The following is a 115343-nucleotide window of genomic DNA, read 5'->3' on the forward strand; positions in this document are numbered from 1 at the left end:
CTTTAAAATACAAAACGCCCGATGAAGTACATCGAGCGTTTTAGTTAAAAAGTGTCAACCCATATCAGGACGGGTCATTTATCTCGCTAGCGGCACTTAGTCTAAGTTTTCTAAGCCCCATTTATATAGCGCATTCTTCTTCAAGTTATGTATTTCTGCCACCAAAGCAGCTGCTTTTTTCAAAGGCAGCTCTTTGGTCAAAATCCCTAACGTGCGTAAAGCATCTTCAGGTAGTGAGTCGTCTGTTGTTTCACGATGGCCATGTACCAACAATACCATTTCACCACGCTGTTGGTTATCGTCACTTTTCACCCATTCAATCAGCTCACCTAACGGCATGCCTTGAATGGTTTCAAAGGTTTTTGTTAGCTCTCTTGCCAACACAACTTCTCTATCTGGGCCAAGAACGTCTAACATGTCTTGTAGAGAGTCTAAAATACGGTGCGGTGACTCGTAAAAAATACACGTACGCTCTACCGAAGCAATCTCTAGGAATTTATCCTTACGACCTTTGCTTTTCGGTGGTAAAAAACCTTCGAAGCTAAAGCGATCCGATGGCAAGCCAGAGGCACTTAACGCCGTAATGACCGCACAAGCACCTGGAAGAGGCACAACTCTAACGCCCGCTTGACGACATTTTGTCACCAAATGGTATCCTGGGTCGCTGATAAGTGGCGTACCAGCGTCAGAAACTAATGCGATAGACTGACCGGAAAGCAGCTTTTCTACCAAAACTTGTGCTTTTTGCTGCTCATTGTGGTCGTGTAGAGCAAAAGTTTTGGTTTGAATATTGAAGTGAGACAGTAATTTGCCCGTATGTCGAGTATCCTCAGCGGCAATGATGTCCACAGTCGACAGAATTTCGATAGCACGTTGGGTGATATCCGCTAAATTTCCGATTGGAGTCGGTACGATATAGAGAGTTGGCCCCTCATTCGGCAACTTATTTTTATCTGTCATTTGTTTACCATCACTTCAACGATTAATATAGAGACAATTTTGTACAAAATTATAGAGAACTCACGGCAATGATTAACCATAAGAGACTCAGTGTACCACGCATACTTACTCCTGTTGCACTAGCAATTACGCTCGCCGCCTGTTCTTCAGGTCCAAGACAGCCTGATGGCGTTGATGTAACACTTGAGCCTACTCAGTCTGTTCAGAACTATATGATCCAAGCTGATAGCACGGAAGGCAGTTTACAAAATGACTGGTTGATCATGGCAACCAAAGCCGCGATTCAAGCAAACCAGTTTGATCAAGCAGAAATGTTGATCAAGCGCCTGGCTCGTCAACAGTTAACCGAAGTTCAGCAAGCAGAGTGGCAACTAGCGCGTGCGACCATACAGCAAAAACAGGGTAATTACTCTCAGTTGCTGCAATTGTTGAATTTTAAACCTTGGTGGAAGTTGCCAAATGAGCAATGGAAAGACTATTACTTGATGCGTGCCGACGCTTATCAAGGTCTTAACCAAGCGTTTGAGGCAAACCGCCAACTGGTTGCATTTGGCCAATATGCATCGTCCGCGGAGCAGAGAGAGATTTCTAGCCGTATTTGGATGAACTTTGGCAGCTACTCCGAGTACGAACTGACCTCATTAGAAACAGAGCCAAATGAAGATGTTTTGGATGGTTGGCTACAACTCGCTATTTATGCGAAAACGCTGTCGGGCAACTTATCCCAACTAAAAAATACCCTCGAACGCTGGTTAAACGAGAACCCATCGCATCCAGCCGCTATCTACACACCAGAAGAGATTCAAAACATTCTCTCTCTAGACATCGTTAAACCAAACAACACCGCTTTGTTACTGCCGCTTACTGGTAAATTCTCGCCACAAGCGCAATTAATTCGTGATGGTTTTGTGTTTGCGATGATGAATGATCGTAACCGTGATCCAAGCGCTACCCTCACGGTAATAGACACTAATGCGTATAACGCCGACCAAATTAAACAACGTTTGATCAATGAAAACATCGATTTTGTTGTTGGTCCCCTAGAAAAAGAAAACGTTGAGCTATTGCACACAACCATGGATGGCTCAGAAAATGGCCCTACGATTCCAGCCCTTGCGCTAAATATTCCCGAAGATGTGCAACCAGATAGCAATATTTGCTACTTGGCATTATCACCGGAACAAGAAGCCGCACAAGCAGCGAAACACTTGTTCAGCGAAGGCTATAACTTCCCTCTGATCCTGGCACCAAAGGGCAGCTTTGGTGAACGTGTAACTGAAGCGTTCAACAAAGAGTGGCGCAAGTACAGCTCTAATAAAGTCGCAGCAAGTTATTTTGGCGACAAGCGCCAACTTCAAAAAGACATCAATGAAGTATTTGGTCTGCAAGAAAGCAAACAACGTATTGCTCAGATGCAATCACTAATGCGTATCAAGCTTGAAACACAGCCACGTAGCCGTCGTGATGTCGATGCGGTTTATATTGTTGCTAGAAGCACGGAACTGACTTTGATCAAGCCGTTTATTGAGGTAGCGATTAACCCAGACGCCAAAGCGCCACAAATTTTCTCTAGCTCGCGTAGCAACAGTGGCGGCGCGACTTACGAAGATCTAACAGGCATCATCTACAGCGATATTCCATTACTGATTGACCCAGACCCTAGCGTGACCGCTGAAATGAACGAGCTGTGGTCAGAGCAATCTAACATGGAAAAACGTTTGAAAGCACTGGGTATGGATGCGTATAAATTGATTGGGGAGCTGCCACAAATGAAGGTCGTTCCGGGCTACTCAGTCGGTGGCCAAACCGGTATTTTAAGTATCGACAATAATTGTGTTGTACAGCGTGAGCTAAGCTGGGCTGAGCGTGGGGCTCTTTAGTAAGCGCCAAATCGGAAATCAATATGAAGCTCTGGCGAAGCAGTATTTACAACGCCAGGGCTTAAACTTTATTGAACAAAATTTTCTGACTAAGGTCGGTGAGATTGATTTAATCTTCCAACAAGGTGAAACTATTGTGTTTGTTGAAGTCAAATACCGTAAGAACAATCACTTTGGCTCGGCAGCAGAAATGGTGACGCACGCTAAAATGCGCAAGCTAGTCAAAACCGCACAAGTTTGGCTTAGCCAACAAAAGCGCTTAAAACACAATATCGATTATCGATTTGATGTCATCGCCATTCATGATAATGGGCGAGATATCAACTGGATAGAAAACGCAATCTCTGAAGGATAAGCGATGCTAGACAGCATTAAAGACAGCTTTACAGAAAGTATTCAAATTCAAATCGCAGCAGCAGAGGCGCTGCCTGATGCCATTACTCATGCAGCTCAAGCGATGGTGTCGAGCCTGCTTAATGGCAATAAAATTTTATGTTGTGGTAATGGCGGCAGTGCTTCAAACGCTCAACAATTTGTTTCTTGTCTTTTAAACCGTTTTGAAACTGAGCGCCCTAGCCTACCAGCAATGGCCTTAACCGCCGATAATACCACCCTAACCGCAGTGGCCAACGATTACCACTACCAGGAAATCTTCTCAAAACAGGTACGAGCGTTTGGTCAACCAGGCGACATTTTGCTTGCCATGTCGACTAGCGGTAACAGTAAAAATATTATCAAAGCGATGGAAGCAGCCGTAACTCGAGACATGACGATTATCGCGCTAACAGGAAAAGATGGCGGAGAGATGGCAGGACTGCTCGGTGAGAACGACGTCGAAATTCGTATTCCATCACACCGCACTGCACGTATTCACGAAGTACATATGGTAACACTCCATTGCCTTTGTGATCTTATTGACCAAGTGCTTTTCCCTGCTCACGAAGAGTAACCAAGACTGAGAGTCAGAATTATGATACGTAGCCTTGTTATCTTATTAACAGCATTGAGTTTAAGTGGTTGCGCAGGTTTGTTTATCGCAGGTGCAGCAACCACAGCGAATATTGTCACGGACACACGCACGACAAAACAAATCTGGCAGGACAATAACATCGAATTCGAAGTTGCGGCGATCGGCAATAAAGCACCGTTTAAAGGTGAAGTTCGTGTCGTTGCCAGTTCATATAATGGGACTGTAGTCCTTATGGGACAAGCTCCGACACAAGACCTTATCCTTGCTTTAGAGCGAAGGGCTCGAGAAGTTAGTGGTGTAAAAGTCATACACAATCAAATCAAACAAAAAGAGCCACTCACTGTTACCCAGATTAGCAATGACAGCTGGATCACAACCAAAGTAAAGTCAGCTTTGCTTACTGATTCTGAGCTTAATGGTGTTAAGGTTAAAGTGATCACCGAAGATGGCGACGTTTTTCTGTTTGGTTATGTCACGCCAGAGCAAGGCGATCGAGCGACAGAAATCGCGCGTAATATCTCAGGCGTAAAACAAGTCATTAAAGGGTTCCAATACGGCGAAATGGAGCCTGTTGAAGTAGACTTACCGAGTGACGGTGTACAAACAATAGAAAGTGAGGCAAGTACAGAAAGTGAAAAGAACGTCGAAGTCTTTACGATTAGTGAGTAATTTCCAAAGTCTGGCTTGAAATCATCTTCAACAAGTTAAAAAGAAAAAAGCAGCGTAACGCTGCTTTTTTATTATTTAATCACTCTTAAGCTTGGTTTGCCTTTTGGTCGAGGAGCATCGTCCTCTTCGGCATCTGAATCAGAAACTAACTCAGAAGGCTCATCGCTAACCGTTGTGAACGATGGGGATGATTCTTCCTCGGTCATCGCTTCTTCTTCGATGTGAGTGTACGCTTCTTCTGGTTCAAACATAGTACCAGCACCATTCTCACGTGCATAAATAGCTTGAACAGCATACACAGGCACGATCACTGAGTGCGGACGACCGCTAAAGCGAGCATGGAAGGTAATCGCATCATTACCTAACTCAAGATTACCCACTGCACGTGGCGCAATATTCAAAATAATTTGACCATCTTGAATAAATTCAACCGGGACACGCACCCCTGGCATTGTTGCATCCACAACCAAGTGAGGAGTCAAGTCATTGTCTACTAACCAGTCGTAAAATGCGCGAAGCATATACGGGCGGCGAGCAGTCATTTTTGCAATATCCATAACGTGTTTTAAATCGCTTAGCGAACTAGGCGCATTTCACGTTCAGCTTCAGTCAAAGAAGCAAGGAACGAATCACGTTCAAATACGCGGTTCATGTATACCTTGATTTCTTTTGAACCAGGGCCAACAAGATCGATACCAAGTTGAGGCAAACGCCACAATAGTGGAGCTAGGTAACAATCGATCAAGCTGAATTCTTCGCTCATGAAGTACTCATATTCAGCAAAAATTGGCGCTAACGTCAGAAGATCATTACGCAGCTTTGTGCGTGCTTTTTCTGATTCTTCCGCATTACCTTTCATCACTTTTTCAGCGAGTGAATACCAGTTGCGTTCGATACGGTACATCATCAAGCGGCTGTTGCCACGAGCAACAGGGTAAACCGGCATTAGAGGTGGATGAGGGAAACGCTCGTCCAAGTACTCCATGATGATTTTTGAATCGTAAAGAGCTAGCTCACGGTCAACAAGAGTTGGCACTGATTTATATGGGTTTAGCTCAACAAGCTCAGCAGGAAGGTTTGCTTCGTCAACAAGCTCAACTTCAACACTTACGCCTTTTTCAGCTAGTACAATGCGAACCTGATGGCTATACAAATCTGATGCACTTGAGAAAAGAGTCATCACAGAACGTTTATTGGCAGCTACAGCCATGGAGCCCTCCAGTACACTTACAAATAAAAACAATGGAGGCTAAGCCTCCATTGTACATCAATTAAAATTGGGAATTAGCACGGTATTTTAGCACAATTAATGCACATCGCGCCAATACTCTTTCTTGAGCATCACAACAACGATGGTTAGAAGCACTAAGAAGCCCATTACCCACCAGCCTAAAGCATGACGCTCAAGCTGCACTGGGTCACCTGAATAAACTAAGAAGTTAACGAGATCGCCAACCGCTTTGTCATATTCGCCTTCACTCAGCTCACCCGTGCCATCGGTTTCAGTACCAACAACAACTTGTACTTCTTCGCCATCTACGATTTTCGTATCGTAAATCGGCGTCGGGATGCCCTGTAGCTCTTCAAGTACATGCGGCATACCAACACTCGGGAAGACGATGTTGTTCACGCCGAATGGACGAGATGGATCAACATAGAAAGAGCGTAAGTAAGTGTATAACCAATCAGCACCACGAACTCGTGCAACCAACGTAAGATCTGGTGGTGGAGCACCAAACCAGTTTGCCGCTTGCTTCGGTGGCATAGCATTGACCATTAGATCACCGATTTTCGCTTCAGGATTGAAAATCAGGTTTTCTTTCATTAAGTCTGTTGGAATTTCCAAGTCTGTTGCTACACGCTCGTAACGCTGGTATTGCGTAGAGTGACAAGCAAAACAGTAGTTCATGAACAACTTCGCGCCGTTTTGTAGCGAAGCTTTATCCGTAAGGTCAACATTCGCTTTATCCAGCGGAACATTGGCCCCAGCTGCCATCGCTAGTGATGGCAACATAGCAAATAGAATTACAATCCACTTCTTCATTTGAATGTCACCCTCTCTGGTAATGGTTTGGTTGCTTCATTTTTGCTGTAGAAGAACAGCAACACAAAGAACATGAAGTAACACAAGCTAAAGATCTGAGATAGTAGTGTGTACGTTGGTGTCGCAGGTAACGCACCTAAAATACCCAGAGCGATAAAGGCGATAGTGAACTGTACAATATTCAATAGATGAAGTTTGCTACGGTAACGGTATGAACGAACTTTACAACGATCCAACCAAGGTAGAACAAACAGCACTGCAATTGACGCGCCCATTAGGATAACACCTAATAGTTTGTCTGGAACCGCACGTAAGATTGCGTAGAACGGCGTGAAGTACCATACCGGGGCAATATGCTCTGGTGTCTTCAATGGGTTTGCAGCTTCAAAGTTAGGCGGCTCAAGGAAGTACCCACCCATCTCTGGGTTAAAGAACAGCACGTAACAGAAGAAGAACAAGAAACCAGCGACACCGACCAAGTCCTTAACCGTGCCGTACGGATGGAAAGGAATCGAATCAATGATGTCATATTTCTTCGTGTAGTAATCGTGGAACTTGAATTGCGTTTTGTAATCGTCGCCCATTGAGCCTTTTGGCAGCTTAGTTTCGATACCATCCGGGTTGTTTGAGCCTACTTCGTGCAGCGCCAATACATGCAGAACAACAAGAAGAAGCAAAACAATAGGCAGGGCAATAACGTGTAGTGCGAAGAAACGGTTTAGCGTTGCACCAGAGATGATGTAGTCACCACGAATCCAAAGCGTTAGGTCATCACCGATAACAGGAATAGCACCAAACAGGGAAATGATTACCTGTGCACCCCAGTATGACATCTGACCCCATGGAAGTAGGTAACCCATGAACGCTTCAGCCATGAGAACAAGGAAGATCAACATACCGAAGATCCACAATAGTTCACGAGGTTTTTGGTATGAACCGTAGATCAAACCACGGAACATGTGAAGATACACAACAACGAAAAACGCTGACGCGCCAGTGGAATGCATGTAACGCAGAAGCCAACCGTACTCTACATCACGCATAATATATTCGATAGACGCAAATGCACCGTCACCTGAAGGAACATAGTTCATCGTTAGCCAAATACCCGTTAGGATTTGGTTAACAAGAACCAGCATCGCCAGAGAACCGAAAAGGTACCAAAAGTTGAAGTTCTTAGGCATTGGGTATTCAGACAAATGCTTTTTATAAGCATTCATTGCAGGAATACGCTTTTCAACCCAATCTAACATTGCTTGCATTATGCATCTCCCTCATCAACACCCACAATGAGCTTGGTATCGCTCAAATACATGTGCTTAGGAACGACAAGGTTCAACGGAGCAGGTACTCCTTGGAACACTCGACCAGCCATGTCGAACTTAGAACCATGACAAGGACAGAAGAAGCCAGATCTTACGCCCTGCACCTGCTCTGAGAAAGAGTCAGGTAGATAGGTTGGTGAACAACCTAAGTGGGTACAGAAACCAACTGCGACGAAAAACTCTTCCTTAATCGAACGAAACTCATTCTGAGCGTACTCAGGCTGCTGCTCCATTTCAGATTGTGGATCGCGAAGCTTATCACCGATCGATTTTAAGTTATCCAGAACGCTTTGAGTGCGGCGAACAATCCATACAGGTTTTCCCTGCCACTCAACACGAACCAGCTGACCTGGTTCAATTTTACTTATATCCACTTCCACCGGTGCGCCCGCCGCTTTGGCTTTAGCACTCGGATTCCATGATTTGATAAAAGGCACGGCGACGGCGACTGCCCCTAACCCACCAACAACTGCCGTTGTAGCGGTTAGAAAACGCCTGCGACCGTTATTTAAAGGCGCGTTGCTCATCCAAACATTCTCCCATTTGCTCCCTTTGGATCGTTATTATTCCGCTTATAAGAGCATGGCTAACAAATAATGAATTTAGTTCTATTTATTGGAGGGAAATGATAAAGAAAACCCTACTTTTTGACAAGATAAAGCTACCTTTTTGTAACATTTGTGAGGCAAATCGCTCGCGTCGTCACAAAAGCGGCAGAATTATAAAAAATTGATGTGATTTGTAACAAGAAAGCACCACATAGAAGCCCCGCTGAAAGCGGATAAAACCTTTTATCTTGGTAGTTTTCAGTTAATTACACAGAGAAATATTTCGTATTATGCGTTCAGCTTGCTGTGTTTATATTTTCAATTTTGTAGCACGCAGAATGCTCAAAAAGGAGCGTAAGTCATTTTAAAACATGTTACAGGGAGAATAAGATACAAAGACATTCTTGCTGATGAATACATCTATGCTGCATCGCAAGAGAAAGCGTGGTGAGTCGCGATTAAATAAGGCACACATATAAAACGGCACTGGCAACCTTTCGACGAAGAGGACGAATAAGAAGGCCTGCTCGGAGTGTGATGATAAGTGAAGGCTGTTCGTTGCTTGAAGACAAGTATGATGTCTTTAAATACAAAAAAGCCCGGCATAGAGCCGAGCTTTTGGTACACAGTTTCCAGAGTAACTCTGAAAAGCATAATTCCCGATAAGAGGAAATTAACGCTTAGAGAACTGTGGACGACGACGTGCTTTACGTAGACCAACTTTCTTACGTTCAACGCAACGAGCGTCACGAGTAACGTAGCCAGCTGCGCGTAGAGCAGGACGTAGAGACTCATCGTATTCCATAAGCGCGCGAGTGATACCGTGACGGATAGCACCAGCTTGACCAGAAATACCGCCGCCTTTAACTGTTACGTAAAGGTCTAGCTTTTCAGTTAGTTCAACTAGCTCTAGAGGTTGTTGTACAACCATACGTGCTGTTGGACGACCGAAGTATTCGTCAAGGTTACGCTTGTTTACTACAATGTTACCGCTGCCTGGTTTAATGAAAACACGTGCAGCTGAGCTTTTGCGACGGCCAGTGCCGTAGTATTGATTCTCTGCCATTTTCGAAATCCCCAATTAGATGTCTAGTACTTGTGGTTGTTGAGCAACATGGTTGTGCTCAGCGCCCGCGTAAACTTTTAGCTTACGGTACATAGCACGGCCTAGAGGACCACGTGGAAGCATGCCTTTAACTGCAAGCTCAAGAGCCATCTCAGGTTTACGATCGATCAACTTTTCAAAAGTGATAGATTTTAGACCACCTGGGAATTCAGAGTGACGGTAGTACACTTTGTTCTTAGCTTTGTTACCAGTTACAGCAACTTTCTCAGCGTTGATAACGATGATGTAATCACCAGTGTCAACGTGAGGAGTGTATTCAGCTTTATGTTTGCCACGTAGGCGAGATGCAATTTCACTTGCTAGACGGCCAAGAGTTTTACCTTCAGCGTCTACAACGTACCAGTCGCGTTTTACAGTTTCTGGTTTAGCAACGAAAGTTTTCATGCTAACAATAACCCGTTAATTAAATTTTAAACTTTAAAGGAACACCCAATAGTGCTCCCACACTGTCTAAGAGCCCAGTCATCACCCCTTCGAGTCGTTGGTACTCTCGACCTTCAATGTCGAAATAACTTCGATAATCAGGTCTGCAGTAACGGTGGGTCGCAGGATTATAGAGAAGAGCGAAGAAAAAATCACCTTTTTTTGCGCCAAATCACTAATTTTTTCTTCACTTTTTTAAGAACCCATTGGATCTAGGCCAAATGTTCACGCGCGAGATACTCATGACTTTGCATCTCAGTAAGCCGAGACAAACAGCGCTTAAATTCGAACTCTAACTGCCCGTCAGTATATAAGTCGGCCATTGGCACTTCAGCAGAAATAATCAACTTAACATTGCGCTCGTAAAACTCATCGACTAGCGCGATAAAGCGTCTCGCCGCATCATCTATTTTTCGGTTCATTTGTTGAACATCTGCCAGTAATACAGTGTGGTAAATACGAGACAATTCAATGTAGTCATTTTGACTGCGAGCAGTTTGACACAACTGAGCAAACGACGCATGCAGCACCCCGTCGCTTGCTTCAATCACCGCTAGTTGACGGTGGTTAACTTCGATTTGATGAGCAACAAACTGACGCTCTCCAGTCAGCTGCTGATAATATTTGTTAAGGTTTATGCTAGCCTGCTCATCAAGCGGGTAATGGTATATTTCAGCCTGTTCTAACGTTCTTAAGCGATAATCAACGCCACTATCGACATTCAACACTTCACAACGTGCCAAAATCATATCGATCGCGGGCAAAAAGCGCGCTCTTTGCAAACCGTTACGATATAAGTTCTGCGGCTCGATGTTTGAAGTCGCGACTAGGATCATCTGCCGCTTGAACATTTCTTGAAGTAGCGTTGCAAGGATCATCGCATCAGTAATGTCGGAAACAAAAAATTCATCAAAGCAAACCACATCTGCTTCTTCTTTAAATTTATCCGCCACTTTTGATAGAGGATTTTCGACATCACCTAACAGCTTCAACTCATCATGTACTCGATACATAAATCGATGGAAGTGGACGCGCATTTTTCTTTGGGTCGGTAAAGCATCAAAAAATGCGTCCATAAGGTAGGTTTTACCGCGACCTACCCCACCCCAAAAGTAAAGGCCTTTTGGTGGTTCAGGCTTGTCGATTTTTTTCCCCATTAGCTTTTGCCATTTGGAAAGCTGAGGCACAGGCGCTGACTGAAATTCAACGATAGCATGGTAAAGCTTGTCTAATGCAACGACCGCTTGATACTGAGCTTCATCACGCTGAAACCCGTGTTCTGCTATGTCTTTTTGATATTGTTGTAGTGGTGTCATCGTATTAAGTCGTATAGAGGTATAGAGAAAAGGGTTACCTCGGGGTCAACTTTGAGAATAGAGAGAAGTAGTTATCAGTCCCCGAAGACATACTGCTATTTTTCTTTATCGGCTGTTCAAGCCATAGTAACATGGACGAGCACCGCGTGTAACTAAGTAGTAAAAGACTTGTTAAAACAACTATAAGGAGCAGTTATGCCTTGGATTTATGCCATTGTGGGTTTGCTGGTCGGTACAATCGTAGGCGTAGTCATTAGTAGACTAACCACCCCTGAATACAAGAAACAAAAGTCTGTGCAGAAAGAACTTGAAGCGGCCAAGTTTGAATTAGAGCAACAACGTCAAGAGCTCGTCGATCATTTTGCACAAACCGCAGAAATGTTGGACACCCTAGGTAAAGATTACACCAAGCTATACCAACATATGGCCAAGACCTCTTCTGAGCTTTTGCCAAACTTACCAGAACAAGACAACCCGTTTGATAAGAAAACGGCAATGTCGTCTGAAACCATTGCAGAAGATCAACCAGAGTTTAACGAACAACCAAAAGACTACGCTAATGGCGCCACCGGTCTTTTGAAGGATCAAGAGAAAGAAATCATTAATGCTCCCGAAGCGGTAACCGCAAAAGCATCATAATCCTCTCTTACTTCTATCTAGGGCCGATACATTTGTATCGGCCCTTTTTTGAACTTTTTCACCTCACCTTCGCTCTAACTTGGATGTGCACTGCCTCCCCTTTTGATTGTCCGAACTAGACCCTATATTAGTTATTAACAAAGTGAACTAACCGTTCGGATATTTCTTTTTGGCAGACATGTTTCAAGAGGAGTTATTGGATGAAAAAACCACTGCTTGCGCTCACCGTTCTATCTCTGAGTTTGGGTTCGATTATTGCCCCAGTTCAAGCCACTGCCGCATTACCTTTGAATGTGGATGGCCAACAGTTACCTAGCTTGGCACCAATGCTTGAGAAGGTGACCCCAGCTGTTGTGAGTATTGCTGTAGAAGGTAAACAAGTACAAACCAGCCGCATTCCCGAGCAATTTCAATTTTTCTTTGGCCCAGACTTTCCTATGGAACAAAGGCGAGAGCGCCCGTTCAGAGGTTTAGGGTCTGGTGTCATTATTGATGCGAAGAAAGGCCATATTGTCACTAACTACCATGTGATCAAGGGCGCAGATGAGATTCGAGTTCGCCTCTTTGACGGGCGCGAGTATGACGCTACGCTCGTTGGCGGTGATGAAATGGCCGATGTTGCGTTACTTAAATTAGAGAAAGCGAAAAACTTAACGCAGATTAAAGTCGCGGATTCCGACAAACTGCGTGTCGGTGACTTTACGGTTGCGATTGGTAACCCATTTGGGCTCGGTCAAACCGTAACTTCGGGTATTGTTTCAGCCCTTGGTCGTAGTGGCTTAAACGTTGAAAACTTCGAAAACTTCATCCAAACCGATGCCGCAATTAACAGCGGTAACTCTGGTGGTGCATTGGTCAACCTTAATGGTGAGCTGATCGGTATTAATACTGCAATTTTAGGCCCTAACGGCGGTAACGTGGGTATTGGTTTTGCGATTCCATCAAACATGATGAAAAACCTCACTGATCAAATTCTAGAGTTTGGTGAAGTCAAACGCGGCATGTTGGGTGTGCAAGGTGGCGAAGTAACCTCTGAGCTAGCTGATGCACTGGGTTACGAGTCGAGTAAAGGGGCCTTTATTGGTCAAGTCGTACCGGACAGCGCAGCCGATAAAGCAGGGTTAAAAGCCGGTGACGTAATTGTATCGGTAAACGGCAAAGCGATTAATACTTTCTCAGAGCTTCGCGCAAAAGTGGCAACACTGGGCGCAGGTAAAGAAATCACATTAGGTGTGGTTCGAGATGGTAAGAATAAAACCTTTGATGTAACGCTTGGCGAATCTACGAATATGAAAGCTAAAGCGGAGACATTACATGAGGGACTCAAAGGTGCGGAGTTAAGCAATACAACACCAAGTGATGTAATCCAAGGTGTTAAAGTATCGAGCGTTGCAGATAACTCTCCGGCTGCTCAATATCAATTACAACAAGGTGACATTATTATCGGAGTGAACCGTCAACGAGTGAAAAACCTTGCCGAGCTTCGTACAATCGTAGAGAAACACAAAGGTGTACTGGCTCTTAATATTCAACGTGGTGAACGTACTATTTATCTTGTCATTCGTTAACCACTTTCAAAGTGATAGAAAATAAGGTTTTCGATGCATAGTACTGAGTGATAAGGCTCGATCACTTTTCCTTATCGCTCAATAACTAATGAAAAGGGCAGCGCGATGACGTGCTGCCCTTTTGTTATTTTTCAATGTAATGCTATTCTTCATCTTCGATGCCATTTTGGCGCTCACGCATGGAGAGGATATGCTCAGCTTTTTATTACGTTCTGTCTTTTTAGGCTTGGCTACTGCCGCAGTGGTATTACTGGCGGTTCCATCTTTGCGCAACAACGTAATTCCTGCCGCGCTTGATCCTCAACCTGTTAATATCGCATCAGTCGAGTTGACGTTTAATCAAGCGGTCCGAAGAGCAGCACCTGCCGTGGTAAACATCTACAGTCGTAAGTATGTTGAGAATGATCGTAGTAAACTCTCAACTCAAGGCCTGGGGTCAGGGGTCATTGTTAGTGAGAAAGGCTACATCATTACTAACTATCATGTGGTCGCTCAAGCTGATCAAATTGTTGTGGCATTACAAGACGGCAGAGCCGCAGCGGCTCAGCTCGTAGGGACAGATAAGCGTACTGATATAGCCGTGCTGCGTGTCGAAGGTTCGAATTTGCCCGTAATCCCTCTGAACTCTAATTACAAACCACAAGTGGGCGATGTAGTACTAGCCATCGGTAACCCATACAACCTTGGACAAACCACAACGTTCGGCATTATTTCTGCCACAGGTCGTTCATCTATTAGCGATGGTCGTCAAGCATTCATTCAAACCGATGCCGCCATCAATGAAGGTAACTCTGGTGGAGCCCTAGTGAACACACAAGGCGAGCTCGTCGGCATTAACACCGCCTCTTTTCAGCAAGCGACAGACTTAGAAACTTACGGTATTTCTTTTGCTATCCCTGCGCCGCTAGCGAGTAAGATCATGCAGAAAATCATCGCTGATGGCCGCGTGATTCGTGGTTATATTGGAATCGACGGCCAAGACATTAATGCGGTCACTGCTCGCCTACTTGGAAATGAACACATAGGTGGTATTGTCGTACTTGGTATTGATCCAAATGGTCCAGCCAATGCGGCAGGCTTCCAAAAGCAGGACATCATTATCAGTATTGATGGCAATAAAGTGCAAGGGCGTCAGAGCGTTATGGATATCGTTACCGATTTACGTCCTGGCACCACCGTGGACGTCGGTATCATTCGCAAAGGAAAAGAGATGACCTTGAAAGTCACCATTGCCGAAGACAAGCAAGAAGCATAAAAAATCCCAGCCATTGGCTGGGATTTTTATTTGTGCGTTACTCGCTATCGCTCGGTGTTTCCGTCGTATCGGAATCATCTAGCTCAACTTCAATGCGAGTGACTCGCTGCAAACCTCTCGGTAGTAGCCCGCCTCGGCGACCACGTTCGCCACGGAAGTTATCAAGGTCAGACGGTTTAAGACCCAGCTTTCGCTTACCCGCGTACAGCGTTAACGATGCACCTTTTGGTAAAGACATTAAGTGAGATAGTACTTCTTCTCGCTCTTTTGCTTTAGCAGCAGGAATGTTGATGATCTTATTCCCTTTACCTTTCGCCAGTTGTGGCAAGTCTTTGATTGGGAACAGCAGCATGCGACCTTGGTTAGTGATTGCTAAGATTTCATCAGAGTCTAAATCTTCAATCTCTTTTGGCGTCATTATCTCAGAGTTGGCAGGTAAAGTGACGAGCGCTTTACCACTGCGGTTTTTAGACAGCAAGTCCGCGCCTTTACATACAAAGCCGTAACCTGCATCTGAGCCCACCAGCCACAGCTGATCTTCTTCACTCATGATGACTTGGCGAATACTGCTACCAGCCGTAATATTCAAGCGACCGGTAATCGGCTCACCTTGACTACGAGCAGAAGGCAGTGAGTGCGATTCCAGAGAGTAACTTCGACCGTCACTACCTAGGAATACCGCAGGCTGATTACTCTTACCTCGAGCATGCGCTAAATACTTATCACCCGACTTATAGTTTAAGCCTTCGGCATCCACGTCATGGCCTTTCGCGTGACGAATCCAACCTTTCTCAGAAAGCACAACCGTGATTGGCTCACTTGGTACGAGGTCACGTTCAGTCAGCGCTTTTGCTTCTGCACGCTCAACCATTGGAGAGCGACGGTCATCACCGTATTTCTCTGCGTCTGCTTTGATTTCTTTTTTCAGTAGTGTGTTCAGACGACGCTCAGAACCGAGTAGCTGTTCTAGCTTCTCACGCTCTTTCTCTAGCTCGTCTTGCTCACCACGGATCTTCATCTCTTCTAGTTTTGCTAGATGACGAAGTTTGGTATCTAAAATTGCATCCGCTTGGATATCGGTAATACCAAAGCGTTCCATCAGCACCGCTTTTGGATCGTCTTCAGTACGGATGATCTCAATCACTTCATCTAGGTTGAGGTAAGCAACCAACAAACCTTCCAAGATGTGTAGACGAGCCATTACTTTGTCTAGGCGGTGTTGTAGACGACGACGCACAGTCGTACGACGGAACTCGATCCACTCAGACAGAATTTGCACCAGACCTTTAACTTGAGGACGGTTATCCAAACCAATCATGTTCAAGTTAACGCGGTAACTGCGCTCAAGATCCGTTGATGCGAACAAGTGGTTCATCAACAAATCACAATCGACGCGGTTTGACTTAGGCACCACAACGATACGCGTTGGGTTCTCGTGATCCGATTCGTCACGAAGATCGTCAACCATTGGCAGCTTCTTCGCACGCATCTGGTTAGCGATTTGCTCAAGCAGTTTGGCACCCGATACTTGGTGTGGCAAAGAAGTGATAACAATGTCAGAACCTTCTTTGTGCCAAACCGCACGCATTTTGATGCTGCCACGACCGTTGCGGTAAATCTTCTCGATATCCGCTTGCGGCGAGATGATTTCTGCTTCTGTTGGGTAATCCGGACCTTTGACATACTGCATCACGTCCGGCAGTTCTGCTTTCGGGTTGTCGATCAAATGAATAGTCGCATCTGCGATTTCACGAACGTTGTGCGGTGGGATGTCTGTTGCCATACCAACGGCAATGCCGGTTACACCGTTAAGCAGGATGTGAGGCAGACGTGCTGGCAACATTTGTGGCTCTTTCATTGTGCCATCAAAGTTAGGTTGCCATTCAACCGTGCCCTGGCCAAGTTCGCCAAGCAATACTTCAGCAAACTTAGACAGTTTTGCTTCGGTATAACGCATTGCCGCAAATGATTTCGGATCATCTGGCGCACCCCAGTTACCTTGACCATCCACTAATGGATAGCGGTAAGAGAATGGCTGAGCCATCAATACCATCGCTTCGTAACACGCTGAATCACCGTGCGGATGGTATTTACCTAGCACGTCACCAACGGTACGTGCAGATTTTTTGTATTTTGCTGATGCAGAGAGACCAAGCTCTGACATCGCATAAATGATGCGTCGTTGAACCGGCTTTAAGCCATCACCAATGTATGGCAAGGCGCGGTCCATGATTACGTACATCGAGTAGTTCAGATAAGCGTCTTCAGTGAACTTGCGCATTGGCAATTGTTCGACGCCATCGTAGGTAATTTCTGTAGACATCCGTTACACCTCTGCCAAGTCGCCGTTGTTTTGTAGCCAAGAACGACGGTCATCTGCACGCTTTTTACCTAGCAGCATGTCCATCATTTCCATGGTCGCCGTAGAGTCGTCAATGGTTAACTGCACTAAGCGACGCGTGTTCGGATCCATGGTGGTTTCACGCAACTGAAGTGGGTTCATCTCACCCAGACCTTTGAATCGTTGCACGTTGATTTTGGCTTTCTTCTTCGACAAGCGCTCTAAAATGCCATCTTTTTCATCATCATCGAGGGCGTAGAACACTTCTTTCCCGCAGTCGATTCGATACAGAGGCGGCATCGCCACATAGATATGACCCGCTTCCACTAGTGCGCGGAAGTGACGAGTAAATAGAGCACAAAGCAGCGTTGCGATGTGAAGACCATCCGAGTCCGCATCGGCAAGGATACAGATCTTACCGTAACGAAGACTCTCGAGGTTGTCGCTATCTGGGTCAATACCCAAAGCAACAGAGATATCGTGTACTTCTTGAGACGCAAGAACTTGATCGGCAGAGACTTCCCACGTGTTCAAGATCTTACCACGCAGTGGCATCACGGCTTGGAATTCACGGTCACGTGCCTGTTTTGCCGAGCCACCCGCAGAGTCACCCTCCACAAAGAAGATTTCCGTGCGACTTAAGTCCTGTGCAGAACAGTCGGTCAACTTGCCTGGCAATGCCGGGCCGGATGCCACTTTCTTACGTACGACTTTTTTCGCCGCTCGCATACGACGGTGCGCGTTAGCGATACAGACTTCTGCCAATTGCTCTGCGAGCTGAGGCTTTTCGTTCAACCAAAGACTGAACGCATCTTTTACTACGCCAGAGACAAATGCCGCGGTTTGACGAGAAGACAGACGTTCTTTGGTCTGGCCTGCAAATTGCGGATCTTGAATTTTAACCGACAACACGTAAGAACAGCGGTCGAAAACGTCATCACCCGTTAGCTTAACGCCACGAGGTAATAGATTACGGAACTCACAGAATTCGCGCATTGCTTCTAACAAGCCTTGGCGTAAACCATTAACGTGCGTACCACCTTGAGCGGTTGGGATTAGGTTAACGTAGCTTTCGGTGATCATCTCACCGCCTTCTGGCTGCCAAATTACCGCCCAGTTTGCCGCTTCAGTATCCGCCAAGAACTCACCAGTAAATGGTTCTTCAGGAATAACTGGATAGCCTTTTACACCTTCCGCAAGATAGTCTTTAAGACCGTCTTCGTAGTACCACTTATAGTCTTTACCATTAACTTTGTCGGTTAATGTAATCTCTAGGCCCGGGCACAAAACCGCTTTTGCGCGCAGGTTGTTGACTAGGCGCGTCACAGAGAAGTTAGCCGAATCGAAGTACTTCGCATCAGGCCAGAAATGTACGCTGGTACCGCGATTGCGACGACCACATGTGCCAGTTACGGTCAGATCAGACACTTTCTCGCCGTGTTCAAATGCAATTTCATACACTTGACCATCACGACGAACTGTTACTTCAACGCGTTTTGACAACGCGTTTACTACAGATATACCTACCCCGTGCAAACCACCAGAGAATTGGTAGTTTTTGTTAGAGAACTTACCACCCGCATGTAGCTTACATAGAATTAGCTCTACGCCTGATACTTTCTCTTCTGGGTGGATATCAACAGGCATGCCTCGACCATCATCGATCACTTCGAGTGATTGGTCAGCATGTAGGATGACTTGTACTTTTGAGGCATGTCCGGCTAGCGCTTCATCGACACTGTTGTCGATAACTTCTTGGCCCAAATGGTTTGGGCGCGCTGTATCCGTATACATCCCTGGTCGGCGACGTACTGGCTCTAAGCCATTCAGTACTTCAATGGCACCAGCATTATATTGTTCAGTCATAATACGGAATTATTCTCAAAGTTTACTTGTTGCCTGAGTATCACCAATGGGCGTACCCATACTCAGGAACCGAAAAAGCCACCCTGTTCACATCACTAAGAGTTTGTAAACATGATGCATAACAAAGTAGCCAGGGTCCTCGACCCTTAAGATCTTTTGGCAAAACATAGTCGGAAAGCATACCGCCCATGTCAAGAAACGGTTGGATATATCAATAAAAACTATGAGCCTTTTCCAATCGCTTTCGAATTACAGTTCTAGAAATTCAATAATCTGTGCAGGATAACGCTCAAAGCCTACAAAACTGTGATCACCGCCTTGTTCTACTGTTTGCTTAGCGTCTGCAAACTTATCTACCGCTTGTCGATAGTCTAAAACCTCATCTTCTGTTTGTTGCAATAACCAAAAAGAATGTGGCGACGCGATGCTTTGTACATCAAGAGCTTTTAACTCGTCAATATGACAAGCTTCAAGTGTATAGGTTTCATGCGTATATGGGTTAGTTTGCTTACCCAAATAATCTACTAGCAACTCATAAGGCTTGACTGCGGGGTTGACCACTACCGCTTTAAACCCAAACTTGTCATTTAGCCACGTTGACATAAAACCGCCTAATGAGCTGCCCACTAGACCAATTTTATAGTCGTCTTTATATTGCTCGATAATATCCAACAACATTTTCGCCGCTTGCTGAGGATAACAAGGTAACTGGGGAACAATCACCTTAATATCAGGCCTATGTTGCTCGCAGTAGGCTCTCATCACATTCGCTTTCATGGAGAGTGGAGAGCTATTAAAGCCATGGATATAGAGAAGAAGTGAAGGTTTACTCATAGATATCTCGCACAAAAAAGCGAGCCCGAACAGAGAGCTCGGGCGCGTTAGTAGCCGTTAGAAGAGAAGTCTGGTTGGAACTGGCCATCAGGAAGCCGACCTACTTGGGTCGTAATATCGCCACAAGCGTGTAGTTGCAGCTCCCGCCAACCAGGCGAAGTGGTATCAAGGGCAAAATCATCCGAGTTAGGCTTAAACTGAACACAAGTTGAGGGTGTTGCCATCACTCGAATGCCCTTGTGAAGCACATTCATATCTTGATGAACATGGCCACAGAGAATGCCTTTCACGTTATCAAAACGCTCGACAACCTGCCAAAACGCTTCGGCATCTTTTAAAGTATGTTGATCAAGCCACGCGCTTCCCACCAGTAACGGGTGATGATGCAACAAAACAAGTGTGTGTCTTTCTGGGTGTTCGGCTAGCTTTTCTTCGAGTAGCGTTAATTGCTGATCACTCAAGCGCCCATGAGGAACGCCAACCACTTGCGAGTCTAAAAGAATTAACTGCCAATGCTCGCCAAGCAATACATGCTCTGCGGCTTTGATTTGTGGCGAAGGCAAAACACTGCCCATATTAGGCTTGTAATCATGATTACCAGGTAGCCAAAAACAGTCTTTCTCTAGCGGTTCAATGCCGTTGGCAAAGCGCTGATAAGATTCTGCACTATGGTCTTGGGAAATATCGCCCGTCGCCAAAATGTAATCAAACGCCACGTTGCGGCGTAAAACATCAGCAACAACAGCATTAAAGCTATCGACTGTTTTTACGCTTAGCAAACTTCCCTCATCGGCAGCAAACAGATGAGTATCCGTAATTTGTAAAAGTTTGATGCTGTCACTAGATGATTGCAAAATGAAAACCTGATTCGTCCACTATATCGTTATTTGTTATTTTCCTTTAGTGACGTGACGATCAATTGAAGGCAAGTGGTGTTCTACTGATACCACTTCGTAAACAAAACGTCAGCCATTCACCGAGGAATGTGTTTAATTGATGCTTTTCATCTTTCTGCATCAGTTGGTCATTGGGATAATCATACTTAGCTTTTATGCGAGAGAACTCTCCGCTTGAGCATACTTCGGCTACTCTCGCATCATGATAAAGCCTGACAGACATCGTCGGTAAAGGAAACACTGGCGTTTCATCACTCTGACATATCTCAACAACTGTGGTGTATTTTGTGATTTCATTCACGGTCAATTGGTAAACCATGTTCGCCGCTTGGTAGCAACGTACATCCCCAACTTCAGCAGAAGCAGGCAATAAGGCGTTCAATTTAGCGTAGTTGGTCTCATACGTTCTCATAAGACCAGCTAAATCAACATGATATTGTTGTTTTTCAGCCAATTGTGCCATTACTCACTCTCCACCGTTTGGGATTGTCCCCATTCTGACTTTAACTCTTGATGGTGTAATTGCAGCCATTGCAACGCAATAATCGACGCACCATTTTCAAATTTCCCGTCCTTCACCCATTGATACGCCGTTTCACGACTCATGACATGAACTCGGATATCTTCATTCTCATAGTCTAAACCATGAATGCCGTGCGCTTTAGACGCATCCACTTCACCAACAAAGACGTCTAGCTTTTCCGAGCAACCACCAGCCGAAGGATAATAGGACGTAACAGGTACAACGCGCCCCACCTGAATCCCCGCTTCTTCGACAGCCTCTCGACGAATTACGGCTTCAGCAGATTCATCGCGGTCAATCATACCGGCGACAATTTCTAGCTGCCAAGGGTGTTCATGTTCCAACGCGCCAATACGAATCTGTTCAATGATTACGACCTGGTCCGTCTTTGGATCATAAGGAAGCATCGCTGCTGCGTGACCACGCTCGAACATTTCTCGTTCGACAACTCCACTCCAACCACCAGCAAATAGCCTATGCTGAAAGCGGTATTTCACCATTTTGAAAAAACCTTCAAATAAGGTTTCTTTCGAGATGACTTTTACATCTCGCGAAGTAAAATCTTGTTGTTGTTTGTCACACTGTTGCATTCAACACCTCTCTGAGTGAATCCTGTAGTTTACTCATTGTTATTCGCTTGCTCAAAGGACTTGGCTCAACTTTTTGTATAATAGTTACAAATTAATTTAAGTCTTTGCTAAAAATTTATTGCACAAGTGGATAATTACGTGTAAAAAAGTGCAAACTTCAGAGTAAATATCGTGCAAATTGAGTTAAACTACTGAGAATTAACCAATCTATGGACCGCGGGAATAGAAAATGAAAAAATTGCTTCCACTATTTATCAGTGCAGCGCTAGGTAGCATGAGTACGTCTGCGTTCGCAGACTCTTTGGCTGAAATCTACGACTTGGCAAAACAAAATGATCCACAATTGCTCAGTGTAGCAGCACAACGTGACCAAGCTTTCGAAGCAATCACCTCAAGCCGTAGTGCTCTATTACCACAGATCAACCTTACTGCGGGTTACAATTTAACTCGTGGTGATACTGAATACGATTCAAATCTAATTAGTGACGTATCAAACGATGGCAACGCGCTAACCGCTGGTGTTAGCTTTTCACAAGCACTTTACAACCGCGCATCTTGGATCTCTCTAGATACTGCTGAGAAAAGTGCTCGCCAAGCAGACGCAACTTACGCAGCGACGCAACAGGCACTGATTCTTCGCGTGTCACAAGCGTATTTTGAAGTTCTACGCGCACAAGATAATCTTGTTTTCGTACGTGCAGAAAAAGCCGCGGTTGGCCGTCAACTTGAGCAAACTAAACAGCGCTTTGAAGTAGGTTTGTCTGCAATCACTGACGTGCATGACGCACAAGCTCAGTACGACCAAGTGCTAGCGGACGAAGTGTTGGCAGAAAACGCGCTAACTAATAGCTACGAGTCACTGCGTGAAATTACAGGCCAAGAGCACAAAGATCTCAACATTTTGGACACTGGCCGCTTCACTGCTAGCCCATCGACCGTACCAGCTGAATCGCTCATTGATGAAGCAAAAACCAAAAACCTGACCTTGCTATCATCACGTATTCTTCAAGACATTGCGCGTGACAATATTTCACTAGCAAGCTCTGGCCACCTACCAACGCTCTCTCTAGACGGTGGTTACAACTACGGTGATACTTCTCATAGCTCTCGTGACAACACGACAGACAACTTCAATATTGGTGTGAACCTTGCTGTACCGCTATACACAGGTGGTAACGTAACCTCTCAAACCAAACAAGCTGAATACGCGTACGTGGCAGCAAGCGAAGATCTTGAAGCACAGTACCGTAGCGTAGTCAAAGATGTTCGCGCACAAAACAACAACATTAACGCCTCTATCGGCGCATTACGTGCGTATGAGCAAGCGGTTATTTCTGCACGCTCTGCACTAGAAGCAACAGAAGCTGGCTTTGATGTAGGTACTCGTACTATCGTTGATGTACTGGACGCGACTCGTCGTCTATACGATGCGAACAAAAACCTATCGAACGCTCGTTACGACTACATTTTAAGTGTTCTTCAGCTACGCCAAGCAGTTGGTACGCTAAGCGAACAAGACATCTTGGACGTTGATGCAGGTTTGAAAGCGGCAAAATAACCGCTAACTGAATCCTTCAGGTCTTAATAAATAAAAAACGCCAGTTGAGTTATCAGCTGGCGTTTTTTATTACTTGTAGTTCAGAGCCTAAAAGTGTCTCTGAGCATCAAGTATCAAAAAGGCCGCACTTAGCGACCTTTATGAGCAAATAGCATTTCAATGCTAACAAACAGCAGGCTTAGCCCTTACCGCCTTTGATTGCATTAATGATTTCACTGGTCGAGCAGCCATCTTCAAAGTTCAATACACGAACTTCACCACCCGCCGCAATGACTTCTTTACCACCAGCAATCTCTTCTGGTTTGTAGTCACCGCCTTTTACTAGCAAGCTTGGTAGAACTTCTGAGATCAAACGCTGCGGCGTATCTTCACTAAATGGTACAACCCAATCCACAGCGCCCAAACCTGCCAACACCGCCATGCGGCGATCGGTTGGGTTTACCGGACGACCAGGGCCTTTAAGGCGTTTTACTGACTCATCGGTATTTACCGCAACGATTAAGCGATCGCCCAGTTCAGCAGCATGGTTTAAGTAAGACACATGCCCAGCGTGTAGAATATCAAAGCAGCCATTTGTCATAACGACTTTCTCGCCACGAGCTCGTGCTTTTTTCACCGCTTCGATCAGTGCTTTTTCTGAAATCACACCGTAATCCGTGTCTTGGCTGCCATGTACCGCTTCTGCTAATTCAATCTCAGAAAGCGTTGACGTGCCTAGTTTACCAACCACAACACCTGCCGCTGCGTTTGCTAATGCACACGCTTCTTCAAATGATTTGCCTGCGGCAACAGACGCTGCCAATACAGAGATAACCGTGTCGCCCGCACCTGTCACGTCGTACACTTCTTTCGCTTGAGTTGGAAGGTGGAACGGTTCCTGGCCACGACGAATCAAGGTCATTCCGTTTTCGCTGCGTGTCACCAAAAGCGCTTCAAATTCAAACTCTTCAACTAAAGCCAGTGCTTTCTCTACTAGCTCTTGGTCAGATTTCACTTTACCTACAACGTCTTCGAACTCTTTCATGTTTGGCGTAAGAAGTGTTGCGCCACGGTAGCGTTCAAAATCCGCACCTTTCGGGTCAATGAAAACCGGAATATTTGCTGCGCGCGCTTTTTGAATGTATGCCTGAACATGCTCTAACGAGCCTTTTGCGTAGTCAGACATAATCACGGCTTTAACGTTTGGCAGTGCGGCATCCATACGTGATAGCACAGGTGCAGAATCTGTGTTTTCAAACTTGTCTTCGAAGTCGAGACGAATAAGCTGTTGTCCACGGCTCATTACGCGAAGCTTCGTAATCGTTGGGTAATCAGGCAGTGCAACGAAATCGCACTTCACATTGAGTGAGCTCAGCGTCTCCGTCAGCACTTTTGCAGGCTCATCTTTCCCAGTTAGACCAACAATGTGAGCATGGCCACCTAGTGATGCGATGTTCATCGCAACGTTCGCAGCACCACCAGGACGCTCTTCATTGTTTTCTACTTTTACAACAGGAACCGGCGCTTCAGGAGAAATGCGTCCGGTTGGGCCATACCAGTAACGATCTAGCATGACATCACCGATGATGAGCACACCAGCGCTGTTGTAATCAGGTAGAATTGGTTTCATTGTTGGTCTCCAAAAATTAAATCGAAGTGAGTTTATCACAGCCCTTATCGAGGCTAAATATATGGTCTTAACTGAACCACTGATTCCAAGCCTGTTTTACCCACTCCCTTTCGGCAACAAACTTATCTTCCACCACATCAGCGTCTAAATTGAGTAGATTTCGGCGGTGTATTTCGTTGCGCATTGTCGTGTAAGCACGTATTAACTGCATTGCTTGGTCTTCGTCCATGACATTTTGCGCAATGAGCGTTTCAAAGATGCGCACATTATCACACCAACGCGTCAATTTCGGCTTATCGTGACTATAGTTGAGCACTAGGTACTGAGCGAGAAATTCGATATCGGTAATCCCACCGACATCTTGCTTGAGCATAAAGCGGCCTGGCTTTTTCCCCCCAAGATGACCGCGCATTTTTTCTCTCATTTCGACAACGTCTTTTTTCAGTTCAGCTTGATCGCGTGCTTTGCACAACACATCATGCCGCGTATTGTGAAATGCGATCGCCAGTGGTTCATCACCATAAATCATGCGCGCGCGGACAAGTGCTTGATGCTCCCATGTCCACGCGTCTTGATGTTGATAGTCGTCGAACGCGTCCGTTGGGCTAACCAACAAACCCGATGCACCGGACGGACGCAATCGGGTATCGACCTCGTATAAAATACCGGAAGCGGTGCGAGTGGAGAAAATATGAATGATACGCTGTGCTAAACGAAGGTAGAACTGACGACCATCAATCTCTTTTTTGCCGTCAGTGTAGACATTGACTGGACAGTCATGCATGAAGACAATATCCAAGTCGGAGTTATAGCCGAGCTCCCACCCTCCGACTTTACCATAACCAATTACAGCAAAGCCTTTGCCTTCACGATCTTTCACATGCGTTGGCTCGCCATACTTTTCAGATACTTGCAACCAAGCCTGACTGATCACCGCATCCACGATAGCTTCCGCTAAATAAGTTAAATGGTCACTCACTTTCATCACTGGCAATGCGCCAGCAATATCTGCCGCTGCAATACGCAAAATACAAATTTGCTTAAACTGACGCAACGCTTCCATTTGCTGTTCCATATCATCTTCAGGAATACGCGCCAAATAATCACGCAGCTCTGTACGGTAACTGTCTAATGGAATGGGATTGTACAGCTGCGCAGGGTCGATTAACTCATCAAGCAAGATAGGATAACGAGACAGCTGCTCTGAAATCATTGGACTTGCGGTACACAAACGTACGAGCTGCACCAGAGCCGCTGGATGCTCATCCAATAATTCCAAGTAAGTCGTGCGAGTGCAGATGTTGTGTAGCAAGTGAAGTACACGAGATAAACCAAACTGTGCATCAGGATGGGCAAAGACCGCATCAAACACTTTCGGCATCAAACGATTGAGCACTTCGCGTCCACGTGGGCCTAACGTTTTTTTGGCCAGATCGGTTTTAAAGTTGATGATGGTTTTCGCGCATGAAGCAAAGTCTTCAATCTGAATATCCTGCTGCAAGATATGCTCAAGAACGTCTTGTTTGTCGGCCATATCCCATAGCTCATGAAAATGACGAGCAACAGTAGTCCCCTCGTCTTCTTCATCATCACCAATTAGTGATTCAAAAACTTGGTGAACATTTGCCATATGCTGCTGGGTTTGCTCAATTAATTGCTCCCAACAGCTCATTTTCATCGCAGTGGCGAGCTTTAAGCGTTCGGTTTCGCAATCAGGCAGCGTCTGGGTTTGCTTATCCGCCATTGCTTGCAACAAGTTTTCTAATTGACGCAAGTACTTGTATGCAGCTTCTAGATCGCTGACTTCTTTTGGAGTAAGCAATGCCAGTTCTTCAATGCCTTGCAGCGTTTCCAACAGCCCTCGATTACGCAAAGAAGGCTCTCGACCACCTCGAATCAATTGAAAAACTTGAGCGATAAATTCAATTTCTCGGATGCCACCCGCACCTAGCTTAATGTTGTTATTCAACCCTCGGCGGCGAACCTCGCTACTGATCATCGACTTCATTCGTCGCAAAGATTGAATCGCACTGAAATCAATATAACGACGAAAAACAAAAGGGCGCAGCATTTGGCGTAGCTCTTGATACTGCGGGTACATCTCACATCCCATCACCCGAGCTTTGATCATCGCGTAACGTTCCCAATCTCGCCCCTGTTCTTGGTAATAATCTTCAAGTGCGGCATAGCTCATTACCAAGGGGCCACTTTCTCCAAATGGGCGAAGTCGCATGTCGACGCGGTAGCAAAAACCATCGAAGGTTTGTTGGTCGAGCGCTTTGATGATGCGTTGACCAAGACGAGTAAAGAACTGGGCATTGGCAATGCTGCGGCGTGCGCCTTGGGTTTCGCCATTCTCTGGATACGTGAAAATTAGATCAATATCGGAAGAAAAGTTTAACTCGCCACCACCTAGTTTCCCCATGCCGATAATTAACATCGGCTGCACTTCACCGTCCTCACTTGTTGGCGTGCCCCACTCCTGACAACACACTTGATATTGCCATTGATAGGTTTCAAAAATCATCGCTTCTGCCAACTCAGATAAGTGGCTTAAAGACGTCTCTAGAGACCATGCATGCGTGAAATCCTTCCACGCAATGTACACCATTTCTCGGTTGCGAAACTGACGCAACACGCGATGACCAGACATCTCATCAGGACATTGTTCCAACAGTTCAGCGAGACGTGAGCGGTAAGACTCCTGACGACTTGGCTGCGCTAACATACTTGGCAACTCACGGGCTAGGACTTCATCGCGATGAATGGCTTCGGTTATAAATTGGCTTAAGCCCGCCACATAACGAAATTGCTGCGCAACCTCATCGGGCCAAAGGGGAAAATAACCTGCGTCTTGGGCGTTTTGTACGGCAGATTCAGCGATAGAAATCAGTGGCGAAGGCAGCTGCATTTTTCTTCCTTGTTTGAAAAGCACGGTAACTCATTCTTTATACCAGACTGGAAGCAAATAAAAACGCCCACAAAAGGTTTGTGGGCGTTTTATCAAAAGTTCGGGATCGAATATTAAACTTGGAAAGATTTGATCTTCTTGTCTAGCTCACCTGCATTATTTTGCATCATTTCAGAGGTTTCTAGCAGCTCGGTAACAACAACAACTGAGGCTTCCACCAACTCACGTACATTGGTGAGGTTTTGGCTCATCTCTTCTGCAACACTGCTTTGCTGACCAGACGCCGTCGCGATCTGGAAGTTCATGTCATTGATTTGCGTCACTTGCCCAACAATACCATCGAGCTCAGATCCAGCATTAGAAACCAGCTCGTTTCCATCTGCCGCTTCTACAACGCTTTTTTCCATGAGTTCTACCGCAGATTCAGCACTGGTTTGCAGCTGTGCGATCATCTCTTGAATTTCTACCGTCGCTTGTTGTGTGCGTTGGGCAAGGTTACGAACTTCATCTGCAACCACAGCAAAACCCCGCCCAGCCTCGCCAGCTCGCGCCGCTTCAATCGCCGCATTCAGTGCAAGCAGGTTGGTTTGTTCAGAAATGCCTTGAATCGTCCCTACAACGCTACCAATGGCTTCAACACGTTCTTCAACTTGGTTAACCGCTTGTGCCGATGAAGCGATATCCGACGAAAGTTCACTCATTTTCGCCATTGTACTTTGCAAGAACTGCTGACCAGAAATTGCTTGTGCGGAAGCTTGCTCTGTTAGAGAAGATGCCGTCTGGGCATGTTCCGCAACCGTTTGGACCGTCGACGACATTTCACTCATCGCCGTAGCAAGTTGATCAATTTCGTTAAACTCTTCTTGCGCCGATTCCTTCGTTTCCGACATGCTCAGCGTCATGACTTCGGTGAGCGTTGATAATTCATCAGACGCATTAATTTGCATTTGAATAACATCGTGCAATTGTCGACGTGTCTTTTCTAATTCACGTGCCACGTCTCCGTATTCATCTTTACAATCCATACCAAATGGAACAGAGAGGTTCTTGCTCGCCATCAGTTTGATCGCGTCGCTCAGATACTGTGTTTGACGCAACATCACTCTAGCCGCCGCTAATAAGAGCACGACAAAAACCACAATCAATAAGGCGGTTTGCCAAGCAACTTGCGTTAAATATGCTTCATAATGCTGTTGGGCAACTTGCGCGTTTTGTGTCGCCGCTAAAAGTGAGTCGTAAAAAGTGTTTGCGTCCCACAGTTGTTTTGCCACGATCAGGACAGTACTGAAGACCATCAACATGACCATTTTAGGCACCAGTCGAATGTCGGATATGACCATTTCCCATGGCTTAAATGCCAGCTTTTCCATTGTCAGTTCTCCACCGAGTCTTATATAGTCTTTATCTATAATCTTTATATTACTTATAGTAATGTTCGCGCTTTGCGTGGTTACGCGATTTATTTTGAGCTTCGTATGAAAAACAATGATATCAAAGACAGCACACGACCGATGGGCCTGTTGTCACTAATATTGTCTTTTATGGCACTATTTGTGATCTCTGGCTTGTTGTTTTTCCCGATCGATCACGAAACCCGTCAAGTTCTTATCGGTCTGGATTTCATAATCTGTAGTATTTTTCTACTACAGCTCACCATTGATTTGATCCGGTCCACAGATCGCTGGTTATTCCTTAAACGTCATTGGATAGATTTCGTGGCGAGCATCCCATTGATAGAGCCCCTGCGCTTTGCTCGTATTTTTCATATTATGCGAGTGGTATTAGTACTGCGTTCGTCAAAGTTCATTTTGCATCAGCTCAAAGAAAACCGCCGCGAAACTACGGTCGCCTCTATACTGCTATTGATGGTTATCCTCATAACGCTCGGTTCTAGTGCAATGCTGTTTATCGAAGCGAAAAACCCAGAAGCGAATATTCGCACTGGCGCCGATGCTTTGTGGTGGGTATTTGTAACGATCTCAACGGTTGGTTACGGCGATCATTATCCTGTGACCTCCATAGGAAAGTTTTTGGCTGTCATCATCATTGTTTGCGGGGTGGGTATCTTTGGTATGATCTCGGGTCTTATCACCTCTATCCTTACTGCCCCAACGAAACAACAGACACACAGTTCAATCAATAAAGAACGTATGCTCGAGCAGCTCCTAACCCAACAAGCGCAAATACTAGAACGACTCGATTTCATGGAAAAAGAGCTACAACAACGTAAAACAGAGACAAAAAAATAGGACCATGCGGTCCTATTTTTTTGTCGTTACCACCAGAACGATCATTCACGCCAATAAGGCTGTACTTCCATACTGATCGCTCGGGTTTGATCCATTGCATGCAAAATTGAGCGCTCTTGACGGTGCAACCAGCGTTCTAACTGCTCTTTTTCTGCATCTTCCAGCATATCAACCAACGGGAGCAAGTGGTTCAGCATTAGCAGATCATCGATACCATGCACCAGATCCGCCCATGGTAAACGGAAGCTGTTACGCTCATCCGAGTTATACAAACTCGCGAAACCAATACCAGTATAGAGGTTACGCAATAAGCGATAACGCTGATCAACGTACTCTTGCGCCGTCAAATCGCGCTCTGCTGGGAAAGCTTCCATTAGCTCAGCCCAAGTGCGATCGAGCTGAGTAACTGAAAACGGCATGATGTTACTTGCCATTTTTTCACGTGCTTTTTCATCAAGAAATGGCTGCCAACCGCGCGCCAAGATCCAGCGGCTTAGATCCAGCAGTAACCCTGTGTAACGCGCGGAATTGAGCAACCCTAGCACTTCTTCACGGCTTGGCAACTCTTGTAACTGCTGAGTCAACTCAGATACTAAGAACTTACGCGCATCCAACTTGCGCAGCACATTGCCTTTGTCATCTAAAAGCTCTTCAAGGTGTGCATGCTCATCCAACCAACTCAGTTCTTCTTCCAACCATTTAAGCTCTTGGCGCAGAATCGCGCTCGCGCGACGAGGGACAATTCCGCCAAAAATAGTCAATGTTTGACGAATGAAACGAATGGCATTATTGATTTCACGCAGTGCTTCCACGCTGTCACGCTCAGCATAAATTTGCTCGTGATAATGCCAATGAGACAAAGCGTGCTCTAAAGAGTTGATCAAGCAAAATTCAACGGTATCCGTCGGACTACTGTCCACAAGTGCCAATGATTTTACTTCATCACCCGCATAACCGCTTGCAAGTCGATAACCTTTCGCTGCTTTGCTCAAGTTACCCAAGCGCATACCGCCTTGCTCGCAAAAGCTGCGTGCCAGTGTGAATAAAGCTTCGGTTTGGCCAGACTTAAGTTCCAGTTCAACTTCGCAAATTGGCTCTTGCTTCTCTTCTTCGTCTTCACCTTTGGCTACAACTAAGCCTTGGTCAAAAGCAACTTCAATCTGACTGCCATCGGGCATGCCAATCAGCCATTGTTCACGTGTGAAGTTGGTCGAGAATAATGGCATAAGCTCGGATTGCAGCGTTTCTGCATCTTTACCTGGAGGCCAAATATCTAGAGGATGAAGCGACAGATTAGGCTCGTCGCTAGTGTGCTCAGCATTGTATTCTGGTCTTTGATGTAAGCCTGCAACGACGCGTCCTGCTGTCTTTACGGTTTGGACGAATACATCATCAAAACGGCGAATTCTTAAACCAATGTCGTGCTTTCGAAGCCATTTATCGGCAGTATCAAAATAGGTGTTACCCAAGTCACGACAACTATGCTGAAGTACTTTTGTCTCAGAAATTTTTTCTTTTAAAGTTTCTGAAAATTCAGGAGAAACAAAAAACTTCAGTTCTATTTCGGTTTCCATAGCTATACCTTTCAAAGCAGATAGAAACAGGATATTGCGTAATTTCTCACACGGCAAGAGAGAAATATCGCCGGAATGATGATCTAAAACAGTTTTAATGAGCGATTTAATGCGTTACCATGCGCGCCTTTATAGCCATCGTTCAACATTTCGCCAAGCACTCAGAAATGGTGTATGTTTTTTTAAGGTTATAGTTATTAGGTTGAATGACCATGCCAGTAAATACAATTATGGGGTTATTTGCAAAGTCCCCAATTAAGCCTTTGCAACGCCACGTTGTGTGTGTCAACGAATGTTGTTCACACTTGGTGAAATTCTTTGAAGTATCTTCAAAGGGTGATTGGGAAAAAGCAGCAGAAATCCGTGCACAAATTTCTCACCTAGAGAAAGAAGCGGATGTGCTGAAACGTGAAATCCGTCTAAAACTGCCTCGCGGTTTGTTCATGCCAGTCGACCGTACTGACATGCTTGAGCTTTTGACTCAACAGGACAAACTTGCAAACCTGGCAAAAGACATTGCTGGCCGTGTATATGGTCGTCAACTTGTCATCCCTGAGGCTCTCCAACCAAACTTCCTCGCTTACGTTCAACGTTGTCTTGATGCTGCCGATCAGGCGCAAAAGGTAATCAATGAACTTGATGAATTGCTAGAAACCGGCTTCAAAGGCCGTGAAGTGACGCTCGTCGCTGAAATGATTCATCAATTAGACGTTATCGAAGATGATACCGATGCCATGCAGATTGAACTTCGCCAACAGTTGATGGTGATTGAAGCTGACATGAACCCTATCGATGTCATGTTCCTATACAAGATTCTTGAATGGGTAGGTGGTATTGCCGACCAAGCGCAGCGCGTAGGTGCTCGTTTGGAAGTCATGCTATCTCGATCTTAAAACATAAAGTTAACGACATAACGAAGAGCATAATTAACACGTGTCATAGGGACGATGACTATTTTCATCGTCTTATGGTTTGGCGCGCGTAAAATTTTGTTCCGCTTGTTATAAAACAACTAGGTATTACGATGGATATCCTTGCGAACTACGGCACTGTCCTGATTATTGTTGCAGCGATTTTTGGTTTCATGATGGCGATTGGTATTGGCGCGAACGACGTTGCTAATGCGATGGGTACATCTGTAGGTTCAAAAGCGCTAACTGTAAAACAAGCTATCATCATTGCGATGATCTTCGAATTTGCAGGTGCTTACCTTGCAGGCGGTGAAGTAACCGACACTATCCGTAAAGGTGTAATCGAAACTTCTTTATTTGCTAGTCAACCAGATGTTCTTGTCTACGGCATGATGTCTGCGCTTTTAGCAGCAGGTACATGGCTGCTTCTTGCTTCTTACATGGGCTGGCCAGTATCAACGACTCACTCAATCATCGGTGCAATCATTGGTTTTGCATGCGTATCAGTAGGTACTGAAGCGGTTGACTGGGGCAGCGTTCAAGGCATTGTTGGTAGCTGGATTATTACGCCAGTGATTTCAGGTTTCTTTGCTTACGTTATCTTTGTCAGCGCACAGCGCCTGATTTTTGATACTGAGAACCCTCTGTTTAACGCGAAACGTTTTGTACCTGTTTACATGTTCATCACAACAATGGTGATTGCACTTGTAACCATCAAAAAAGGTCTAAAACACGTTGGTCTTCACCTGACCAATGGTGAAGCCTGGATGTGGGCAGCAGCAGTTTCAGCACTTGTGATGATTGGCGGCTACGTATACATCCAGAAAAAATTCGCTAATCGCGAAGAAGACCGCAGCTTTTCTGGCGTGGAAGGTATCTTCAGCGTTCTGATGGTTATCACCGCTTGTGCGATGGCATTTGCACACGGTTCAAACGACGTTGCAAACGCCATTGGTCCACTGTCTGCTGTCGTATCGACTGTTGAACACATGGGCGAAATCAGCACGAAAAGCACCATCGCTTGGTGGATTCTACCTCTTGGTGGTATTGGTATCGTGGTCGGTCTTGCAACACTAGGTCACAAAGTAATGGCAACCGTTGGTACAGGCATCACTGAGCTAACGCCTAGCCGCGGTTTTGCAGCACAGCTAGCAACAGCATGTACGGTAGTTCTAGCGTCTGGTACAGGCCTGCCAATTTCAACCACTCAAACATTGGTTGGTGCGGTTCTCGGTGTTGGCTTTGCTCGTGGTATCGCAGCACTGAACCTAGGCGTAGTTCGTAACATCGTGGCATCATGGATCGTTACACTACCAGCGGGTGCGTTATTGGCCGTAGTATTCTTCTACGGACTTCAAGCGATGTTCGCTTAAGACACTCGTCAATAGAATGTAAGCGCTTTGTCATTATTGACTCAAACGCACAGAAAGGGAGGCTTTGCCTCCCTTCTTTGTTGCACCGAGGTTTGAAACTGCATACTATTCGTCTATTTCCGGCTCCAATCATTCGGTGCCAACGCTGTCTCCAAGAAAAATCGTTAAGGGATTTACTGTGAAAAAACTAATCATCACGGTTTTGTTTACTTTGCTAGCAGCGCCAGCGGCCCTAGCAGCAGACCGTTATATTTCTGATGACCTCTTCACTTTTATGCACTCAGGTCCAAATAACACCTACCGTATTATTGGTAGTGTTAACGCCGGTTCTAAAGTACAACTGATTAAAACCAACCGAGATACTGGCTATACGCAAGTTCGTGATGACCGTGGTCGCACTGGTTGGGTACAAAGCAAGTTTGTGACAAACCAAGAGAGCATGGCAATTCGCCTTCCTCGCATTGAGAAAGAGCTAGCCGAAGTAAAAGAGCAGCTTGCTAATGCTCGTCAAACTTCTGATGCAGAGAAAGCCGGTCTTGTTACCTCTCTCGAAACACGTAACCAACAAATTTCAGATCTAGAAAATAAATACTCTGAGATCAGCGATCAGCTTACTTCTGTTGAAACAGAAAACCGCGAGCTACGCGCAAAACTGGATACTCAAAAAGATGACATGCTGCTTAAGTACTTCACTTATGGCGGCGGTGTCGCAGGTTTAGGTTTACTATTTGGTTTGATTCTTCCGCATGTCATGCCTCGTAGAAAGCGCTCTCCTGCGGGTTGGGCATAAACCCTCACGCTTTTATCTTTAAAAAGAACGCAAAAGCCAGTCGATATCGACTGGCTTTTTAGTTTGCTTCGTTTGACAGAAGTAAGTACTACTCCCCCATTGAACTAGAGGCTCGACGACGATCCGTTGCGCCATAAAGCTTGCCATCTTTTAGCTCAATTGCATTCAAACCGCTTACCACTGGAATAACGTGCACTGGGTAGCCAAGCTCCATAAACTCAGGCACCAGCATTTCTGCGAACGTTTTCTTTTCCACCAGCAAACCAGTCGGGTCATAAGACTTGGTGCGGTCTATCTTAGTGCCATACTGGATGTTTGGTAAGTCAATAGCCTCTTGCGCTGATAAATTCCAATCCAGCACCCCAACCACGGTTTTGAGTACATACCCCGGGATTTGTGAACTACCTGGTGACCCAACCACCAAACGCAAGTTATCATCACTGTCCATCACCATTAATGGCGTAATAGCCGAACGTGGACGCTTGCCCGCTTCAATTGAGTTTTGCGTAGGCTTGCCGTTAACCGTTGGCTGAGGTGAGAAGTTAGCCATCTGCGCATTCAAGATAACGCCATCGACCATCACACCCGAGCCCATACCCGTGCCAACGGTGCTGGTCATCGCAATTGCATTTCCATCTCTATCGACGATAGAAATATGCCCTGTATCTTTGCTCTCGAAGCCTTGATATTGCGCATACTGAGTTTGCGTTATCTGTCCTGCTTTTGGATCCTCTTTTAAAGTGCCATTATCAGGGATTAAATCACGTCTCTGATCTAGATAGGCTTTAGACAACAACTGTTCAACTGGCGTTTCCACATAATCCGGATCTCCGGCATACGCAATACGATCGGCTTTTGCAATTCGCATCGCTTCAGTCATGAGACGCCAAGGTTCCACATCCGTTTTCGCCATATGGGCAATGTCATAGGGTGCGAGCAGTTCAAGACTCTGAGCGACCATCACACCGCCCGAAGCTGGGTAACCAAAAGAGACGATTTTATTCCCACGGTAGTCGCTCTCAATGATGTCACGCTGCTTCACTTGGTAATGTTTAAAATCTTCTAAAGACAACTTCTCGTGTTGGTCATCAATACGACTATTAACCGTCTCTACGATGTGCTGACCAAGCTCACCACCATAAAGGTAACGATCGCCTTGTTGCGCGATCTTCCTCAGCGTCTCAGCCATCTTAGGGTTCTTCATCAAGGTTCCCGTCGGCTTAATATCGTCCCCTTGCCAATACAAGGCTTTCACTTCCGGATCTTGCTCAAGTCGGCTTTGCTCTCTTACTACGATGTCGTAGGTGTAGCTGTTCATCGCGTACCCATTGCTCGCCAATGTAATCGCCGGCTTAATCAGCTCTGCCCATGGCAACTTGCCATATTGTTCATGAGTGGTGTAAAGCAACCGCAATGTGCCCGGAACCGCAACAGAACGAGGGCCTAATATTTCGTTGCGACTGAGTACTTCCCCATTCTCAACAAACATTTCAGGGTTCGCGCTAGAGGGCGCTTCATCTCGACCATCAAGGGCCAGAAATTTTTTCTCGTCATGTTGATAAAACAGCGCGAAAGTCCCGCCGCCAATTCCGGTCATATCTGGCTCAACGACAGACATCACCATCTGCATCGCAACCATAGCATCAACAGCGTTACCGCCTTCTTTCAATATTGAGTAACCGGTACTACTCACGTAAGGATTCGTCGCACTGACCATGAAATCTTGCCCGCGACTATCTGGTGTAACTGGGAATGGGTCTGGCTTTGCTGCATAGCTTGTCGATGCAACAATGCTTAAAGAAAAAATCAGAATACGCATGTGTCTCTGTTTAGACTCCTATTATGTGATGGGGTCTAACGTGGACCAAGTCATTACTCCGAAGTTCGTGAATATGGTGTCTTTTTACACAACGCTGACTGGAATCGCGCTATCAATAGATGAATGATATTGGTGCCACTTAAACGACTGAGAAAAGCTATATTTTGCTTGTTTGAGTATCTAAAAATCATCACCAGAATAGATGCAAAAGATGCTCTGAAAAATAAAAAGCCAGCGATATGATTTCGCTGGCTTGATGTGTTTCGACAAGAGTTACCCTTTCCACTCATACAACGCTGGTATACGAATTTGCTCACCTTGGAACTCAACAATCACAGCTTGCGGTTGTATTTCTCTTAGAGTGACCTGATCATCAACGACATCCCCTTGATGATACTCAACATTGTTAATTTTCACCCAACGGCGATTTTCATCACTAGCGTACATATGGGTTTGCAAATTAAGCGCAGGTAGACGCCCTTGCCACTGGTGAGCGTTGCGCTCTAAATCGTTCACGCGTGCCGTTTGTGATGACGAATTGTCATCATCTCGGGATAAGGCATTTTCGACCTTCCTAGCTAAATCAGGAGATAATGAGGATAAATCCAGATCATCCAAAGACAACCCGAGGTCCTCTTCAGCAGCAGAAGTCGTTTGGGTTGATGCTGAGTTACGTGTTTCATCTCTGCTTGGTGTATGGCTCGTGTATTCATCGGGGGGGATAAATGTACCAAAATCACGCGATAGCTCTGCACTTGGCCACTCTCTTGGCAATTGGGCTAACTGGGTGTTCTCTGGATAGTCCAATACTTTGAAAGGTGATAGCACTTCGACCTTTTCTATCGGGGACGTTGTATCTACTTCAACACTCGGTGCAAAGAGATCTAAGTACCAAGCGACTCCGATAGCAGAAGCAGTGATTGGCAGCAAGAACAGACCTATATGTTTCACAGCTGACATTATGCGTCCTCCTTCTCGATTCTCGCCAGTTGAGGCGCATCTGGCTGAACATTTTGCTGAAGTCGGTCTAGCGTTCGCTTACCTGCAATACCATCGACACCAATTCCTTGCCAACGTTGAAATAATTCGACTCGCTCTTTCATCGCACCATCAAAAATAGACGTTTCAAGCAGTGGCTCACTCACCGCTTCTGCTAATAATCGGTCTAATACTTCAATCGCGGGGCCTTCCATGTCTAAACGTAATGTTTCATTCAGCGGAGCATGCCACAGTTCGATAATATTGCCCTGCCACAACGGCTTTAGCCACGAAACTGGCAGACGGAGACGCTGCTTACCATTGAGCACTTCAGCTTGATCATTACCGACGGCATATAGAATGACATACCCAACATCACCTTGATAATTCAACTCCAAGATCACAGGGCGATTTTGTTGCATCAACAGCGGCCAAGTCGCCATTTTACGCTCACAACGCATAGTCGACTGCGGTTCTGACAAACAAAGATTATCGCGAACCGATGCTTGATATCCCCACAAACGATACAAATCATTTACAGCGAGGTTCGACTGTTTTTGTGTTAACAATAAATCACGCTGCTCATCCGTTAACTGTTGGCTGACGACGGTTGGTGTTGGCTCTACTCTTGGCTCCGTCACTTGTGTCAACACTGACGTCGCTTGAGCTGGCATATAATTCACGACCGCCCACCCCGTACTTAATGCAGCAATAAGGCCTACCGTGACAGAGCCCCAAGCTGGCCAACGGAAAGTCCGGCGCTCTTTTTTATCTTGCTGATAAATATCTGCCTGAAACTGCATCACCTCTTCACAGGCCTGCTGAACGGTTTGCTTATCCACCACCACATTACCCTGGTGATAACTAATGTTGAGGGATTTGTCACAGATAAGGTTGATGAGCCGCGGTATACCGTGACTGTATTTGGCTATAAGTTTACAAGAAGCACGATTAAACAGTTGCTGGTCGCCACCTGCTGTATGTAGTCGAAATGCGATGTAATCTTCTGTCTCTTTTTCATCCAACGGCAACAGGTGATAACGCCCGGTAATACGCTGGGCAAGTTGGCGTAGTTGTGTTGTTTGTAATAACCGCTGCAATTCAGGCTGCCCGACCAACAACACTTTGAGCAATTTTCTGGTATCGGTTTCCAAGTTGGTCAACAAGCGCAACTGCTCTAGAACGTCGGCAGCAAGGTGTTGAGCCTCATCAATGACCAGCAATGTCTGCCAGCCTGAACGATAATTACGCAGCAAATATTGATGGATAACCTGGTTTAGCTGTTTGAGGTTTGCATCTGGCGGATAGGTGATTTTGAACTCATCGCAAATGGCTTCGAGCAAGTCTCTACTCGAAAACGTGGGATTGAGAATAAGACCCGCTTTGGTGTTATCACCCAAATTCGCCAGCATCGCTTTTGCGACGGTCGTTTTGCCTGTACCTACTTCGCCAGTAAGCATAGCAAAGCCACCGCCATCGCCTAGCCCAGCTTGGAGATGTGTGATTGCCTCTTTGTGACGTTGGCTTAAATACAAATAACGTGAGTTTGGAACAATCGAAAATGGTTGTTCGACAAACCCAAAAAAGTCCTTATACATTAGGCTCTCCAGCTAAAAAACCACCTGGGAATAGTCAGACATGGTATAAACGCTCTTCTTCTATTCTTAGGAGTAAAGAAAAGTACCATTGCTTGCTACAATGTCCAACGGCATATCCATAAATTAAGAGGTAATTCGTGCAAGTTTATTTAGTAGGTGGCGCAGTTCGAGATAAATTGCTCGGAATTGATAGTTATGACAACGACTGGGTGGTCGTAGGCGCGACGCCCGAGATGATGCTGTCCCAAGGATACACCGCCGTTGGTAAAGACTTTCCTGTATTTCTGCATCCCAAAAGTAAAGAAGAATATGCCCTTGCACGAACAGAGAGAAAGTCAGGTTCTGGTTACACTGGTTTTGAATGTTTCTTCGATCAAAACGTCACCTTAGAAGAAGATTTGATACGTCGTGATTTAACCATTAACGCGATGGCAATGGAGAGTGATGGCACGATCCATGACCCATATGGTGGCCAGCAAGATCTCAACGATAAACTGCTACGCCATGTATCAGACGCCTTTATTGAAGACCCTCTACGCGTTTTACGTGTCGCTCGCTTCGCAGCGAAGCTTGCTGCTCTAAACTTTACGGTTGCCGACGAAACCATGCGGTTAATGCGTCACATGGCAGAATCTGGAGAGCTAAGTACACTGACTCCCGAGCGTGTTTGGCAAGAATGGCATAAATCTCTCCCTACTCCTCGCCCTGATATTTTCTTATCGGTTCTACGAGACTGTGGTGCATTAACCGTGGTTTTACCTGAAATTGATGCACTATTTGGCGTACCTCAACCTGAGAAGTGGCATCCAGAAATCGATACTGGCATCCATACTTTGATGGTGGCAGAGCAAGCCGCAAAATTGAGTAACTCACTCCCCGTCAGGTTTGCCGCCCAAGTGCATGACTTGGGTAAAGGCGTGACGCCAGAGAGCGAATGGCCAAGCCACAAAATGCATTGCCATACAGGATTAAAACTGATCAAAAAGCTGTGCGAACGTGTCCGGGTACCAAATGAGTTTCGTGATTTAGCCTTGATGGTGTGCGAACAGCATTCCAATATTCATCGCGCGGCTGAACTTAAACCACAAACCATAATTAAAATACTCAATAAGCTCGATGTGTGGCGTAAGCCCGAACGTCTGCAAGATATCTTGCTTTGCTGCCAAGCGGATCACACTGGTCGTAAAGGACTGGAAACGCAACCATATCCACAGGCGGATATTTTTAGGCAAGCCTACCAAGCAGCAGCGGCAGTTGACGTTCAAACCATAATCAAAGAGGGCTTTAAAGGCCCTGCGATTCGTGACGAGCAAGAAAAACGACGTATTGAAGCAGTGAAAGCAGCGCTTAAGAAGTAACGAACAAACAAAAACGCCCGCGGATTTCGCGGGCGTTTTTCGTTAGCATCAATTATGCACTTAATAGAAAAGCGAACAAACCGACGCCCAAAATCAGACGGTAAATCACAAACGGTGTCATGCCCATGCGTGAAATCATCTTCAAGAAGAAATGGATACAGATGTACGCACTGATAAACGATGTGATAATGCCAGTCATTAAGAAACCAACATGGACAGGTTCACCACTGGTCACTAACTTCATACCTAAGTAGCTACCAGCTAGTGTAATGATTGGGATCGACATTAAAAATGAAAAGCGGGCAGCCGCTTCTCGAGTAAAGCCAAGGTAAAGCGCTGCTGTAATGGTCGCCCCTGAACGTGAAGTTCCAGGAATCATCGCTAAGGCTTGGGCAATACCGATAAATACAGCTTTCTTCCAACCCGTTTGGTATTCATCGGCAACGAGTTCAGCGTTTTTGTCTACCCACCATAGCAACAAGCCAAATACGATCGTGGTAGTCGCGATGACGTAAGCGCTACGTAGATACACTTCAATGATGTCTTTCATCAATAGGCCGAACACACAAGCTGGAATCGTCGCAATCACGATCATCCAAGCCAATTTAGCTTCTTTACTGCGATCTCCTTTAAAGATCGAAGCAAATAACGCTTGAAACAAAGTGATTACTTCATGACGAAAATAGATCACGACAGCCATTAATGTACCGACGTGAACAGCAACATCAAAGGCTAGACCTTGGTCTTCCCATCCTAAAATAGCGGAAGGCAGGATCAAATGGGCAGAGCTTGAGATAGGCAAAAACTCTGTCAGCCCCTGAATCAGAGCCAAAATAAAGGCTTCAAAATAACTCATGTAAACAACTCAAATTAAAAATGAAAGGAAACGGGTTTGAGCGAATCGACTGGCTGCATAGCATGCCAAATGTCTGCGACTGTGCGTCCATCGCCTGGGATCACTAATTGCGGTTCGAGATCATACAGCGGCTTTGTGACAAAAGGATATTTGTAGATATCACTGCGAGGTAGCTCAGGTTTTTTCTTGGAGACGCGCTCACCGAACAACACTATATCGAGATCCAGTGTTCGATCCTGATACTTTTGCGCGTTTTCTTCGCGTCCCCACTTAAATTCAATCTCGCGTAGTTGATGGCTCAACTCTTCTAATGACAACTCGGTACGCATTGCAACGACAAAGTTGTAGAAATTCTTGCTGCTAAAACCAATAGGTTCGCATTCATATATCGGTGATACGAGGAGATTTTCTCCAAGCCGTTGCAGCTCCTGATACGCAGCAAGCACATGTTGCTCTCTTTCTACGTTCGTCCCAACACCGATATAAGTGGTGATCATGCTCGGCCTCGCTCAATCACCACACCAACAGCACGTGCTTGCGGCACGGCGCCAGGCTTCGCTAGGCGGATTTTCACCCAAGGCACAGAGAAACGCTGCATGATAAGCTCTGCTACTTCTTCAGCCACGCGCTCGACCAGTAAGAAACGACCATTTTCAATGTGGTTAAGTACCGCCTCACTCACCTGCGAATAATCCAGTGCATCTTGCACATCATCACTTTTGCCCGCAGGTTTATTATCGTGTGCCATTTCAATATCTAGAACCAACTTTTGTTTGATTTGTTGCTCCCAGTCGTACACGCCAATTGTGGTGATTACTTCTAACTGTTCAATAAAAACTTTATCCAGAGCCATCTTATGTCCTTCTATTACAGAGGTCGGATACCCGTGAGGGGTAATTTGATCGTAGTATTCTATACCTAAGTAACATTTACTTTGGTCATCACAATGTTACTTAGGTATAAACTGCGAAAGCATCTTTATATACAAGAAATCACATAATGCAAGCTCTATCACAGTGAGGATTTCTGCATTATGTAAATTCGGGGTATGATAGCAACTACGCGGGAACCGAGCATTAAATTCCAATCCATCAAGGACTTCTATGGACGCACTGGCACTGATAATGACAATGGCCGCCTATTTATTAGGTTCGGTTTCCAGTGCGGTTTTGATCTGTCGACTCTTAAAACTGCCAGACCCACGCAGTGTGGGATCTAACAATCCTGGAGCAACGAACGTATTGCGTATTGGCGGACGAGGAGCCGCTGTTTCAGTCTTGTTGTGCGATATGCTCAAAGGCACTATCCCCGTGTGGGGCGGATACTTTCTTGGTATCGACCCTATCATTCTTGGCGTCATCGCCATTGCTGCCTGTCTTGGCCACATGTATCCCATCTTTTTCCACTTTAAAGGCGGAAAAGGTGTCGCAACCGCGCTTGGCGCTATCGCTCCGATTGGTTTGGACTTAACAGGATTGGTAATGTTAACTTGGCTGTCAGTAGCCGCGCTATTCCGCTATTCATCCTTAGCGGCTCTCGTCACGGTTTTGGTCACTCCGTTTTATACTTGGATGTTTAAACCGCAATACACGTTACCTGTTGCTATGCTGTGCTGCTTAATCGTATTTAAGCATCATCAAAATATTCGTCGGCTTTTGTCTGGCGACGAGCCAAAAATCGGCGAGAAAAAACTGACACAAAAAAACTCGGCTTAATGCCGAGTTTTTCGTTTAAAGAAGGATGTATTGGTTATGCATGAACTCGATTCAGGAAGTTCAACAACATCTGGTTGACGAACTCAGGTTGCTCTAAACAACTGATATGTCCAGCTTGGGGAATCTCCACCAACTCACTGTCTGTGATACAGTCTTTCATTAAATAAGATTCAAAAACTGGACGGGGTTTATCTTCACAGCCCACTGCAATTAACGTCGGCAGAGCAAATTTTTCCGAATCCTCAATCACATCCCGGCGACCAAACACCATGCGCCCTATGCGAGCTACTTCCACCGCACGCTCACCGTTCAGCTCTTCTAAACTGCGTTTGAATGAAGCGACAAGTTTAGGGTTATCCTGATTGACGTTGTTGGCAAAGAACAGCGGCACAACGGCTTCAATAATTGGCGCAGGCACTGCTTGGACTTGGCTGATGGTATCAAGCATTGCAAAATACTTTTTATACGTAACTTCTGGCTCCCAGCCAATGAAGGTATCCATCAATACCAGTGACTTAACACGTTGCGGCGCTTGAGCCGTTAGCTCTGCTCCCCACATGCCGCCAACAGATAAGCCCACTATCGAGAACTCTTCGATATCTAAATGATCCATCAATGCCAACATATGTTGTGCATAGTCGGCCAATGACTGTGTCGATGCAGGTGCAGCGTCCGATTCACCATGTGCCCAAAGATCTGGCACAATACAACGGAATGACTGGCTTAAAACCTCAACTTGCGGCGCCCACATTTGGCTATCCCAAAGGTAACTATGACCAAATAGAAGCACAGGGCCCTCACCTTTATCTAGATAAGCAAGTTGCTGACCTTCAATTTCAAACTTATTCATTGTTATATCCATTTCTTATTCTTCCACGTCATCCTAGCACTGAAACAATAGCGAACTGCTCGCATCAGTCAGAATGTAAAACGAGGCGGTTCATTGAATAATTAAAAATAAAGGCCTCTGAGGAGCAGAGACCTTTATTACACAGAACCGGTTTCAAACCTACCGCATAAATTTGATTAAGCGACAGGTGTTAGTTGATCAATTGGCCAACGTGGACGAGCCTCTACTGACATATCAGCCACTTCGCCATTCTTCAAGCGCTGCATGCCTGCGTAAGCAATCATCGCACCGTTATCTGTACAGAACTCAGTACGTGGGTAGTAAACTTCGCCGCCAACTTTCTTCGCTAACTTCTCTAACTCAGCTCGCAAACGACGGTTAGCACTCACACCACCAGCAATAACAATGCGTTTCATGCCTGTTTGCTCAAGCGCGCGCTTACATTTAATAGCCAACGTAGCACACACAGCCTCTTCAAATGCCAATGCGATGTCCGCGCGGGTTTGCTCGTCATCACCGTTTGCAGCAATCGTGTTAGCCGTAAAGGTTTTTAGACCAGAGAAACTCATGTCCAAACCTGGCACATTCGTCATTGGGCGCGGGAACTTAAAGCGACCCGGTGTACCTTTTTCCGCCAGTTTAGATAATAGTGGACCGCCTGGGTAATCCAAACCCATTAGCTTCGCTGTTTTATCAAACGCTTCGCCCGCCGCATCATCAATCGACTCACCTAGAATTTTGTACTCACCGATGCCTCTCACTTCCACCATCATAGAGTGGCCGCCCGATACTAATACCGCCACAAACGGGAACGGTGGAGGGTTATCTTCCAACATTGGGGCCAATAGGTGACCTTCCATATGATGAACAGGTACCGCTGGCACTCCCCAAGCATAAGCAATACTGCGACCGATAGTCGCACCCACTAATAGCGCCCCAACAAGACCAGGCCCCGCGGTATACGCGACACCATCGATGTCTTTTGAAGTTAAGTTCGCTTCTTTTAGTGCCTCTTTAATAAGAGGAATGGTTTTCTTTACGTGGTCACGTGAAGCCAACTCAGGCACCACACCGCCGTAATCTGCGTGCAGTTTTACTTGGCTGTATAGCTTGTGTGACAAGAGACCGTTTTCATCGTCATAAATTGCGATGCCAGTCTCGTCACAAGAGGTTTCAATACCAATAATGCGCATGGTTTTCTCAGTATGCTTTCTGTATAGAGGAAATTTGGGCGTCATATTACCTCGCCTTGGTGCTGCAAACAAATTTTGTACAGACAATAATCGACAAAAGGCTTTACAAAGTAGTTGTGATCGGATTAAAATTCCGCACCATTTTTGATCAAGCTGGTAAGAGACCTAACAATTGTGATTTGGTCTGTTGAATACCAGCGTTAACGAATAACCCCTGAGGTGAAAGGCATATGCCAGTAGTTAAAGTACGTGAAAACGAACCGTTCGACGTTGCTCTACGTCGTTTTAAGCGCTCTTGCGAAAAAGCAGGTATCCTTTCTGAAGTGCGTCGTCGTGAGCACTACGAAAAACCAACTACAGTTCGCAAACGCGCTAAAGCAGCAGCTCAAAAGCGTCACGCTAAGAAGCTAGCTCGCGAAAACGCTCGTCGCGTTCGCCTGTACTAATAACTGAGCTCCAAAAGGAATTTAGTTATGGCTCTGATTGATCAACTCAAAGAAGAGCAAAAATTAGCGATGAAAGCCAAGGACAAATTGCGCCTTGGTACTATTCGTTTAGCCCTATCAGCAATCAAGCAACGTGAAGTTGACGAACAGATTACTCTGAACGATGACGACATTCTTGCAGTATTGACCAAGATGGTTAAACAACGTCGCGACTCTGTAGCGCAGTTTGAAGCAGCGGGTCGTCAAGATCTTGCTGATGCGGAACAAGCAGAAATTACCGTTCTTGAGGACTTTATGCCTCAACCACTGACAGACGAAGAAGTAGCGGCTCTCATCGAGAACGCGATTGCTGAATCTGGCGCAGCTGGCATGCAAGACATGGGCAAAGTAATGGGCGTTCTGAAACCGCAAATTCAAGGGCGTGCAGATATGGGTAAAGTAAGCGGTTTAGTTCGCGCTAAATTGGCTTAAGGTACCCCACCCAATTGCAGCAAGCCGTGCTATCCTTTGGAGCGCACGGCTTGTTTGTATCTGGATGGATGGAATGAAATCAATGGGCAATACGCTCATTCTTTTAAGGCATTCACTCCACTCATCATCTTCTTTTTTTGTTAGGTTTTATGGCTGGACACATCCCTCGCAGTTTTATCGATGACCTTCTAGCTCGACTTGATATTGTCGATATCATCGACGCACGTGTGAAACTTAAGAAAAAAGGCAAAAACTACGGCGCATGCTGCCCTTTCCACAACGAAAAGACACCCTCATTCAGTGTCAGTCAAGAAAAGCAGTTCTACCATTGTTTTGGTTGTGGCGCGCATGGAAATGCCATCGATTTTTTGATGGAGTTCGACCGACTAGAATTCGTCGAAGCCATTGAAGAACTCGCTTCATACTTGGGTTTAGATGTTCCTCGCGAACAACGTAGCGGCGGTAATGGTTCGTTTCAATCAGGCCCACAAGCAAGCAGCAGTGAAAAACGTAACCTATACGACTTAATGGGCAGCATTGCTCAATTTTATCGTAACCAACTCAAACAGCCAGCAAGTAAGGTGGCGATTGAGTATCTAAAAGATCGCGGCCTGTCTGGTGAAATCGTCCAGAAGTTTGGCATCGGCTATGTGGCTGATGAATGGGATTTAGTTCGTAAGAACTTTGGCCAGAATAAAGAAAACCAAGACATGCTCGTCACTGGCGGCATGTTGATTGAAAACGATAAAGGCAACCGCTACGACCGATTCCGTGGTCGAGTGATGTTTCCTATTCGAGACAGACGCGGCCGAGTAATAGGCTTTGGTGGTCGAGTATTAGGTGATGGGACACCAAAATATCTCAACTCACCCGAAACCCCGATATTTCATAAAGGTAAAGAGTTGTATGGCCTTTATGAAGTACTACAAGCGTACCGTGAGCCACCACAAATTTTAGTGGTTGAAGGCTATATGGATGTTGTCGCGCTTGCTCAATATGGCGTAGATTATTCCGTTGCCTCATTGGGAACCTCGACAACGGGCGATCACTTGCAAGTGTTATTCAGGCAAACAAGCACCGTCGTGTGTTGTTATGACGGTGACCGCGCAGGCCGTGAAGCAGCGTGGCGTGCCATGGAAAATGCATTGCCTTACCTAACGGATGGTCGCCAGTTAAAATTCATGTTTTTGCCGGATGGAGAAGATCCCGACTCTTATATCCGACAAAACGGAAAACAAGCATTTGAGCAGCAAGTGTCTAATGCGATGCCCTTGTCTGAATTCATGTTCAGCTCATTGACTCAGCAGGTCGATATGAGCACGAAAGAAGGCATGGCAAAACTGAGTACTCTTGCGGTTCCTCTCATTGATAAAGTCCCTGGCGGCACTTTAAGACTATACTTGAGAGAATTGCTTGGCCGCCGTTTGGGTTTGGTTGATGAACGCCAACTACAGCAGCTAATTTCAAAACAAGGTAAAGAGGATAAAAGGCCTCAACCTCATAAAGAAATCAAGCGAACGCCGATGCGAGAAGTGATCGCGTTACTGATTCAAAACCCACAATACGTAAGTATGGTGCCAGATCTAACCAGCGTTAGAGATTTGCCCATTCCTGGTCTAAGTTTATTTGTTGATGTACTTGATAAATGCCAAGCGCATCCCCATATCAACACAGGCCAATTATTAGAGCATTGGCGAAACAGCCAAAATGAGACCCTTCTGTCTCGTCTCGCGAGTTGGGACATTCCACTCGATGAGGACAACCAAGAAGAAATCTTTTTAGACTCACTGGATAAAATTATTGCCCAGTGCGTAGAAAAACAAATTGAAAACCTGCAGGCCAAAGCAAGAAGTGTCGGTTTATCAGCCGAAGAGAAAAGGGAGCTGCTAGCACTTATGCTAGATTTAAAAGCGTAACCCTGTTTAATTAGTCAGCAACGATTTAATTTGTTATAGTAAGTGGTTTGCATTTCGCATACTGATTCCTTCACCAGATTACGAAGTTGGATACCGTCTATGGATCACAATCCGCAGTCACAGCTAAAGTCACTTGTTATTAAAGGCAAGGAACAAGGCTATCTGACCTACGCCGAAGTAAATGACCACCTACCTGCTGAAATCGTAGATTCAGAACAGGTAGAAGACATCATTCAGATGATCAACGACATGGGCATTAAGGTAGTAGAAACTGCTCCTGATGCTGATGATTTAGCACTGAACGATGACACAAATATTACCGATGAAGATGCAGCCGAAGCTGCAGCCGCTGCACTTTCTAGCGTAGAGAGTGAGATTGGTCGTACAACAGACCCAGTACGTATGTACATGCGTGAGATGGGTACTGTCGAACTTCTAACTCGCGAAGGCGAAATCGACATCGCAAAACGTATTGAAGAAGGTATTAACCAAGTTCAATCGTCTGTTGCTGAATACCCAGGCACAATTCCGTACATTCTTGAGCAATTTGACAAAGTTCAAGCTGAAGAACTACGTCTTACAGACCTAATTTCAGGTTTTGTAGATCCAGATGCTGACGACACCGCTGCACCAACGGCAACACACATCGGTTCTGAACTGACTGAATCTCAGTTAGAAGAAGAAGACGATGAAGACGTTGATGACGACGAAGATAGCGATGACGATTCAGATGATTCTGAAGAAGATGTAGGTATCGATCCAGAATTAGCGCTAGAGAAATTCAACCAACTACGCAGCACCTATCAAAATCTTCAATTAGCAATCAACGAGTACGGCTATAACAGCCCGAAAGCAACCGTTGCTAATGAAATGATGCTAGACGTATTCCGCGAGTTTCGTCTAACGCCTAAACAGTTTGATCACCTAGTGAATGAACTGCGTACTGCTATGGATCGCGTTCGTACACAAGAGCGTCTGATCATGAAGTCAGTGGTTGAATACGGCAAAATGCCGAAGAAATCATTCATCGCGCTGTTCACTGGTAATGAATCAAGTGAAGCTTGGCTGGATGAAGTTCTTGCTTCAGACAAGCCATACGCTGAAAAGATCAAACGTAACGAAGAAGAAATCCGTCGTTCAATCGCTAAGCTAAAAATGATTGAAGAAGAGACTTCTCTAAACGTACAGAACATTAAAGACATCAGCCGTCGTATGTCTATCGGTGAAGCAAAAGCTCGCCGTGCGAAGAAAGAGATGGTTGAAGCGAACTTGCGTCTTGTAATTTCTATCGCGAAGAAATACACCAACCGTGGCCTACAGTTCTTGGATCTGATCCAGGAAGGTAACATCGGTCTGATGAAAGCGGTAGATAAGTTCGAATATCGTCGTGGTTACAAGTTCTCGACTTACGCAACGTGGTGGATCCGTCAGGCAATCACTCGTTCAATCGCGGACCAAGCACGTACGATTCGTATTCCGGTACACATGATCGAAACGATCAACAAGCTAAACCGTATCTCTCGTCAAATGTTGCAAGAGATGGGTCGCGAGCCACTACCGGAAGAACTGGCAGAGCGCATGCAAATGCCAGAAGACAAGATTCGTAAAGTTCTAAAAATCGCTAAAGAGCCTATCTCAATGGAGACACCAATCGGTGACGACGAAGATTCGCATCTAGGTGATTTTATCGAAGATACAACGCTAGAACTTCCGCTAGATTCTGCAACTGCAACTAGCCTTAAGGTGGCAACAAAAGACGTGCTTGCAGGTCTAACGCCACGTGAAGCGAAAGTACTTCGTATGCGTTTTGGTATTGACATGAACACTGACCATACTCTAGAAGAAGTTGGTAAGCAGTTCGACGTTACTCGTGAGCGTATCCGTCAGATCGAAGCAAAAGCACTACGTAAACTTCGTCACCCAAGCCGCTCAGAGACTCTGCGCAGCTTCCTAGACGAATAATCGCAGCGCATACAAGCTTTTAGAAATCAAAAAAGGTGACTTTAGGTCACCTTTTTTATTATCTACTGTTCTAAGTGGATAAAAACTAAGCGCAATTGCCCTAGTTGGTATCTAGACACCTTGCAACGCTTCCCCTATAATCGTTGTCCTATTAAGGCCCCTTAGCTCAGTGGTTAGAGCAGTCGACTCATAATCGATTGGTCCCCAGTTCAAGTCTGGGAGGGGCCACCATATATAGAAAGGCCTGAGAGCATTTATTTGTTCTCAGGCCTTTTGCTTTTCAGTCGCTGTGCTACACATGTGCTACTTTTTCCAAAGTTTGTGAACTTTCTCACGAAGCTATATTAGCAATGTTAGGATCTAATTTTTGGTCTCAAGAGCTAAACAAACGCCCAATGATGCGTATTTCGGTGATTGCGAACGCTTGTTTCCGCTGTGCGTTCGGATTAAACCGAAATAGGTGTTAGGAATGCTCCGAAATACGCACAATGAAACTCAAAGCCAATTCAATACATAGAAATCGCCGCTGATACCATTCATGGCATTCAACTAAGTTGTAGTAACTCATACTCGATTTTACATCTCTGCTTGGTTAGTCACCACTAGAGCGTACAAATCATCCTGCCAAGATCGTAACTTACAATTGGACAAAAGTGTGTTACAGGTGAACCGTAAATTGATAGCCTAGAAATTATCTAGGTTTCTCAGGACTTACCACAATTAAAATGGCCTGCACTTTCCCAGACTCTAGAATGCTCTATAACTTCTAGAAATTCTTTGCCACTAAACCCATTTTCGTACAATGAGTGCGCTTCGGAAACAAGGTTCACCTGTTCACCTGACGCTAGTGATGACGAGAATTTTTGTTCTTGGTTACATAAGAAGTGAGCATTGTCGGCTAATGCAATAAGAAGCTCTTCTATTGTTACCTTCATAAAGCCTGAAAAATACTCATGGTCAAATTCAATGGACGTATCTGCAATCAACCCAACTACGTTGGGAGTATCGGTAGTTAACTTTAAAGTTTTCCTAAGCTGATCATCTACTTGAATCTCCCTTACTATTGCATCAACTTTCTTCCTCACTTGAATACCTGCTTTGCGTAAAGTTTTATCTCGATGATAAAAGATTTCAGACTTAGTCGTTCTGCAATACGTAGATTTAACTTCGATAACAATCACGATGTTATCTATTGCACAAATTAAATCTATTTCCCCAGCGTCTGATCCCCCACAGCTTTTAGCGGTAAAGTTTTTTAACACTGAGAACCCTCTGAGCTTGAATTCATCACCCAACTGGTTTTCGATTCTTGTTGTCTCATCCTTCAATGAGCTACGTTGGTTTGCAAATCGGCGTAGATTATTTACAGCATTAACTGAACTTATTTGAGCAGACATTAGCCAAGGGAGTTGAACACAATAACTACCGATTTTAAAGATAGGTTTTTCGGTTAGTTGTTGAAGTTCATTGGTCGGTGAGGCTTTCAAAAGCGCACTGCGTTTTTTCAAATCAAGGCACCAGAAATCTAAAATTGCTTTAGCTGCATTGATATTGCCATTAGGGAAATCATCCGATGCCGTCCAGCCGACAATATTATTGATCTTATCTTTCCAAAGCGACCATGTGATTGGGAATCGATTTTGTCCTGTCGCTAGTCCTTGTATGGTAACTAATCCAATGGCTTTCTTCCAATCACCTACCTCTGCATACTCTCGATCAAATGCTTCGATATACTCCTTTAAATAAAAAGATATCATTAGCTCTTGAGCTAATAGAGCCTGGAGCAGATTGACGTTGAATCCTGAACTAGTGGTCACGGATGATGTAAATCCATACACCTTCTGAAGTTCGAGTGAATTTGCTATTGCTTTGACGTAAGCAAGTTGGTTACTTTCATGGTTCTCACTTGTTCCAATTTGTTTGGATGCCATACCAGAACTTATGAACTCATTTACTGCTAAGTTAAACCAATAACCCCTAAGCATTTTTTGTCGATTTTCATTCCGATCCCATGTATCGTCTAAACCACTATCTAGATGCGTCAATGTTAAACGTTCATTTTTGACCGAAAAAAGAAGCGAATCATCAAAACAGAATGGATAAACACTCTGAGATATAAACTCATCGAGTTCCACTTGAGCTTGCACTAATTGGCTGAATATCTCTAAAAAAGCCTCTGCTCTAGAATTATCTTCATTTGAAGGAAAAATTAGAGGAGCATGATATTTCTTTAAAGACTGTGAAATTTTAATATCGTTTAAGGTAAAACTTTCATTTGATACATGTCTCAGCTTCCATTGCATTAACTCTGTTAGCGCTCTTAACTGTGAATCTGCACTTATGAGCCCACCGTCAAACGAAACAGCCTGTTCCTTTAAGTGTTTAAATGAGTAAGCAGCAGATAATGACATCAACTCAAACAAAGTTAAAGGCTGTAACGGTTCGCTGAATTCCTTTACTAAATTTAGCCTGTCTTTATGTGCTGATTGGAATGCTTCGCATGTAGTGATGAGTTCTATTAGTTCATGTGGGTTTTGATTGGCTAGTGTTCTAATCTCGTTCCACTTTGCATGCTCTTTCTTTAAAACCAATTGAGAACGACGAATTGCAGTGCGAATAGTCACTGGAGACTCTGCGTAAATCTTAGTCATTAAGTTGAAATTTTTGGCGATATCCTGTGCGAAGTAGCGTGTTAACGCGAGTATGAAAATATCAGTTTTATATGTTGATAGTGGAATTTCAAAAACAAACTTTGAGTTCCAAAAGGATTCATCTCGGTTTGGCTGGGGTTTCGTTTTCCTTTTCTTTGAAGGATTTCTGTAAAGATATGCTTCGATCACAAGCTTGAATGGACAATAACTATGCTCTCTCTCCTTTAAATCTAAGAAAAGTTTATCAAAGTAATTAAGTTCATAATCTAACATCAAGAATTCCATTCACTATATAGTGTTATGCCATTTCACTAACCTAAACCATTGCACAATAAAGAGGAATCGGTATGCCCCGTGATCCCCTAGACATACTTATGGTATAAGCAGTAATAGGAAAATACTACCAGTCCTCGTTGCTATCTGAGTTGGCTCAAACACGTTTTGGGGCAGAGCTGATTTAGGGCTACCTGTCAGATATGCTCACATCGAGTAAACGAAACTGATAGATTACGTTCAGACTAATTCAGCTAAGTGTTTCATGGGTTAACTTTATCTATAGCTGAAAAAGCTCTATGCATCCTTACAGAGCGCTGTTCCTCTTCAAGTTCACTGCTTTTTTCTTTATCTAAACGTGAATCTTCAGACCTTCTCTCTCTTGCTTTTGTCTTCTTCGCTTGACTCCTTCTTGCTTGTTTGCTGATTGCTCCCCAAAACCTATCGAAAAAATCTTGATTTTTTGGGTGTGATAGACAGTAAGCTAAGCCATACATCTCATGAATTCTGTCTTCCCCTCTTGAATTCTCAAAATCCTTTATTCTCCTACGTAACTCTCGGATCAACTCACGGTCATTAGCATGTATAACTCGGGTACGCTTTAAATAACGTTCTAGTTTTTTAATCACAGCAAGCGTTAAGTCCTTTCTTCTCGCATCCCGAAAGATAAACCGTCGCCCATCACAGTCTTTACAAAGCTCATCTTCTAAAAAATTCAAGCTCATGTTTTATAAGAAAAAAATTAAAGATGTCCGCATTTTATTTTTTTAAGTCATAGTTTGCTAGTTTTTTGTTATTTAAGAGTACTGAATGAGAAGTTAGATGAGGTTTAGCTCTAAAATCCTCAATCACCCACTGCTGTATTCTTACTCCCAATGATTAAGCACTCATTAGGAGAGTACCAATGAACACAGAACACTACCCTCAAGTGTTTTATACAACCTCGGAAACCGCTCGTTTACTGCGTCTAAAGCCACAAACGCTCGCTAAATGGCGTTGCAACAGAAGTTGTCCAGAACTTAGTTGGATCAAAATTGGAGCCAAAGTTCTCTACTCAGAAGAATCGATACAGAGATTTATAGAAATGAGTAAGCACTAGCACAAACAGCGACGGCCACTAACCAAAACAAAAGGAACTCAAACTATGACTACTAAACCACTTCACCAACATAAGACGCTTGGTTACCTCTCGATCCTAAACGATCAAGTTGCCAGCAGAGCTATCGACAAACGTTCACCATTAATCGTCCGAAAGCTGAGCTTTACCTGTCCTGTATCTGAAAAAAATCATGAGCGCTTAAATCGAAGATTAAGAGCGTTAACACTCAAAAATTCTCGTTTCACACAAGAAAAAAGCAGTGATTGCAATTACCGAAACTGTATTAGCTACCAAACAACTAACAATTCTTTGCTTCAAATACTATGGGAACCAAGAAACTCATCGATCAACTTTGTTAAGTGTGAACTCGATACGAATGAACTATCTGACCAGTGCTACAACGAGCTAAATAAGGCATTGAGTCAGCTATTCCCAACTAAATTCATCGATAACGTTATACGAAAGAAGTCTCGAATCAACAAAGTTGCAGTAGAACTTAAACTTAAAAACATCGCCATAGAAAACATCGTATTAGCATTAAATCGATGTAAAAGTTTTGCTCATGTAGTTGGTGGCTCAGAATGTCACTCGTACCAAATTATTGGTAGCGAAAAATGTGATTATATCGAAATAACTAGAAACTTAGATAAAAAAAGAAATAGTAAATCAATTGGATTTGATACTGACATCATATTTCTTCTTCAACCTAAAAAATTAAAAGTAAACATAGAGAATATAAAAGATATAAAAATAAAACTTGATTCTTTCTTTATACTAGAAGATAGCATCAAAGACTATATACCAACATCCTACTTATACATGATAAACAGCATTGGATTAAAGTCAGCTTTAGAACAACTCTCCGACGACGAGTACTTTGTTATGATGGACGCAATTGAAAAGAACAAATATAATATAGACGCTCAACAGATAAACGAATGGTTAGCTGATACATTTGAAGATTTAAATTCAATGCTATCTAATCATAACAAATAACACCCTTATAATTATCACTGTCCAATAAATAAAATACAATAGTATTAATATAGTACGTATATAAGGATGTACGTAATGAATAACAGCATCTGTAATAAAAATAGTTTAATTGATAATAGTCACTGGAGTAACAGTTTTAGTGATAAGAATAAAGGTATTATAACCAGAGTATTGAATCATAGACTTAGAAAACTAATTGATACGAATACCTACTCATACATTAAAGATATCAATCGTTCTAGTGGTATTCTAAGTAAGAGAGCGCTATTAATGTATCAAAGCAGGCTGATCAGAGGAATGTTGAGCAAACCAGAGCAGTATCTATCTCTAGACTGCGACAAACTGGTATTTACGATGAATTGCAGTGACTGTGACATACAACACCTAACAAGCCACCTAACTTCGAACATCCCTTTATACTTAAATAGTATCCTAACTGTCAAAAAACACGCTATCGGCAAGGTAAATGGGGACTGTAAAAAAGAGAATTCATGCGGAAGAACAAAAAATAGGCCAATATATAATCACGCATACAAAATGACTATAGAAGGTAGAAATAAAAGTCACCTCATTATTTATATTGCCGACGGAGAAAGTTCAAAAAACCATAAGAAAAGTATTCGTATATGCTATAACCCAAACAATCTTACTGACTTTGAGCATCATGTTACTTTTGGATATTTAAAGAGCACTTTAACTAATAGACGTTATACACAACTGATGAGAAAGGCAAGAATCACCCGTATTGATATAGGTTTTAATATGGTTGGAGTTATATTTCCATTAGTTATTGCCCTCCCAAAGAAAGGAACAATAAAAATAACGGATGAATACCCAAGAGGAGACTGTATCAAAGAAACACTATATTTAGGTTCCAAATTCAAGTCATGCCATACTATTGTTTATGACAAGATTATAAAAGAAATTAAGTTTGATGAGAGTTCAATTAGAGATAAAAACCTTGCACTAAGTTATTTAAACTCTTCTCTTTTAACAACGAGAGTAGAGAGACGTCATTTACCATATAGGATGAAAAGAATATTGCTACTTACTGAAATGAACAACATAAACCTCAGCTTGCAAGATATAACCTTTATTGATCCAAGTATTTTGATTAACGTGCCAAGGGAAGTTATATCAAAGCTCATCACCAACAAAACTTATAGCAGAACGCAAGATTTCCACTCGTACTTCAGCGAGAAAGACCTTGAGGCAAGTCTACTATCACTCGATAAGCAATGGTTAGATGTACAAAGCAGTCAGCTCCTCTGTCACTACCAACAGCTGATTTTAAAAGCAAAGAAACCAAAAGCTAAAGAAGCTCAACAATACTACGCTCAGCGCCAATCAGAGCAACTGAGTGTCTGAATCCAATTTTAGTGCAAAAAATCTAAACTAATTGTATATCCGGCCGATATTGAACATAACACATAGCCACTAATTGAAATAGCTTCGATATCTTAATGGAACTGGATGATGACAAGCATCTCAAGCATTAACACTAACGCACCAGCGATGCAGTACCAAAGCCAACTGAACCGCTCTATAGATAAGCAAAACACGTCTATGGAGCGTCTTTCGTCTGGGTTAAAGATCAATTCCGCTAAAGATGATGCTGCTGGTCTTCAAATCTCTAATCGATTGTTATCTCAAAGTCGTGGTATGGATGTAGCAATCCGAAATGCTAATGATGGCATTTCAATGCTTCAAACGGCTGAAGGTGCTTTAGGGGAATATACAGAGAATCTCATGCACATGCGTGATCTCACTCTAAGGTACGCTAATGGATCTTTAGATTCAGCAGATCGCTCAGCTGTTCAACAGGAGTTTAACGCTTTAAAAGATGAACTAAACAGAATCGCAGAAACATCTAGTTTTGGTGGGCAACGTTTACTAAATGGAGAAAACTCTAGACGATCTTACCAAATTGGAGCTGACTCAGGCGAGTCAATATCTGTTTTATTACCTAATTTAAGCAGTTTGCGAGAAAAGAAACGACCTGAAGATGTGCCAGAAGTAGTCGATTTTGTCGAGGTCAAAAATGACTGGGTAGCTAAGGATGGAGATCATTTCATAATTAGAAACTCCGGGAATCCAGATAAACCACCTCTGGGAGTAATTAACTTGGAAGCTGGCTCTACACTTTATGATCTAGCTGACGAAATTAATGATAGATTTGGTGACGAAATGGGAGTTTTTGTAGACGATGAGTTCAAATCATACGTTAATAAGTACAATAACATACAACCATCTGGCGTTCGTTTAGTGTATTTCACGAGAGACTATATACGTTACGGTTCTAAACCACCTGCCCAGAATTTTTACTTTCCCAAATATTCAGGAGCAGGTAATGATCCTCTTACCCATAGAATTGGAGGAAGCGCCAATAGGACACAGGAGATGATGTACTATAAAGAGCTTCCGAGTTTGGAGTCAACGGATCATCGTCATGTTCTTGAGCAAATTGATGTACTCTTACAGCACACCGATTCAGAAAGAGCTAGACTAGGTGCAACGCAAAATCGGCTCTCTCATGCCATAAATAATTTATCTCAATCTTCAGAAAATGTTGCTGCGAGCAATCGTCAGATCAGAGACACCGATTTTGCCAAAGAAACGACAGAGCTAACCAAACAGTCGATATTAAGAGAAGCGAACACGTCAATACTAGCTCAAGCAGGTAACGCACCTAGGAGCGCTCTTAATTTACTCAGTTAGCTATAATGAATCCATTAGCAGTTTCATCAACTTCTTTTTCTCCTCATTACCTAAGTCTCCAATAAATTCAGAAAAGCCAGCGCCAGACGAGCTCTTTTGAGGTAAGACCTTAGACCTAACTTCCGACTTCTCAAGTATGTAATCCTCAATTCGTTGAGATGGAGAACGAAGCTCTTCTGGCGTAAGAATTGTGTACCCTTCTGTTACATCATCTCTTTTCGACTTATGGTTGAGTAGACGTTTTATCGTGTATGTACCAAGGCTTAAGCTCTCTGCCACCGTAGTGTATGTTCTTCTCAAATCATGCAAAGTGAATTCAAAGCTAAGCTCATCATTAATGGCACTTAGTACTTTTCTTGGATCAACAATGCGTCCCTGAGAATTGTCCACATTGAATACAAAGCCTCGCTCATCTTTTAGGTTAAGTCTTCTGCTTAATAGCTCACACAAGTAATGACTGATCGGCAACTCAAGCGGCACTCCATTTTTAGTCTTACTGACATAGAAAGACTTAGCATCTAAATCTATGGACTTCCACTCTAAAGTAAGGAGCTCATTCCTTCTTAAGCCAGTTAGCGCGGCCATTTCGACTAAATCACATACAGTCGAACCAAACTGATTTTTCTCCAGAATATACCTTTCTCGCTTGGAATGGAGTACTTCGAAGAACTCCTTTAATTGATGTGAGCGAATATAAGTTCTTCTTCTCTCTACGTTATGCCACGCTCTTTGATGGCTAAGAATTTTGACAGGGTTTTCAGCAAAAATGATCTGATTATTAAAACCGCGATATTCATATTTTGCGTAATTGAACAGAGCTCTTAATAGCCTCATGCAAAGATCAGCTTGCGCATGGCTGCCACTTCTCATCCCTTCGATACGACCAGCAGAGATGTCCGCATGTAGTTTTTTAACTGCCTCTTCAGTTAACGCCATCAGTGGCTTTTTCAAGTAAGTAGAAAAATAACACTTCAGCGCCTGCTCATATCCTTTCAGAGTGTTACTGGACAAAGATTTTGACAACCGATAATCATCAAACACCTTTTGCAATGAAACGTGATGGTTCTTTTCTACTCGCATTCGCTCATTAGGATTAATTCCCATGGCTAACTCGTTAAGAGCTTCACGAGCTTTTGTTCGCGCTTGATCTATGGTCAAGCTAGGAAACTGACCAAGACTCACGTTGGAAGGGGATTTTGCACCTTTCGCACGCTTATACACACGAAAAGACTTCGTACCAGAAGGAGAGACTTCGAGAACAAGACCATCAACAGCTGTATCATGATAACGTGTTCTTTTATTTGTAGGCTTCAGAGCCGTTAGCTCTTTAACAGTAAATCGAAGTGAGTTTTTCATAATGCTTCGGTTGCTCTACGGCAATCCTTCCATATCAAGAGAACGTACTTCGATTATATATTACCCAGTTGCATGGAGGTAGGCCCGTGCTACGAGTGTGCTACGGACCGAATCAATGCCAAGCCAAATCAATCAATGTGAATCAACAGGAAAAATAACAATAACACACTGTTATATAATAAATTATTCTATACTATCAATTTAAAGGCATTTTCATCAAAACTACTAACCTAAAACTCATAATCGATTGGTCCGCAGTTCAAGTCTGCGAGGGGCCACCATATTTCGAAAGGCGTAGCAGGTTAATACCTACTACGCCTTTTTTGTATCTTATATCTTTGGGTACAGTTTCGGTTGCGGTAACTCGTCACTAACCTCGTAATAGCTTTTCTTCTTCCCCTCTTCTTTAACTATTATCTGGCTTTCTATACGAGCAATAGAAACAAAATGTCTGCTCGTGATTTAAACCATTGACCCTCAGACAACTTCTGATAGTATGGACATATAAACGTATGGACGTCTAAAGCAAAAATGGAGCTACAATGAAAAGTATTGGTCACTTAAAGAAACTAGCTTTGATTCTCACGGCAGTAGTCGGCTTAAGCGCTTGTGGAGAAAAAGATGACTCTGTCATTAAAGTGGGCGCGACAGTTGGACCACATGCACAAGTAGTCGAGTCGGTAGCGAAGGAGGCAGCGAAGCAAGGTTTGAATGTCGAAGTCATTGAGTTTTCTGACTACGTGACACCTAATGCCGCTCTTAGCGATGGTAGCATCGATATTAATAGCTATCAGCACCAGCCATTTTTAGACAACTTCAACAGTAGCCATAACGCCCAATTAGTATCAATTGGTCAGTCCATTCTTATGCGTATGGGGCTTTATTCCAATAAGTATCGCTCACTGCAAGAGCTTCCAAACAATGCACGTATAGCGCTTCCAAATGACCCTACCAACGGTGGTCGTGGTCTGTTGCTACTCGCCGATGCAGGTTTAATTGAGCTGAAACAGGGTGTTGGCCATAAAGCCGCCCTAACTGATATCACAAAAAACGCAAAATCATTTGAATTTGTCGAGGTAGATGCCGCTCAGCTACCCAGAACATTAGATGATGTGGACGCGGCTGCGATTACAATGAACTACGTAATGTCTTCTGGTTTAGATCCTAAGAAACAAAGTATCTATCTTGAAGCAAAAGACGCCCCATTAGCAGTCATGGTCATCGCCACTCGTGACGCAGACAAAAATAATGAAGCGTATAAAAAATTCGTTTCTATTTATCAATCTCAAGCGATTCGTGATTATCTCGATCGCACTTTCAAAGGCACAATCGAAGCAGCTTTTTAATCAATAAAGCAGCGAATACTTTGCCCCACGAATCAGATAGAAAAGAGGCTAATGTTTTCTCATAGCCTCTTCTTTTCATTACTCACTAAATCGACTCATTGTCGACTTTCAGCCTCTAACTTCATTGCCAAATAAGCTTGGTCAGCAGAAACCAATTCAGGACGGTTAATCAACTTCCAGAGGAAGTATGGTGGGATTAAAAATACGATGAAGTAGAGAGATTCATGGAAGAAAACATCGGCTATCGTTTGCTGATGCTCCCAAAGTGCCGTCAGTGCGAAGAGCTCTAACATCACGCCTAATACGCCAAAGACGACAGAGACAACAATCGCTAAACCCAGTAGTTCTCTAATAAAGTGCTTGTATGCCATGATACTAATTCCTTCTAGCAATAAGTCATACTAACTTACGCTCATAAGAAAGAAGCCAGCTTGACTATCATCAAACTCCCCTCATCACAGTTAAGAACTTAGTTTTATAAAAAAGTACTTGTATATAGCGTCATCGAAGACTGATTTCCCTATCACAGAGCATAGATACCTCTACAAATAGAAGGTGATGGAACGACCAACTATTGACTATATGAGCGCAACTTTAATCAGATAAGTAATATTGAACCGTCGATACCACTCGTACTTTCTTAATGTAAGGCGTGTTGCTGTCTCGGTCATAAATCGAGAACTGCCCTTGAGTTGCACGTTTGATCTTACCCAGTGAACTCTGTGAGTCTTTCGCAAATTTCTCAGCCACTTCACGCGCATTCTTAGTCGCTTCTTCGATCATGTCTGGCTTCACATCATTCAGCTTAGTAAAGCTGTACTCAACACGATTTGCATAAGGATCTTGGTTAAGCAAAACGCCTTGCTTTCCTAGCTCACCTATTTCATTGATTGCCGCTCGAACAACATCAACACTCTGGCTATAAACCGTAACGGTTCGCGAGGCCAAATAACGATACTCAATGTCTTGCTCGCTCCCATATTGCTGTGCTTTTCTGTCAATGACCGCTGGGGAAGAAAGGGAAACGCTGGTTTCAGGAAGCCCTTTGGCACTTAGAAAGTCCAAAATCAAACGGGTTTGCTGGTCAATTTCATCAAACATGGCCCCCATATCATTACTCGCTAGAGTAAATTGAATCGGCCAAATCACCGTATCAGCAGGATACTCACGCTCCGACAAACCTTTTACTGTCACGACTCTTTCATAGGCTCGGTATTTCACCGCCGTCTGCTGCATAAAATAGCCAAGGATGCCAAGACCAAGTATCAAACTTAGCCCAATCCAAAGTGCTGCTTTATTGGAAACTCGTTCCATTATTTCCCCCTGATAAATATCAACTTAGCTTAATCTTTGTTCTAGATAAGATAGCCTATCTATTGTTTTAAGAGGGAGACATAACGCGAGTTTTGATTCATAGCACAGTGATATACCGTTTTCTTTAGTCAATAAAGCTTCATTGGTTTGTCACCAAAGGCTCATGCTTTTGCCTCTTAACTGTCATCTGTAATTTCTACTATCCAATCAGCAACTTGTACGCTGAGGTAAATATGGATAGTTCAACCCCTTTTCGTCTCCCTCGTAAAACGCCGTTTGGCATTGGTGAAAACGTTGCTGAATGGGCAACCGGTTTAAACCAACTTGATAAGTTCTACGCCCAACGCCCCGTTAATGCCGATACCAAAACTTTTCTCCGCTTCACGCTAGATATCTTAGGTATCGATTATCGCATTGCTCATGGTTCACTCGACTCAGTGCCTAAACAAGGTGCTACCGTCATTGTGGCGAACCACCCGCTTGGTTGTGTGGAAGGCGTCATCTTGGCCGAACTCTTGTTGATGGTACGAGACGATATCCAAATTCTAGCCAATCAATACCTGAAAACCGTACCAGAGTTAGATCAGCTCTTCATTGGTGTCGATGTGTTTGAAGGCAAAGACGCCGTCAAATCAAATATGAAGGCCCTCAGAGCGGCTAATAAACACCTCGCAAGTGGCGGCTTATTGCTTGTCTTTCCTGCCGGTGAGGTTTCCCAGTTAGTCGATGCCAAACAGCAACGCTTGGAAGACAAAGCGTGGAGTCGAAGCGTAAGTAGCCTGATCCGCAAAAACAAAGCAACGACAGTTCCAGTATTCATCAGTGGTCAGAACTCGAAACGCTTCTATATGGCAGGGAAAATCCATCCACTTTTGCGTACCCTAATGCTCGGGCGGGAGCTACTGAACAAACATGCACAAACCATCAACTTGTCTTTTGGCCAAGCGATTAAATTCAAAGAGCTCAACACACTTAACGATGATCAAGTGGTGAACTATTTGCGGCTCAACACTTACTTGCTCAATCGTGAAACCCAATCAGTTAAGCCTTCTTCTTCATCAGAACTGCTCTCTCCAATAGCGGCAGGGTTACCCGTAGGCGAATTGCTTGAAGAGCTGAACAACTTACCAAAAGAGTCCAAGCTGCTAACAAGTGGTGAGTTCGATGTTTACTGCACGGAGTCGCAGAGTATCCCTTCCCTACTGCATGAAATTGGTCGCCTACGTGAGCTCAATTTCCGACAAGTTGGCGAAGGGACTGGACTAGCAATAGACATTGACCATTTCGATCATGATTACCTGCATCTGTTTGTGTGGGACAGAGAGAACCAATGCTTGGTGGGCGCGTATCGTTTAGGTCTGGTTGATCAACTGATTGAAAAGCGCGGCGTAGCAGGTCTGTATTCACGAACGTTGTTTAACTATGACCAACGCTTTATCGACCAAATGGGTAAATCCATTGAGATGGGGCGCTCTGTGATTGCACATCAATATCAAAAGAGCATGAGCGCGCTACTGCTACTGTGGAAAGGCATCGCAACGTTCGTTCATCAAAACCCAGATTACACTCACCTATTTGGTCCGGTAAGCATTAGCAACGATTATAGCGATACTGCACGTCAATTACTGGCTCAATCAATGACACTGCACCACTACGACAACAATTGCGCAGAGTACGTCACACCTTCTAACCCACTTCCTGAGCACCACCGTGACTGGAACACCAGCATGCTCACTGCTCTGGGTGATTTACAGCTATTGTCACGTGTCATTGCCAGAATCGATGAAGGGAAAGGAGTGCCCGTTTTGCTGCGTCAGTACTTAAGCCTCAATGGCAAGCTGGTATGCTTCAACGTCGACCCTGCATTCAATAACGCTCTCGATGGATTGATTATGGTGGATTTGCGCGATGTTCAAGAAAAGACGTTGGCAAGGTATATGGGACGCGAGCAAGCTCATGACTACCTCGTCTATCATACTAATAGCAACGATGATTAAGAACAGTGATTAAGTAGAGAGTTGGGAATCACAAGAAGAACCGTGTGGCGACTCTCTTTATTTACCCTTTCATCAACTAATTAGGCGTGCTCCGTGAAGTGCGCCGAAAAGACTCTTATAGATACAATCTATCGAAAGATCTAGATAGCATTTATCTCACCAATTCCGTCACAAACTTTCACAAAAAACAAAAACAGATCCAGGTCACACTTTAAATCCACCACAACTCAACACAAAACGTGACATTGATCATTACAAGTATTTAATTCGAATTTCAAAAAAAATCAAAAGTGATCAAAGTCACAAAGTATTTTGATTTTAAATTTGTCAGAAGATCGGATTGATCACTAAGATTTTTATTGACAGATTTAAAAGTGGCTTTTTGTTATTAAGTTACAAGTTAATAAGTTGAACTTGGTCACTTAAAAACCGTTTCTCAGCCTAAGAAATGCGGGCGTAGATCACGAAAAACCCGTTGTCAGTTCCAATTGGAAAATGTGTGGTAAATTGATTGGGTACTAAGCAATCAAACAAACGGTTTTGGCGAACCGTTTACTACAACAAGATTCATCAGAACATCGAACGGGGAATTGTTATGATATCACCAGATGCCAAGATCAAGATACAAAATTTTGGTCGTTTTCTGTCAAACATGGTAATGCCAAACATCGGCGCGTTTATCGCGTGGGGCTTTATCACTGCTCTATTTATCCCAACGGGATGGCTACCAAACGAAACGTTAGCCTCTATGGTTGGCCCAATGATTACCTACTTGCTGCCACTACTTATCGGTTACACCGGTGGTAAATTAGTTGGTGGCGATCGTGGTGCGGTAGTCGGTGCAATCACAACAATGGGTGTGATTGTAGGCACAGACATCCCAATGTTTATGGGCGCAATGATGGTCGGCCCAATGGGCGGCTGGGCTATCAAGAAATTCGATAACTACATCGATGGTAAAGTAAAAAGTGGCTTCGAGATGTTGGTTAACAACTTCTCTGCGGGCATCATCGGCATGCTATGTGCGATCCTTGCCTTCATCTTTATCGGTCCATTCGTAAAAATTCTTTCTGGTGGCTTGGCGGCCGGCGTTAACTTCCTAGTTTCTGCTCACCTACTACCACTGACTTCAATCTTCGTTGAGCCTGCGAAGATCCTTTTCCTAAACAATGCGATCAACCACGGTATTTTCTCTCCACTGGGTATCCAGCAAGCGTCTGAAACAGGTCAGTCGATCTTCTTCCTAATCGAAGCAAACCCAGGTCCTGGTCTAGGTATCCTGCTAGCTTACATGGTGTTTGGTAAAGGTACGGCTCGTCAAACTGCAGGTGGTGCATCAATCATCCACTTCTTCGGCGGTATCCACGAGATTTACTTCCCATACATCCTAATGAACCCTCGCCTAATCCTTGCGTCTATCGCAGGCGGTATGACTGGCGTATTCGTTCTAACTTTGTTTAACGCAGGTATCGTTTCTCCAGCATCACCAGGTTCAATCTTTGCAATCTTGTTGATGACTCAGAAAGGTTCAATCGTTGGTGTTCTGGCGTCTATCGCAGCGGCAACAGGCGTGTCATTCGCCGTAGCAGCACTGCTAATGAAGACACAAACGTCAACAGAAGAAGACGGTGATGAAGCAGCACTAGAGAAAGCAACATCACAAATGAAAGACATGAAATCTGCATCTAAAAACGATGCGGTGGTAAACAGCCAAAGCAAAGGTGACGTAGACCTAGCGACAGTACAAAGCATCATTGTCGCTTGTGATGCGGGCATGGGCTCGAGTGCAATGGGCGCGAGCATGCTACGCAAAAAGGTTCAAGACGCAGGTCTGAACATCCACGTAACCAACCTTGCCATTAACAGCTTACCAGAGAGTGCAGATATCGTGATTACTCATAAAGACTTAACGGATCGTGCACGTAAGCATGCTCCAAACGCACACCACATTTCATTGACTAACTTCCTAGACAGCGAGATGTACAACCAGCTAGTCACCAAACTACTAGCAGCACAAAACCAATCCGCAGCCAATGACGACCAAATGGTAAAAGTGTCGCTCGTGGCAGCAAACGACGACAACTTCGAGCCACAGCAAACGTCGGTGTTCCAAATCCAGCGTGAAAACATTCACCTAGGTTTGAAAGCTGCCAACAAAGAAGAAGCGATTCGCTTCGCGGGCAACAAGTTGGTCGAACTTGGCTACGCAGAACCAGAATACGTAGACGCGATGTTTGAGCGTGAAGCATTGGTTCCAACTTACCTAGGCGAATCTATCGCAGTGCCTCACGGCACGGTGGAAGCGAAAGACCGCGTGAAGAAAACCGGCATTGTAATCTGCCAATACCCATCGGGTATCCAATTTACTGAAGACGACGACGATGTTGCGAAACTGGTTATCGGCATTGCCGCTAAGAACGATGAGCACATCCAGGTGATTACCACCATTACGAACGCGCTCGATGAGCCGGAGGCAATTGAGAAGCTAACCAGCACCAACGATGTGGAAGAGATTCTAAACATCCTTGGCGGTCAACAAGCGGCTTAATTACCCCTTTAATTTGCTCCTGAGGCAAATGAGGTCAGCTGTCACCCCCTATGCGGTTGGCCTCCCCCTAGTTTCGTAAGTCAACATTTTAGACATTGGTAGGTAAGAATTATGAAAAACGCAGTTCATTTTGGCGCAGGTAACATTGGTCGTGGCTTCATCGGTAAACTATTAGCAGACGCAGAAGTCGAGGTGACATTCGCAGACGTTGACGCTCCACTCGTCGACCAACTGAGTCACAAGCAAGAATACAAAGTAAAAGTGGTCGGTACTGAGTGCCAAATCGACACAGTAACTCACGTCACCGCAGTAAACTCAGCCAGTGAAGATGTCATTGACCGCATTGTAAAAACCGACTTGGTAACAACAGCGGTTGGCCCTAACGTACTGGACATCATTGCAAAAACCATCGCTACCGGCATTGCTAAACGCCTTGCAGCAGGTAACGATAAACCATTGAACATCATAGCGTGTGAAAACATGGTTCGTGGCACCACACACCTAAAAGGTGAAGTGTACAAACACTTGGATGAATCATTGCACGCGAAAGCAGACGAGTTGGTTGGCTTTGTCGATTCAGCGGTAGACCGTATCGTACCACCAGCAGAAGCGGCGAACGATGACCCACTAGAAGTCACTGTAGAGAGTTTTAGCGAATGGATTGTGGATGAGCAGCAATTCAAGGGCGAAATCCCTGACATAGCTGGCATGGAAAGAACCAACAACCTAATGGCATTCGTAGAACGCAAGCTGTTCACTCTCAATACTGGTCACTGCATTACCGCTTACCTAGGTTGCTTGAAAGGCCATCGCACCATTCGTGAAGCAATTGAAGACCCAAGCATTCACGCTGAAGTAAAACAGGCGATGCAAGAGAGTGGTGAAGTGCTGATCAAACGTTACGGCTTCGACCGTGACATGCACAACGCCTACATCGAGAAGATTTTAGGACGCTTTGCCAACCCATACTTAGTGGATGAGGTGGATCGCGTAGGTCGTCAACCAATTAGAAAATTGGGTGCAAACGATAGATTAGTGAAGCCTTTACTCGGTACAATTGAGTATGGCACTGAAAATCAAACACTTTTGAAAGGCATTGCCGCTGCGTTGAAGTACACTAACGACACTGACCCACAAGCCGTAGAGCTACAAAACTCATTAAAAGAAGTGGGTGTGAAGAAGACGCTAGCGACATACACAGGTCTTGCAGAAGACAGTGATGAAGTGGCTCAAATCGAGACACTTTACAACCAACTTTGATTTACCTAGGGGAGCTTGGCTCCCCTTCTATGTCCTTCTCTGCTTGAAGAGTTGGGATAGCTAATAATTAGAAATGTATTCAGTATATGGCAGATAACATCAACGAAACCGAGATCATTGAGCGATTAAACAGCGCCCCATCGGTACGAGGCTTTTTCATTGCAGCAGTCGACGTTTTTAACGATTCGATCGACGGGTTAGTGCAAAGAATCTTTCGTAAAGATAACTTCGCTGTTCAATCGGTTGTCGGTCCGCTGCTACAAGACTCTGGACCGCTGGGCGATCTGTCTGTTCGTTTGAAGTTATTGTTTGGCTTGGGAGTGCTCCCCGATGACATTTACCACGACATCGAAGACATCATCAAACTCAAAAACCAACTCAATAGTGACGCTTCAGATTACGAATTCACTGACCCGAATATTCTAGAACCAATTAAGAAACTGCACTTGGTGAAGAAAATGGGCATGGTGCAACTGGAAGTCAGCGAACCAGATGACGACATCGACCTTGAGTTTTATCAGCTACAACTGCAACGTCAACAACAAATCATTAAGTCAGGGCTCTCACTTGCCATTGTCGAGATTTGCAATGAGCTCGGCAAAGACAGCCCTTTTTAATCGAAAAACTGGCACGGAAGCCTCCTCAACTCGCCCCTCTTTTTGCACATTCTTCTATACAACGTGCGTGAAAGCCATCACAGTCCATATTCCGATGTCTCTGTAACATCAGACCAATCTATCGCTAGTATTGAAACGGTATCGCATGCTTTCAATCGAAGACACTAAAACTAAGTGGGAGTTTTTCCAGAAACACCACTGGGTATCTCCAGAATTTTCCCGCACTCCCGTCCTCGAGTCGTGGGAGCGTTGCATAAAGCAATGCAGCCCTTACACCTGGTCAAAACCACATATTGCCTCTGGATTTACCTTCTCATCTCTAATGAAGCGCAACGAACATCTCATCGAATGCGCCACGACCGTACTTGAAGATACGTACGATATGCTTGGTGACGAAGACCTGGTATTGATGGTAACCGATGGCAACGGCTGCATTCTATCTGTTGTGGGACATGACTCAATGCGACAAGAGATGCAAGCGCTCGGCATAAAACAAGGCTGTTTTCTCTCCGAAGGAAAGATAGGCACAAATGCAGTCAATCTCTGTATTAGTACTCATATCCCGTGTGAAGTTTTCGCAGCAGAACATTTCAATCGCCACTTACATCCTTATGCCTCTGTAGCGGCGCCTGTTTTCGACCAGTTTGGCAAGTTACGCGGCACAACATGCCTTCTCAAAAAAGCAGAGAGCTATAAGAAAGAAGACTTAGTCATCATCGCGTCGAGCGCGAAAGAAGTCAGCTTGCAAATCCACATTCAGTCGGAACAAGAAAACATGAACCGCCTCACTTGTGCGCATAACGCAACGTTAGAGTGCATGGATGACGGCCTTCTGGCCTGGGATGAAGAAAGCCGTATAACCATGGTAAATCACCAGTCCGAGCGTTTGTTAAACATTGAAGCCAGTCAGGTCTTGGGTAAAGAAGTCTTTTCTGTTTTGCGCTTCCCACCGAATGTCCTTACTAGTATTGAGTCAGGTGCGAGCATAAACCGCAAACTCACAACGGTAGAGGTTCGTGGCGAGTTTGTTGAAGCGATCATCACCTTGCGTCCACTCAAAGACGGCACACACTTATTGTTCTTGCACCCTATCGATAAAATTCGCGAACTTGCTCAACAACAAATAGGTGGCAGTGCGCGCTATACGTTCAGCACTTTGCCTGTCATTTCACGAAAAATGAAGCATGTCATTACCGTTGCAAAACGGGCCATAAAGTCCAAATCACCAATTCTAATTACAGGTGAAGAAGGCGTAGGAAAAGCCACTCTCGCCATGGCGATTCATAACGAAAGCACCTACAAAGAAGGGCCATTCATTACGCTCAACTGTCGCTCCATCAATACAGAGCAACTGGTCAAAGAAACCCTGGGATACGACGAGGGGCAAGGCATGCCTTCAAAGTTTGAGCTCGCCCATGGCGGTACGCTCTTTTTAGAAAAGGTGGAATATCTGTCGCCCGATTTACAAGCCGTGCTACTTAAGTTGTTAAAAACTGGGCTCGTCAGCCGCAGCGACAGTTTGCGATTGATCCCCGTAGACTTTCAACTTATCACCAGCACCTCTTCAGAGATCAGCGAGTATGTCACTCAGCGCTCATTTGGTCGGCAACTTTATTATGAAATCTCCTCGAACGAGCTGCATATTCCACCACTACGAAAGCGTAAAGAAGACATTGAATTTCTCGTCCAGCAGCTTATCAGCCATTACGAACGCCGCCACAATGTGACTATCTCGATAGAGCCAGTCGCACTGGAAGCGTTGATGAATTTTCGTTGGTCAGGCAACAACTCTGAATTAAGAAATCGAACTGAGCGAATTTTGCTTAACCGCAGTTCCAACTTAATCAAGCTGAACGATATTCCTGAAGACATTAAACTGAATTCTCGCCATACCGCAGAAAATACGCCAGTAATCACGTTAGAAGAAGCCGAGAGAAGAGCGATTGTTCAGGCTTGGAATCAGTGTGATGGCAAAATGCATGATATGGCGAAAGCATTGCAAATTGGCCGCACGACCTTATGGAGAAAAATTAATAAGTTTGGGCTGCAGGAGCAAATGAAGCTGTATTAAGTCGTGAATTGGCGTTCCTATAACAAAAGTAAAACCGGCGTAAGCACGCCGGTACAGGTGTACTAACGATAAGGTATCGATTAAACATCGACAGACAACTGACGAATCTGCGCTTTTAGTCCCGGTAGCATGCTCGAACTGGCGCTGAATTTTCGCAACCCCACGCGGAGCAATGTTTCTGTGGCATTTGGATCGCCAGCCATCTCACCACACATACTAACCGGTATGCCCGCGCGATCGCCTGCTGCACACGTGAGCTCAATGGCTTTTAGTACCGATGGTTCAAAGTAGTTCACCAATTCAGCAACAGCGGCGTTACCTCGATCGGCGGCCATAACATATTGAGTCAAATCATTGGTGCCGATAGAGAAAAAGTCGACTTCTTGGGCTAACGCATCAGCATTTAATACCGCGGCTGGCACCTCAATCATAATACCAACGGGCAAATGAGTCGCATCCAAGCCGAGTTGGTTTGCTTGATGCGCCAACAGCACTTTTACTTTTCTCACTTCTTCAACCTGAGCCACCATCGGTATCATCAATTGAATATTCGGTTGCTCGTGAAAGGCTCTCAGAATGGCTCGAAGTTGAGCGGTAAACAATGACTCATGTTGAAGGCACAACCGCACCCCTCTCAAACCTAAAAATGGATTATCTTCCGCTGGCATAGGATAAGCGGCTAAAGGCTTATCACCGCCAACATCTAGACTACGAATCGTAAGTGGCTTATCACCAAGTGCGGCGGCAATATCACGATACACTTGGTATTGCACTTCCTCAGTTGGCAACTCATCACTGTTTTGAAATAGAAACTCAGTCCGAAATAGACCAACGCCCTCAGCTCCTGATGTTAGTGCATCATCAATATCTTTCGGTCCACCAATATTGGCGAATACTGGAATATGGACACCATCACAGGTGACTGCGGCTTGCTGAGCACTCGCTAGTGCACTTTGTCGGGTGCTTTGCCACTCAATTTGTTGCGCTTCTAATTCCTGCTGTACGGCATCTGAAGGAGAGAACCATAAATGCCCTCGGAAGCCATCAATAGTCACCACTTGACCAGCACGCACAGCATCAAGGCAGCCCTGAGCTTTAACGATGGCAGGAATACCCATCGCACGGGCAAGAATCGCACTGTGAGAGGTTTTTCCTCCTTCACTCAAACAGATACCAAGCACTTTCGATTTATCAAGCCCGGCCACATCAGAAGGCATCAGGTCGCGGGCCAACAAAATACTCGGTTCCTGAATGTCGATGGCATTAGGCGTTACGCCTGTCATTTCAACCATAACTTGGCGTGCGATATCATGCACATCAGCTTCGCGTTCCCGCATGTACTGACTTTCTGCCTGGCGAAACTCTTCGGCCAACCTTTGCAGTGATTCTACCCAAGCTTGCTCGGCTATCATGCCCGTTTGAATTCGCGACTCGACCGATGCCCATAATTCTGGGTCACTGAGCATCATGCTATGAGCAGCAAATATTTCCCCTTTCGGCTGCTTCGCTTGCTCCTGCAAATGTTGAACAACCACGCCTATCGCACGCTTAACCCGTTCAATTTCATCTTGTTCACTTTGGAAATCACGTTCAGGCACAGCTGGCATTTCATGAGTAAAAAGGACAGCAGGAGCAGTAGCGATACCGTCATTAACTCGAATACCAACAACAGCACCTTCAATCTGACTTGAGGCTATGCCATCGAGCAGAGTATCCGAGCTTTCTTCAGGTTCGACAATGCCTTGCTCAACCGCCTCTTTTTCTCCGAAGTGCTCACTAGCTAAGGCTTCAAATGCCTTGATTGCTTCACTGGATTGAGAGCCGAGTGCGCACAGCGTGATCGTCTCTTGGCTACGAACGCCAAGTTTCGCAATGCTGTTTAAGCTTTTCGCGTTCACACGGCGCTCGCCTTTTTTCAACCATAATTGGCAGTCAAAAGGCGCGAGTGCACCAACAATGGCCGCAGCGGGACGAGCATGTAATCCATGCGGATTTTGCACTACCCAATCAAATGTCCGTTCTTGCTCAAAGTTCTCTGATACTGGCGCTATCTCAGCGGACGTTAGTGGCTGATCACCAAGGTGCTCTTGTTTTACGCTTAACGCATTCTGTGCCTCTTCGACTACCGTCGATAAAGGTAGTCCGGCGGCGGCAGCCACCGACGCCGCCATGGTTCCTTCAACAATAGGTGCCGAGATAAGGGTGACATTTTCCCTCACATGATCATCAATCAGATCCAGAGCCATTTCCGTGCTAAGCAACGCGCTGCCAAGATCCATCAACACAACAACCCCTTGTTGATCTTGTACCTGCTCAATCGCTTCCATCACTGCAATGGCATCGGTTCCGATCGGGTTCTCTGGATCATCAATCCCAGCAGCAATCGCAAGCTTGGCTTTGCCTTGCGTCATTTGGGTGGCAAGTTCTGCCACCCCTTCTGCAAGTCGACGACTATGAGATACAACTACAATTCCCACCATCTTAACTACCTGCTATTGCCTGCTGTAGTGCTTTAATCATTAACAAAGAAGAGGTTGCACCGGGGTCTTGGTGGCCAATACTACGTTCACCTAAATAGCTTGCTCGCCCTTTTTTCGCCAACATTTCAATCGTGGCAACCGCGTTCGTTTCTGCTAGCTCAACCATTTCATTCAGTAAGTGATCGGCGTTCATGCCATTTTCTAACGACGCCTTCACGCTAACTAAAACGGGTAACCAAACATCACACATGGTTTTATCACCCAGTTCTGCTTTACCACGAGACACCACGCCATCCACACCGCTTTTTAGTGCATCCACTAACTCTTCAAACGTTAATTGCTCTCGAGTTCCGACAGCGGCAGCCGTGCGAATAAACAGCGTGCCATACAGCGGGCCACTTGCCCCACCGACACTAGAAAGCAAGGTCATGCCCGTATTCTTGAGAATGCTGCCGATATTTTGGTCCGCAAATTGCGGCAGTTTTTCAGCAACTTTTTTAAAGCCTCGGTTCATATTGAGACCATGGTCTGCGTCACCAATATCACGATCAAGGTCGGTCAGAAAATCTTGATTCTCTTGATACGTTTTCGCACATAACTCTAACCAGTGAACGATATGTTGTTTTTCGATTTGCATGTTTGCTCCCCCCTGTTACCACTTGATTGCAGCCGTATCGACAGGAGCATCAAACAGCTCCAACATCTCTTTATCTGCTTTCAGCAACGTAATTGAAACGCCTTCCATATCGAGTGACGTACAGAAGTTACCAACCATATTACGCACGATACGGAACCCTGCTTGCTCGCAGTTATGAGCCAGACGACGGTACACTCCGTAAAGCTCTGAAGTTGGCGTACCACCCATACCATTCACCATCACGATGTAGTCGTGCTCAGCGGCGAAAGGCTCAATGCTGGATTCCACTTCATCCCATTCACCTTCGTCACGATTCCAAATACGCAATGTGCGCTGATAAGGCGTGTTTTCAGCAACTTCAGCAAACATCTCATCCACTAACGTATCGGCGTCGATGTATTTCACTCGCTTGATACCTGGTTCACCATGGATACCAACACCAAACTCAACTTCATCATCTTCCAGAACAAAAGATGGTTTACCCGCCGCTGGTACAACACAAGCATTAAGTGCCACACCAAATGAACGACAGTGATTATTCACGCGACGAGCCAGTGCTTCACATTGCTCCAGCGAATAACCTTTGTTCGCGGCAGCCCCAACTAACTTTTCAACCAATACCGTTCCAGCAACGCCACGGCGACCAGCGGTGTATAGGCTGTCTTTGACTGCAACATCGTCATCCACCAACACCGACCCAACTTTGATACCATCGGTATGAAGGAGCTCCACGGCCGTTTCAAAGTTCAACACGTCTCCGGTGTAGTTTTTAATGATAAATAGCACGCCTTCACCAGTATTCACTTGGTTGCCACATTCGTACATTTGATCTGGCGTTGGTGAAGTAAACACCTCACCAGGACAGGCGCCTGTCAGCATGCCTTTACCAATAAAACCAGCGTGCAAAGGTTCATGACCACAGCCACCACCAGAAACCAGTGCCACTTGCCCCGGCGTTTCCTCGTGCCACATGTAACGAGGTTCGTAGTTAGCTTTTAGCTCAGGGCGGGACAATGCTAGGCCTTCCATTTGCTGCAATACAACATCATCGACTTGGTTAATTAACTTTTTCATCGTTCTATCTCATTCCATTTATATTTTTATGTAGGGTATGAATTCATCTTAAACAGAGAAAAAACGTGCTCAACAAAAATCAATCTGTTTCATATTGAAACAACGACTTCGGTATTTTCGTTTCAATATGAAACGAAAAACGACAGATTCGCTTGAATAGTGATCGGCGCCATAAAGCATGCTGATGCTTATTACTTCTGAGAGTCAGTTTGACACAGAGGTCATAAAAGCATGGAACAAAAGCAGAGATATCCTTCACCACTTACCACACCAAACCTAATATAAACCTTATCCCTACAATGGATATTCATTGCAGTCCAAAACACACATAAAAAGGTTAAAGGTTTGAATTATGGACAAAATTATTATCAGCCCAAGCAAATACGTCCAAGGTGAACAAGTACTTACATCTATCGCTCACTATGTGAAAACATTAGGTGAACGTCCGTTAGTAATTGCCGATGAGTTCGTGACTAACCTGGTTGGTGATGACGTCAAACAAAGCTTTGCTGACGAAAAGCTTCCACTCACTATGAACATTTTTGGTGGCGAATGTTCGCGCGTTGAGATTGAACGCATCACGGACATTTGTGCCACTCAAAAACACGATGTCATTGTCGGTATTGGTGGTGGTAAAACGTTAGATACAGCAAAGGCTGTTGCGTTTTACACCAAAATTCCTGTCGTGGTGGTTCCTACGATTGCCTCGACTGATGCGCCAACCTCAGCGCTTGCGGTGATATACACCCCTGAAGGTGAATTTGCAGAATATTTGATGATCCCTAAAAACCCAGACATGGTCATCATGGATACGTCAGTCATCGCCAAAGCCCCTGTTCGCTTACTTGTATCGGGGATGGGCGACGCGCTTTCCACCTACTTTGAAGCTCGTGCCAACATGACTTCTGGTAAGGCAACAATGGCTGGTGGGTTAGCGACGCGTTCAGCACAAGCGCTTGCGAAACTTTGCTATGAAACCTTGCTTGAAGATGGTGTAAAAGCAAAAGCTGCGGTAGAAAATGGTGTGAGCACCAAAGCGGTAGAAAACATTATTGAAGCCAATACATACCTGAGCGGTATCGGTTTTGAAAGCAGTGGTCTAGCGGGTGCTCACGCTATTCATAACGGCCTAACTAAGCTTGAAGAGTGTCATCATCTCTATCATGGTGAGAAAGTCGCGTTCGGCACACTAGTTCAGCTGGTATTAGAAAACGCAGCGATGGAAGAGATTAATACGGTTCTTGCATTCTGCCGCTCTATAGGTCTACCAACCAACTTATTTGATATGGGCGTTAAAGAGCTTAACCACGCTAAGTTGCGCGAGGTCGCCGAAGCCTCAACGGCCGAGGGAGAAACCATCCACAATATGCCATTCCCAGTGACGGCAGAAAATGTCTACTCTGCAATTCTAACCGCTCACCAGTTGGGTCAATAACTCACAAACCTTAAAATGGGTTTAAATAAAAAAGCGGCACATACTCTCGCATGTGCCGCTCAGGATTTTTGCTGTTAAGCGTAATTACTCAACCGTTACCGCTTTCGCTAGGTTACGTGGTTGGTCTACGTCCGTACCTTTGATCAGTGCTACGTAGTAAGACAGCAACTGCATTGGGATGGTGTAGTAGATCGCCGCCGTGATTTCACTAACGTGAGGCATAGTGATGATCTTCATTGTCTCATCGCCTTCGAAGCCTGCGTCTGCATCTGCGAATACGTATAGAAGGCCGCCACGCGCACGCACTTCTTCAACGTTTGATTTTAGCTTTTCAAGTAGGTCGTTGCTTGGTGCAACCACAACAACAGGCATGTCAGCATCAATTAGAGCCAGAGGACCGTGTTTCAGTTCACCCGCCGCGTACGCTTCTGCGTGGATGTACGAGATCTCTTTCAGTTTTAGAGACGCTTCCATCGCGATTGGGTAGAACTCGCCACGGCCTAGGAACAATGTGTGGTGCTTGTCTGCAAAATCCGTTGCAAGTGCTTCAATTTCTTTCTCGAAAGAAAGTGCCGCGTTGATTTGCTTAGGAAGTGCGTGTAGCGCTTCAACAATCTCTTTTTCTTTCTCTTTGCTGATGCGACCTTGCTCTTTACCCAGTGCTGTTACCAGCATAAGTAGTGCAGAAAGCTGAGTCGTGAACGCTTTGGTTGAAGCCACACCGATTTCAACACCAGCGCGAGTCATGAACGCAAAATCTGATTCACGAACCAGAGAAGAGCCTGCTACGTTACAAATGGTCATCGCCGCCATGTAACCTTTCTCTTTTGCTAGGCGAAGTGCTGCTAGGGTATCAGCGGTTTCACCAGACTGAGACAACGTGATCAATAGGCTGTTTGGACGAGTCACAAACTTGCGGTAACGGAACTCAGACGCGATTTCTACATCACAGCTAACGCCAGCAATGTCTTCAAACCAGTAACGTGCCGTCATACCTGCGTTGTAAGACGTACCACACGCGACGATTTGTACGTGTTCTACTTTGCTTAGAATGTCTGCCGCGTGCACACCGATCGCGTCTGTCACAACAGAGTCTGCCGTGATACGACCTTCCATTGTGTTGATCAACGCTTTAGGTTGCTCATAGATTTCTTTTTGCATGAAGTGACGGTATTGGCCTTTATCACCTGCATCATGCTCTGCGTTAGATTCAACAATTTCACGCTCAACTGGCTCACCCGTTGCATCAAACACAGTGACTTCACGGCGAGTAATTTCTGCTACGTCCCCTTCTTCTAGGTACATGAAACGGCGCGTAACGTTAAGTAATGCAAGTTGGTCAGACGCTAGGAAGTTTTCACCTACACCAAAACCGATCACGATCGGGCTGCCTGAACGCGCTACTACGATGCGTGAAGGATCTTTGCGATCCAACGCTACGGTGCCGTATGCGCCTTCAAGTTGTTTTGCTGTTTTTTGTACCGCTTCTAATAGCGTTTCTGAAGTACGAAGTTCCCACTCAACCATGTGTGCGATAACTTCTGTATCCGTTTGCGATTCAAACACGTAGCCACGAGATTGAAGCAGCTCACGCAGCTCTTCATGGTTTTCGATGATGCCGTTATGGACAACTGCGATATCACCAGACATGTGTGGGTGAGCATTGATTTCAGAAGGTTCACCGTGCGTCGCCCAACGAGTGTGCGCAATGCCAGTTCCGCCGATCACTTTTGCTTCTTCTACTGCATCAGCCAATTCTTGTACTTTACCCAAGCGACGAACGCGCGTTAGGTTTGATTCGCCATCAACAACCGCAACGCCAGCAGAGTCGTAACCGCGGTACTCTAAGCGGCGTAGACCTTCAACCAAAATTTCTGCAACATCTCGTTGTGCTACTGCACCTACGATTCCACACATGTGTTTATCTCCGTTTGTAGTTTTGTTCTTCCCTAGCCATGATTTCAAATAGAGGCAGCAAGCAAAGGCCTTTATCCAGAGGGAAGTGAAATATGAAACTGATTACATCATTAGGCGCAAATGACTTTCACGCCATGTTGTTCAATCTGTACTTTATGCTCTGCTTGGATATCTGCATCGGTCACCAACACATCAACTTGATGCCAAGCGAGCTCTAAGTTTGGGATCTTACGGCCGATTTTTTCGGACTCTATCATTACGATCACTTCACGTGACGCTTCTGCCATTACCTTACTTAAGCCAACCAACTCATTAAATGTCGTGGTTCCACGCTCGAGATCGATGCCATCCGCACCGATGAATAGTTGGTCAAAGTCGTAAGCTCGTAATACAGATTCGGCTACTTTGCCTTGAAAGGACTCTGAGTGCGTATCCCAAGTACCGCCAGTCATCAGCAGTGTCGGTTCGCTCTCTAATTCATTTAGGGCGTTAGCAACATGCAACGAGTTGGTCATGACCACTAAGCCACGTTTGTCATTCAACTGTTGAATCAGCGCGGCAGTCGTGCTGCCACTGTCGATCACGATGCGATTATGATCGCGAATCAATGATGCTGCTGCTTTTGCTAAGCTTAACTTTCGAGTCGAAACATTAGCGCCCAATTCTTCGTGAATGACTTCCTTTGGGATAGCAATCGCACCGCCATAGCGGCGTAGAAGTTGGCCGTTTTTCTCTAAAGAAGCTAAATCCTTTCTAATCGTGACCTCTGAGGTTTCGAATTTCTGAGCAAGTTCATCAACGCTGACTTCTCCTAGTTCAGAAACCAAGTTAGAAATGGCGTGTCTTCTTAATTGAGTATTTCGTTTCGACATTTAAGTTTTGACCTTAAGTTTCGATGTGAAACTTATTATAGTCAAACCGAAACTTTCAAGTCCATTTATTTCGATCCAAAAAATTAATATTTCTCGATAAAACCTTGTCCTAAGACAATTCTTAAACAGTGATATTGGATTCATTCAGTGGTAGAATTCGCCACCGAAAAGAAAAAAAATTACAGAATTGAAGGTTATTTTTTTGCAACTTTCTGCATATAAAGTGGGATTAGTCACAAAAAGGTAACCAAAATCGCCGATCTTTTAGTCATAAAATGACTAAACTTGGTGAAAGACTTTCAGAATCTGAAGTTCTAATAATGAGACGAAAAATCGGTGGATGACAGGTACTAAATGTCATCAAAAACGTCCTGACTTCAGAGTAAATAACCGACTTTCAAATTGTAACTATACTTACCGGAGAGTATCTTCCATGAAAAAGACCAAAATCGTATGTACGATTGGCCCTAAAACAGAATCTGTAGAGAAGCTAACTGAACTAGTTAACGCAGGCATGAACGTAATGCGCCTTAACTTCTCTCACGGTGACTACGAAGAACACGGCACTCGTATCGCGAACTTCCGTAAAGTAATGGAAGCTACTGGCAAACCACTAGCAATTCTTCTAGATACTAAAGGTCCAGAAATCCGCACTATCAAGCTAGAAGGCGGTAACGATGTTGATCTAGTAGCAGGTCAAGAATTCACTTTCACAACTGACACTTCAGTTGTAGGTAACAAAGATAAAGTTGCAGTAACTTACGCTGGTTTCGCAGCCGACCTAAACGTAGGTAACACTATCCTAGTAGACGACGGTCTAATCGAGATGGAAGTTATCTCTAAGACTGAAACTGAAGTTAAATGTAAAGTTCTTAACAACGGTGCACTAGGCGAAAACAAAGGTGTTAACCTTCCTGGCGTTTCTGTAAACCTACCTGCACTATCTGAAAAAGATAAGAACGACCTTAAATTTGGTTGTGAGCAAGGCGTTGACTTCGTAGCAGCTTCTTTCATCCGTAAAGCGTCTGACGTTCAAGAAATCCGTGAAGTACTTGCTGCAAACGGCGGCGAGAACATCCACATCATCTCTAAGATCGAAAACCAAGAAGGTGTTGATAACTTCGATGAGATCCTAGAGCTTTCTGACGGCATCATGGTTGCTCGTGGTGACCTAGGTGTTGAAATCCCAGCTGAAGAAGTAATCTTCGCTCAGAAAATGATGATCGAGAAGTGTAACCGTGCACGTAAGATGGTTATCACTGCAACTCAAATGCTTGATTCTATGATCAACAACCCACGTCCTACTCGTGCGGAAGCAGGCGACGTTGCTAACGCAGTAATGGACGGTACTGACGCAGTAATGCTTTCTGGTGAAACGGCGAAAGGTAAATACCCTGTTGAAGCGGTAACTATCATGGCTCAAATCGCGAACCGTACTGACTCAGCGCTAAAAGCTGAACTAGGTTCTCGTCTAGACAGCCCACGTCTTCGCATCACTGAAGCAGTATGTAAAGGCGCTGTAGACACAGCTGAGAAACTAGCAGCTCCACTTATCGTTGTTGCAACTGAAGGCGGTAAGTCTGCACGTTCAGTACGTAAGTACTTCCCAACTGCAAACATCCTAGCGCTAACAACTAACAAGAAAACTGCTGCACAGCTAGTTCTAACTAAAGGTGTTACTCCTGTAGTTGTTGATTCAATCGAAAGCACTGACGCATTCTACGTAGCGGGTAAAGAACTTGCTCTAGAATCAGGTCTAGGTAACAAAGGCGATATCGTTGTTATGGTTTCTGGCGCTCTAGTTGCTTCAGGTACTACGAACACAGCTTCTGTACACGTACTATAAGACTGAATTTTTAACACTTCAGTTTCTTGAGAAGGAGGGCTTATGCCCTCCTTTTTTATATGGCTTTCTTGCTCTCATAATAGGCTAATTGTATTATTCACCTCTATCAGAATTTCGTACTGTTTAATTTTATCGTCACGATTAAAATTTCTATGAGGTGTATGTGTCTAGTCCCACTCTTACCGACAAAGTATTAAGAATGATCCGTCAGGATATTCTCGATGGCGAGCTTAAACCAGGTCAAAAACTCGTGGTTGCCGAACTCAAAGAGAAGTACAACGTAGGAGCGTCACCCATTCGAGAAGCATTGGTGCAATTATCTTGGAGCAAATACGTCAAACTCGAGCCGCAAAAAGGCTGCTGGGTTGCACCTGTATGTAAAGATGAGTTACATGACTTGTACGAAAGCCTGCAAATGGTCTCCGCATGCTTACTCAGTAAGGCAATTATGATTGGCGATGAAAAATGGGAACTGGATGTACTAACTGCTTATCACAAGTTATCCCGAGTAAAACCTGGCGAAAGCTTTTGTTGGAGGGAATGGGAAGAGCGCCAAAATCAGTTTCTTACTGCGCTGTTTGAAGGTGCTGGCTCTGTCAATATGTTTGGGTTTTTCCGCGATCTACTCACGCAAATTAAACGCTACCAATACTTCGCGATGCAGATTTTAGGCACAGGGAACCCTGGGCACTGTAATCTCGATGAGCAAGAAATACTGATGAAGGCATCGCTAGACAAAAAGAGTCAGGATGCTTTAGGTTATCTAGAGCGTTATTTGAGACAGTCAATACAGTGTATCGAAGCCGCCATCGACAACCAATGTCGCATACTGGCTAGCGAATAACGCTGAGACTAAAAAGCGGGGGTCTATCCCCGTTTTTTCGTTTTTGTAAAAGCACTAAGCAATATCATCATAACTATGACATAGCGATACGCAGTTACGCCCTGCACTTTTTGACTCATACAAAGCAATATCAGCACATTTATACGTTCTTGTACGATCAGAGGTTAAATCACTATACCCAGCACTGACAGTAATGCCTCTATCACTACGCATTTGAACCGCGACACGTAGCCTGTTCAATACAATTTCAGCCTCTTCTAGTGTTGTATGCGGCATAATCACTGTAAATTCCTCACCACCGACACGAGATACAAAGTCTGTGCTGCGGACTTCTTCTAGGAGGGTTTCTGCGACACTACAAATCACCTTGTCTCCTTCGTCGTGGCCAAGCTCGTCATTAATACGTTTAAAATGGTCAATATCAAACAACGCCAAACAAGCAGGAGGGCTATCAGGATAGCGTTCAATAATCCCCGCATATTGCGCCAATTGCTCTTCAAATTTTCGGCGGTTCCACAACCCCGTCAAGCCATCTTTTTCGCTTAGGTTTCGTAATTTTTCTTCTAACTCTTTTTGCCCAGAGATATCCACCAGCGACGTAATGTAATAACTCACTTTACCTGATTTGGTTAAATTCGCCTGAATACGCATTATTGCAGTAAAGACTTGATTAAACTTAGTTCGACAACGAATCTCCCCTTCCCATACGTGTTCACTCTTCAGTGTTTTCCAGATACTCAGGTTTGCTTCGAGATCTTCAGGTAAGAGAATTAAATGATGTGCACTCCAACCTTGGGCATGCTTGGTTGAGTAACCCATCATGTTTTCAAACTCTTGATTAACCATGATGATTCTATGCGAAGCATCCGAGATCATCACCGCAGTCATACCATCAAGAGCAGCTCGAGCCAACTTCGATTCCATACTATGACGCCGATAATGCAGAGCAAGGGCTGCCGTCGGCAAAGTGAAGCCGAGCACCAAACTTAGAACAAAAAACGCTTCTTGGATTAAGTCATCAATGTCCCTCTGAGCTCGGGATAATAACTGCTCATTGGTAAGATCAATAACCAGATGAAGAGGTTCGCTAGAAACAAACTGGATGGTGCGATACGCGACCAAATTCGAACCATTGTAAGCATAGCCCGAATCTTTTGAATTTAAACTACGCCAAATGTTTGGGTACATCCGGCCAAAATTAAATTGAGAGCGAGCGGGAATTATATGGCCATATAAACGAGCTGATTTAGGGCTATCAATGTAAAATCCGTCACTTTTAATCAGCTCAATATGGAAATCAAGCACTGACGAATAGTTGAGTCGAGAAGATAAATAGTCAATATCAACATTAAGGACGAGATACCCTTCGCGCTTTCCGTTAAGCGAAATAGGCATCAAAATGCGCAGTGACGGGCTATAGGGATAGACTAACTCGCCATACTCTCGTTCTAAACCTATCCCCCACGAAGCGATTTCGCCATCGTCTAAGTTCTTAGCGAATTGAAAGTAATCTCGCTCTGACTTATTTTGCAATTTGATCGCGGGCAACGCAGCGCCTGTTTCAATCTCATAATTAATCCTCACTTTTTCTCGACCAGAAACATCAAGAAAGCGAATTTGCTTATACAACTTTTGATTGATTGCGACCGAGATCCACATGTCTTCTAAGATGGAACGGTTCACCCGGTTAGGTTGGCGCAGATATTCATACAGACTTTGGCTGTGACCAAGTAGGTCACTGATCGTTTCGATTTGATCCTGAATATTGCTGTATTCACGGCCAGTATAGGCCAATTGATGTAACGCTTCTTGAGCGGTGTTCTCAACATTGTTTTCTAACAATGTCAGATATTTCTGATAGTAGTAAGCGGCAGTGAGTGCACTAAAAAATAGTGCTGTCGCCAATAAGGTGCCGACTCGCTTAGGTACTTTCACACGTCTAATGCCTATCATGCTTACTAAAACGACAATTATATCATTAATTGTTATTTTCTAAACAAAAAAGCCACTTAGATTAAGTGGCTTTTCTATATGCAATCAGAGAGTTAAGGTTTGAGGGCTCGCTCTCCTCGCGCAATGCCAACGACACCACTACGAGCAACTTCGACAACTTCGGTCACTTCGGATATCGCTTGAATGAAGGCATCTAGCTTTTCACTCGTACCCGCAAGTTGTACGGTGTATTGGGAAGCCGTGACATCCACGATCTGGCCACGAAAGATGTCTGCCGTCCGCTTCACTTCTGCTCGCGCAAAACCACTGGCTTTCACTTTCACCATCATCAGTTCACGCTCAATGTGCTCATACTCGGTGACTTCTTGCACTTTCAGCACATCGATCAATTTGTGTAACTGCTTCTGAATTTGTTCCAACTGCATCTCATCAGATGTCGTGGTAATGTTCATTCGCGACAGGGTTTCATCATCAGTCGGTGATACCGTCAAAGATTCAATGTTGTAACCACGTTGAGAGAACAAACCAACAACACGAGACAACGCACCCGGTTGGTTTTCCAATAGCAATGAAATAATGTGTCTCATATTAAGTTCTCTCCGTTTTGCTTAGCCACATTTTATCCATACCCTCACCTTTGATTTGCATCGGGTATACGTGTTCGGTTTCGTCTACGTTGATGTCCACAAACACCAGACGATCTTTCATATCCAACGCTTTTTGTAGCCCTTCTTCGAGCTGATCAGGCGTTTCGATACGAATACCGACGTGACCATAAGCTTCTGCAATCGCTGCAAAGTCAGGAACAGAACTCATGTAAGAATTAGAGTGACGGCCTTGATAAATAATGTCTTGCCACTGTTTTACCATGCCTAAGAATCGGTTGTTCAGGTTGATGATCTTCACTGGAATGTCGTATTGCATGGCTGTCGACAATTCTTGAATATTCATCTGAATACTGCCGTCACCAGTCACAACCACGACCTCTTCTTGTGGCATGGCAAACTTCACGCCCATGCCAGCCGGAAGACCAAATCCCATGGTGCCAAGACCACCAGAGTTTATCCAACGGCGCGGCTTATTGAATGGGTAGTACAGCGCCGCAAACATCTGATGCTGGCCCACATCAGACGCCACATATGCGTCGCCATTAGTTAGCTTGTGCAGCGTTTCAATTACTTGCTGTGGCTTGATTCGTTCTGGAGACGTTTCATAAGACAAGCAGTTGCGGTCACGCCATACTTGAATGTCATCCCACCATGCGGTGATAGCATCTTGATCATTTCCACTACCTTGCTCTGCAAGCAGCCCAAGCATGGTTGTCAGCACTTTTTCCGCAGAACCTACGATCGGCAAATCCACTTTCACGTTTTTCGAGATCGATGACGGATCGATGTCAATATGCATCACTTTTGCGTTTGGGCAGTACTTTTCAAGGTTGTTGGTTGTACGGTCATCAAAACGCACACCGATACCAAAAATAAGATCCGCTTCATGCATTGCCATATTAGCTTCGTAAGTGCCGTGCATACCCAACATGCCCAGTGAGTTTTTATGTGTACCCGGGAATGCCCCCAAGCCCATCAAAGTACTCACTACTGGTAGGTTCAGTTTGTCGGAAAGCTCTAAAATATGTTCATGGGCGCCAGAAATCACCGCACCACCACCGATATAAAGCACTGGTTTTTTCGCTTCTAATAGCGATTTAAGCGCTTTTTTAATCTGGCCTTTATGGCCCGAAGTTGTCGGCTTGTAAGAGCGCATTGAAAGCGTTTCTGGATATTGATAAGGCAGTTTGATTTGCGGGTTCATTACATCTTTTGGCAAATCAATCACAACTGGACCAGGTCGACCTGTAGTCGCGATATAAAACGCTTTTTTGATTGTTTCAGGAATATCTTCCGCTTTTTTTACTAAAAAGCTGTGTTTGACCACTGGGCGGGAGACACCGACGATGTCACACTCTTGGAAAGCATCATTACCAATTAGGCTATTCGGTACGTTACCCGAGATAACGATCATTGGGATAGAGTCCATATACGCTGTTGCAATACCCGTAATGGTATTGGTCGCGCCCGGCCCCGAGCACACAAGTACGACACCCGGTTTACCGGTAGCTCGAGCGTAACCATCTGCCATATGAGTGGCGGCTTGCTCATGCCTTACAAGTACGTGTTTGATTTGATCGGTTTTGGCATGCAGTGCATCGTAGATATCCAAAACAGAGCCACCTGGGTAGCCAAAGATCTGCTCTACGTGCTCTTCTATCAGAGATTGAACCACCATCTCTGCGCCTGACAACATTGCTGTCATAATTGCTCTCCTTAGCCAGTTTCCTCACCGTAAGGTCAACGGATTGGTCTGGTTTTACATAGTCTAGGTCTTATTCGTAGCCTAATCGAAATACTTCCACGTTTTCGGCTATGTCTTGCGTTCGTCATAACATCCCGCAAGGTTACCCAACAAATGTAACGTTTTATTATCAAAGGGTCTAATGAGAGATTGGTCTACTTTTTAAACAAGATACTAGTAATTAGAATGTTAGTAGGAATAGCAGCCACACATCTCCTATTTCACAGTACAACCTAGAAACTTAACGCTCAAAAAAAGAACATTATTTCATAAGCTTTTAGCTACAGAGGGCGAAATAGCGTTATTTGACGAGCAGAACAGAAAAAATCAATACAAACAAAAACCCCCAGCAATGCGCGATCACATCACTGGGGATTTTTTCATCAATATAAAATCTAAGTCAGCTTAAGTTACTTTTTATCCGACTTTTCCTTATACATTTCTTCAATTTCATCTTGGTATTTGTCATTGATGACTTTACGACGAAGTTTTTGAGTTGGCGTTAACTCACCATCATCCATAGAGAAAGCTCTTGGTAACAGTTTAAACTTCTTCACTTGTTCAAACTTTGCCAACTCTTTTTGAAGATCGTTCACACGCTTCTCAAGCATTTCGACCACCTGGTGGTGCTTAATCAACTCAACGCGATCGTGATATTTGATATTCAGCTCTTTCGCGTACTCTTCTAGCGAGTCATAACAAGGCACGATAAGCGCAGAAACAAACTTACGAGTATCCGCAATGACTGCGATTTGCTCGATGAAGTGGTCTTTACCAATCGCACCTTCAATCATTTGTGGAGCGATGTATTTACCACCTGAAGTTTTCATCAACTCTTTGATACGATCGGTGATGAACAAGTTGCCATTTTCATCAATGTAACCAGCGTCGCCCGTTTTTAGGAAACCGTGCTCATCAAAGGTCTTTTCCGTCTCTTCTGGCATTTTGTAATAGCCACGCATCACCATTGGACCACGAACCAGAATCTCGTTGTTTTCGCCGATCTTAACCTGTGCGCCAGGCATCGACATACCAATAGAGTCGGGGTTAAAACATTTATCATCCCAACACGATACTGTCGCCGTGGTTTCAGTCATGCCGTAGCCCAACTTAACGTTGATACCAATCGCATGGAAGAATCGACCGATGGTTTCATCCAACTTTGCACCGCCACAAGGCATAAAGTTGATTTGCCCGCCAAGTAGCGCACGCAGTTTGCTCAGAACCAACTTATCCGCCAAAGCGTATGACTTACGCAGCAAGAGCGATGGCTGACGTTTTTCTTGATGACAAGCGGCCATTTTTGCGCCCATGTTGACTGCCCAAGTAAACATGATCTTACGGTGAATCGGCGCGCGAGACACTTTCTCGTGAATCGCAGAGAAGATCTTCTCATAGAAACGCGGTACGGCACACATCACGGTAGGTCGCACCTGGCTCAGTGCATCACGTACTTGCATGGTGTCTTGCAAATAGCAGTTGGTCGCCCCTTTGTACAATACATAAAAGGTCCAAGCGCGCTCAAATACGTGTGACAACGGAAGGAAACATAATGACACGTCACTTTGAGAAAGGCTCAAGCGCTGATCGTGCCCTTCCAATTGCGCCGCAATGTTTGCGTAGTCCAACATAACGCCTTTTGGCTGGCCTGTTGTACCCGAGGTGTAGATGAGCGTGAGTAGATCATCTTCTTTTGCCTGATCTAAACGCGCATCCAATTCAACTTGATATGTAGTGTCGCCTTTGGCAACAAATGCTTGCCAAGAGATAACGAAATCATGATCGCCAAGTTCTATATCATCAGACATCGCAACAATGAGCTCTAACTGTTCGCACTGGTCGAAAATGCTCACTGCTGCATCAAATTGAGGCTGTTCACCAACAAACAGAACTTTGACGTCTGCATTGTTAATGATGTACGCCGACTGGGCGGCAGTATTGGTTGGGTAAATAGGTACTGTCACGCTGCGTAATTGCAGTGCTGCGATATCAGCGATCGTCCATTGCGGCATGTTGTTCGAGAAAATGCCGATCTTATCTTGGACTCCTAATCCCTGAGCCAAAAGTGCAAGTGATAAAGCATCAACTTGCTGACCAAATTGCGTCCACGTAATACCTTGCCACTCCTCACCCACTTTATGCTTGAGTGCAACGCGTGTACCACCGTTCGCAATTTGTTCACGAATACGTTTAACGATATGAAAATCTAACTTGGCCATTCTTTTACTTACCTTTTGGCTTACAGGCGTAAGCTAATTGAGCGAACAAGTGTACTCACGGCTTGCTAAAACGCAACTGACCAGTATCAAACTTATCACTAATAAGAGACAACTATCACTTATACGTCGCGAACGTACCTCAAATTGCTGAATGATTACTCTATTTAACTTACTGTTTCGATTGTTGATTACGAAAACAAAAAGCCCCGAGAGACAAAAATCGCTCGGGGACCAATGAATTGTAAAAATTGATGATTACCAATATGGTCTAATCGAGAAGACCAAACGTCATCTTATTTTGCGGCAACGACTTCACCACAAGTGATCATCAGTTGATCGCGTAGCCAAATGTGGCCTTTATCTTTTTCACTTGATTCATGCCAGCTTAAGAAACCGCTGATTTCTTTGTTCGCAAATGGAAAATCAAGAATTTGCAGTTGATCGCTGTTTACCGCATTTTCCGCCATCCAACGTGGTGCAATAGTCACAAGCTCAGATTGACCCACCACGTATAGTAGGTTGCTTAAACTAGAACCTTCATACGCCGCTTGGCAATCCAGTTCACGGTACGCTTGCTCTGAGAAACTACGTTGGCCATGCACTTTCGATAACTTCGCATGCTTTTCGTTAAGCAGTTGCTCAGCCGTCACACCACCTTGAATGCGTGGGTGTGTTTTTGATGCGATAACCACTAATTCATCTTTGAAGATTTCAGTGCTTGAGAAACCTTGCTCATCAAAACGAGCGTAGTCGATCACGAAATCAATTTCTTGGTAGCGCATACGCTCAGACAACAAACGGTCAAATTCTGCATCTAGGTGAAGCTGAACGTTTGGTGCTTGTTGATTCACTTTTGCCATGATCTTCGGAGCAAAACGCATGTCACAAGGGCTGCAAATCGCAAGCTTGAATAAGCGAGTCGAAGATTCTGGTTGGAATACAGAGCTAGGAAGTTCATTGCGAATCAGCTGTAGTGCTTGGCGAATAGGGCCAAACAGTTGACGTGCTCGTTGCGTAGGCTGAATACCACGGCCTTGGCGCATGAATAGCTCGTCGTTAAACATCACTTTTAAGCGTGCCACGGCGTTACTTACCGCCGGCTGAGACATGCCTAGGTTATGTGCTGCACGAGTAATATTTTGCTCTTGCATTACAGCATCAAATACAGTCAGTAGGTTTAAATCTACACCACGCAAAGTGCTTTCCATACGGTAGCTAGCAATTGCGCTCATCGCGTCTTTCTTCTCTAACATTGAGTGCGCCTCTTTTGTAATCGTCAACTTTGTTCATTAAATTCATAACGAATAGAATCCCATCTCGCACAAAAGACGGCGGCTGGATTCGAATCATTTTACGAATAGATAACCTAACTTTTTATTATATTTATCGTCCGGATACTTCCGGCTCGAACTGTACTATCAACTAATCGATTGCGGTTTCGCAACTAGATTGATATTTAATCAGTAAATTTTAGCCAATTAGGTATTTATTTGTTAAATAACAAAGGCTTGATAAAAACATAAAAAACTATAAAACACGTAAAAATGCATTCTTTGAGGACGTATTTAGCAAATTGATAGGACAGGCGGTCAACACAAGTATGCATTTAGCTCAGTTATTAGTTGAAATAAGAACAACAGATGACAGCTATATCTCTGATTGAATTTTGCACTTATCAGTCAAATTATCAGCAAATACACACTGAATAGAAATGAGAGAGGAAGAATAAAAATGCAGCCTTCCAAACAGAAAGGCTGCAACAAAATCGTGTCAAAAATGGAAGGAACAATGTACTTAGAACAACGTACTTAAATGTTCGACACGTAACTTGGAAAATCAACCTGCTCCCACAGTTGTCTGGATAACTCTGCTTTTGAATCCCATGCACCTTGCAGTACCCAATGAACAATAGCCTGAGCAACATCTGGGTATTTCACACTTTCGGCTTGTTGCTCCTTTAGCCACTGGCGTACTGCGGAAATGTCTAAGCTCTCCATCGACATCGCAAGCCCTAAATCTTCTAAGGTCGCAACATTGCTCTGCTGCTCGAATTGACCCGCGAGTGGCTTTAGTAACAATTTTTTCCCCAAAGACAAGGCTTCTGAAGGAAGCTCAAACCCACCATTAGCAATGACACCACTACAGCGATGCAAATGATGCTGGAAGTTGCTGTGGCATAAAGGGCGCAGTTCTATGTTTTCTACCTGCTCACATTCGATCACATCCGGGTGATAACAGATAAACGCTTGTTGATTAAAGTGGAACAATAAGTCCGAGATATCTTCAATCGATTCGAACGGTAGATACACCAACACGAAGTCGTCGTTTTCTGCTTGGCTATCGACGGTATGCACTATCGGTGGTAACAAAGGTTGATCAAAATGATGCCAATGCAAACCAAGGTGGTGTTGAGAAGGCGCAAAGTATTCAATGACGGATTTATCTAACCAACTTGCTCCCTTTAGTGGCACCGGATAACGGAAAGCATTTTGGTGGCTGATACCAATAGAAGGTTTATTTTGTTGTCTCGCTGCCCACGCTGTCACAGGTTCAAAATCATTAATGATAAGATCGTAGGACGACAGATCGAGTTGCTTAACTTCTTTGAAAAACTGCACCAAATTGTTATTCAATGCTGTTTTCGCGTAGTTTACAGAGCCTTTTTCGGTAATAAAGGTGAAGCCTCGGCGAGTCTGGTAATCGCCAAATGCTTCCATTGAAAAATATTTTTCCGGCGCTCGCCCAGAAAACAAAAAGTCGACCTCAACATCGTGCTCTTTAAACGCATGACTCATCGCCCTTGCGCGTGCAATATGTCCGTTTCCTGTCCCTTGAACACCGTACAAGATTTTCATCAATTAGCCTCCCAACATCGCAATCGCTAATCCACCACAAAGACTGCCAAGCAGTGCACCAATGATGACATCGGTAAAAAAGTGCACACCCAATAAGATTCGCGCGGTTCCGATTAAACTTGCCCAAAAGAATGCAGCAACGCCTAGGCTCGGATAGAAATGGTCAATCAGCGTCGCCATGACAAACGCAGCGGCAGTGTGTCCTGAAGGAAGACTATAGCGATCAGAGGGGGTAATAAAAGCAGGAAGGAGTGCACTAAGCTCTTCAGGGCGACGACGCTTAAAACTATTTTTCAGCGTCCAATAAATTGGTAGCTCGATAGCAAAAGCAAGTAAACCCGCCAGTAAAAACCAGACTCCTTGCTCCTTATCTAAATACCAAGCTAATAAACCCAACACCAAGTAAAGGTGCCCGTCACCACTGTGGGAGACTCCTTTGCTGATATTGGCGACTTGTTGATTAAAACGGTGCTTAAGACAAACACTAGAGAGCGCTAAATCAAACTTAGCAATGGTTGCAATTGGCTGTGTAATTGTCTCTATGGTTCGCATGTGACCTTTCCTTACTTTGACAACGCCTTTGTGTGAAAAGTAGGAGGTTTAGGTGACAACAGAATGACGGGAGTTTGGACAATTAATGACAAAGGCCAAATTAAGGTGTGCCCAACAATTTATCTATTGGGCATAACCATAAAAATAGAACATTAAGAAGGGTTTGATGGTTGCGGTTGAGGGGTGTCTATATACCAGACTTTTCTCTTCTTGCGGCAGGCGCGCAAAGAGCCCGTCGTCATGTCGCCATCTTTTGTAAGCTCATAGCTCAGTGAGCGGCAAGTATAGTTTCCCGACAGTTCATGCTCTATACTCGTTTGCTCCGTTTTACTCGAGTTAGGCTCTAGTAGAGGGTTAGGCTGAGTAGATAAAATGTCACGATTTATCACATTGCTGCGCGCATAATCCTTATGGACATAACCTTTTATCACTCCTTTCTGTTCAACGAGAAACCAAGGTTGATCAACCACTTTTGCTAGCACATTAAAGACTTCCCCTTTCGATAATACGCCAAGCTTTGCCCCTTCAAGACTCGGTTTGGAGCGTAGGTTTAATGTGGTCTTAGAGCGGTAAGAGACATCCATAAACTCTACTGGGTTTGAGGTATCGACACCTTCAGTGGTTGGTCGGAAAACTTCCGCTTGCTGTTTCTCACTAGGTTGAACACGGATCTTCCACCAAGAATACGTTTCCGGATCTTTACCTTTAAACTTATTTCGGCTGTCAGACTCAAGGGCAACAAGCATCTGATTCAAGAACGATTCGCGTCCTTCATAACTCAAAAATCGATCCATTTGATCATTGATGACCATGACGCTCTGTGAGTGATCATTCATAACAACGGGGGAAGCCACTTCCACATAGATCTGCGATTGAAACAGCTGACAACCCGACAAGCTGACCAGAGTAAATACTATGGCTGAACGTCCAAATTGTTTTGTTAACCTCATTCTTTCCCTAACCCTTATATTTCTTTTACCTAGTGCAACTGCACTACTATAAATGGTCATTCAAAACTTTTGCCAAACAATTCGGACCTTTGTGTGACAAGTCGCAATCCCGATGCTTGTTTTGGTAATGAAACGTCGCAAACTTGATGAGAACTTACTTCTTCTAGCACGTTTCTATCGCATCATGTCGTTTCACTTAGTGCATCATTTTTTTCAAGCAAACGAAAAGACTCATCCGATATGAATAAAAAATCGACTTTAGGGTTGACGCGCTTCATGGAGTGCGGTACTAATTTGTTAACTTAATTATGTGGAAAGCTTAACAACTATGTCAGCTCATTTTTCTATCCTGCTTAGCCTCCTCCTGATCGTGACCAGTTCGCGCGGGTAGGCTGTGGAAGAAAAATAACCACACCAATTTCTAAGAACCCGCATGAGAATGCGGGTTTTTTTATATCTAAATACTGGAAGTAAACGATTCACTTGCGCGAAAGTGCAGAAATCAGGAAGGAAGCAAACATGAACGATCAGGTCATTATATTCGACACCACATTGCGTGATGGCGAGCAAGCGTTGTCAGCAAGCTTGACGGTTAAAGAAAAACTGCAGATTGCCTATGCGCTGGAAAGACTCGGCGTTGATGTTATCGAAGCTGGCTTCCCAATCTCTTCACCAGGTGATTTCGAGTCTGTACAAACCATCGCAAAAAACATAAAAAACAGTCGAGTTTGTGCCCTTTCGCGTGCCGTTGCGAAAGACATTGATGCTGCCGCTGAAGCCTTAAAAGTGGCCGACCAATTCCGTATCCACACGTTTTTAGCCACTTCCACCATTCACGTAGAAGACAAACTACGCCGCAGCTACGACGATGTACTAGAAATGGCAGTCAACGCCGTTAAACATGCACGTAACTACACTGATGATGTCGAGTTTTCTTGTGAAGATGCTGGTCGTACTCCAATCGACAACCTATGTCGCATGGTAGAAGCCGCCATCAATGCAGGTGCGAGTACAATCAACATTCCAGATACCGTTGGCTACACCGTACCAAGTGAGTTTGGTGGGATTATTGAAACTCTATTTAACCGCGTTCCGAACATTGATAAAGCGATCATCTCCGTTCACTGTCACGACGATTTGGGGATGTCAGTTGCCAACTCTATTGCCGCCGTTCAAGCTGGCGCACGTCAGATAGAAGGCACGATCAATGGCATTGGAGAGCGAGCGGGTAACTGTTCACTTGAAGAGATCGCAATGATCATCAAGACTCGTCAAGAGTTTTTGGGCGTTCACACTGGCATTAAGCATGATGAAATTCACCGCACCAGTAAGTTGGTTAGCCAGCTATGCAATATGCCTATTCAAAGCAACAAAGCAATTGTGGGTGCAAATGCGTTTAGCCACTCTTCAGGCATCCACCAAGATGGCATGTTGAAGAATAAGAATACCTACGAAATCATGACCCCTGAGTCTATTGGCCTAAAAAACCAAGCTCTGAACCTAACCAGCCGCAGCGGTCGCGCTGCCGTGAAGAGCCATATGGACACCATGGGTTACAACGAAGACGAGTACAACCTAGACGCGCTGTATGCGGATTTCTTGAAACTTGCTGATCGCAAAGGCCAAGTGTTCGATTACGACCTAGAAGCCCTAATGCACTTCTCGAACTTGCGTGAAGAAGATGACTTCTACAAATTGAGCTACCTAAGCGTGCAGTCTGGCAGCGTAATGGCTACCACCAGCATCAAAATGCAATGCGGTGATGAAGAAATGTGTGAAGCAGCGGTCGGTAATGGCCCAGTTGATGCGCTATACCAATGTATCTACCGCGTGACAGGCTACGACATCGTTCTGGATAAATTCGACCTAACCGCGAAAGGTGAAGGTGAAGATGGTTTGGGTCAAGCAGACATCATTGCCAACTACAAAGGTCGCAAATACCACGGTACGGGTGTTTCCACCGACATCGTCGAGGCTTCCGGCCAAGCATTATTGCACGTTATTAACAGCATTCATCGTGCAGATAAAATCGAAGAAATGAAGCAGAAAAAGATTGCGACTGTGTAATAACAACCGGGCTACACGGCTCAGGAAAGAACACGCTCGTTGAAATAATTAAGCTCAAAATTAGAAAACTTAAAGGATTAACATGACAGACAAATCGTACAAAATTGCCGTCCTACCCGGTGACGGCATTGGCCCGGAAGTAATGGCGCAGGCACATAAAGTATTGGATGCAATCGAAAAGAAACATGGTATTGCGTTTGAGCGTGACGAGCATGATGTCGGTGGTATCGCGATCGACAACCACGGTTGCCCACTTCCAGAGAGCACAATAAAAGCATGTGAAGAGTCTGATGCAGTCCTATTCGGCTCGGTTGGCGGCCCTAAGTGGGAGCACTTACCACCAAACGACCAACCTGAACGTGGTGCCCTACTTCCACTACGCAAACACTTCCAACTGTTCTGTAACTTACGTCCAGCGCAAATTCACTCAGGTCTTGAAGCTTTCTCACCGCTACGTGCAGACATCTCGGGTCGCGGCTTTGACATCGTGGTAGTCCGTGAACTGACGGGTGGTATCTACTTCGGCCAACCGAAAGGTCGTGAAGGTGAAGGCGCAACAGAAAAAGCATTTGATACTGAGGTGTACCACCGCTTTGAGATCGAACGTATTGCAAAAATCGCTTTTGACTCTGCTCGTCTACGTCGCAAGAAAGTGTGCTCTATCGACAAAGCGAACGTTCTACAAAGCTCTATCTTATGGCGTGAAGTAGTCGAAGAAATCGCAAAAGACTACCCAGATGTCGAGTTGTCACACATGTACATTGATAACGCGACTATGCAGCTTATCAAAGACCCTGCTCAGTTCGACGTAATGCTGTGTTCAAACATCTTCGGCGACATCATTTCTGATGAATGTGCGATGATCACAGGCTCTATGGGTATGTTGCCATCAGCAAGTCTAAACGAAAGCAAATTCGGTCTGTACGAGCCAGCAGGTGGCAGTGCACCAGATATCGCAGGTAAGAACATCGCTAACCCTGTGGCACAAATCCTGTCTGCGGCACTGATGCTACGTTATAGCCTAGGTGAGGAAACGGCGGCACAAGACATCGAAACGGCAGTTTCAAAAGCGCTATCAGCGGGGGAACTAACGGGTGACCTTGCTGGTGACAACCCAGCACTTTCGACGTCTGAGATGGGCGATAAGATCGCTGAGTACGTCTTAAACTCTTAATACAAAACAGATTCATAATAAATACTAAATCCTCGGTCAACCAATGGCTTTCCTCTAAGTCATTGGTGCAATAGCAAGGCAGCAAGCCCATTTATATTAAGGCGTTTAGTTCGCTAAATAAGCTAAATAACTGGATAAACGGGTGTCGCTAACGCAGTTATTGCGGCAACGGCGATGAGGAAAGGAAGCAAACAATGGGCAAAACATTATACGAAAAAGTCTACGACGCACACGTTGCCGTCGCAGCAGAAGGGGAAAACCCAATCTTGTACATCGACCGTCACTTGGTACACGAAGTGACGTCTCCGCAAGCATTTGACGGCTTGCGTGAAAAAGGTCGTAAAGTGCGTCAGGTCAGCAAAACTTTTGCCACCATGGACCACAACGTTTCGACAACCACCAAAGACATCAACGCATCGGGTGAGATGGCTCGTATCCAGATGGAAACGCTATCGAAAAACTGTGAAGAGTTTGGCGTTACGCTTTACGACATCAACCATAAATACCAAGGTATTGTGCATGTTATGGGCCCAGAGCTTGGTATTACCCTACCGGGCATGACCATTGTTTGTGGTGACTCGCACACGGCTACACACGGTGCATTCGGCTCTCTCGCTTTTGGTATTGGTACATCAGAAGTTGAGCACGTATTAGCAACTCAAACGCTAAAACAAGCGCGCGCCAAAACGATGAAGATCGAAGTAAAAGGCAAAGTGGCTCCGGGCATTACTGCGAAAGACATTGTGCTAGCCATCATCGGTGAAACGACAGCAGCAGGCGGTACAGGCTACGTAGTTGAATTCTGTGGTGAAGCGATCACTGACCTTTCAATGGAAGGCCGCATGACCGTATGTAACATGGCGATAGAGCTAGGTGCGAAAGCCGGTTTGATTGCGCCAGATGAAACCACGTTCGAATACATCAAAGGCCGTAAATTCTCACCTCAAGGTGCCGACTTTGATGCAGCAGTAGAATACTGGAAGACATTAAAAACTGACGATGATGCTCAGTTTGATGCAGTCGTGACACTAAACGCAGCGGATATCAGACCACAAGTCACTTGGGGAACTAACCCAGGCCAAGTTATCGCGGTAGATCAACCTATCCCAGCACCAGAAAGCTTTGCCGACCCAGTAGAAAAAGCATCGGCAGAAAAAGCATTGGCTTACATGGGCCTAGAGGCAGGCAAGTCATTGTCTGATTACAACGTCGATAAAGTCTTCGTTGGTTCTTGTACTAACTCACGTATCGAAGACATGCGCGCAGCCGCTGAAGTAGCGAAAGGTCGCAAAGTCGCGCCTCACGTTCAAGCGCTAATCGTTCCTGGCTCTGAGCAAGTAAAAGCGCAAGCAGAAGCGGAAGGCTTGGACGTTATCTTTAAAGAAGCGGGCTTTGAGTGGCGCCTACCAGGTTGCTCGATGTGTCTAGCAATGAACAATGACCGTTTGGGTCCACATGAACGTTGTGCGTCTACTTCAAACCGTAACTTTGAAGGCCGCCAAGGTCGTGATGGCCGTACCCACCTAGTGAGCCCTGCGATGGCAGCGGCAGCAGCAATTGCTGGTCACTTTGTAGATATTCGTGAACTAGACTAAGGAGCAAACCAATGTCAGGCTTTAAACAACACACAGGCTTAGTTGTTCCTCTAGATGCAGCGAACGTTGATACTGATGCCATCATTCCAAAGCAGTTCCTACAAAAGGTCTCCCGCCTAGGGTTTGGTAAGCACCTATTCCATGACTGGCGCTTCCTAGACGATGCTGGCGAACAGCCAAATCCAGAGTTCGTGATGAACGCACCTCGCTACCAAGGCGCGTCTATCTTGCTGGCTCGTGAGAACTTCGGCTGTGGCTCATCTCGTGAGCACGCACCGTGGGCACTAGCGGATTACGGCATCAAAGCGATGATCGCACCAAGCTTTGCCGATATTTTTTACGGCAACTCGATCAACAACCAAATGGTGCCAGTTCGTTTGACTGAACAAGAAGTGGATGAAATCTTCCAGTTTGTTGAGGCAAATGAAGGTGCAGAAGTCGAGGTCGACCTAGAAGCGAATGTCGTTCGTGCCAACGGCAAAGAATATGGTTTTGAAATCGATTCGTTCCGTCGTCATTGCTTGCTAAACGGTTTGGACAACATTGGCCTAACCCTTCAACACGAAGATAAGATTGCTGAGTACGAAGCGAATATTCCAAGCTTCTTGCGTTAAGACGCGTTAGTAAATACACAAATCAAGGGCTGGCAATTGTCGGCCCTTGATTTGTTTTGGGTGACTGATCTCATATCGCTTTGCTTACAGAATACCGAACGCCTCTGTTGAAATTCGTCATCCTGAACAGCGACGAAGGAGCGTGATTCAGGATCGACTACCAGAGCGCACTGTACAGATTCATACTGTCTTTACTCAAGAGTTTGTGGGTATTAGATTCCTGATATCGCTTATGCTCCTCGGAATGACAGCGAATAAAGGCCACTGATTACTGAAAGAAAACAAGCACTAAACTGGTCTACACTATCAACAATATCTCATTCAAAGGTATCTCTATGAAGCGTCTGTTATTGCTGTTGTGTGCTCTGGTTTCTTTCTCGACATTGTCCGCGCCTAAATCCGACTTATGGCCATATTGGAAACAATCGAATCAAGCCAACCAAACCCAAATTTCTCATCAAGAATGGCAACAACTGCTCGATACTTATTTAGTTGAACAAGGCGAGAATACCTTGTTTCGTTATAGCCAAGTCTCCTCTGTCGATAAAACTAAGCTGAAACAATACATCCAGCGTTTGGCAAAACTAGACCCTCTACAATACAACCAAGCAGAGCAATATGCCTATTGGGTAAACCTTTACAACGCCATCACGGTAGATCTTATTTTGGATAACTATCCAGTCGAATCAATCACCAAGCTAGGTGGTTTATTTAGCTTTGGTCCTTGGGGAGACGATGTGGTCGTGGTCAATGGGAAGGATCTAACTTTAAACGATATTGAACATCGAATTTTGCGTCCAATTTGGAATGACCCAAGAACGCATTACGCGGTTAACTGTGCCAGCCTAGGATGCCCTAATCTGCAATCTCAAGCATTCACTGCTGACAACACGCAAGCTCTACTGGATAGTGCCGCCAAAACATTTATCAACAGCAGCAAAGGCGTATCTATCCAAGGTAACACGGCACAGCTGTCTTCTATTTATGATTGGTTTGCAACGGACTTTGGTGGAGAAAAACAAATCTTCAAACACATCGCAAAGTACGCACCGCAATACAAAAACTTCTCTGGCAAAGTGAAATACGAATACGATTGGGACTTGAATCAAGCCAACTAAACTGGGGGATGTGAGGTCAATTAGCATTAGGGACATAATAGGCCAAAAGCTAAAGACACCGGCAACTCAAAGACTAAGACATGAAAAAAAAGGGCACTGAGTGCCCTTTTTTACATCCAAATGTTTGATAGAAAACGTCCGACTACTTAAAGCCTTTAACCTTCTTAATAAGATCGTAAGCGTTTTGAATCTCTTGAGATTTCTCTTTCGCGACGTTCATCATCTCTGGTGGTAAGCCTTTAGCCATCAATTTGTCCGGGTGATGCTCGTTCATCAGTTTACGATAAGCACGCTTAACGGTTTTACTGTCTGCATCTGAAGACACATCCAGAATTTTGTACGCGTCGGCCAACTGATCCGCTTGTGAAGCTTGTTGCCAGCTACCACCTGAAGATTGGCCTTGATGCTGACCATGAAAACCGCCCTGGCTTTGGAAACGAAATGCGGCTTCTTGCATTTGCAAACGACGCTCTAATTGCTCAGAAGAGAAACCCAAACCACGTGCAATCTTGTGTAGTACATTTCGTTCACTCGGGTGGATCGAGCCATCTGCAAAGGCCGCCGAGATTTGCAGCTCTAAGAAAAATTGCAACAAGTCAAAGCGACCAGCTGTCGAAATTTTCACACGAACAAGAACATCTTCTAACGGAAAGTCGCTGTCTTTACCTTCACGAAACGCGTCTTGCGCTGCGCGACGCTGTTCGCCATGCAAATTCATGCGGTCCATCATGGCTGAAGCCAGTTGGATTTCCTCTTTGGTGACTTGGCCTTTCGCTTTTGCCACATGTCCCATTACCGCAAACGCCGCTTTAAAAAACTCTTCTTGGCGCTGAGCTTGACTTGGCCCTTTTCCAAAGCCGCCAGTAGAGAACCCGGCTTGACTCAAGCGACGTGCTTTATCGAATTGATGGCCAATAAATAAGCCAAAGAGTAAACCTAGCGGCCCGCCAAGTAACAAGCCAAAAAAGGCACCCAGAATTTTGCCAAAAATATGCATTATGTGTTCTCTATCAATGAATTTTTATCGACGACGGCGGTCTTATAGTGCCGGATGCAACGATTTCCTTTATGATAATGGAATTAGTTTTATTTCGGCTAGGCCATTTCGCCTGCTTATCTTTGCAGCTATTTTGTCGTCATTATGCCACAGTGAATCAATACGCTGGGATAAATGCGACTATAGTTGATTCATTTGGCTATTACGCTAGGGTACAACAAGCCCTATAGCCATCGAGTAGTAGTGACACAGGAAAGTTCAATTCAATGCAACATTTCTCCCGCACATTTTTAGCGGCCTCTATCAGCACCGCCTTGTTTGTACCCACCACTCAAGCTGAAGCGAATATCCATGATAGTGTGCAGGAAATGCCCGCCACAGATCAATGTTTGGTCGATACAAGTGGCGAGGAGGACGCTCTTAATACCCCAGTAGTGGTAGAAGCTGACACCCTGCAAGCCATCAATGGTGACAAAGCTCAGTACTCAGGTAATGTACAAGTCACCCAAGGCCAGAAGAAAATTACCGCAGATAGCGTAACGCTGCACCAACAAGACAACGTCGTGGTTGCCGAAGGCAACGTGACTTTCAATGACGGCCAAGTCAAAGCTCGATCTGATCGTGTTACTAACGACATTAATCAAGATACGTTTTCACTTGAGAACACCGATTATCAGTTCCTTTGCCAACAAGGCCGAGGCACTGCAGCCTATATCGCCCGCACAGGTCAGTCGGTTTATGAACTCGAAGACGGCTCTATCACATCGTGCCCTCAAGGCGATAATTCATGGCGATTGGTTGCGTCAGGCATCGATGTTGACCAAGATGAAGAGACAGCGACGCTGCACCACCCTCGATTTGAAGTGTTAGATGTGCCTGTTTTCTATGTGCCGTATCTAACCATGCCAATTGGAGATACGCGTAAAACGGGTTTCCTCTTCCCTTCTTTATCGTACGGTTCTAGTGATGGTATGGAAGTCGAGGTGCCATTCTATTGGAACATCGCGCCTCAATATGACATGACACTCACCACGCTCTATATGCAGCAACGTGGTACAAAACTCGATACTGATTTCCGCTACCTAACAGATGGTTGGGGAAGTGGAGAAATCAAAGGCGAATACCTCAATAGTGATCGCAAATATCAGGACGAGTCTCGTTGGGGCTACCAAGTTAAACACGACGGTATCATCAATAAACAGTGGATAGTCAAAGTCGATTACTCAAAAGTGAGTGATATTGATTACTTCCTCGATCTCGACTCCGACATTGGTAACCGTGAAGATGGTCAACTGGTTCAAGAAGGACAAGTACAATATCGTTCTGACTTCTGGGATGCCTCGTTAACCGTTCGTGACTTCCAAATCTTATTGAAAGAAGAGAACCGCCCTTATCGCCTGCTTCCTCAGTTAGACTTGAACTACTACACGCCGTTGTGGGGAGACTACCTTAACTTTGACGTGAAGAGCCAAGTGAGCCGCTTCGATACCAGCGATGCTGCGCGACCAAATGCGACCCGTGTTCACATTGAACCAGGGCTTACATTACCACTCTCAAACTCATGGGCAACGTGGACAACAGAAGCGCGTGTGCTCTCTACGTATTACTCTCAAGACTTAACGGGTTTGACTGATGTAAACTTGCAAAACCAGTTGGATGATGAAGTTTCTCGTGTTATTCCTGAGTTCCGTACGCATGCGCAACTTTACTTAGAGCGAGATACAAGCTGGATCAAGGGCTACACCCAAACACTGGAGCCTCAGCTGCAGTACTTGTACGTACCTGAAGAAGATCAAACCAACATCTACAACTACGATACCACCTTGCTACAAACCGACTACTACGGGCTATTCCGCAGTCGTAAGTACAGTGGCATTGATAAAATCGCCTCGGCGAACCAGTTAAGCTACGGTGCGAGTACTCGCTTCTTTGATGATGACTATAAAGAGCGTCTTAACGTTTCATTTGGTCAGATTTACTACTTCGATAAAAAGACCAAACTGAGCAACAGCCCAAATCTTCCGGATGAGACAACCAATTACTCATCATGGGCGATTGAAGCTGATTTCAACTACAACGATTACTTGTTCTATCACGGTGGAATTCAATACGATATTGATTTGAGCTCCATGCAGTTGGCAAACAGTACCTTGGAATACCAATTCAACGGCGGCTTTATTCAGGGTAACTATCGCTACGTTACGCGTGAATACATCGAAGATACGATCATTCTCGAAAACCTAGACACAATTACTCGTAAAGGTATTTCTCAAGCAGGTATTGTAGCGGCCTACGAGTTCAACCCGAACTGGTCTGCGAGTGGTCAATACTACTACGACCTCAATGAAAATGCGGACCTAGAATGGTTAGCGAGCCTACGTTACCAATCTGACTGTTGGTACATTGGCGTCACTTACTCAAACCAATTGCTTGGTTGGGAAGACCAAGCTATCGGCAGCACCGGGGCATCACCTGAATACGAAAATAACTTCAGCGTTAACTTCGGTATTCAAGGCTTTGCGACTAACCAGCGTGAAGACACTGCTGTCAAAGAACTGGATGGTTCTGACAACGCGATTAAGTACGGCCGCCCATTCTATCTGAACAATTAATCAAAATAGGCGTCTTAAATGAATAAGACGCCTATTCAAAAATACTGACGGAATTTTAAATGAAAATTTGGAAATCAATCTTATTCACGACCCTACTCTCTTGCGGAGCGGTTGCAGCACCAGTAGAGATCGATAAGGTTGCGGTCATCGTGAATGACGGTGTAGTTCTACAAAGCGACATCGAAACAGCGATGAAAACGCTGCAAGCCAACGCTCGTCAAAGTGGAAAGAGCTTACCTTCTACCAGCGTGTTAAAAGAACAAGTCGTTGAAAAACTTATCATTGATACGTTGCAAGGCCAAGAAGCAGACCGTATTGGTGTGCGTATTGACGACAACCGTTTAAACCAAGCGATTGCAGAGATCGCACGTAATAATGAGCAATCGGTAGAACAACTCGCTGCTTCTGTAGAAAGTGAAGGTTTAAGTTACCCAGAATTCCGCGAACAAATTCGTAAGGAAATCGCCGCATCAGAAGCTCGCAATGCACTGGTTCGTCGCCGTATTAATATCCTTCCAGCAGAGGTCGATAGCCTTGCTGAGCAACTATCACAAGAAACCAATGCGACTGTTCAATACAAAATTGGACACATTCAACTGCGCTTCTCTGACGATAAAGAAAAGTCAGCTGTAGAAGCAGAAGCTAAAGCGCTCGCGAAAAAGCTAAACGAAGGTGCAGACTTTACGGAGATGGCCTACACCTACTCAAAAGGTCCTAAAGCTTTACAGGGTGGTGATTGGGGATGGATGCGTAAAGAAGAGATGCCAACCATCTTTGCTGATCAGATCAAGATGCAAAACAAAGGCAGCATTATTGGTCCATTCCGTAGTGGCGTTGGTTTCCACATCCTAAAAATAGAGGATGTAAAAGGCCTAGAAACGGTTGCGGTAACGGAAGTAAATGCGCGTCATATTTTGATTAAACCAACAGTGATTCTGAGCGACGAAGGGGCGAAGAAGCAACTGAATGAATTTGTACGCCGCATCAAAGCCGGTGAAGCAACGTTCGCTCAATTGGCAACACAATACAGTCAAGATCCTGGCTCGGCAGCACAAGACGGTGAACTAGGTTATCAAACACCAGATCTTTACGTGCCAGAATTCAAGCACCAAGTAGAAACTCTGCCAGTTGGCTCAATCAGCGAACCGTTCAAAACCGTTCACGGCTGGCATATCGTTGAAGTGTTGGATCGTCGCCAAGTGGACCGTACTGACTCAGCGATGAAGAACAAAGCTTACCGTATTCTATTTAACCGTAAATTTAATGAAGAAGCGGGCGCATGGATGCAAGAGCTACGCGCAAGTGCGTTTGTTGAAATCGTGGATGACAACAATGACAACTAATACAATTCGTAGAATTGTCGTAACCGCAGGGGAACCTGCGGGTATCGGCCCAGACTTAGTGCTTGCCCTATCGAAAGAAGATTGGGCGCACCAAATTGTCGTCTGTGCCGATAAGAATATGCTGACGGAGCGAGCCAAGCAGCTTGGCATCGAAGTCCAACTGTCTGATTACAATCCAGAAGAAGCACCTAAAGCACAAAAAGCGGGCACGCTTATCGTTGACCATATCCAAATATCGGAACCTGCGGTCGCAGGCGAGCTCAATGAAGCGAATGGCCACTATGTACTAAAAACGCTAGAAAGAGCAGCTTTAGGCTGTATGAATGATGAATTTGATGCTATTGTCACCGGCCCTGTTCATAAGGGGGTGATTAATCGCGCAGGTGTTGCATTCAGTGGTCATACTGAATTTTTCGCCGAGAAGTCACAAACGCCGCTAGTCGTAATGATGCTAGCAACGGAAGGACTACGCGTGGCGCTGGTTACAACACATATTCCTTTAGCTTATGTGTCCAAAGCTGTCACCGAAGAGCGATTAGAAAAAATCATCGATATTCTTCATAAAGACCTTGTAGAAAAGTTTGCTATCGCACAACCAAACATCTACGTTTGCGGGCTTAACCCTCATGCTGGCGAAGATGGCTGCTTAGGTCGTGAAGAGATCGAGACCATCACTCCGACACTGGAAAAAATTCGACAAGAAAAAGGTATCAACCTGATCGGCCCTCTGCCGGCTGATACCATTTTCAATGAAAAATATTTAAATGATGCTGTTTTAGGCATGTACCATGATCAAGTATTGCCAGTATTAAAATACAAAGGCTTTGGTCGTTCAGTAAATATTACTCTTGGTCTACCTTTTATTAGAACATCGGTGGACCACGGTACTGCATTAGATCTGGCAGGGACAGGTCAAGCGGATACAGGGAGTTTCCGAACAGCGCTCACGCATGCGATAGATTTGGTAGAGAAGAAACAATGAGAAATGATGTCCATTTAGGGCACAAAGCGCGTAAACGTTTTGGTCAAAACTTCCTGAACGATCCATACATTATTGATGGAATCGTATCAGCGATTAACCCAAAACCAGGTCAAAACCTGGTTGAAATCGGTCCTGGTCTTGGTGCAATCACTGAGCCAGTAGGTCGTGAAGTGGATAAGTTCACAGTTATCGAATTAGACCGCGATCTGGCGGAACGCCTACGTACTCACCCTGAACTGGCAGATAAGTTGACCATCCATGAGGGTGACGCTATGCGTTTTGACTTCACTCAACTAGTGAAGCCAAACAACAAGCTGCGCATTTTTGGTAACTTACCATACAACATCTCTACACCATTGATGTTCCACCTTTTTGAGTTCCATAAAGACATTCAAGACATGCACTTTATGCTGCAAAAAGAAGTGGTAAACCGCTTAGCCGCCGGCCCTGGCAGCAAAGCTTACGGCCGTTTAACGGTAATGGCTCAGTACTACTGTAAAGTGGTACCGGTACTGGAAGTACCGCCAACGGCATTCGTTCCACCACCGAAAGTGGATTCTGCCGTTGTTCGTTTAGTGCCTTACGAAGAGCTGCCATGCCCGGCGAAAGATCTGCGTTTGCTCGATCGCGTTTGTCGTGAAGGCTTTAACCAACGTCGTAAAACAGTTCGTAACTGCTACAAATCGTTGTTAAGCACAGAAGTACTAGAAGAGCTAGGTGTTAATCCAAGCATGCGTCCAGAGAACCTGACGCTAGAACAATTCGTCGCAATGGCGAACTGGCTTGCGGATAACCCGCAGCACTAAGAACTCAAACAATAAGCCAAACCCTTGTAGGTTTGGCTTATTATTATTGGGATATTACGTTTCTGAGGAGTGCACATGGACGTCATTCAACCTTGCATCAAAATTCAAGTTCACACCAAATACATCGAAGAACAGTCCAACCCAGAGCTACAACGCTACGTTTTCGCTTATATCATCACCATCAAAAACCTTAGCCAACAAACCGTACAGTTAGTGAGCCGCCGCTGGCTAATCACAGACTCGAACGGCAAGCAAATGACGGTTGAAGGTGACGGAGTGGTAGGCCAGCAGCCCTTTATTCCAAGCAATGATGAATACACGTACAGTAGCGGAACCGCGTTAGAAACCCCTGTCGGCGTTATGCAAGGACACTACAAAATGCTGGATGAGAAAGGGCAAGAGTTCATCACCGAAATCGAACCATTTCGCTTGGCTGTTCCAAATGTTTTAAATTAGTAAATTGGAGATTCAGTGGCTACCTATATTGTTGGTGACATCCAAGGCTGTTTTGATGAATTGCAGCGACTACTAGAAAAAGTATCTTTCTCTGCGAAAAAAGACCAACTTTGGCTTGCTGGTGATTTGGTCGCCAGAGGGCCTAAATCACTAGAAGCGTTACGCTTTGTGAAGTCACTTGGCGCAAGCGCAATCGTCGTGCTTGGTAATCACGACCTTCACCTTCTTGCAGTGGCTCACGGGATAAAAAAGGTCAAAGACAAAGATAGAACCGCACCTATTTTCACGGCCCCTGACAAAGAGGAACTACTGACATGGCTAGCTCAGCAACCTCTAATGGCCGAGCATGACGAGTTCGTGATGTGTCACGCTGGCATATCACCGCAGTGGAATCTAAAAACAGCGAGAAAGTGTGCCCGTGAAGTTGAGCGCATCATCCAAAGTGAAGAGCTGCCTTGGCTATTAAAAAACATGTACAGCAATCAACCTGATTCCTGGGATGACTCTCTACAGGGTTTGGACCGATACCGTTATATTATCAATGCTTTTACGCGGATGCGCTTTTGTTTCCCTGATGGTCGTTTGGATATGGATTGTAAATTGCCACCGCAACAAGTTTCCGGTAACGAACTTATTCCATGGTTTGATGTGCCTAAACGTATCCACTTAAACAAAGCGGTGCTCTTTGGGCACTGGGCTGCACTACAAGGCTATATGAACAACGAAGTCATCGGGCTAGATACTGGCTGCGTTTGGGGCGGAAGACTGACCATGATCCGTTGGGAAGATAAGAAAATTTTTACTCAGGATGCGTTAAGTTAAACACTGAATAACAGTCGATAATCCATAGTAGGAGGAATACCTGTCACTTAACACCTCCTGTAGGGTCAACGAGCCTTAACGAGACTAGGAATCTAATATCCTCGCGCTGCGAATAGATAGAAATACCTTTGACAACAAAGTACTCGTATAGAGGCTCCTGAATCTCGCTCTTTCGTCGCTTTTCAGGATGACGGTAGGTTGGGATGGCCGCTCGCTGTTATACGAACGGCATTACCGTATTAACTACGCGGTGTTAATCTCGAATTACTTTTCTAACACAGTAAAGCGCATGTTGTAGGCGTTCTTCTCATCGGCTTGATACATTTCTGAGTAAGTTTCCTTAAACTCGTCTCCCCAATCTGGGAACTGAGTATCACCATCAATGGCCGCTTCAATGTGTGTTACATACAGTTTATTGGCCATAGGCAGACAAGTGGTGTAAATCGCACCACCACCAATGATCATCACTTCTTCCACATCACCTGCGACTTCCAGAGCCTGCTCAATCGATGTTACGGTAGTGACGCCTTCGATCTTTAGTGTCTCATCACGGCTAATAACAATATTCAAGCGACCTGGTAAAGGGCGACCAATAGACTCATAGGTTTTGCGTCCCATCACAACCGGTTTTCCCATGGTACAACGCTTAAACCAAGCGAAATCGGCGGGAAGATGCCAAGGCATTTGATTGTCTTTGCCAATGATGCGATTGTCGGCCATAGCGGCAATCATACTAATGATCATGTTAGGTCCTTATACAATTGGTCTGCGGCGATAGAATAACAGCCCTGGAACCGCAAGACCAACAGCTAAACCTGCAATAATAAACATGGCCTTAAGAAAGTTTTCCATACAGGTTGCGACAAGCTCGGGTGAGTAGCCAACATGATTGATTTCTACCATAGCGATCATTGCTTTGTACGCAAACACACCCGGCACCATCGGGATCAAAGCAGCCACAGTAAACACTTTTGGATGCGCGAGAAAACGGTGAGACCAGTACACACCAATCATCCCAACTAACGTCGCAGCAAAAAAGGTTGCCCACTCAATAGGAATGCCAAACTGCATCATCAAGTAGCGGCTACCATGACCAATCGCGCCACCAACAGCGCAATACACTAAAGCTCTTTGTGGTACGTTAAAAACCAATGCAAATCCTACAGCGGGAATCGCCGCAAAAAACATGTCATTCAAAAGGCCAAACATCAATTCAAATAAACTCATTAGATTGCCCACCCCCAAATTCCAGTTACACTCATCGCAGCAACGATCCCCAAACATGTCGCCAACGTTAGTAAACTAGCCATCACAAATCGAGCAATCCCCATATTAATGTGGCCTTTCAACATATCTGCGACAGAGTTAATGAGTGGGAAACCAGGTACAAGCATTAATACTGACGATGCCATTGCTACGGTAGGTAGATTACCGATTTGGTAAATTTCCGCCTGTGCTGAAATTAAGGTGGTCACAAAAGCGGTCGCAGCAAAGTTCAATAGAGGGTTGAAATGACGATGACCAATTTCTTGGCGAACGATCATGCCACCAGCTGAAGCTAAAAAGGTCATAATGAATACTCCCCAATCACCACCAGCTAGATGACTGAATGCCGCACAAGACAAGCCAATCATAAACACCACCAACCAGCGGTTATAACGCTCTGGACTGATAGCGTTCAGCTTTTTCTGCGCCATGGTTGCATCGAGCAAACCACGCTCCATCATGATACAGATTCGTTGAATTTGCGTAATAACGCGCATATTGATGCCACGATCAGCGCAGCTTCGGGTGGTGGTGATGCAATGCCCATCCATTACCGTCGTCACAACCAATGCATTAGCTGATAGTGCTACCGCAACTTCATTCACCCCACAAGCTAGGCCAATACGACGCATAATATCGCTCACAAGAGTACTTTCAGCACCATGAGCAAGTAGCATTTGTCCGGCTTGGGCGACAAGACGAGAAATCGATCGTTGAGTAGATACCGCCAACTCTCTAGGCGGTATGGTTTCTAGAGTCATAAATAAGTCTAATTCCTTTTAGGGTGTTACTCATTCATACGCGCGAGGGCCAAACTAACCCTCAAAAAACACGACGTATCGGTTATTGTGCCGTAAATCACATCACCTAAATATGATTTAGATACAAAAAAAGCCGCAATAAATAATTGCGGCTTAATGAATTATAGGCAAACAGGCATTGTTTGACCGTTCTGATTAGTCACGAACGTAGACAACGTGACCGTCATCTTCTTCATCGTCCCAGTCATCCCAATCGTCGTCGTCATCTTCAGTGATAACGTCTTTACCCGCCATCGCATCTTTATGGTAATCATCCCACATGAAGTTAACTTTATCTTCTTCAGCCACTTCTTCCTCTTCGCGAGGTAGGTTATCCATAAAGTCAGCCAGTTTGTAACAAAGCTCTTTAGTACCGTTACGATTGATCGCCGAGATCTTAAAGTACTCGTCTTCCCAACCTAGTGCGTCTAAGATTTCTTGGATCTTCTCATTCGCTTCTTCTTCAGGCATTAGATCAACTTTGTTGAACACTAACCAGCGCGGCTTACTTGCCAGTTTTTCGCTGTATTGTTCTAGTTCATCAATGATCGTCAATGCATTTTGCACCGGATCGGACTGATCAATTGGCATAATATCGATCATGTGCAGCAACACTCGACAACGCTCTAAGTGCTTCAAGAATCGAATACCAAGGCCAGCGCCATCTGCTGCACCCTCGATCAAACCAGGGATGTCTGCAACAACAAAACTTTTCTCTGGTACGACACTTACGACACCCAAGCTTGGGATCAAAGTCGTGAATGGGTAATCAGCGACTTTCGGTTTTGCTGCTGATACTGCGCGGATAAAGGTTGATTTACCAGCATTAGGTAGACCAAGCATACCCACATCAGCAAGAAGCAATAGCTCAAGGCGAATTTCGCGTACTTCACCTTTTGTACCCAATGTTCTCTGACGAGGCGCGCGGTTTACTGAAGATTTGAAACGCGTGTTACCTAGACCGTGCCAACCGCCTTTTGCGATCATCACTTTCTTACCGTGTTCAGCAACTTCCGCCACGATTTCATTTGTGTGGATATCCACAGCGCGCGTACCCACAGGTACACGAAGAACGATGTCTTTACCACGCTTACCTGTACAGTTACCACCGCGACCGTTTTCACCACGCTCAGCTTCGTAGAAGCGCTGGAAACGGTAATCAATCAGGGTATTTAGGTTTTCATCAGCTTGGATATAAACATCACCACCGTCACCGCCATCACCGCCATCAGGGCCACCTTTAGTGATGAATTTTTCACGCCAGAAACTGACAACGCCACTACCGCCATCACCAGCCTGAACTTTTACTACCGCTTCATCTACGAACTTCATCTTTTACTCCGACTACTTCGTGCGTGGATTAAATCTTACTATGTCATCCGACAATTTTAGCAGATGACAGATCTAAGCTCCCAGATTCAAATCGCTTAGGATCTTAGCGAGAAACTTCGATATGTCGACTACCACAAATAAAAAACCCCGCCGATTCGGCAGGGCTTTTGAATTCAGCTTAAAGCTATTAAGTAATTTGGTTAAAAACCTAATTACTCAGCTTCGATGCTTACAAACTTACGGTTCTTAGGACCTTTCACTTCGAACTTCACTTTACCTTCAGTAAGAGCGAATAGAGTGTGGTCTTTACCGATACCTACGTTGTTACCAGCGTGGAACTTAGTACCACGTTGACGAACGATGATGTTACCTGCAAGTACAGATTCACCACCGAAACGCTTAACACCTAGACGTTTGCTTTCTGAATCGCGGCCGTTACGAGTAGAACCACCAGCTTTTTTGTGTGCCATTGTTAAACTCTCCTAATAGATTAAGCGTTGATACCAGTGATCTTCACTTCAGTGAACCACTGACGGTGACCCTGTTGCTTACGAGAGTGCTTACGACGACGGAACTTAACGATTTTAACTTTATCGCCACGACCGTGTTGTACAACTTCAGCAACAATTTTGCCGCCCTCTACAAGAGGAGCACCAACTTTGATGTCTTCGCCGTTAGCAACAAGAAGAACTTTATCAAATTCTACAGTTGCACCAGTTTCAACGTCTAATTTCTCTAAACGAAGAGTTTGACCTTCGCTTACACGGTGTTGTTTACCACCAGATTGGAAAACAGCGTACATATTTTACTCCGCTTTTTCCGCACAGCCTTTCTTGAGGGTGTGCGCTAAACTAATCATCAATAGGGCGCAGATTCTACAGAATAGATGCTCCTATGACAAGCCATATTTTGAAAAAATTGGCGAAAAGCTAATCGCCAAAGAAAAGTGCGGCAATCATGCCCTTTAGTAATGTATTAATCAACGTTTTTTAGTGTATTATTCGACAATTATATAAATCGAATAAGCCTTGCAGGGTCTAACTTCAGCCGGATATACGATGGATTTTAAAACTATCCAAGCGCTTACTGCCGATGACATGGCAAAAGTGAATGAAACAATTCAAGCCCAACTTAATTCTGATGTCTCTTTAATCAACCAGCTCGGTTTTTATATCGTGAGTGGTGGAGGCAAACGTCTAAGACCGCTTTTAGCGATACTGTCAGCCCGTGCACTTGGTTACCAAGGCAATGGTCATACAATGGCAGCTGCGTTTATTGAGTTTATCCATACAGCGACTTTGCTGCATGATGACGTGGTAGATGAATCAGACATGCGCCGTGGTAAAGCCACTGCGAATGCAGCATTTGGCAATGCGGCTAGCGTATTAGTTGGGGACTTTATCTATACACGCTCATTTCAGATGATGACAGAACTAGGATCCATGAAGATCCTTAAACTAATGAGCAATGCCGTAAACGTGATCGCCGAAGGTGAAGTACAGCAGTTGATGAACTGTAACGACCCTGACACGACAGAAGAAAGCTACATGCAAGTCATCTACTCTAAGACTGCGCGCTTATTTGAATCCGCAACTCAAATCGGTGCAATCTTAAATGATGCTCCTGAGCATGTTGAAATCGCAATGCAAAATTACGGTAAGTATCTAGGCACTGCGTTTCAGCTCATTGATGACGTCATGGATTACACTTCTGATGGCGAAGACATGGGTAAAAATGTGGGTGATGACTTGGCCGAAGGCAAGCCAACTTTACCTCTACTCCATGCTATGCGTAATACCACACCAGAAAACTCAATCATGATTCGTGAAGCGATTGAGAAAGCGAATGGCATGGATCGCTTAGAAGAAATTCTTGCGGTCATGAAAGAAGCAGGCTCTCTGGAATACACAACGCAAAAAGCTCTAGAAGAAGCAGACAAAGCAATCGCAGAACTATCAGTGTTGCCAGAGTCTGAATACAAACAAGCGCTTGTTACTCTGGCTCATGTCGCTGTACAACGCACGAAGTAATCAATAGCTACCCATAACGCAAGGCTTATAGCTAAAAGGAAGAGCATGCTCTTCCTTTTTTACGTTTGATACCTAATGACGACGCCCGAGGCGCTAGTAATATCTGTCACTACCGCCATGCAGTTGTGGATCATCTTCTATTTCATCAAAGCTAACGGCGAGCTGCTGTTCAGTCCCTTGTTTGGACAACAATACCGTCTCTGCTTCATGGTCGACCACTAATATCGTACCGACGCCTTGTTGGCACTCAACAACCATGCCTTTACGGATTCGCCTCGCTTCCATCATCTTCTCCTTCACTACGTGGTTTTATTCGACCATTTTTACGAAGTTGAGAAATCAAGGATCAAAAAAGCCGATCAAAATGATCGGCTTTCTTCTTATATAGGCTTTCTAGATTACTTTGCGAATTCAACACCAATGTTGATGTCGCCATTTAGTGTTTCTAGCATACCGTCTAATGCAGACTTTTCGTAATCGCTGAGTTTGCCGTAGCTTAGTACTTCTTCAACGCCTTCTTTACCCAGTTTCACAGGTTGCGCGAAGTACGTCGCGTGTTCGCCGTCGCCTTCAACGTAAGCGCACTCAACTACGCCTTCTTCACCTTGAAGAGCACGAACCAGAGACAGACCAAAGCGACATGCAGCTTGGCCCATTGATAGTGTTGCACTACCACCACCCGCTTTCGCTTCTACAACTTCAGTACCTGCATTTTGAATACGTTTCGTTAATGCTTCTACTTCTTCAGCTGTAAACTCAACACCTTCTACTTGAGACAGTAGAGGTAAGATCGTTACGCCAGAGTGACCACCAATAACTGGCACGCGAACGTCACCTGGATCTTTGTCTTTTAGCTCAGCAACAAACGTTTCTGAACGGATAACATCCAACGTTGTTACACCAAATAGACGACGCTTATCATAAACACCCGCTTTTTTAAGAACTTCAGCAGCAATTGGCACTGTTGTATTTACAGGGTTTGTGATGATACCAACACAAGCTTTCGGACAAACAACCGCAATCTTCTCCGCTAGCGATTTAACGATACCAGCGTTTACATTAAATAGATCCGCACGATCCATACCTGGCTTACGCGCAACACCAGCAGAAATTAGCACAACATCCGCGCCTTCTAGTGCTGGAGTAGGATCTTCACCAGCGTAACCTTTGATAGAAACTGGCGTAGGGATGTGGCTAAGATCAGCGGCCACACCAGGAGTTACTGGAGCAATATCATATAGGGCTAGATCAGAACCAGCAGGAAGACGGTTCTTAAGTAGAAGGGCCAGGGCTTGACCGATGCCACCAGCGGCACCAATAACGGCTACTTTCATGTAGTTCTCCTTGAGAGTATTTCTCTTATAAACGTATTCGTAGGGTAGTTTGTAACCAACTTAAATAAAGCTATCGGAATCACAACTTGATTACAATCAATTAACGCTAGCTTTGCGACCTCGCGCAACTCGCTGTTACCGTGCTACAAATGGGGCTTGGATTATTCTTTTATTCTGTTGAAATGACAAGGAATTCAAGAAAACAGATACAGCCCTACTTCAGCGCGCTAAAGAATTCTATGTGGTATATAGTTTACAGTGACGCATCTAACATAATCCTGGGACTCTTTGGCACCGCCTGAATATATATGCGAGAATATGCAAAATTGCTGACCCGTAATAAGAGATTTGTAATGACTATGCGCAATTCAGAAAAACAAGACAACTTAGTTCGCGCCTTTAAAGCCCTGTTAAAAGAAGAAAGCTTTGGCTCACAGGGCGAGATTGTTGACGCACTCAAACAGCAAGGGTTTGAGAGTATCAACCAATCTAAAGTCTCACGTATGCTGACTAAATTTGGCGCCGTCCGTACGCGCAATGCAAAAATGGAAATGGTTTACTGTCTTCCTGCTGAGCTAGGTGTCCCAACAGTCAGCAGCTCTCTGCGTGAACTGGTACTAGACATCGATCGTAATGCAGCGTTAGTGGTAATTCACACCGGCCCAGGTGCAGCACAGTTGATTGCTCGCTTGCTTGATTCACTCGGTAAATCCGAAGGTATTCTTGGCGTTGTCGCAGGTGACGATACCATTTTCATTACGCCAACCATGGCAATTACGACTGAGCAACTCTTCAAATCAGTGTGCGAGCTGTTCGAATATACTGGTTAAGTTCTATAAAGCTTCAATCAGCTAACTCATTGTGGGTTATAAAAGAAGTCTCATTTTGTAGCCCATAATTTATGTAAATTTTTTGCTTGCTCCGCTCATTATTTAACCGCCCATTTTGTGATTAACATCACGCAATTGATCTTTTTCATTTCAATCACTAAACGTCAATTAAGTAATTGTTATAAAAAGAATTAAATCACAAATTGAATCCTATCCCCTGATACAAAATTCAGACTTATCAACTATAACATTTAACAATTGGATAATTTTCTGCCAAATTTTTGTTATGATTCGCTCGCTTTTTCAAACGATTGGATTGAAAAAGGTGCCGTTTCCAAATAGGAAACTCCAGAAGTGATTTATGGTTATTTCCGGGTAAATAATGAATATAAGGAAGGGAAATTCATGGCATTTAACAAACTTCTCAAAGTAGGCGCTATCGCTGCAGCCGTAATGGGCGCAGGCGCAGTTAACGCTCAAGAGTTTATTACCATCGGTACTGGCTCTGTGACTGGTGTTTACTACCCAACTGGTGGTGCTATCTGTAAGTTGGTAAATAAAGGTCGTAAAGACCACAACATCCGTTGTTCAGTAGAATCAACTGGTGGCTCAATTTACAACGTTAACACTATCCGTGCAGGCGAATTAGATTTTGGTATCGTGCAATCGGATTGGCAGTACCACGGCTACAACGGTACGAGCAAGTTTGAAGAACAAGGCCCGTACAAGAAGCTACGCGCAATGTTCTCTCTTCATACAGAACCTTTCAACATCATTGCGCGTGCAGATTCAGGTATTGAAAATGTTGAAGACCTGAAAGGTAAGCGAGTAAACATCGGTAACCCAGGCTCTGGTGACCGTGCAACGATGGGCGTTGTCATGGAAGCGATGGGTTGGACAAACGACAGCTTCAAATTGGCGTCTGAGCTAAAAGGCTCTGAACGCTCTCAGGCACTTTGTGATAACAAAATTGACGCCTTCATTTACATGGTCGGCCACCCGAACGGTTCAATCAAAGAAGCA

General features: G+C 44.8%; 99 protein-coding genes and 1 tRNA gene (1 of these 100 running past the window's edge). 46 read left to right on the top strand and 54 right to left on the bottom strand.

Going from position 1 to position 115343, the window contains the following annotated elements:
• Positions 1-96 precede the first annotated feature (96 nt).
• Positions 97-960 carry a 16S rRNA (cytidine(1402)-2'-O)-methyltransferase gene (gene rsmI / locus R7Q39_RS06050; RefSeq protein WP_005372907.1) on the bottom strand — a complete coding sequence of 288 codons (864 nt, stop codon included), beginning with the start codon at positions 958-960 and terminating at the stop codon, positions 97-99.
• Positions 961-1028: 68 nt separating this feature from the next.
• Between rsmI and R7Q39_RS06055 the strand changes: the two genes are divergently transcribed.
• The 4 genes from R7Q39_RS06055 to R7Q39_RS06070 are packed head-to-tail and all read left to right on the top strand — an operon-like array spanning position 1029 to position 4479.
• Positions 1029-2840, top strand: a complete 1812-nt coding sequence (locus R7Q39_RS06055) for a penicillin-binding protein activator (RefSeq protein ID WP_005372905.1) — start codon at positions 1029-1031, stop codon at positions 2838-2840.
• Positions 2827-3195 carry a YraN family protein gene (locus tag R7Q39_RS06060; RefSeq protein WP_005372903.1) on the top strand — a complete coding sequence of 123 codons (369 nt, stop codon included), beginning with the start codon at positions 2827-2829 and terminating at the stop codon, positions 3193-3195. The genes R7Q39_RS06055 and R7Q39_RS06060 overlap by 14 nt, the downstream gene beginning before the upstream one ends.
• A gap of 3 nt (positions 3196-3198) precedes the next feature.
• Positions 3199-3789, top strand: coding sequence for a phosphoheptose isomerase (locus tag R7Q39_RS06065; RefSeq protein ID WP_005372901.1), 591 nt, complete (start codon positions 3199-3201; stop codon positions 3787-3789).
• A gap of 21 nt (positions 3790-3810) precedes the next feature.
• Positions 3811-4479 carry a BON domain-containing protein gene (locus R7Q39_RS06070; protein ID WP_005387407.1) on the top strand — a complete coding sequence of 223 codons (669 nt, stop codon included), beginning with the start codon at positions 3811-3813 and terminating at the stop codon, positions 4477-4479.
• A gap of 71 nt (positions 4480-4550) precedes the next feature.
• Here R7Q39_RS06070 and sspB read toward each other — a convergent pair whose 3' ends face one another.
• From sspB to zapE, 8 genes are all read right to left on the bottom strand, one after another.
• Entirely contained in the window at positions 4551-5036 is a 486-nt protein-coding gene (gene sspB, locus R7Q39_RS06075; protein ID WP_005387408.1) for a ClpXP protease specificity-enhancing factor, read from the bottom strand.
• Positions 5037-5053: 17 nt separating this feature from the next.
• Positions 5054-5689 (bottom strand): stringent starvation protein SspA, encoded by a 636-nt coding sequence (sspA, locus tag R7Q39_RS06080; RefSeq protein ID WP_005372897.1) that lies wholly within the window; start codon positions 5687-5689, stop codon positions 5054-5056.
• Between the two features lie 96 nt (positions 5690-5785).
• The gene (locus tag R7Q39_RS06085; RefSeq protein ID WP_005372881.1) at positions 5786-6523 is read right to left on the bottom strand and encodes a cytochrome c1; all 738 of its coding nucleotides are present in this window, start codon (positions 6521-6523) and stop codon (positions 5786-5788) included.
• A complete protein-coding gene (locus tag R7Q39_RS06090; RefSeq protein ID WP_005372880.1) occupies positions 6520-7785 on the bottom strand; it encodes a cytochrome b in 1266 nt (421 codons plus the stop codon). The genes R7Q39_RS06085 and R7Q39_RS06090 overlap by 4 nt, the downstream gene beginning before the upstream one ends.
• Positions 7785-8375 (bottom strand): ubiquinol-cytochrome c reductase iron-sulfur subunit, encoded by a 591-nt coding sequence (petA, locus tag R7Q39_RS06095; protein WP_005372877.1) that lies wholly within the window; start codon positions 8373-8375, stop codon positions 7785-7787. Before petA ends, R7Q39_RS06090 begins: the two co-directional genes overlap by 1 nt.
• 694 nt (positions 8376-9069) lie before the next feature.
• A complete protein-coding gene (rpsI, locus tag R7Q39_RS06100; protein WP_005372876.1) occupies positions 9070-9462 on the bottom strand; it encodes a 30S ribosomal protein S9 in 393 nt (130 codons plus the stop codon).
• Positions 9463-9477: 15 nt separating this feature from the next.
• On the bottom strand, positions 9478-9906 hold the full coding sequence (gene rplM / locus R7Q39_RS06105; protein ID WP_005372872.1) for a 50S ribosomal protein L13: 429 nt from the start codon (positions 9904-9906) through the stop codon (positions 9478-9480).
• A 251-nt stretch (positions 9907-10157) separates the two neighbouring features.
• A complete protein-coding gene (gene zapE / locus R7Q39_RS06110; RefSeq protein ID WP_005387411.1) occupies positions 10158-11261 on the bottom strand; it encodes a cell division protein ZapE in 1104 nt (367 codons plus the stop codon).
• A 195-nt stretch (positions 11262-11456) separates the two neighbouring features.
• On the opposite strand from zapE, the gene zapG reads away from it, so the two are divergent.
• The 3 genes from zapG (at position 11457) to degS (ending at position 14723) form a co-directional block, all read left to right on the top strand.
• Positions 11457-11900 (top strand): Z-ring associated protein ZapG, encoded by a 444-nt coding sequence (gene zapG, locus R7Q39_RS06115; protein ID WP_005379861.1) that lies wholly within the window; start codon positions 11457-11459, stop codon positions 11898-11900.
• A gap of 200 nt (positions 11901-12100) precedes the next feature.
• Positions 12101-13468, top strand: a complete 1368-nt coding sequence (locus tag R7Q39_RS06120; protein WP_025768400.1) for a Do family serine endopeptidase — start codon at positions 12101-12103, stop codon at positions 13466-13468.
• A gap of 190 nt (positions 13469-13658) precedes the next feature.
• Positions 13659-14723 (top strand): outer membrane-stress sensor serine endopeptidase DegS, encoded by a 1065-nt coding sequence (gene degS, locus R7Q39_RS06125; protein ID WP_017633606.1) that lies wholly within the window; start codon positions 13659-13661, stop codon positions 14721-14723.
• 37 nt (positions 14724-14760) lie between these two features.
• On the opposite strand, the gene parC is transcribed toward degS, so the two are convergent.
• The 6 genes from parC to nudF all read right to left on the bottom strand — a co-directional run bounded on the left by parC (position 14761) and on the right by nudF (position 21773).
• Entirely contained in the window at positions 14761-17046 is a 2286-nt protein-coding gene (gene parC / locus R7Q39_RS06130; RefSeq protein WP_017633605.1) for a DNA topoisomerase IV subunit A, read from the bottom strand.
• Between the two features lie 3 nt (positions 17047-17049).
• Entirely contained in the window at positions 17050-18930 is a 1881-nt protein-coding gene (gene parE, locus R7Q39_RS06135) for a DNA topoisomerase IV subunit B (RefSeq protein WP_005387417.1), read from the bottom strand.
• 249 nt (positions 18931-19179) lie between these two features.
• Entirely contained in the window at positions 19180-19764 is a 585-nt protein-coding gene (gene yqiA / locus R7Q39_RS06140; RefSeq protein ID WP_017820245.1) for an esterase YqiA, read from the bottom strand.
• A gap of 47 nt (positions 19765-19811) precedes the next feature.
• Entirely contained in the window at positions 19812-20618 is an 807-nt protein-coding gene (gene cpdA / locus R7Q39_RS06145; protein WP_005387419.1) for a 3',5'-cyclic-AMP phosphodiesterase, read from the bottom strand.
• A 61-nt stretch (positions 20619-20679) separates the two neighbouring features.
• The gene (locus tag R7Q39_RS06150) at positions 20680-21123 is read right to left on the bottom strand and encodes a DUF1249 family protein (protein ID WP_017633603.1); all 444 of its coding nucleotides are present in this window, start codon (positions 21121-21123) and stop codon (positions 20680-20682) included.
• Positions 21123-21773 carry an ADP-ribose diphosphatase gene (nudF, locus tag R7Q39_RS06155; protein WP_237306515.1) on the bottom strand — a complete coding sequence of 217 codons (651 nt, stop codon included), beginning with the start codon at positions 21771-21773 and terminating at the stop codon, positions 21123-21125. Before nudF ends, R7Q39_RS06150 begins: the two co-directional genes overlap by 1 nt.
• 229 nt (positions 21774-22002) lie before the next feature.
• Between nudF and tolC the strand changes: the two genes are divergently transcribed.
• Entirely contained in the window at positions 22003-23331 is a 1329-nt protein-coding gene (gene tolC / locus R7Q39_RS06160; protein ID WP_005379884.1) for an outer membrane channel protein TolC, read from the top strand.
• A 178-nt stretch (positions 23332-23509) separates the two neighbouring features.
• Here the strand turns inward: tolC and hldE are convergent, their stop codons facing one another.
• The 3 genes from hldE to R7Q39_RS06175 form a co-directional block, all read right to left on the bottom strand.
• A complete protein-coding gene (gene hldE, locus R7Q39_RS06165; protein WP_064353616.1) occupies positions 23510-24940 on the bottom strand; it encodes a bifunctional D-glycero-beta-D-manno-heptose-7-phosphate kinase/D-glycero-beta-D-manno-heptose 1-phosphate adenylyltransferase HldE in 1431 nt (476 codons plus the stop codon).
• 67 nt (positions 24941-25007) lie between these two features.
• Positions 25008-27851 (bottom strand): bifunctional [glutamate--ammonia ligase]-adenylyl-L-tyrosine phosphorylase/[glutamate--ammonia-ligase] adenylyltransferase, encoded by a 2844-nt coding sequence (gene glnE, locus R7Q39_RS06170; RefSeq protein WP_213885742.1) that lies wholly within the window; start codon positions 27849-27851, stop codon positions 25008-25010.
• A 113-nt stretch (positions 27852-27964) separates the two neighbouring features.
• Positions 27965-29221, bottom strand: coding sequence for a methyl-accepting chemotaxis protein (locus R7Q39_RS06175; protein WP_318075923.1), 1257 nt, complete (start codon positions 29219-29221; stop codon positions 27965-27967).
• 105 nt (positions 29222-29326) lie between these two features.
• Here R7Q39_RS06175 and R7Q39_RS06180 point away from each other — a divergent pair, with 105 nt between their 5' ends.
• Positions 29327-30100 carry a potassium channel family protein gene (locus R7Q39_RS06180; RefSeq protein WP_025768395.1) on the top strand — a complete coding sequence of 258 codons (774 nt, stop codon included), beginning with the start codon at positions 29327-29329 and terminating at the stop codon, positions 30098-30100.
• 41 nt (positions 30101-30141) lie between these two features.
• On the opposite strand, the gene R7Q39_RS06185 is transcribed toward R7Q39_RS06180, so the two are convergent.
• Positions 30142-31674 carry an inorganic triphosphatase gene (locus R7Q39_RS06185; RefSeq protein ID WP_158159554.1) on the bottom strand — a complete coding sequence of 511 codons (1533 nt, stop codon included), beginning with the start codon at positions 31672-31674 and terminating at the stop codon, positions 30142-30144.
• A 212-nt stretch (positions 31675-31886) separates the two neighbouring features.
• On the opposite strand from R7Q39_RS06185, the gene R7Q39_RS06190 reads away from it, so the two are divergent.
• The 3 genes from R7Q39_RS06190 (at position 31887) to R7Q39_RS06200 (ending at position 34748) form a co-directional block, all read left to right on the top strand.
• Positions 31887-32567, top strand: coding sequence for a TIGR00153 family protein (locus R7Q39_RS06190; RefSeq protein ID WP_005379896.1), 681 nt, complete (start codon positions 31887-31889; stop codon positions 32565-32567).
• A 131-nt stretch (positions 32568-32698) separates the two neighbouring features.
• Complete coding sequence (locus R7Q39_RS06195; protein WP_005379898.1) at positions 32699-33958, top strand: inorganic phosphate transporter; 1260 nt, start codon at positions 32699-32701, stop codon at positions 33956-33958.
• A gap of 178 nt (positions 33959-34136) precedes the next feature.
• The gene (locus R7Q39_RS06200) at positions 34137-34748 is read left to right on the top strand and encodes a TIGR04211 family SH3 domain-containing protein (RefSeq protein ID WP_005379900.1); all 612 of its coding nucleotides are present in this window, start codon (positions 34137-34139) and stop codon (positions 34746-34748) included.
• Positions 34749-34836: 88 nt separating this feature from the next.
• On the opposite strand, the gene ggt is transcribed toward R7Q39_RS06200, so the two are convergent.
• The 3 genes from ggt to R7Q39_RS06215 all read right to left on the bottom strand — a co-directional run bounded on the left by ggt (position 34837) and on the right by R7Q39_RS06215 (position 39143).
• Positions 34837-36567 (bottom strand): gamma-glutamyltransferase, encoded by a 1731-nt coding sequence (gene ggt, locus R7Q39_RS06205; protein ID WP_025768393.1) that lies wholly within the window; start codon positions 36565-36567, stop codon positions 34837-34839.
• A gap of 273 nt (positions 36568-36840) precedes the next feature.
• A complete protein-coding gene (locus R7Q39_RS06210) occupies positions 36841-37527 on the bottom strand; it encodes a general secretion pathway protein GspB (protein ID WP_258509994.1) in 687 nt (228 codons plus the stop codon).
• On the bottom strand, positions 37527-39143 hold the full coding sequence (locus R7Q39_RS06215; protein WP_033906082.1) for an ExeA family protein: 1617 nt from the start codon (positions 39141-39143) through the stop codon (positions 37527-37529). Before R7Q39_RS06215 ends, R7Q39_RS06210 begins: the two co-directional genes overlap by 1 nt.
• Positions 39144-39280: 137 nt before the next feature.
• On the opposite strand from R7Q39_RS06215, the gene R7Q39_RS06220 reads away from it, so the two are divergent.
• Positions 39281-40501, top strand: coding sequence for a multifunctional CCA addition/repair protein (locus R7Q39_RS06220; RefSeq protein ID WP_318075924.1), 1221 nt, complete (start codon positions 39281-39283; stop codon positions 40499-40501).
• Positions 40502-40553: 52 nt separating this feature from the next.
• Here R7Q39_RS06220 and R7Q39_RS06225 read toward each other — a convergent pair whose 3' ends face one another.
• The 3 genes from R7Q39_RS06225 to folB are packed head-to-tail and all read right to left on the bottom strand — an operon-like array spanning position 40554 to position 42210.
• A complete protein-coding gene (locus R7Q39_RS06225; protein WP_053304328.1) occupies positions 40554-41357 on the bottom strand; it encodes an undecaprenyl-diphosphate phosphatase in 804 nt (267 codons plus the stop codon).
• A gap of 14 nt (positions 41358-41371) precedes the next feature.
• Positions 41372-41854 (bottom strand): 2-amino-4-hydroxy-6-hydroxymethyldihydropteridine diphosphokinase, encoded by a 483-nt coding sequence (gene folK / locus R7Q39_RS06230; RefSeq protein ID WP_005387457.1) that lies wholly within the window; start codon positions 41852-41854, stop codon positions 41372-41374.
• A complete protein-coding gene (folB, locus tag R7Q39_RS06235; RefSeq protein WP_005387458.1) occupies positions 41851-42210 on the bottom strand; it encodes a bifunctional dihydroneopterin aldolase/7,8-dihydroneopterin epimerase in 360 nt (119 codons plus the stop codon). Before folB ends, folK begins: the two co-directional genes overlap by 4 nt.
• 250 nt (positions 42211-42460) lie before the next feature.
• Between folB and plsY the strand changes: the two genes are divergently transcribed.
• Entirely contained in the window at positions 42461-43072 is a 612-nt protein-coding gene (plsY, locus tag R7Q39_RS06240) for a glycerol-3-phosphate 1-O-acyltransferase PlsY (RefSeq protein ID WP_005379857.1), read from the top strand.
• A gap of 34 nt (positions 43073-43106) precedes the next feature.
• Here plsY and R7Q39_RS06245 read toward each other — a convergent pair whose 3' ends face one another.
• A complete protein-coding gene (locus R7Q39_RS06245; RefSeq protein WP_213966846.1) occupies positions 43107-43922 on the bottom strand; it encodes an alpha/beta fold hydrolase in 816 nt (271 codons plus the stop codon).
• A gap of 176 nt (positions 43923-44098) precedes the next feature.
• Complete coding sequence (tsaD, locus tag R7Q39_RS06250) at positions 44099-45115, bottom strand: tRNA (adenosine(37)-N6)-threonylcarbamoyltransferase complex transferase subunit TsaD (protein ID WP_005379854.1); 1017 nt, start codon at positions 45113-45115, stop codon at positions 44099-44101.
• A 230-nt stretch (positions 45116-45345) separates the two neighbouring features.
• Between tsaD and rpsU the strand changes: the two genes are divergently transcribed.
• The 5 genes from rpsU to R7Q39_RS06275 all read left to right on the top strand — a co-directional run bounded on the left by rpsU (position 45346) and on the right by R7Q39_RS06275 (position 50141).
• A complete protein-coding gene (gene rpsU, locus R7Q39_RS06255; RefSeq protein WP_001145625.1) occupies positions 45346-45561 on the top strand; it encodes a 30S ribosomal protein S21 in 216 nt (71 codons plus the stop codon).
• Between the two features lie 27 nt (positions 45562-45588).
• Positions 45589-46032: a GatB/YqeY domain-containing protein gene (locus R7Q39_RS06260; RefSeq protein WP_005379720.1), complete on the top strand. Its 444-nt coding sequence runs from the start codon at positions 45589-45591 to the stop codon at positions 46030-46032.
• 149 nt (positions 46033-46181) lie between these two features.
• The gene (gene dnaG, locus R7Q39_RS06265) at positions 46182-47948 is read left to right on the top strand and encodes a DNA primase (RefSeq protein WP_005379719.1); all 1767 of its coding nucleotides are present in this window, start codon (positions 46182-46184) and stop codon (positions 47946-47948) included.
• 99 nt (positions 47949-48047) lie between these two features.
• Positions 48048-49910 carry an RNA polymerase sigma factor RpoD gene (rpoD, locus tag R7Q39_RS06270; protein ID WP_005395986.1) on the top strand — a complete coding sequence of 621 codons (1863 nt, stop codon included), beginning with the start codon at positions 48048-48050 and terminating at the stop codon, positions 49908-49910.
• A gap of 155 nt (positions 49911-50065) precedes the next feature.
• Positions 50066-50141 (top strand) — tRNA-Ile (locus R7Q39_RS06275).
• A 473-nt stretch (positions 50142-50614) separates the two neighbouring features.
• On the opposite strand, the gene R7Q39_RS06280 is transcribed toward R7Q39_RS06275, so the two are convergent.
• Positions 50615-52834, bottom strand: a complete 2220-nt coding sequence (locus tag R7Q39_RS06280) for an NERD domain-containing protein (RefSeq protein WP_318075925.1) — start codon at positions 52832-52834, stop codon at positions 50615-50617.
• A gap of 263 nt (positions 52835-53097) precedes the next feature.
• Positions 53098-53553: a hypothetical protein gene (locus R7Q39_RS06285; protein WP_138938385.1), complete on the bottom strand. Its 456-nt coding sequence runs from the start codon at positions 53551-53553 to the stop codon at positions 53098-53100.
• 185 nt (positions 53554-53738) lie between these two features.
• On the opposite strand from R7Q39_RS06285, the gene R7Q39_RS06290 reads away from it, so the two are divergent.
• From R7Q39_RS06290 to R7Q39_RS06305, 4 genes are all read left to right on the top strand, one after another.
• The gene (locus R7Q39_RS06290; protein WP_025505681.1) at positions 53739-53933 is read left to right on the top strand and encodes a helix-turn-helix domain-containing protein; all 195 of its coding nucleotides are present in this window, start codon (positions 53739-53741) and stop codon (positions 53931-53933) included.
• A gap of 45 nt (positions 53934-53978) precedes the next feature.
• Positions 53979-54929 carry a hypothetical protein gene (locus tag R7Q39_RS06295; RefSeq protein WP_318075926.1) on the top strand — a complete coding sequence of 317 codons (951 nt, stop codon included), beginning with the start codon at positions 53979-53981 and terminating at the stop codon, positions 54927-54929.
• A 75-nt stretch (positions 54930-55004) separates the two neighbouring features.
• Complete coding sequence (locus R7Q39_RS06300; RefSeq protein WP_318075927.1) at positions 55005-56297, top strand: hypothetical protein; 1293 nt, start codon at positions 55005-55007, stop codon at positions 56295-56297.
• 105 nt (positions 56298-56402) lie between these two features.
• Positions 56403-57647 carry a flagellin gene (locus R7Q39_RS06305; protein ID WP_318075928.1) on the top strand — a complete coding sequence of 415 codons (1245 nt, stop codon included), beginning with the start codon at positions 56403-56405 and terminating at the stop codon, positions 57645-57647.
• On the opposite strand, the gene R7Q39_RS06310 is transcribed toward R7Q39_RS06305, so the two are convergent.
• Positions 57648-59003: an integrase family protein gene (locus tag R7Q39_RS06310; RefSeq protein WP_318075929.1), complete on the bottom strand. Its 1356-nt coding sequence runs from the start codon at positions 59001-59003 to the stop codon at positions 57648-57650.
• A 542-nt stretch (positions 59004-59545) separates the two neighbouring features.
• Here R7Q39_RS06310 and R7Q39_RS06315 point away from each other — a divergent pair.
• Positions 59546-60349: a MetQ/NlpA family ABC transporter substrate-binding protein gene (locus R7Q39_RS06315; RefSeq protein ID WP_318075930.1), complete on the top strand. Its 804-nt coding sequence runs from the start codon at positions 59546-59548 to the stop codon at positions 60347-60349.
• A gap of 95 nt (positions 60350-60444) precedes the next feature.
• Here R7Q39_RS06315 and R7Q39_RS06320 read toward each other — a convergent pair whose 3' ends face one another.
• A complete protein-coding gene (locus R7Q39_RS06320; RefSeq protein WP_005383040.1) occupies positions 60445-60720 on the bottom strand; it encodes a hypothetical protein in 276 nt (91 codons plus the stop codon).
• Positions 60721-60943: 223 nt separating this feature from the next.
• Positions 60944-61663, bottom strand: coding sequence for an SIMPL domain-containing protein (locus R7Q39_RS06325; RefSeq protein ID WP_005379714.1), 720 nt, complete (start codon positions 61661-61663; stop codon positions 60944-60946).
• 233 nt (positions 61664-61896) lie between these two features.
• Here R7Q39_RS06325 and R7Q39_RS06330 point away from each other — a divergent pair, with 233 nt between their 5' ends.
• The 5 genes from R7Q39_RS06330 (at position 61897) to dhaR (ending at position 70156) form a co-directional block, all read left to right on the top strand.
• On the top strand, positions 61897-63660 hold the full coding sequence (locus tag R7Q39_RS06330; protein ID WP_065274143.1) for a lysophospholipid acyltransferase family protein: 1764 nt from the start codon (positions 61897-61899) through the stop codon (positions 63658-63660).
• Positions 63661-64255: 595 nt separating this feature from the next.
• Positions 64256-66208 carry a PTS mannitol transporter subunit IICBA gene (locus tag R7Q39_RS06335; protein ID WP_318075931.1) on the top strand — a complete coding sequence of 651 codons (1953 nt, stop codon included), beginning with the start codon at positions 64256-64258 and terminating at the stop codon, positions 66206-66208.
• Positions 66209-66319: 111 nt separating this feature from the next.
• Positions 66320-67468, top strand: a complete 1149-nt coding sequence (locus R7Q39_RS06340) for a mannitol-1-phosphate 5-dehydrogenase (RefSeq protein WP_238966710.1) — start codon at positions 66320-66322, stop codon at positions 67466-67468.
• Positions 67469-67554: 86 nt separating this feature from the next.
• The gene (locus R7Q39_RS06345) at positions 67555-68085 is read left to right on the top strand and encodes an MltR family transcriptional regulator (protein ID WP_005379708.1); all 531 of its coding nucleotides are present in this window, start codon (positions 67555-67557) and stop codon (positions 68083-68085) included.
• 145 nt (positions 68086-68230) lie between these two features.
• Positions 68231-70156 (top strand): dihydroxyacetone kinase operon transcriptional regulator DhaR, encoded by a 1926-nt coding sequence (gene dhaR, locus R7Q39_RS06350; RefSeq protein WP_318075932.1) that lies wholly within the window; start codon positions 68231-68233, stop codon positions 70154-70156.
• 80 nt (positions 70157-70236) lie between these two features.
• Here the strand turns inward: dhaR and ptsP are convergent, their stop codons facing one another.
• From ptsP to dhaK, 3 genes are read right to left on the bottom strand one after another with little or no spacing between them, the layout of a single operon-like run.
• Positions 70237-72636 (bottom strand): phosphoenolpyruvate--protein phosphotransferase, encoded by a 2400-nt coding sequence (ptsP, locus tag R7Q39_RS06355; RefSeq protein ID WP_318075933.1) that lies wholly within the window; start codon positions 72634-72636, stop codon positions 70237-70239.
• Position 72637: 1 nt separating this feature from the next.
• Entirely contained in the window at positions 72638-73273 is a 636-nt protein-coding gene (dhaL, locus tag R7Q39_RS06360) for a dihydroxyacetone kinase subunit DhaL (RefSeq protein WP_318075934.1), read from the bottom strand.
• A gap of 15 nt (positions 73274-73288) precedes the next feature.
• A complete protein-coding gene (gene dhaK, locus R7Q39_RS06365) occupies positions 73289-74347 on the bottom strand; it encodes a dihydroxyacetone kinase subunit DhaK (RefSeq protein WP_213879957.1) in 1059 nt (352 codons plus the stop codon).
• A 352-nt stretch (positions 74348-74699) separates the two neighbouring features.
• Between dhaK and R7Q39_RS06370 the strand changes: the two genes are divergently transcribed.
• Positions 74700-75782, top strand: a complete 1083-nt coding sequence (locus R7Q39_RS06370; protein ID WP_318075935.1) for a glycerol dehydrogenase — start codon at positions 74700-74702, stop codon at positions 75780-75782.
• Between the two features lie 84 nt (positions 75783-75866).
• Here the strand turns inward: R7Q39_RS06370 and glmS are convergent, their stop codons facing one another.
• Complete coding sequence (gene glmS / locus R7Q39_RS06375) at positions 75867-77699, bottom strand: glutamine--fructose-6-phosphate transaminase (isomerizing) (RefSeq protein WP_033906046.1); 1833 nt, start codon at positions 77697-77699, stop codon at positions 75867-75869.
• 110 nt (positions 77700-77809) lie between these two features.
• Positions 77810-78571 (bottom strand): DeoR/GlpR family DNA-binding transcription regulator, encoded by a 762-nt coding sequence (locus R7Q39_RS06380; RefSeq protein WP_005379701.1) that lies wholly within the window; start codon positions 78569-78571, stop codon positions 77810-77812.
• A gap of 433 nt (positions 78572-79004) precedes the next feature.
• On the opposite strand from R7Q39_RS06380, the gene pykF reads away from it, so the two are divergent.
• Positions 79005-80417 (top strand): pyruvate kinase PykF, encoded by a 1413-nt coding sequence (gene pykF / locus R7Q39_RS06385; RefSeq protein ID WP_005392243.1) that lies wholly within the window; start codon positions 79005-79007, stop codon positions 80415-80417.
• Between the two features lie 157 nt (positions 80418-80574).
• Complete coding sequence (locus R7Q39_RS06390; protein ID WP_080659233.1) at positions 80575-81261, top strand: GntR family transcriptional regulator; 687 nt, start codon at positions 80575-80577, stop codon at positions 81259-81261.
• Between the two features lie 54 nt (positions 81262-81315).
• Here the strand turns inward: R7Q39_RS06390 and R7Q39_RS06395 are convergent, their stop codons facing one another.
• The 8 genes from R7Q39_RS06395 to R7Q39_RS06430 all read right to left on the bottom strand — a co-directional run bounded on the left by R7Q39_RS06395 (position 81316) and on the right by R7Q39_RS06430 (position 92142).
• Positions 81316-83196, bottom strand: a complete 1881-nt coding sequence (locus R7Q39_RS06395) for a diguanylate cyclase (RefSeq protein WP_318075936.1) — start codon at positions 83194-83196, stop codon at positions 81316-81318.
• Positions 83197-83306: 110 nt separating this feature from the next.
• Positions 83307-83801 (bottom strand): acetolactate synthase small subunit, encoded by a 495-nt coding sequence (gene ilvN, locus R7Q39_RS06400; protein ID WP_005379697.1) that lies wholly within the window; start codon positions 83799-83801, stop codon positions 83307-83309.
• Position 83802: 1 nt separating this feature from the next.
• A complete protein-coding gene (locus R7Q39_RS06405; protein WP_005379695.1) occupies positions 83803-85527 on the bottom strand; it encodes an acetolactate synthase 3 large subunit in 1725 nt (574 codons plus the stop codon).
• 449 nt (positions 85528-85976) lie between these two features.
• A complete protein-coding gene (locus R7Q39_RS06410; protein WP_033906039.1) occupies positions 85977-87785 on the bottom strand; it encodes an AMP-dependent synthetase/ligase in 1809 nt (602 codons plus the stop codon).
• Positions 87786-88078: 293 nt separating this feature from the next.
• Positions 88079-89038 (bottom strand): LysR family transcriptional regulator CalR, encoded by a 960-nt coding sequence (gene calR, locus R7Q39_RS06415; protein WP_005379693.1) that lies wholly within the window; start codon positions 89036-89038, stop codon positions 88079-88081.
• A gap of 555 nt (positions 89039-89593) precedes the next feature.
• The gene (locus tag R7Q39_RS06420) at positions 89594-90640 is read right to left on the bottom strand and encodes an MJ1255/VC2487 family glycosyltransferase (protein WP_005379691.1); all 1047 of its coding nucleotides are present in this window, start codon (positions 90638-90640) and stop codon (positions 89594-89596) included.
• Positions 90641-90643: 3 nt separating this feature from the next.
• Positions 90644-91192: a phosphatase PAP2 family protein gene (locus tag R7Q39_RS06425; protein WP_005379690.1), complete on the bottom strand. Its 549-nt coding sequence runs from the start codon at positions 91190-91192 to the stop codon at positions 90644-90646.
• A gap of 152 nt (positions 91193-91344) precedes the next feature.
• Positions 91345-92142: an SH3 domain-containing protein gene (locus tag R7Q39_RS06430; protein ID WP_318075937.1), complete on the bottom strand. Its 798-nt coding sequence runs from the start codon at positions 92140-92142 to the stop codon at positions 91345-91347.
• 519 nt (positions 92143-92661) lie between these two features.
• Between R7Q39_RS06430 and leuA the strand changes: the two genes are divergently transcribed.
• From leuA to R7Q39_RS06455, 5 genes are all read left to right on the top strand, one after another.
• A complete protein-coding gene (gene leuA, locus R7Q39_RS06435) occupies positions 92662-94209 on the top strand; it encodes a 2-isopropylmalate synthase (RefSeq protein WP_005379685.1) in 1548 nt (515 codons plus the stop codon).
• 82 nt (positions 94210-94291) lie between these two features.
• The gene (gene leuB, locus R7Q39_RS06440; RefSeq protein ID WP_017820268.1) at positions 94292-95383 is read left to right on the top strand and encodes a 3-isopropylmalate dehydrogenase; all 1092 of its coding nucleotides are present in this window, start codon (positions 94292-94294) and stop codon (positions 95381-95383) included.
• 194 nt (positions 95384-95577) lie between these two features.
• Positions 95578-96978 carry a 3-isopropylmalate dehydratase large subunit gene (gene leuC / locus R7Q39_RS06445; protein WP_005383069.1) on the top strand — a complete coding sequence of 467 codons (1401 nt, stop codon included), beginning with the start codon at positions 95578-95580 and terminating at the stop codon, positions 96976-96978.
• A gap of 11 nt (positions 96979-96989) precedes the next feature.
• Positions 96990-97592, top strand: a complete 603-nt coding sequence (gene leuD / locus R7Q39_RS06450) for a 3-isopropylmalate dehydratase small subunit (protein ID WP_005383071.1) — start codon at positions 96990-96992, stop codon at positions 97590-97592.
• Positions 97593-97927: 335 nt separating this feature from the next.
• The gene (locus R7Q39_RS06455; protein ID WP_005383074.1) at positions 97928-98710 is read left to right on the top strand and encodes a DUF547 domain-containing protein; all 783 of its coding nucleotides are present in this window, start codon (positions 97928-97930) and stop codon (positions 98708-98710) included.
• Between the two features lie 142 nt (positions 98711-98852).
• Here R7Q39_RS06455 and djlA read toward each other — a convergent pair whose 3' ends face one another.
• Positions 98853-99707 carry a co-chaperone DjlA gene (gene djlA / locus R7Q39_RS06460; protein WP_005383076.1) on the bottom strand — a complete coding sequence of 285 codons (855 nt, stop codon included), beginning with the start codon at positions 99705-99707 and terminating at the stop codon, positions 98853-98855.
• Between the two features lie 266 nt (positions 99708-99973).
• Here djlA and lptD point away from each other — a divergent pair, with 266 nt between their 5' ends.
• The 6 genes from lptD to apaH all read left to right on the top strand — a co-directional run bounded on the left by lptD (position 99974) and on the right by apaH (position 106728).
• Entirely contained in the window at positions 99974-102319 is a 2346-nt protein-coding gene (lptD, locus tag R7Q39_RS06465) for an LPS assembly protein LptD (protein ID WP_213904793.1), read from the top strand.
• Positions 102320-102378: 59 nt separating this feature from the next.
• Positions 102379-103662 carry a peptidylprolyl isomerase SurA gene (surA, locus tag R7Q39_RS06470; RefSeq protein WP_005379672.1) on the top strand — a complete coding sequence of 428 codons (1284 nt, stop codon included), beginning with the start codon at positions 102379-102381 and terminating at the stop codon, positions 103660-103662.
• Positions 103652-104644, top strand: coding sequence for a 4-hydroxythreonine-4-phosphate dehydrogenase PdxA (gene pdxA / locus R7Q39_RS06475; RefSeq protein WP_213987773.1), 993 nt, complete (start codon positions 103652-103654; stop codon positions 104642-104644). The genes surA and pdxA overlap by 11 nt, the downstream gene beginning before the upstream one ends.
• Positions 104641-105450 carry a 16S rRNA (adenine(1518)-N(6)/adenine(1519)-N(6))-dimethyltransferase RsmA gene (gene rsmA, locus R7Q39_RS06480; RefSeq protein WP_005379669.1) on the top strand — a complete coding sequence of 270 codons (810 nt, stop codon included), beginning with the start codon at positions 104641-104643 and terminating at the stop codon, positions 105448-105450. Before pdxA ends, rsmA begins: the two co-directional genes overlap by 4 nt.
• Before the next feature lie 75 nt (positions 105451-105525).
• A complete protein-coding gene (apaG, locus tag R7Q39_RS06485) occupies positions 105526-105906 on the top strand; it encodes a Co2+/Mg2+ efflux protein ApaG (protein WP_005379668.1) in 381 nt (126 codons plus the stop codon).
• Positions 105907-105921: 15 nt separating this feature from the next.
• The gene (gene apaH / locus R7Q39_RS06490) at positions 105922-106728 is read left to right on the top strand and encodes a bis(5'-nucleosyl)-tetraphosphatase (symmetrical) ApaH (RefSeq protein ID WP_054574252.1); all 807 of its coding nucleotides are present in this window, start codon (positions 105922-105924) and stop codon (positions 106726-106728) included.
• 264 nt (positions 106729-106992) lie between these two features.
• Here apaH and folA read toward each other — a convergent pair whose 3' ends face one another.
• The 6 genes from folA to rplU form a co-directional block, all read right to left on the bottom strand.
• Positions 106993-107472 (bottom strand): type 3 dihydrofolate reductase, encoded by a 480-nt coding sequence (folA, locus tag R7Q39_RS06495; protein ID WP_005379666.1) that lies wholly within the window; start codon positions 107470-107472, stop codon positions 106993-106995.
• Positions 107473-107481: 9 nt separating this feature from the next.
• On the bottom strand, positions 107482-107955 hold the full coding sequence (locus tag R7Q39_RS06500; protein ID WP_053306852.1) for a threonine/serine exporter family protein: 474 nt from the start codon (positions 107953-107955) through the stop codon (positions 107482-107484).
• Complete coding sequence (locus R7Q39_RS06505) at positions 107955-108755, bottom strand: threonine/serine exporter family protein (RefSeq protein ID WP_005383089.1); 801 nt, start codon at positions 108753-108755, stop codon at positions 107955-107957. The genes R7Q39_RS06500 and R7Q39_RS06505 overlap by 1 nt, the downstream gene beginning before the upstream one ends.
• Before the next feature lie 195 nt (positions 108756-108950).
• On the bottom strand, positions 108951-110126 hold the full coding sequence (gene cgtA, locus R7Q39_RS06510) for an Obg family GTPase CgtA (protein ID WP_005383091.1): 1176 nt from the start codon (positions 110124-110126) through the stop codon (positions 108951-108953).
• A 212-nt stretch (positions 110127-110338) separates the two neighbouring features.
• On the bottom strand, positions 110339-110596 hold the full coding sequence (gene rpmA / locus R7Q39_RS06515; protein ID WP_005383095.1) for a 50S ribosomal protein L27: 258 nt from the start codon (positions 110594-110596) through the stop codon (positions 110339-110341).
• Positions 110597-110616: 20 nt separating this feature from the next.
• Positions 110617-110928 (bottom strand): 50S ribosomal protein L21, encoded by a 312-nt coding sequence (gene rplU / locus R7Q39_RS06520; RefSeq protein ID WP_005383096.1) that lies wholly within the window; start codon positions 110926-110928, stop codon positions 110617-110619.
• Between the two features lie 256 nt (positions 110929-111184).
• On the opposite strand from rplU, the gene ispB reads away from it, so the two are divergent.
• Entirely contained in the window at positions 111185-112156 is a 972-nt protein-coding gene (gene ispB / locus R7Q39_RS06525; RefSeq protein ID WP_025768368.1) for an octaprenyl diphosphate synthase, read from the top strand.
• A 93-nt stretch (positions 112157-112249) separates the two neighbouring features.
• On the opposite strand, the gene R7Q39_RS06530 is transcribed toward ispB, so the two are convergent.
• Together R7Q39_RS06530 and mdh are read right to left on the bottom strand one after the other, a co-directional pair.
• Positions 112250-112441 carry a hypothetical protein gene (locus tag R7Q39_RS06530; RefSeq protein WP_213883837.1) on the bottom strand — a complete coding sequence of 64 codons (192 nt, stop codon included), beginning with the start codon at positions 112439-112441 and terminating at the stop codon, positions 112250-112252.
• Between the two features lie 113 nt (positions 112442-112554).
• Positions 112555-113490, bottom strand: a complete 936-nt coding sequence (gene mdh, locus R7Q39_RS06535; RefSeq protein WP_005379660.1) for a malate dehydrogenase — start codon at positions 113488-113490, stop codon at positions 112555-112557.
• A 359-nt stretch (positions 113491-113849) separates the two neighbouring features.
• Between mdh and argR the strand changes: the two genes are divergently transcribed.
• Entirely contained in the window at positions 113850-114320 is a 471-nt protein-coding gene (gene argR / locus R7Q39_RS06540) for a transcriptional regulator ArgR (RefSeq protein ID WP_005379659.1), read from the top strand.
• 405 nt (positions 114321-114725) lie between these two features.
• On the top strand, positions 114726-115343 hold the 5' portion of the coding sequence (locus R7Q39_RS06545) for a TAXI family TRAP transporter solute-binding subunit (protein WP_005379657.1). Its footprint extends 351 nt past the window's final position; the window shows 618 of its 969 coding nt (coding positions 1-618); its start codon is at positions 114726-114728; its stop codon lies beyond the right edge, outside the window.

The sequence above is a fragment of the Vibrio sp. 947 genome (assembly GCF_033339115.1).
GTDB lineage: Bacteria > Pseudomonadota > Gammaproteobacteria > Enterobacterales > Vibrionaceae > Vibrio > Vibrio alginolyticus.

What these genes read in the sequence shown, in the direction of transcription:
- rsmI (WP_005372907.1), bottom strand. Translation starts at nt 960, where the DNA reads ATGACAGATAAAAATAAGTTGCCGAATGAGGGGCCAACTCTCTATATC.
- R7Q39_RS06055 (WP_005372905.1), top strand. Translation starts at nt 1,029, where the DNA reads ATGATTAACCATAAGAGACTCAGTGTACCACGCATACTTACTCCTGTT.
- R7Q39_RS06065 (WP_005372901.1), top strand. Translation starts at nt 3,199, where the DNA reads ATGCTAGACAGCATTAAAGACAGCTTTACAGAAAGTATTCAAATTCAA.
- R7Q39_RS06070 (WP_005387407.1), top strand. Translation starts at nt 3,811, where the DNA reads ATGATACGTAGCCTTGTTATCTTATTAACAGCATTGAGTTTAAGTGGT.
- sspB (WP_005387408.1), bottom strand. Translation starts at nt 5,036, where the DNA reads ATGGATATTGCAAAAATGACTGCTCGCCGCCCGTATATGCTTCGCGCA.
- sspA (WP_005372897.1), bottom strand. Translation starts at nt 5,689, where the DNA reads ATGGCTGTAGCTGCCAATAAACGTTCTGTGATGACTCTTTTCTCAAGT.
- R7Q39_RS06085 (WP_005372881.1), bottom strand. Translation starts at nt 6,523, where the DNA reads ATGAAGAAGTGGATTGTAATTCTATTTGCTATGTTGCCATCACTAGCG.
- R7Q39_RS06090 (WP_005372880.1), bottom strand. Translation starts at nt 7,785, where the DNA reads ATGCAAGCAATGTTAGATTGGGTTGAAAAGCGTATTCCTGCAATGAAT.
- petA (WP_005372877.1), bottom strand. Translation starts at nt 8,375, where the DNA reads ATGAGCAACGCGCCTTTAAATAACGGTCGCAGGCGTTTTCTAACCGCT.
- rpsI (WP_005372876.1), bottom strand. Translation starts at nt 9,462, where the DNA reads ATGGCAGAGAATCAATACTACGGCACTGGCCGTCGCAAAAGCTCAGCT.
- rplM (WP_005372872.1), bottom strand. Translation starts at nt 9,906, where the DNA reads ATGAAAACTTTCGTTGCTAAACCAGAAACTGTAAAACGCGACTGGTAC.
- zapE (WP_005387411.1), bottom strand. Translation starts at nt 11,261, where the DNA reads ATGACACCACTACAACAATATCAAAAAGACATAGCAGAACACGGGTTT.
- zapG (WP_005379861.1), top strand. Translation starts at nt 11,457, where the DNA reads ATGCCTTGGATTTATGCCATTGTGGGTTTGCTGGTCGGTACAATCGTA.
- R7Q39_RS06120 (WP_025768400.1), top strand. Translation starts at nt 12,101, where the DNA reads ATGAAAAAACCACTGCTTGCGCTCACCGTTCTATCTCTGAGTTTGGGT.
- degS (WP_017633606.1), top strand. Translation starts at nt 13,659, where the DNA reads ATGCTCAGCTTTTTATTACGTTCTGTCTTTTTAGGCTTGGCTACTGCC.
- parC (WP_017633605.1), bottom strand. Translation starts at nt 17,046, where the DNA reads ATGTCTACAGAAATTACCTACGATGGCGTCGAACAATTGCCAATGCGC.
- parE (WP_005387417.1), bottom strand. Translation starts at nt 18,930, where the DNA reads ATGACTGAACAATATAATGCTGGTGCCATTGAAGTACTGAATGGCTTA.
- yqiA (WP_017820245.1), bottom strand. Translation starts at nt 19,764, where the DNA reads ATGAGTAAACCTTCACTTCTTCTCTATATCCATGGCTTTAATAGCTCT.
- R7Q39_RS06150 (WP_017633603.1), bottom strand. Translation starts at nt 21,123, where the DNA reads ATGGCACAATTGGCTGAAAAACAACAATATCATGTTGATTTAGCTGGT.
- nudF (WP_237306515.1), bottom strand. Translation starts at nt 21,773, where the DNA reads ATGCAACAGTGTGACAAACAACAACAAGATTTTACTTCGCGAGATGTA.
- tolC (WP_005379884.1), top strand. Translation starts at nt 22,003, where the DNA reads ATGAAAAAATTGCTTCCACTATTTATCAGTGCAGCGCTAGGTAGCATG.
- hldE (WP_064353616.1), bottom strand. Translation starts at nt 24,940, where the DNA reads ATGAAACCAATTCTACCTGATTACAACAGCGCTGGTGTGCTCATCATC.
- glnE (WP_213885742.1), bottom strand. Translation starts at nt 27,851, where the DNA reads ATGCAGCTGCCTTCGCCACTGATTTCTATCGCTGAATCTGCCGTACAA.
- R7Q39_RS06175 (WP_318075923.1), bottom strand. Translation starts at nt 29,221, where the DNA reads ATGGAAAAGCTGGCATTTAAGCCATGGGAAATGGTCATATCCGACATT.
- R7Q39_RS06180 (WP_025768395.1), top strand. Translation starts at nt 29,327, where the DNA reads ATGAAAAACAATGATATCAAAGACAGCACACGACCGATGGGCCTGTTG.
- R7Q39_RS06185 (WP_158159554.1), bottom strand. Translation starts at nt 31,674, where the DNA reads ATGGAAACCGAAATAGAACTGAAGTTTTTTGTTTCTCCTGAATTTTCA.
- R7Q39_RS06190 (WP_005379896.1), top strand. Translation starts at nt 31,887, where the DNA reads ATGCCAGTAAATACAATTATGGGGTTATTTGCAAAGTCCCCAATTAAG.
- R7Q39_RS06195 (WP_005379898.1), top strand. Translation starts at nt 32,699, where the DNA reads ATGGATATCCTTGCGAACTACGGCACTGTCCTGATTATTGTTGCAGCG.
- ggt (WP_025768393.1), bottom strand. Translation starts at nt 36,567, where the DNA reads ATGCGTATTCTGATTTTTTCTTTAAGCATTGTTGCATCGACAAGCTAT.
- R7Q39_RS06210 (WP_258509994.1), bottom strand. Translation starts at nt 37,527, where the DNA reads ATGTCAGCTGTGAAACATATAGGTCTGTTCTTGCTGCCAATCACTGCT.
- R7Q39_RS06215 (WP_033906082.1), bottom strand. Translation starts at nt 39,143, where the DNA reads ATGTATAAGGACTTTTTTGGGTTTGTCGAACAACCATTTTCGATTGTT.
- R7Q39_RS06225 (WP_053304328.1), bottom strand. Translation starts at nt 41,357, where the DNA reads ATGAGTTATTTTGAAGCCTTTATTTTGGCTCTGATTCAGGGGCTGACA.
- folK (WP_005387457.1), bottom strand. Translation starts at nt 41,854, where the DNA reads ATGATCACCACTTATATCGGTGTTGGGACGAACGTAGAAAGAGAGCAA.
- folB (WP_005387458.1), bottom strand. Translation starts at nt 42,210, where the DNA reads ATGGCTCTGGATAAAGTTTTTATTGAACAGTTAGAAGTAATCACCACA.
- plsY (WP_005379857.1), top strand. Translation starts at nt 42,461, where the DNA reads ATGGACGCACTGGCACTGATAATGACAATGGCCGCCTATTTATTAGGT.
- R7Q39_RS06245 (WP_213966846.1), bottom strand. Translation starts at nt 43,922, where the DNA reads ATGAATAAGTTTGAAATTGAAGGTCAGCAACTTGCTTATCTAGATAAA.
- tsaD (WP_005379854.1), bottom strand. Translation starts at nt 45,115, where the DNA reads ATGCGCATTATTGGTATTGAAACCTCTTGTGACGAGACTGGCATCGCA.
- rpsU (WP_001145625.1), top strand. Translation starts at nt 45,346, where the DNA reads ATGCCAGTAGTTAAAGTACGTGAAAACGAACCGTTCGACGTTGCTCTA.
- R7Q39_RS06260 (WP_005379720.1), top strand. Translation starts at nt 45,589, where the DNA reads ATGGCTCTGATTGATCAACTCAAAGAAGAGCAAAAATTAGCGATGAAA.
- dnaG (WP_005379719.1), top strand. Translation starts at nt 46,182, where the DNA reads ATGGCTGGACACATCCCTCGCAGTTTTATCGATGACCTTCTAGCTCGA.
- rpoD (WP_005395986.1), top strand. Translation starts at nt 48,048, where the DNA reads ATGGATCACAATCCGCAGTCACAGCTAAAGTCACTTGTTATTAAAGGC.
- R7Q39_RS06280 (WP_318075925.1), bottom strand. Translation starts at nt 52,834, where the DNA reads ATGTTAGATTATGAACTTAATTACTTTGATAAACTTTTCTTAGATTTA.
- R7Q39_RS06290 (WP_025505681.1), top strand. Translation starts at nt 53,739, where the DNA reads ATGAACACAGAACACTACCCTCAAGTGTTTTATACAACCTCGGAAACC.
- R7Q39_RS06295 (WP_318075926.1), top strand. Translation starts at nt 53,979, where the DNA reads ATGACTACTAAACCACTTCACCAACATAAGACGCTTGGTTACCTCTCG.
- R7Q39_RS06300 (WP_318075927.1), top strand. Translation starts at nt 55,005, where the DNA reads ATGAATAACAGCATCTGTAATAAAAATAGTTTAATTGATAATAGTCAC.
- R7Q39_RS06305 (WP_318075928.1), top strand. Translation starts at nt 56,403, where the DNA reads ATGATGACAAGCATCTCAAGCATTAACACTAACGCACCAGCGATGCAG.
- R7Q39_RS06310 (WP_318075929.1), bottom strand. Translation starts at nt 59,003, where the DNA reads ATGAAAAACTCACTTCGATTTACTGTTAAAGAGCTAACGGCTCTGAAG.
- R7Q39_RS06315 (WP_318075930.1), top strand. Translation starts at nt 59,546, where the DNA reads ATGAAAAGTATTGGTCACTTAAAGAAACTAGCTTTGATTCTCACGGCA.
- R7Q39_RS06320 (WP_005383040.1), bottom strand. Translation starts at nt 60,720, where the DNA reads ATGGCATACAAGCACTTTATTAGAGAACTACTGGGTTTAGCGATTGTT.
- R7Q39_RS06325 (WP_005379714.1), bottom strand. Translation starts at nt 61,663, where the DNA reads ATGGAACGAGTTTCCAATAAAGCAGCACTTTGGATTGGGCTAAGTTTG.
- R7Q39_RS06330 (WP_065274143.1), top strand. Translation starts at nt 61,897, where the DNA reads ATGGATAGTTCAACCCCTTTTCGTCTCCCTCGTAAAACGCCGTTTGGC.
- R7Q39_RS06335 (WP_318075931.1), top strand. Translation starts at nt 64,256, where the DNA reads ATGATATCACCAGATGCCAAGATCAAGATACAAAATTTTGGTCGTTTT.
- R7Q39_RS06340 (WP_238966710.1), top strand. Translation starts at nt 66,320, where the DNA reads ATGAAAAACGCAGTTCATTTTGGCGCAGGTAACATTGGTCGTGGCTTC.
- R7Q39_RS06345 (WP_005379708.1), top strand. Translation starts at nt 67,555, where the DNA reads ATGGCAGATAACATCAACGAAACCGAGATCATTGAGCGATTAAACAGC.
- dhaR (WP_318075932.1), top strand. Translation starts at nt 68,231, where the DNA reads ATGCTTTCAATCGAAGACACTAAAACTAAGTGGGAGTTTTTCCAGAAA.
- ptsP (WP_318075933.1), bottom strand. Translation starts at nt 72,636, where the DNA reads ATGGTGGGAATTGTAGTTGTATCTCATAGTCGTCGACTTGCAGAAGGG.
- dhaL (WP_318075934.1), bottom strand. Translation starts at nt 73,273, where the DNA reads ATGCAAATCGAAAAACAACATATCGTTCACTGGTTAGAGTTATGTGCG.
- dhaK (WP_213879957.1), bottom strand. Translation starts at nt 74,347, where the DNA reads ATGAAAAAGTTAATTAACCAAGTCGATGATGTTGTATTGCAGCAAATG.
- R7Q39_RS06370 (WP_318075935.1), top strand. Translation starts at nt 74,700, where the DNA reads ATGGACAAAATTATTATCAGCCCAAGCAAATACGTCCAAGGTGAACAA.
- glmS (WP_033906046.1), bottom strand. Translation starts at nt 77,699, where the DNA reads ATGTGTGGAATCGTAGGTGCAGTAGCACAACGAGATGTTGCAGAAATT.
- R7Q39_RS06380 (WP_005379701.1), bottom strand. Translation starts at nt 78,571, where the DNA reads ATGTCGAAACGAAATACTCAATTAAGAAGACACGCCATTTCTAACTTG.
- pykF (WP_005392243.1), top strand. Translation starts at nt 79,005, where the DNA reads ATGAAAAAGACCAAAATCGTATGTACGATTGGCCCTAAAACAGAATCT.
- ilvN (WP_005379697.1), bottom strand. Translation starts at nt 83,801, where the DNA reads ATGAGACACATTATTTCATTGCTATTGGAAAACCAACCGGGTGCGTTG.
- R7Q39_RS06405 (WP_005379695.1), bottom strand. Translation starts at nt 85,527, where the DNA reads ATGACAGCAATGTTGTCAGGCGCAGAGATGGTGGTTCAATCTCTGATA.
- R7Q39_RS06410 (WP_033906039.1), bottom strand. Translation starts at nt 87,785, where the DNA reads ATGGCCAAGTTAGATTTTCATATCGTTAAACGTATTCGTGAACAAATT.
- calR (WP_005379693.1), bottom strand. Translation starts at nt 89,038, where the DNA reads ATGTTAGAGAAGAAAGACGCGATGAGCGCAATTGCTAGCTACCGTATG.
- R7Q39_RS06420 (WP_005379691.1), bottom strand. Translation starts at nt 90,640, where the DNA reads ATGAAAATCTTGTACGGTGTTCAAGGGACAGGAAACGGACATATTGCA.
- R7Q39_RS06425 (WP_005379690.1), bottom strand. Translation starts at nt 91,192, where the DNA reads ATGCGAACCATAGAGACAATTACACAGCCAATTGCAACCATTGCTAAG.
- R7Q39_RS06430 (WP_318075937.1), bottom strand. Translation starts at nt 92,142, where the DNA reads ATGAGGTTAACAAAACAATTTGGACGTTCAGCCATAGTATTTACTCTG.
- leuA (WP_005379685.1), top strand. Translation starts at nt 92,662, where the DNA reads ATGAACGATCAGGTCATTATATTCGACACCACATTGCGTGATGGCGAG.
- leuB (WP_017820268.1), top strand. Translation starts at nt 94,292, where the DNA reads ATGACAGACAAATCGTACAAAATTGCCGTCCTACCCGGTGACGGCATT.
- leuC (WP_005383069.1), top strand. Translation starts at nt 95,578, where the DNA reads ATGGGCAAAACATTATACGAAAAAGTCTACGACGCACACGTTGCCGTC.
- leuD (WP_005383071.1), top strand. Translation starts at nt 96,990, where the DNA reads ATGTCAGGCTTTAAACAACACACAGGCTTAGTTGTTCCTCTAGATGCA.
- R7Q39_RS06455 (WP_005383074.1), top strand. Translation starts at nt 97,928, where the DNA reads ATGAAGCGTCTGTTATTGCTGTTGTGTGCTCTGGTTTCTTTCTCGACA.
- djlA (WP_005383076.1), bottom strand. Translation starts at nt 99,707, where the DNA reads ATGCATATTTTTGGCAAAATTCTGGGTGCCTTTTTTGGCTTGTTACTT.
- lptD (WP_213904793.1), top strand. Translation starts at nt 99,974, where the DNA reads ATGCAACATTTCTCCCGCACATTTTTAGCGGCCTCTATCAGCACCGCC.
- surA (WP_005379672.1), top strand. Translation starts at nt 102,379, where the DNA reads ATGAAAATTTGGAAATCAATCTTATTCACGACCCTACTCTCTTGCGGA.
- pdxA (WP_213987773.1), top strand. Translation starts at nt 103,652, where the DNA reads ATGACAACTAATACAATTCGTAGAATTGTCGTAACCGCAGGGGAACCT.
- rsmA (WP_005379669.1), top strand. Translation starts at nt 104,641, where the DNA reads ATGAGAAATGATGTCCATTTAGGGCACAAAGCGCGTAAACGTTTTGGT.
- apaG (WP_005379668.1), top strand. Translation starts at nt 105,526, where the DNA reads ATGGACGTCATTCAACCTTGCATCAAAATTCAAGTTCACACCAAATAC.
- folA (WP_005379666.1), bottom strand. Translation starts at nt 107,472, where the DNA reads ATGATCATTAGTATGATTGCCGCTATGGCCGACAATCGCATCATTGGC.
- R7Q39_RS06500 (WP_053306852.1), bottom strand. Translation starts at nt 107,955, where the DNA reads ATGAGTTTATTTGAATTGATGTTTGGCCTTTTGAATGACATGTTTTTT.
- R7Q39_RS06505 (WP_005383089.1), bottom strand. Translation starts at nt 108,755, where the DNA reads ATGACTCTAGAAACCATACCGCCTAGAGAGTTGGCGGTATCTACTCAA.
- cgtA (WP_005383091.1), bottom strand. Translation starts at nt 110,126, where the DNA reads ATGAAGTTCGTAGATGAAGCGGTAGTAAAAGTTCAGGCTGGTGATGGC.
- rpmA (WP_005383095.1), bottom strand. Translation starts at nt 110,596, where the DNA reads ATGGCACACAAAAAAGCTGGTGGTTCTACTCGTAACGGCCGCGATTCA.
- rplU (WP_005383096.1), bottom strand. Translation starts at nt 110,928, where the DNA reads ATGTACGCTGTTTTCCAATCTGGTGGTAAACAACACCGTGTAAGCGAA.
- ispB (WP_025768368.1), top strand. Translation starts at nt 111,185, where the DNA reads ATGGATTTTAAAACTATCCAAGCGCTTACTGCCGATGACATGGCAAAA.
- R7Q39_RS06530 (WP_213883837.1), bottom strand. Translation starts at nt 112,441, where the DNA reads ATGGAAGCGAGGCGAATCCGTAAAGGCATGGTTGTTGAGTGCCAACAA.
- mdh (WP_005379660.1), bottom strand. Translation starts at nt 113,490, where the DNA reads ATGAAAGTAGCCGTTATTGGTGCCGCTGGTGGCATCGGTCAAGCCCTG.
- argR (WP_005379659.1), top strand. Translation starts at nt 113,850, where the DNA reads ATGCGCAATTCAGAAAAACAAGACAACTTAGTTCGCGCCTTTAAAGCC.